At 63.6% G+C, this 109,007-nt stretch carries 101 protein-coding genes, 4 pseudogenes and 1 riboswitch; of the genes and pseudogenes, 45 read left to right on the top strand and 60 right to left on the bottom strand.

The genetic code is table 11. From position 1 onward, the window contains the following. The first annotated feature begins 186 nt into the window (after nt 1-186). From ACMHYJ_RS13150 to ACMHYJ_RS13140, 3 genes are all read left to right on the top strand, one after another. Complete coding sequence (locus ACMHYJ_RS13150) at nt 187-783, top strand: hypothetical protein (RefSeq protein ID WP_414246627.1); 597 nt, start codon at nt 187-189, stop codon at nt 781-783. Nucleotides 784-903: 120 nt separating this feature from the next. Continuing rightward, nucleotides 904-1,143: a hypothetical protein gene (locus tag ACMHYJ_RS13145; protein WP_414246626.1), complete on the top strand. Its 240-nt coding sequence runs from the start codon at nt 904-906 to the stop codon at nt 1,141-1,143. A 21-nt stretch (nt 1,144-1,164) separates the two neighbouring features. Next, entirely contained in the window at nt 1,165-1,602 is a 438-nt protein-coding gene (locus ACMHYJ_RS13140) for a transposase (protein ID WP_414246633.1), read from the top strand. 88 nt (nt 1,603-1,690) lie between these two features. Here ACMHYJ_RS13140 and ACMHYJ_RS13135 read toward each other — a convergent pair. Beyond that, nucleotides 1,691-2,451: pseudogene (locus ACMHYJ_RS13135) on the bottom strand (transposase); the annotation flags it as partial. Nucleotides 2,452-2,678: 227 nt separating this feature from the next. Between ACMHYJ_RS13135 and ACMHYJ_RS13130 the strand changes: the two are divergent. Then, the gene (locus ACMHYJ_RS13130; RefSeq protein WP_414246625.1) at nt 2,679-4,280 is read left to right on the top strand and encodes an Alw26I/Eco31I/Esp3I family type II restriction endonuclease; all 1,602 of its coding nucleotides are present in this window, start codon (nt 2,679-2,681) and stop codon (nt 4,278-4,280) included. On the opposite strand, the gene ACMHYJ_RS13125 is transcribed toward ACMHYJ_RS13130, so the two are convergent. From ACMHYJ_RS13125 to ACMHYJ_RS13095, 7 genes and pseudogenes are all read right to left on the bottom strand, one after another. Then, nucleotides 4,281-7,454 carry an Alw26I/Eco31I/Esp3I family type II restriction adenine-specific DNA-methyltransferase gene (locus ACMHYJ_RS13125; RefSeq protein WP_414246624.1) on the bottom strand — a complete coding sequence of 1,058 codons (3,174 nt, stop codon included), beginning with the start codon at nt 7,452-7,454 and terminating at the stop codon, nt 4,281-4,283. Next, nucleotides 7,451-7,675, bottom strand: coding sequence for a hypothetical protein (locus ACMHYJ_RS13120; RefSeq protein WP_414246623.1), 225 nt, complete (start codon nt 7,673-7,675; stop codon nt 7,451-7,453). Before ACMHYJ_RS13120 ends, ACMHYJ_RS13125 begins: the two co-directional genes overlap by 4 nt. Nucleotides 7,676-7,790: 115 nt before the next feature. Then, nucleotides 7,791-8,730 (bottom strand): annotated as a pseudogene (locus ACMHYJ_RS13115) (IS630 family transposase). A gap of 361 nt (nt 8,731-9,091) precedes the next feature. After that, nucleotides 9,092-9,970, bottom strand: coding sequence for a plasmid partitioning protein RepB C-terminal domain-containing protein (locus tag ACMHYJ_RS13110; RefSeq protein ID WP_414246622.1), 879 nt, complete (start codon nt 9,968-9,970; stop codon nt 9,092-9,094). Further along, entirely contained in the window at nt 9,967-10,878 is a 912-nt protein-coding gene (locus tag ACMHYJ_RS13105) for a ParB/RepB/Spo0J family partition protein (protein WP_414246621.1), read from the bottom strand. The genes ACMHYJ_RS13110 and ACMHYJ_RS13105 overlap by 4 nt, the downstream gene beginning before the upstream one ends. Next, nucleotides 10,875-12,443, bottom strand: a complete 1,569-nt coding sequence (locus tag ACMHYJ_RS13100) for a recombinase family protein (RefSeq protein ID WP_414246620.1) — start codon at nt 12,441-12,443, stop codon at nt 10,875-10,877. Before ACMHYJ_RS13100 ends, ACMHYJ_RS13105 begins: the two co-directional genes overlap by 4 nt. An 829-nt stretch (nt 12,444-13,272) precedes the next feature. Continuing rightward, nucleotides 13,273-13,616, bottom strand: a pseudogene (locus ACMHYJ_RS13095) (DDE-type integrase/transposase/recombinase); the annotation flags it as partial. Nucleotides 13,617-13,741: 125 nt separating this feature from the next. Here ACMHYJ_RS13095 and ACMHYJ_RS13090 point away from each other — a divergent pair. After that, complete coding sequence (locus tag ACMHYJ_RS13090) at nt 13,742-14,062, top strand: cupin domain-containing protein (RefSeq protein WP_414246619.1); 321 nt, start codon at nt 13,742-13,744, stop codon at nt 14,060-14,062. Between the two features lie 136 nt (nt 14,063-14,198). Here the strand turns inward: ACMHYJ_RS13090 and ACMHYJ_RS13085 are convergent, their stop codons facing one another. The 3 genes from ACMHYJ_RS13085 to ACMHYJ_RS13075 form a co-directional block, all read right to left on the bottom strand. Then, nucleotides 14,199-15,236 carry a linear amide C-N hydrolase gene (locus ACMHYJ_RS13085; RefSeq protein ID WP_414246618.1) on the bottom strand — a complete coding sequence of 346 codons (1,038 nt, stop codon included), beginning with the start codon at nt 15,234-15,236 and terminating at the stop codon, nt 14,199-14,201. A gap of 401 nt (nt 15,237-15,637) precedes the next feature. Beyond that, nucleotides 15,638-16,117, bottom strand: coding sequence for an NfeD family protein (locus ACMHYJ_RS13080; RefSeq protein WP_414246617.1), 480 nt, complete (start codon nt 16,115-16,117; stop codon nt 15,638-15,640). A 79-nt stretch (nt 16,118-16,196) separates the two neighbouring features. Further along, complete coding sequence (locus tag ACMHYJ_RS13075; RefSeq protein WP_414246616.1) at nt 16,197-17,111, bottom strand: SPFH domain-containing protein; 915 nt, start codon at nt 17,109-17,111, stop codon at nt 16,197-16,199. A 372-nt stretch (nt 17,112-17,483) separates the two neighbouring features. Here ACMHYJ_RS13075 and arfB point away from each other — a divergent pair, with 372 nt between their 5' ends. Then, nucleotides 17,484-17,894, top strand: coding sequence for an alternative ribosome rescue aminoacyl-tRNA hydrolase ArfB (gene arfB, locus ACMHYJ_RS13070; RefSeq protein WP_414246615.1), 411 nt, complete (start codon nt 17,484-17,486; stop codon nt 17,892-17,894). Between the two features lie 50 nt (nt 17,895-17,944). Here arfB and ACMHYJ_RS13065 read toward each other — a convergent pair whose 3' ends face one another. Then, on the bottom strand, nt 17,945-18,607 hold the full coding sequence (locus ACMHYJ_RS13065) for a DUF1294 domain-containing protein (protein ID WP_414246614.1): 663 nt from the start codon (nt 18,605-18,607) through the stop codon (nt 17,945-17,947). 150 nt (nt 18,608-18,757) lie between these two features. Between ACMHYJ_RS13065 and ypfH the strand changes: the two genes are divergently transcribed. The 3 genes from ypfH to ACMHYJ_RS13050 all read left to right on the top strand — a co-directional run bounded on the left by ypfH (nt 18,758) and on the right by ACMHYJ_RS13050 (nt 21,093). After that, nucleotides 18,758-19,537: an esterase gene (ypfH, locus tag ACMHYJ_RS13060; RefSeq protein WP_414246613.1), complete on the top strand. Its 780-nt coding sequence runs from the start codon at nt 18,758-18,760 to the stop codon at nt 19,535-19,537. 194 nt (nt 19,538-19,731) lie between these two features. Then, nucleotides 19,732-20,265, top strand: coding sequence for a DUF4136 domain-containing protein (locus ACMHYJ_RS13055; protein WP_414246612.1), 534 nt, complete (start codon nt 19,732-19,734; stop codon nt 20,263-20,265). A gap of 90 nt (nt 20,266-20,355) precedes the next feature. Beyond that, complete coding sequence (locus ACMHYJ_RS13050) at nt 20,356-21,093, top strand: uracil-DNA glycosylase family protein (RefSeq protein ID WP_414246611.1); 738 nt, start codon at nt 20,356-20,358, stop codon at nt 21,091-21,093. 95 nt (nt 21,094-21,188) lie between these two features. Here the strand turns inward: ACMHYJ_RS13050 and ACMHYJ_RS13045 are convergent, their stop codons facing one another. Further along, complete coding sequence (locus ACMHYJ_RS13045; protein WP_414246610.1) at nt 21,189-21,974, bottom strand: class I SAM-dependent methyltransferase; 786 nt, start codon at nt 21,972-21,974, stop codon at nt 21,189-21,191. Beyond that, nucleotides 21,937-23,073 carry a tRNA epoxyqueuosine(34) reductase QueG gene (queG, locus tag ACMHYJ_RS13040; protein WP_414246609.1) on the bottom strand — a complete coding sequence of 379 codons (1,137 nt, stop codon included), beginning with the start codon at nt 23,071-23,073 and terminating at the stop codon, nt 21,937-21,939. Before queG ends, ACMHYJ_RS13045 begins: the two co-directional genes overlap by 38 nt. A gap of 219 nt (nt 23,074-23,292) precedes the next feature. Between queG and ACMHYJ_RS13035 the strand changes: the two genes are divergently transcribed. From ACMHYJ_RS13035 to ACMHYJ_RS13020, 4 genes are all read left to right on the top strand, one after another. Then, nucleotides 23,293-23,904 (top strand): ABC transporter ATP-binding protein, encoded by a 612-nt coding sequence (locus tag ACMHYJ_RS13035; RefSeq protein WP_414246608.1) that lies wholly within the window; start codon nt 23,293-23,295, stop codon nt 23,902-23,904. Between the two features lie 188 nt (nt 23,905-24,092). Further along, entirely contained in the window at nt 24,093-24,941 is an 849-nt protein-coding gene (gene purU / locus ACMHYJ_RS13030; RefSeq protein WP_414246607.1) for a formyltetrahydrofolate deformylase, read from the top strand. Nucleotides 24,942-24,966: 25 nt separating this feature from the next. Then, the gene (locus ACMHYJ_RS13025; protein WP_414246606.1) at nt 24,967-25,164 is read left to right on the top strand and encodes a hypothetical protein; all 198 of its coding nucleotides are present in this window, start codon (nt 24,967-24,969) and stop codon (nt 25,162-25,164) included. A 2-nt stretch (nt 25,165-25,166) separates the two neighbouring features. Continuing rightward, on the top strand, nt 25,167-26,372 hold the full coding sequence (locus tag ACMHYJ_RS13020) for a CynX/NimT family MFS transporter (protein ID WP_414246605.1): 1,206 nt from the start codon (nt 25,167-25,169) through the stop codon (nt 26,370-26,372). Nucleotides 26,373-26,459: 87 nt separating this feature from the next. Here the strand turns inward: ACMHYJ_RS13020 and ACMHYJ_RS13015 are convergent, their stop codons facing one another. Continuing rightward, a complete protein-coding gene (locus ACMHYJ_RS13015) occupies nt 26,460-28,409 on the bottom strand; it encodes a methyl-accepting chemotaxis protein (protein ID WP_414246604.1) in 1,950 nt (649 codons plus the stop codon). A gap of 325 nt (nt 28,410-28,734) precedes the next feature. On the opposite strand from ACMHYJ_RS13015, the gene ACMHYJ_RS13010 reads away from it, so the two are divergent. From ACMHYJ_RS13010 to ACMHYJ_RS12995, 4 genes are read left to right on the top strand one after another with little or no spacing between them, the layout of a single operon-like run. Continuing rightward, nucleotides 28,735-30,564: a methyl-accepting chemotaxis protein gene (locus ACMHYJ_RS13010; RefSeq protein WP_414246603.1), complete on the top strand. Its 1,830-nt coding sequence runs from the start codon at nt 28,735-28,737 to the stop codon at nt 30,562-30,564. 19 nt (nt 30,565-30,583) lie between these two features. Next, nucleotides 30,584-30,955 carry an MAPEG family protein gene (locus tag ACMHYJ_RS13005; protein ID WP_414246602.1) on the top strand — a complete coding sequence of 124 codons (372 nt, stop codon included), beginning with the start codon at nt 30,584-30,586 and terminating at the stop codon, nt 30,953-30,955. A gap of 34 nt (nt 30,956-30,989) precedes the next feature. After that, nucleotides 30,990-31,769: an NYN domain-containing protein gene (locus ACMHYJ_RS13000; protein ID WP_414246601.1), complete on the top strand. Its 780-nt coding sequence runs from the start codon at nt 30,990-30,992 to the stop codon at nt 31,767-31,769. 59 nt (nt 31,770-31,828) lie between these two features. After that, nucleotides 31,829-32,146: a YnfA family protein gene (locus ACMHYJ_RS12995; RefSeq protein WP_414246600.1), complete on the top strand. Its 318-nt coding sequence runs from the start codon at nt 31,829-31,831 to the stop codon at nt 32,144-32,146. A gap of 119 nt (nt 32,147-32,265) precedes the next feature. Here ACMHYJ_RS12995 and ACMHYJ_RS12990 read toward each other — a convergent pair whose 3' ends face one another. The 14 genes from ACMHYJ_RS12990 to ACMHYJ_RS12925 all read right to left on the bottom strand — a co-directional run bounded on the left by ACMHYJ_RS12990 (nt 32,266) and on the right by ACMHYJ_RS12925 (nt 45,888). Next, nucleotides 32,266-33,096 (bottom strand): isocitrate lyase/PEP mutase family protein, encoded by an 831-nt coding sequence (locus ACMHYJ_RS12990; RefSeq protein ID WP_414246599.1) that lies wholly within the window; start codon nt 33,094-33,096, stop codon nt 32,266-32,268. A gap of 23 nt (nt 33,097-33,119) precedes the next feature. After that, nucleotides 33,120-33,728, bottom strand: coding sequence for a pseudouridine synthase (locus tag ACMHYJ_RS12985; RefSeq protein ID WP_414246598.1), 609 nt, complete (start codon nt 33,726-33,728; stop codon nt 33,120-33,122). A 62-nt stretch (nt 33,729-33,790) separates the two neighbouring features. Further along, nucleotides 33,791-34,411 (bottom strand): LysE family translocator, encoded by a 621-nt coding sequence (locus tag ACMHYJ_RS12980; RefSeq protein ID WP_414246597.1) that lies wholly within the window; start codon nt 34,409-34,411, stop codon nt 33,791-33,793. Nucleotides 34,412-34,481: 70 nt separating this feature from the next. Beyond that, on the bottom strand, nt 34,482-35,483 hold the full coding sequence (locus tag ACMHYJ_RS12975) for a helix-turn-helix domain-containing protein (protein WP_414246596.1): 1,002 nt from the start codon (nt 35,481-35,483) through the stop codon (nt 34,482-34,484). Between the two features lie 108 nt (nt 35,484-35,591). Then, nucleotides 35,592-36,104 (bottom strand): cytochrome C, encoded by a 513-nt coding sequence (locus tag ACMHYJ_RS12970; protein WP_414246594.1) that lies wholly within the window; start codon nt 36,102-36,104, stop codon nt 35,592-35,594. Between the two features lie 17 nt (nt 36,105-36,121). Continuing rightward, a complete protein-coding gene (locus ACMHYJ_RS12965; RefSeq protein ID WP_414246593.1) occupies nt 36,122-36,649 on the bottom strand; it encodes a methylamine dehydrogenase light chain in 528 nt (175 codons plus the stop codon). Then, on the bottom strand, nt 36,636-37,265 hold the full coding sequence (gene mauD, locus ACMHYJ_RS12960; RefSeq protein ID WP_414246592.1) for a methylamine dehydrogenase accessory protein MauD: 630 nt from the start codon (nt 37,263-37,265) through the stop codon (nt 36,636-36,638). The genes ACMHYJ_RS12965 and mauD overlap by 14 nt, the downstream gene beginning before the upstream one ends. Next, nucleotides 37,262-37,801, bottom strand: a complete 540-nt coding sequence (locus ACMHYJ_RS12955) for a MauE/DoxX family redox-associated membrane protein (RefSeq protein ID WP_414246591.1) — start codon at nt 37,799-37,801, stop codon at nt 37,262-37,264. Before ACMHYJ_RS12955 ends, mauD begins: the two co-directional genes overlap by 4 nt. Continuing rightward, nucleotides 37,794-38,978 carry an amine dehydrogenase large subunit gene (locus tag ACMHYJ_RS12950; RefSeq protein ID WP_414246590.1) on the bottom strand — a complete coding sequence of 395 codons (1,185 nt, stop codon included), beginning with the start codon at nt 38,976-38,978 and terminating at the stop codon, nt 37,794-37,796. The genes ACMHYJ_RS12955 and ACMHYJ_RS12950 overlap by 8 nt, the downstream gene beginning before the upstream one ends. A gap of 22 nt (nt 38,979-39,000) precedes the next feature. Then, on the bottom strand, nt 39,001-39,876 hold the full coding sequence (locus ACMHYJ_RS12945; RefSeq protein ID WP_414246589.1) for a transporter: 876 nt from the start codon (nt 39,874-39,876) through the stop codon (nt 39,001-39,003). A gap of 69 nt (nt 39,877-39,945) precedes the next feature. Then, the gene (locus tag ACMHYJ_RS12940; RefSeq protein WP_414246588.1) at nt 39,946-41,439 is read right to left on the bottom strand and encodes an aldehyde dehydrogenase family protein; all 1,494 of its coding nucleotides are present in this window, start codon (nt 41,437-41,439) and stop codon (nt 39,946-39,948) included. Between the two features lie 263 nt (nt 41,440-41,702). Further along, entirely contained in the window at nt 41,703-42,485 is a 783-nt protein-coding gene (locus tag ACMHYJ_RS12935; protein ID WP_414246632.1) for a 3-hydroxybutyrate dehydrogenase, read from the bottom strand. A 238-nt stretch (nt 42,486-42,723) separates the two neighbouring features. Further along, entirely contained in the window at nt 42,724-45,078 is a 2,355-nt protein-coding gene (locus tag ACMHYJ_RS12930) for a sulfatase (RefSeq protein WP_414246587.1), read from the bottom strand. A 165-nt stretch (nt 45,079-45,243) separates the two neighbouring features. Then, nucleotides 45,244-45,888 (bottom strand): DNA-3-methyladenine glycosylase family protein, encoded by a 645-nt coding sequence (locus ACMHYJ_RS12925; protein ID WP_414246586.1) that lies wholly within the window; start codon nt 45,886-45,888, stop codon nt 45,244-45,246. A 361-nt stretch (nt 45,889-46,249) separates the two neighbouring features. Here ACMHYJ_RS12925 and ACMHYJ_RS12920 point away from each other — a divergent pair, with 361 nt between their 5' ends. The 6 genes from ACMHYJ_RS12920 to ACMHYJ_RS12895 are packed head-to-tail and all read left to right on the top strand — an operon-like array spanning nt 46,250 to nt 52,579. After that, nucleotides 46,250-48,058, top strand: a complete 1,809-nt coding sequence (locus ACMHYJ_RS12920; protein WP_414246585.1) for a PHA/PHB synthase family protein — start codon at nt 46,250-46,252, stop codon at nt 48,056-48,058. Continuing rightward, complete coding sequence (locus ACMHYJ_RS12915; RefSeq protein WP_414246584.1) at nt 48,048-48,425, top strand: hypothetical protein; 378 nt, start codon at nt 48,048-48,050, stop codon at nt 48,423-48,425. Before ACMHYJ_RS12920 ends, ACMHYJ_RS12915 begins: the two co-directional genes overlap by 11 nt. A 19-nt stretch (nt 48,426-48,444) precedes the next feature. After that, complete coding sequence (gene fabI, locus ACMHYJ_RS12910) at nt 48,445-49,218, top strand: enoyl-ACP reductase FabI (protein ID WP_414246583.1); 774 nt, start codon at nt 48,445-48,447, stop codon at nt 49,216-49,218. A 50-nt stretch (nt 49,219-49,268) separates the two neighbouring features. Next, nucleotides 49,269-50,711 carry a bifunctional enoyl-CoA hydratase/phosphate acetyltransferase gene (locus ACMHYJ_RS12905; protein WP_414246582.1) on the top strand — a complete coding sequence of 481 codons (1,443 nt, stop codon included), beginning with the start codon at nt 49,269-49,271 and terminating at the stop codon, nt 50,709-50,711. A 31-nt stretch (nt 50,712-50,742) separates the two neighbouring features. Further along, complete coding sequence (locus ACMHYJ_RS12900) at nt 50,743-51,975, top strand: acetate/propionate family kinase (protein ID WP_414246581.1); 1,233 nt, start codon at nt 50,743-50,745, stop codon at nt 51,973-51,975. A 31-nt stretch (nt 51,976-52,006) separates the two neighbouring features. Next, nucleotides 52,007-52,579 (top strand): putative metalloprotease CJM1_0395 family protein, encoded by a 573-nt coding sequence (locus tag ACMHYJ_RS12895; protein ID WP_414246580.1) that lies wholly within the window; start codon nt 52,007-52,009, stop codon nt 52,577-52,579. A 132-nt stretch (nt 52,580-52,711) separates the two neighbouring features. Here ACMHYJ_RS12895 and speG read toward each other — a convergent pair whose 3' ends face one another. The 3 genes from speG to ACMHYJ_RS12880 are packed head-to-tail and all read right to left on the bottom strand — an operon-like array spanning nt 52,712 to nt 56,096. Further along, nucleotides 52,712-53,275, bottom strand: a complete 564-nt coding sequence (gene speG, locus ACMHYJ_RS12890) for a spermidine N1-acetyltransferase (protein ID WP_414246579.1) — start codon at nt 53,273-53,275, stop codon at nt 52,712-52,714. A gap of 5 nt (nt 53,276-53,280) precedes the next feature. Further along, nucleotides 53,281-54,999 carry a multicopper oxidase family protein gene (locus tag ACMHYJ_RS12885; RefSeq protein ID WP_414246578.1) on the bottom strand — a complete coding sequence of 573 codons (1,719 nt, stop codon included), beginning with the start codon at nt 54,997-54,999 and terminating at the stop codon, nt 53,281-53,283. Nucleotides 55,000-55,010: 11 nt separating this feature from the next. Next, complete coding sequence (locus ACMHYJ_RS12880; protein WP_414246577.1) at nt 55,011-56,096, bottom strand: RCC1 domain-containing protein; 1,086 nt, start codon at nt 56,094-56,096, stop codon at nt 55,011-55,013. A 254-nt stretch (nt 56,097-56,350) separates the two neighbouring features. On the opposite strand from ACMHYJ_RS12880, the gene ACMHYJ_RS12875 reads away from it, so the two are divergent. The 4 genes from ACMHYJ_RS12875 to xseB all read left to right on the top strand — a co-directional run bounded on the left by ACMHYJ_RS12875 (nt 56,351) and on the right by xseB (nt 59,834). After that, nucleotides 56,351-56,692, top strand: a complete 342-nt coding sequence (locus ACMHYJ_RS12875; RefSeq protein ID WP_414246576.1) for a hypothetical protein — start codon at nt 56,351-56,353, stop codon at nt 56,690-56,692. 98 nt (nt 56,693-56,790) lie between these two features. Continuing rightward, nucleotides 56,791-57,879 carry a methyl-accepting chemotaxis protein gene (locus ACMHYJ_RS12870; RefSeq protein ID WP_414246575.1) on the top strand — a complete coding sequence of 363 codons (1,089 nt, stop codon included), beginning with the start codon at nt 56,791-56,793 and terminating at the stop codon, nt 57,877-57,879. A 48-nt stretch (nt 57,880-57,927) separates the two neighbouring features. Beyond that, nucleotides 57,928-59,526, top strand: a complete 1,599-nt coding sequence (xseA, locus tag ACMHYJ_RS12865) for an exodeoxyribonuclease VII large subunit (protein WP_414246574.1) — start codon at nt 57,928-57,930, stop codon at nt 59,524-59,526. Then, the gene (gene xseB, locus ACMHYJ_RS12860) at nt 59,523-59,834 is read left to right on the top strand and encodes an exodeoxyribonuclease VII small subunit (RefSeq protein WP_414246573.1); all 312 of its coding nucleotides are present in this window, start codon (nt 59,523-59,525) and stop codon (nt 59,832-59,834) included. The genes xseA and xseB overlap by 4 nt, the downstream gene beginning before the upstream one ends. A 139-nt stretch (nt 59,835-59,973) precedes the next feature. On the opposite strand, the gene ACMHYJ_RS12855 is transcribed toward xseB, so the two are convergent. The 4 genes from ACMHYJ_RS12855 to panB form a co-directional block, all read right to left on the bottom strand. Continuing rightward, complete coding sequence (locus tag ACMHYJ_RS12855; protein ID WP_414246572.1) at nt 59,974-60,603, bottom strand: 2OG-Fe(II) oxygenase; 630 nt, start codon at nt 60,601-60,603, stop codon at nt 59,974-59,976. Then, the gene (locus ACMHYJ_RS12850) at nt 60,600-61,934 is read right to left on the bottom strand and encodes a DNA recombination protein RmuC (RefSeq protein ID WP_414246571.1); all 1,335 of its coding nucleotides are present in this window, start codon (nt 61,932-61,934) and stop codon (nt 60,600-60,602) included. Before ACMHYJ_RS12850 ends, ACMHYJ_RS12855 begins: the two co-directional genes overlap by 4 nt. Before the next feature lie 36 nt (nt 61,935-61,970). Beyond that, nucleotides 61,971-62,942, bottom strand: coding sequence for a LysR family transcriptional regulator (locus ACMHYJ_RS12845; protein ID WP_414246570.1), 972 nt, complete (start codon nt 62,940-62,942; stop codon nt 61,971-61,973). Between the two features lie 78 nt (nt 62,943-63,020). Then, the gene (gene panB, locus ACMHYJ_RS12840; protein ID WP_414246569.1) at nt 63,021-63,848 is read right to left on the bottom strand and encodes a 3-methyl-2-oxobutanoate hydroxymethyltransferase; all 828 of its coding nucleotides are present in this window, start codon (nt 63,846-63,848) and stop codon (nt 63,021-63,023) included. A 128-nt stretch (nt 63,849-63,976) separates the two neighbouring features. On the opposite strand from panB, the gene ACMHYJ_RS12835 reads away from it, so the two are divergent. Both ACMHYJ_RS12835 and dbpA read left to right on the top strand, forming a co-directional pair. Further along, a complete protein-coding gene (locus tag ACMHYJ_RS12835; RefSeq protein WP_414246568.1) occupies nt 63,977-64,819 on the top strand; it encodes an aldo/keto reductase in 843 nt (280 codons plus the stop codon). A 104-nt stretch (nt 64,820-64,923) separates the two neighbouring features. After that, entirely contained in the window at nt 64,924-66,300 is a 1,377-nt protein-coding gene (dbpA, locus tag ACMHYJ_RS12830) for an ATP-dependent RNA helicase DbpA (RefSeq protein WP_414246567.1), read from the top strand. On the opposite strand, the gene ACMHYJ_RS12825 is transcribed toward dbpA, so the two are convergent. The 3 genes from ACMHYJ_RS12825 to acnA form a co-directional block, all read right to left on the bottom strand. Further along, complete coding sequence (locus ACMHYJ_RS12825) at nt 66,297-66,698, bottom strand: PIN domain-containing protein (protein ID WP_414246566.1); 402 nt, start codon at nt 66,696-66,698, stop codon at nt 66,297-66,299. The two genes, dbpA and ACMHYJ_RS12825, sit on opposite strands and share 4 nt — an antisense overlap. Beyond that, nucleotides 66,698-66,922: an AbrB/MazE/SpoVT family DNA-binding domain-containing protein gene (locus ACMHYJ_RS12820; protein ID WP_414246565.1), complete on the bottom strand. Its 225-nt coding sequence runs from the start codon at nt 66,920-66,922 to the stop codon at nt 66,698-66,700. Before ACMHYJ_RS12820 ends, ACMHYJ_RS12825 begins: the two co-directional genes overlap by 1 nt. A 185-nt stretch (nt 66,923-67,107) precedes the next feature. After that, complete coding sequence (acnA, locus tag ACMHYJ_RS12815) at nt 67,108-69,783, bottom strand: aconitate hydratase AcnA (RefSeq protein WP_414246564.1); 2,676 nt, start codon at nt 69,781-69,783, stop codon at nt 67,108-67,110. A 296-nt stretch (nt 69,784-70,079) separates the two neighbouring features. Between acnA and ACMHYJ_RS12810 the strand changes: the two genes are divergently transcribed. Then, nucleotides 70,080-70,679 carry a hypothetical protein gene (locus ACMHYJ_RS12810; RefSeq protein ID WP_414246563.1) on the top strand — a complete coding sequence of 200 codons (600 nt, stop codon included), beginning with the start codon at nt 70,080-70,082 and terminating at the stop codon, nt 70,677-70,679. A 28-nt stretch (nt 70,680-70,707) separates the two neighbouring features. Here the strand turns inward: ACMHYJ_RS12810 and ACMHYJ_RS12805 are convergent, their stop codons facing one another. Beyond that, a complete protein-coding gene (locus ACMHYJ_RS12805; protein ID WP_414246562.1) occupies nt 70,708-72,192 on the bottom strand; it encodes a diguanylate cyclase domain-containing protein in 1,485 nt (494 codons plus the stop codon). Between the two features lie 339 nt (nt 72,193-72,531). Between ACMHYJ_RS12805 and ACMHYJ_RS12800 the strand changes: the two genes are divergently transcribed. After that, nucleotides 72,532-73,950 carry a nucleobase:cation symporter-2 family protein gene (locus tag ACMHYJ_RS12800; RefSeq protein WP_414246561.1) on the top strand — a complete coding sequence of 473 codons (1,419 nt, stop codon included), beginning with the start codon at nt 72,532-72,534 and terminating at the stop codon, nt 73,948-73,950. 101 nt (nt 73,951-74,051) lie between these two features. Beyond that, nucleotides 74,052-74,645 carry a phosphatase PAP2 family protein gene (locus ACMHYJ_RS12795; RefSeq protein WP_414246560.1) on the top strand — a complete coding sequence of 198 codons (594 nt, stop codon included), beginning with the start codon at nt 74,052-74,054 and terminating at the stop codon, nt 74,643-74,645. A gap of 58 nt (nt 74,646-74,703) precedes the next feature. On the opposite strand, the gene ACMHYJ_RS12790 is transcribed toward ACMHYJ_RS12795, so the two are convergent. Then, nucleotides 74,704-75,828 carry a hypothetical protein gene (locus ACMHYJ_RS12790; RefSeq protein WP_414246559.1) on the bottom strand — a complete coding sequence of 375 codons (1,125 nt, stop codon included), beginning with the start codon at nt 75,826-75,828 and terminating at the stop codon, nt 74,704-74,706. 309 nt (nt 75,829-76,137) lie between these two features. Here ACMHYJ_RS12790 and ACMHYJ_RS12785 point away from each other — a divergent pair, with 309 nt between their 5' ends. Together ACMHYJ_RS12785 and ACMHYJ_RS12780 are read left to right on the top strand one after the other, a co-directional pair. After that, nucleotides 76,138-76,677, top strand: coding sequence for a cytochrome b (locus ACMHYJ_RS12785; RefSeq protein ID WP_414246558.1), 540 nt, complete (start codon nt 76,138-76,140; stop codon nt 76,675-76,677). Between the two features lie 192 nt (nt 76,678-76,869). Further along, nucleotides 76,870-78,000 carry a homogentisate 1,2-dioxygenase gene (locus tag ACMHYJ_RS12780; RefSeq protein WP_414246557.1) on the top strand — a complete coding sequence of 377 codons (1,131 nt, stop codon included), beginning with the start codon at nt 76,870-76,872 and terminating at the stop codon, nt 77,998-78,000. A gap of 239 nt (nt 78,001-78,239) precedes the next feature. Here the strand turns inward: ACMHYJ_RS12780 and ACMHYJ_RS12775 are convergent. The 8 genes and pseudogenes from ACMHYJ_RS12775 to ACMHYJ_RS12740 form a co-directional block, all read right to left on the bottom strand. After that, nucleotides 78,240-78,553, bottom strand: a pseudogene (locus ACMHYJ_RS12775) (transposase); the annotation flags it as partial. After that, on the bottom strand, nt 78,550-78,825 hold the full coding sequence (locus ACMHYJ_RS12770) for a BrnA antitoxin family protein (RefSeq protein ID WP_414246556.1): 276 nt from the start codon (nt 78,823-78,825) through the stop codon (nt 78,550-78,552). The gene ACMHYJ_RS12770 and the pseudogene ACMHYJ_RS12775, both read right to left, overlap by 4 nt. Further along, entirely contained in the window at nt 78,809-79,078 is a 270-nt protein-coding gene (locus ACMHYJ_RS12765) for a BrnT family toxin (protein WP_414246631.1), read from the bottom strand. Before ACMHYJ_RS12765 ends, ACMHYJ_RS12770 begins: the two co-directional genes overlap by 17 nt. Nucleotides 79,079-79,256: 178 nt before the next feature. After that, complete coding sequence (maiA, locus tag ACMHYJ_RS12760) at nt 79,257-79,901, bottom strand: maleylacetoacetate isomerase (protein WP_414246555.1); 645 nt, start codon at nt 79,899-79,901, stop codon at nt 79,257-79,259. 4 nt (nt 79,902-79,905) lie between these two features. Continuing rightward, on the bottom strand, nt 79,906-80,925 hold the full coding sequence (locus tag ACMHYJ_RS12755) for a fumarylacetoacetate hydrolase family protein (RefSeq protein WP_414246554.1): 1,020 nt from the start codon (nt 80,923-80,925) through the stop codon (nt 79,906-79,908). Between the two features lie 97 nt (nt 80,926-81,022). After that, the gene (locus tag ACMHYJ_RS12750) at nt 81,023-82,003 is read right to left on the bottom strand and encodes a TRAP transporter substrate-binding protein (protein WP_414246553.1); all 981 of its coding nucleotides are present in this window, start codon (nt 82,001-82,003) and stop codon (nt 81,023-81,025) included. 100 nt (nt 82,004-82,103) lie between these two features. Continuing rightward, on the bottom strand, nt 82,104-83,381 hold the full coding sequence (locus ACMHYJ_RS12745) for a TRAP transporter large permease (protein WP_414246552.1): 1,278 nt from the start codon (nt 83,379-83,381) through the stop codon (nt 82,104-82,106). Continuing rightward, nucleotides 83,378-84,067, bottom strand: a complete 690-nt coding sequence (locus ACMHYJ_RS12740; RefSeq protein WP_414246551.1) for a TRAP transporter small permease — start codon at nt 84,065-84,067, stop codon at nt 83,378-83,380. Before ACMHYJ_RS12740 ends, ACMHYJ_RS12745 begins: the two co-directional genes overlap by 4 nt. 116 nt (nt 84,068-84,183) lie before the next feature. Here ACMHYJ_RS12740 and ACMHYJ_RS12735 point away from each other — a divergent pair, with 116 nt between their 5' ends. Then, nucleotides 84,184-85,083 (top strand): LysR family transcriptional regulator, encoded by a 900-nt coding sequence (locus tag ACMHYJ_RS12735; RefSeq protein ID WP_414246550.1) that lies wholly within the window; start codon nt 84,184-84,186, stop codon nt 85,081-85,083. Nucleotides 85,084-85,096: 13 nt separating this feature from the next. Here the strand turns inward: ACMHYJ_RS12735 and glmS are convergent, their stop codons facing one another. Beyond that, nucleotides 85,097-86,929, bottom strand: a complete 1,833-nt coding sequence (gene glmS / locus ACMHYJ_RS12730) for a glutamine--fructose-6-phosphate transaminase (isomerizing) (protein WP_414246549.1) — start codon at nt 86,927-86,929, stop codon at nt 85,097-85,099. Between the two features lie 148 nt (nt 86,930-87,077). Between glmS and ACMHYJ_RS12725 the strand changes: the two genes are divergently transcribed. The 3 genes from ACMHYJ_RS12725 (at nt 87,078) to ACMHYJ_RS12715 (ending at nt 90,893) form a co-directional block, all read left to right on the top strand. Then, nucleotides 87,078-87,542 carry an Lrp/AsnC family transcriptional regulator gene (locus ACMHYJ_RS12725; RefSeq protein WP_414246548.1) on the top strand — a complete coding sequence of 155 codons (465 nt, stop codon included), beginning with the start codon at nt 87,078-87,080 and terminating at the stop codon, nt 87,540-87,542. Between the two features lie 382 nt (nt 87,543-87,924). Further along, nucleotides 87,925-89,646: a DEAD/DEAH box helicase gene (locus tag ACMHYJ_RS12720; RefSeq protein WP_414246547.1), complete on the top strand. Its 1,722-nt coding sequence runs from the start codon at nt 87,925-87,927 to the stop codon at nt 89,644-89,646. Continuing rightward, entirely contained in the window at nt 89,646-90,893 is a 1,248-nt protein-coding gene (locus ACMHYJ_RS12715) for a class I SAM-dependent methyltransferase (RefSeq protein WP_414246546.1), read from the top strand. Before ACMHYJ_RS12720 ends, ACMHYJ_RS12715 begins: the two co-directional genes overlap by 1 nt. A gap of 64 nt (nt 90,894-90,957) precedes the next feature. Here the strand turns inward: ACMHYJ_RS12715 and murI are convergent, their stop codons facing one another. From murI to ACMHYJ_RS12700, 3 genes are read right to left on the bottom strand one after another with little or no spacing between them, the layout of a single operon-like run. Further along, nucleotides 90,958-91,785, bottom strand: coding sequence for a glutamate racemase (gene murI / locus ACMHYJ_RS12710; protein WP_414246545.1), 828 nt, complete (start codon nt 91,783-91,785; stop codon nt 90,958-90,960). 12 nt (nt 91,786-91,797) lie between these two features. Further along, on the bottom strand, nt 91,798-93,012 hold the full coding sequence (locus tag ACMHYJ_RS12705) for a tRNA CCA-pyrophosphorylase (RefSeq protein WP_414246630.1): 1,215 nt from the start codon (nt 93,010-93,012) through the stop codon (nt 91,798-91,800). 56 nt (nt 93,013-93,068) lie between these two features. After that, complete coding sequence (locus ACMHYJ_RS12700) at nt 93,069-95,177, bottom strand: transglycosylase SLT domain-containing protein (RefSeq protein ID WP_414246544.1); 2,109 nt, start codon at nt 95,175-95,177, stop codon at nt 93,069-93,071. A 22-nt stretch (nt 95,178-95,199) separates the two neighbouring features. Here ACMHYJ_RS12700 and ACMHYJ_RS12695 point away from each other — a divergent pair, with 22 nt between their 5' ends. Next, entirely contained in the window at nt 95,200-95,829 is a 630-nt protein-coding gene (locus tag ACMHYJ_RS12695; RefSeq protein ID WP_414246543.1) for a 5-formyltetrahydrofolate cyclo-ligase, read from the top strand. A 6-nt stretch (nt 95,830-95,835) separates the two neighbouring features. Here ACMHYJ_RS12695 and metF read toward each other — a convergent pair whose 3' ends face one another. The 4 genes from metF to ACMHYJ_RS12675 all read right to left on the bottom strand — a co-directional run bounded on the left by metF (nt 95,836) and on the right by ACMHYJ_RS12675 (nt 100,102). Beyond that, complete coding sequence (metF, locus tag ACMHYJ_RS12690) at nt 95,836-96,693, bottom strand: methylenetetrahydrofolate reductase [NAD(P)H] (protein ID WP_414246542.1); 858 nt, start codon at nt 96,691-96,693, stop codon at nt 95,836-95,838. 184 nt (nt 96,694-96,877) lie between these two features. Next, a complete protein-coding gene (locus ACMHYJ_RS12685) occupies nt 96,878-97,225 on the bottom strand; it encodes a phage holin family protein (RefSeq protein WP_414246629.1) in 348 nt (115 codons plus the stop codon). A gap of 65 nt (nt 97,226-97,290) precedes the next feature. Then, entirely contained in the window at nt 97,291-98,697 is a 1,407-nt protein-coding gene (gene ahcY, locus ACMHYJ_RS12680) for an adenosylhomocysteinase (RefSeq protein WP_414246541.1), read from the bottom strand. Between the two features lie 63 nt (nt 98,698-98,760). Continuing rightward, nucleotides 98,761-98,859: riboswitch (S-adenosyl-L-homocysteine riboswitch) on the bottom strand. A gap of 169 nt (nt 98,860-99,028) precedes the next feature. Further along, on the bottom strand, nt 99,029-100,102 hold the full coding sequence (locus tag ACMHYJ_RS12675; protein WP_414246540.1) for an alkene reductase: 1,074 nt from the start codon (nt 100,100-100,102) through the stop codon (nt 99,029-99,031). Nucleotides 100,103-100,231: 129 nt separating this feature from the next. On the opposite strand from ACMHYJ_RS12675, the gene ACMHYJ_RS12670 reads away from it, so the two are divergent. After that, nucleotides 100,232-101,086, top strand: a complete 855-nt coding sequence (locus ACMHYJ_RS12670; RefSeq protein ID WP_414246628.1) for a LysR family transcriptional regulator — start codon at nt 100,232-100,234, stop codon at nt 101,084-101,086. Nucleotides 101,087-101,161: 75 nt separating this feature from the next. Here the strand turns inward: ACMHYJ_RS12670 and metK are convergent, their stop codons facing one another. Beyond that, the gene (gene metK / locus ACMHYJ_RS12665; protein ID WP_414246539.1) at nt 101,162-102,325 is read right to left on the bottom strand and encodes a methionine adenosyltransferase; all 1,164 of its coding nucleotides are present in this window, start codon (nt 102,323-102,325) and stop codon (nt 101,162-101,164) included. A 249-nt stretch (nt 102,326-102,574) separates the two neighbouring features. Here metK and ACMHYJ_RS12660 point away from each other — a divergent pair, with 249 nt between their 5' ends. The 5 genes from ACMHYJ_RS12660 to xerC all read left to right on the top strand — a co-directional run bounded on the left by ACMHYJ_RS12660 (nt 102,575) and on the right by xerC (nt 107,036). Continuing rightward, nucleotides 102,575-103,432, top strand: a complete 858-nt coding sequence (locus ACMHYJ_RS12660) for a lysophospholipid acyltransferase family protein (RefSeq protein WP_414246538.1) — start codon at nt 102,575-102,577, stop codon at nt 103,430-103,432. Nucleotides 103,433-103,498: 66 nt separating this feature from the next. Continuing rightward, on the top strand, nt 103,499-104,389 hold the full coding sequence (locus ACMHYJ_RS12655) for a lysophospholipid acyltransferase family protein (protein ID WP_414246537.1): 891 nt from the start codon (nt 103,499-103,501) through the stop codon (nt 104,387-104,389). A gap of 25 nt (nt 104,390-104,414) precedes the next feature. After that, nucleotides 104,415-105,314, top strand: a complete 900-nt coding sequence (dapF, locus tag ACMHYJ_RS12650; protein WP_414246536.1) for a diaminopimelate epimerase — start codon at nt 104,415-104,417, stop codon at nt 105,312-105,314. A 64-nt stretch (nt 105,315-105,378) separates the two neighbouring features. Continuing rightward, nucleotides 105,379-106,059 (top strand): DUF484 family protein, encoded by a 681-nt coding sequence (locus ACMHYJ_RS12645; protein WP_414246535.1) that lies wholly within the window; start codon nt 105,379-105,381, stop codon nt 106,057-106,059. Nucleotides 106,060-106,070: 11 nt separating this feature from the next. Beyond that, nucleotides 106,071-107,036, top strand: coding sequence for a tyrosine recombinase XerC (xerC, locus tag ACMHYJ_RS12640; protein ID WP_414246534.1), 966 nt, complete (start codon nt 106,071-106,073; stop codon nt 107,034-107,036). A 140-nt stretch (nt 107,037-107,176) separates the two neighbouring features. Here the strand turns inward: xerC and ACMHYJ_RS12635 are convergent, their stop codons facing one another. Together ACMHYJ_RS12635 and istB are read right to left on the bottom strand one after the other, a co-directional pair. After that, a complete protein-coding gene (locus tag ACMHYJ_RS12635; RefSeq protein WP_414246533.1) occupies nt 107,177-107,989 on the bottom strand; it encodes a DUF4351 domain-containing protein in 813 nt (270 codons plus the stop codon). 175 nt (nt 107,990-108,164) lie between these two features. Beyond that, the gene (gene istB, locus ACMHYJ_RS12630; protein ID WP_414246532.1) at nt 108,165-108,935 is read right to left on the bottom strand and encodes an IS21-like element helper ATPase IstB; all 771 of its coding nucleotides are present in this window, start codon (nt 108,933-108,935) and stop codon (nt 108,165-108,167) included. Nucleotides 108,936-109,007: the final 72 nt, after the last annotated feature.

Below are 109,007 nucleotides of genomic sequence, written 5' to 3'. Positions count from 1 at the left end.
CTGGGAGTTATGGATATCGGATATAGCTAGAATGCTCAGTGTTCATGCGGGTTGCTGGGATTATGCAGGGCCGACTACTTCAGAAAAAGAGGGGCTTTAGATTCGTTTAAAGAAAAGATCAAAGGACGCCTAGTAAATTTTTGGAGTACCAAAGACGATCTGCATGCAAAAGTTGCAGTTTCTCTGATGAAAGCGATTTCGACTAACCCGCGGGTTGGCTGGGTTAGATCTGATGAGGCTATTGGGCCAGATGTGTTTAAAGAGCTTACACGCCTAAGTACTGAAAATGCGGTTTTTAGGAATGAGTTAGAAGCATTACGAAAGAAGGAGCAGAGGTTTATAGACATCCGAAACAAAGATAAAGAAACGATCGAGACACTGATGAAGAATAAAGTTGATGCCTATGTTGCGATGGAAGGTGATAAAGAGTGGTCGGAGCCTATTGAAGGAACATTATTAGGACTATTTGAAGCCATGGCTCCGAGCCTATTAATTGAAAATACCTTTGAGGGAAGTGGCAGCGATATAGCGCTCCATTACAAAGGCACAGGTTACCGGACACGTTATCCAATACCCATAAACATGGTTAGCCACTGGCTAGCTGACTTGTCTGCGCTAGATCTTGTAGAGCCGTCTAAAAAGAAACACCCTGTTAGCGATGACAAAGAATATTGGAGCCTATCTAACGAGGGAAGATCTTTTCTAAAAAATCTCCGAAAAATACAGTTACGAAAAGGGCTTATAGGAAAAGAGAAACCTGAGAACGAACCTGGCAACGAATAGGTAGTTGGCCCTGAATAATCCCCACCCCCTGCATGAATACTGAGTATTCGGACCGTATCCGATACCCATAACTCCCAGTTTGTTGTTCAATGGAGGCTGTTTCCTGGGAGTTTTGACTTCATGCTCTCTTGCCCCACCACCGACGATCTTTTCCGTGCCCGCATTGACCAGATGATTGACCTGCGACATCCATTGGCCGTGCTGGCCTCGCGCATGCCATGGCAGGAGATCGAAGCGGGGGTGGCGCACCGGTTTGTACGCAAGGCCCACGAGAACGTGGCCATGCCCGACTTGGACCTGTTTGGCGAGAAGCCCCCCTCGGTCACAATAGATGTCCGATCCTCTGAAAACAGAAGTTGAGGGAGCGATCGGAATGAATTCATGTCCACCTACAGCCAGGAACTCAAGGAACAGGTCGTCAAGAAGATGATGCCGCCGCACAACCAGAGCGTCGCCCATCTGAGCCGTGAAACAGGAATCTCAGGGCCGACCTTGTATGCTTGGAAGAAGCAGTTCCAGACCCGAGGATTTGTTGTGCCTGCCAAACCTTCCGCTCCAGATCGCTGGGATGCCCGCGCCAAGTTGGCTGCGGTGATCCAGACAGCGCCCATGAATGAAGCCGAGCGCTCGGCATACTGTCGGAGCACGGTCTGTATCCCGAGCAGCTCGACGCCTGGAAGACCGCCTTTGAGGCCATGGACGCGACCGGCGCACCTGCGGACAAGGAGCAACTGGCCGCAGAGCGTAAGAGAAGCCGCAAGCTGGAAAAGGAGTTGCTGCGCAAAGAACGCGCACTGGCAGAGGCAGCAGCATTGCTGACTCTGTCAAAAAAAACCCAGGCCATCTGGGGCAACGGCGAGGACGACTGGTCCCCGAGCCGATGAAACAGATAACCGATCGCGCTGGCCTTGCGGTCAATCTCGCGTGCCAGCCGCCCGACAATCGTGCGCTGGCGCTTGATCGTCCGGCGCATGCGTGTGAACTGGCGCGCATGGGCATAGCGCCCGGCCTGACGGCTCAGTTGTCCGCCTTCCTTGGCGAAGGTCTGCTTGAGCGAGATGCCTGCCGCCTTGGCCGCGTCCACCAGCTTGATGCGTGCTGTCTCCAGCAGTCGGCTGTCTGTCGGATGCGCAATCGCCTTCTCCTGCACTGTGCTGTCCACGATCACCCGGTTCAGTGCCTGGGGCTTGATCAGCTTGAGCTCGACTGCGGCCTTGATCGTCTGCGCCAGCAGCTCTTCCACGCCGTCCTCGCCCAGTAGCTTGCGGAACTTCACCAAGGTGGTGGCGTCGCAGGGCTGACGATCCTCGCAGTAGCGCTGCCCGGAGAAAACTGCCAACGCGGTGTGTCAGCCCAGCGCTGCACCACGCCCTCGTCGGACTCATTGAAAGCGTGCTTCAGGTACAGCAGTGAAATCATCACCCGAAGCGGCACACGCGGGCGACCGGCTTTGCTGGCCGGCGCCTTGCGCTGGGGCTTCTCTCCGAACAAGTCCAGATCAGGCATGGCTTTGCCTTCGTGCGCCCTACGCACGAATCGGTGAGCCACGCCGGCTTCGATCTCCTGCCACGGCATGCGCGAGGCCAGCACGGCCAACGGATGGCGCAGGTCGATTATCTGATCAATGCGGGCGCGAAAGAAATCGTCGGTGGCGGGGCAGGTGAACATAAAGGAATAACTCCCAGAAAACAGACTCCATTGGACAACAAACTGGGAGTTATGGGTATCGGACATAGCCCGAATGCTCAGTGTTCATGCGGGTTGCTGGGATTACGCAGGGCCGACTAACAACCGGCCCTGATCCTGAACGCCTTATCCGTCATTAATGCCAAGTTGGCAGCCGTCAGTGGGTCGTGATATCTTCTTCACCTTTGCTTGTCAAGCTAGGAGGAAGCGTGGCAGATCGCAAATATGGCCGAGGCAAATTCGAGACTGACCCAAATTACATTGCCTATATGGAGATGATTGTTTCGCATCCAAATTACGCGGGCATGCCCAACGCAAGATCACCGAATGGCAGGATAAACTGGCAAGTTAGCTCGGGGAAAACAACATCATTTTACAAGTACTACCTGCAGCGACGAGCGTGGTGGGTGGCAAAAGCTGACGCGCTTAAATTGCCTGGGCATGATGATGAAAACGGTCGATTTACAGTAGCTGCGCGCATAATTCACCCAACTGGATACCGAACATGCAGACTATGCGGAGAAGATTTCAATGTAGGCTACTTTTATCTAAACGACTCTTTCTCAAAGAAACTAAAGAAAGATTTTCCGCAACTAGATGTAGCAAAAGAGCAGCCCATCGATGACGTCATTGAACAGATGAATCAGCTTAAAGGGAAAACCGTCACGGAAAAGTACTTCCAATCCAACTTTCCTGAGAGGGTGAAATTCCTTACTCAGTTTGGAGTATCCAAGGAGGCGTTCGAACATAGTCGCCATGTGCGATCATACAAACTATCGCCAGGATTTATGGGAAACCCGCCAGATCGACTCGATGGTTTCCATGACTATCACGGAAGCTGCAGAAAAAAGAATGACCCAGGTCGATCCGACGACAATATGCGGAGTTACAACCATGATCGCCGAAGCTTTGAATGGTGGGCAGAAGGGAACTGGGCGTTAGCTGATGCACTTTACAATAAAGCGGGCCCAGGAAAATGCTCCATACCAGGGTGTGAAAAGATTTTGGAGAAAGTAAGTCCAGATCACGTAGGTCCGCTAGCTTGTGGATTTAAGCAGCTGCCACTTTTCTCTCCAACCTGCCAGTATCACAACTCAGCAAAAAATAGAAGATTTAGCCTTAGTGATGTTCAAATTCTCCTTGGTTACGAACGAGTCACCGGGGAACCCGTTGCATCTTGGCAAGTAAGCGCACATTGGGATAAGTATAAAAACATTGTCTCAGACGATAACCAAACAAAAGCATTTAGCAACTCCTTGCGCTCACTGCAGGATATGTACCTGAGGACTCTTTCGGCCTTATTCAATAGTGGAAACTCTCGATTTCTTGCAACAATCTTAAAACCAGAATACGCCTTAAAGGATTTTTTATTCGAAAATCTTGACCCCGGAGCTCTCACCTTTAATAGATTTTCTGCATCTAAGAAAATAACAGATTTAAGAAAAAGATTGGCTGCACGCACTGTACGTATAGCTTTCGAAGCTCTGGCCGAGTACGCGTCCAAGCCAATTGAGCGAAGAAAAATGGTTCGCTCTGATTTTCAAGACAATCAAGATCTTATTGCACCAGCCGTCCAAAAAATAACGACGCTATGTACTGCAGAGGACCACACCTGGAATGAAGTGCTGCACTCGTCACTTTCTCCAACGCAGAAAGAGCAGAAGATTGCATCTCTGTTCCTGCTTCACAAAGTGCCACACCACCCAGAAGATGAGAATTGCCGTGCAATTCTCCAGGGTGTATTCGATCAAATTGGAGAAGCGGCCGAAATTGATTTCGACCGCTATGAATTGCAATTTGATGAAATCTAATTAAAACGCGACTCCACTTACGAGCCACTCATAAAGCTTCCCTGATTTCATCTCAGGGAGGCTCAATCCACCCAGGGCATCAGAAACTGTGAAAGGGGCGGGTAAGCCAGCATCACATAGACTTGCCCCGTGCCTATTTTCTCTCCGACCAGCACAACGCTCATAGATCGGTTCCGGCGGTGATAAATCAACCGCATCTTCGGTAGTCGCCACAATGAACACCCTACGACGCATTTGCGGGGCACCATACTGCTCAGAACAAAGCTTCCATACAGGGGAATTTACGCGATATCCAAGATCCCGCAGCGTGAAGCATATGTCTCGAAGAACTTGACCCTTGTTGAAAGTTGCCAATCCTTCGACATTTTCAAGTATAAAAATACGAGGACGAAGGCACTCAGCGAAATGTAGATAAATCGACGCCAAGTCATTTCTCTTGTCATCACTCAGGCGAAATCCGGCATGCGAGAAGCCTTGGCATGGCGGCCCCCCAACCAGGAGATCAAGTTGCCTGCCTTTAAGCGATGCCTCAATTCGCATCACGACATTTTCAAATTCACGCCTCTCTTGCAAATCGCGCTTAAACACGGCCGTCTGGTTTTCTTGAAAAACACCTGGCTCAAGGATACATGGGCGGTTAAAACAGTACGTATCGAGCGCTTCACGATTATTATCAACCGCAGCGATAACTTCCCATCCTGCACTTTCCAATCCCAGGCTTAACCCACCAGCCCCACAAAAAACATCGACGCAAGTCTTGCTCTTGGCGTACCGAATGAATTTCCTACCAATTGCAGCTGACAGCAGCGGAGGCACAGCGTTCCCAATCTGGTCTCGCACCGCGCCATCACTGCCCAGAAACACATAGCTGTCCGGAAAACTTTGAAGCCGAGCTGCTTCACGACTCGTAAGAGTTCTATCGAGAACGGGATGAATATGCGTCCCATTTCCTGGTCTATTGAAATACGTATTTATGGTGTAGGCTGGTTGGTCTCGTCGGAGCCTTCCATAATAGGTTGTCCTGACAACACCTCGCTTTGCGCTCATCTCACGAATTTGTTTTATCCTCTCCGAGGGGACACTTTCTGGAATGCTTTGCCAATTACCACCCTCGGGAACATAAGAAATAATCAGGCGATCCAATTCAGAAAGAGTTGGTGTGCCGTGATTAAAGTAAGCCTCTCCGATTTCTAGCGAAGGAACTTTGACACTTCGCTGTAAATGTCGAGCAAAATTAATAACGCGAGATTCATCGCATCCTCCAATTTCTCCAATGATTTTCTGAAGTTCGTCATCAACAGAGAGTCCAAAAGATAGACCAACGACGGCTTCCAGCAAGTCCGTCATCCAGTCAGGCAAATTCGCCCCTCTGCTACTTTGTGCCGTGCTTTCAATTTGATATGCGAGAGCGGCTATCAGTCCTTCCCACCTGCTTTCTGATGGGAGAGGGAAATTATCGATCTCATAATTTCCAACATGGTTGTTGCTGTTTTCAATGCGAAAATACCAATCAAACACTGCGCTATTGAGAAGACCTAGCAAGAGATAAGTTCTATGCTTTCTCTCATTATCATCTGCACCTAAAACAGTGATGTAGTTGCATGAATTTCCAACAGCATGTAAAGCAGAAACCCTACAAAACATCAGCCTGCGAGGTTGCTGCGCATAAGAGCACTGACGGCCGACGATTCGATCGCTTTCATAATGCTTGCGCTTCGGTTTAGATTTAATGAAATCTTCAAACTGTGTTGTCAACAAAAAAGAGGGCTTTTGACTTGATGACGAATGCTTGCAGAAAAACCTATCAACGTGCTCGCCACGCACGAGAGGGACAGTAGTTTTCCGCTCGGAAAATAGAGCCTTTTGTGCTGTTTGATCAATTTCTCCACGTGCATTTATAATCCACTCCGCATTGCCAAATTTCTTAAGCACTGAAAGTCTCTCAAATGTCGCAAGGAGATGCCCAGACACACGCGGAATCGCCAAATCCACTCTAGATATTTCAATCAACTTATCATACTCCATTCCTCCGCCTTCTTCATGCACAGCAGCAGACCCGATTATTCGAAAGGCTTGCTTTTCCTTTGCATTTAGGTGGGTTATAGACGTCGCCTGATTGACGGTCGCAAATTTCCCGCTCTCTTCCTTGAAGAGTTGGATTTTGTTTATGAGTCGATTTTCAATAACGAACCTGCGTAGTCTCTCACCTTCTCTACCGGACATCCAAGAGTCCGGCGATATTATCGAAACTTCCGCACCCTTTAGTACTGCTTCTGCGCAGGATCGAAAAAATATTCTGGAGTACTCTAGTATTCCACGCTCACCAAGCATTTCTGCGTATTGGTTTCTGATTAATTCCGCGTCGGCTTTAACACTAAAATTAAGCTCCGCAATCGAAGATTTTTTATCCTTCTTTTTTTCTGTTAGAGCCGTTTCGGCGTTGGTGGCGCGATCTTTTGTAATTCGCAGTCTCCCGTACGGCGGGTTTACTATGATGTCCGATGATGAAAACAGATCACTCTTCAGGCTGTCCAAGATAAATGCTAAACCGTTTCCTTTGCGCACGACTATTTCGCCATCATATCCAGTTAGCTGGGCAATTCGATCAAGTAGAGATTTTGCCCAACCAGCAATATCCGAATCAAGCTCAACGCCAACAAGTTTTCTATAATTATTTGTTTTACTGAACATAAGGGCCGCAGCCAACAAAACACCACTACCTAAGCATGGATCAATGAGGGTGTCTTTATGCTCGTCTTTTGACAGGCTAGATATCATTTTCTTAGCGATATCCGGCGGCGTGAAAAAAACCCCATAGTGTTTGGCTACAGATAAATTTTTCAAAGAACCATGCGGTCGCGCTGGATCAAAAATTTGAGTGAATGTCTGCTCTACTACCTTCCCGCCAAGAAAAGCGATAATAAATGGATCTTTTTCATGGAGAACATAATCTCGAAGCGCAATATCGGTTACCAATTTATTAAATTGAATCGCCGACACCCCACTCAAAAGTGGTAGTTTGTCTTCATAAAGACTGAAGTGCGAATGTCCCTTTTCTGCGACTGCGTCATTTTGAATGGATCCGGCCAAATCTCCTGCCACCTGGAGACGAATTTTTTGCGCGCGCTTTTCTAGCCTCGATATATCGGCTGTACCGTCAGTTTTCTGAATCATTGAGAACGATTTTTCTTGACATCCTGAATGGGAAGTTGATCTTCAGTTTCTCGCTCTGGAAGATCTAATTGCAACTGTGAAGAGTGTTCTAGATATGAGGTTGCCCCCCTTAAGAACCACTCTTTCAATGACAAACCTTCTTTGACAAGCGCAGAGTACAGATCTTTTTTTAGATCTGGGTCGATCTCAACGACTATCCTACCGCTACTTCCGATGCTCATAGGGAAAACTCATCATAATGTAATGTGATGAATGTTATATTACATGAAAATGGAAACCAAGCCAGATGTGTTACCTTGTGCTGATGCAATCTCTGGTAGCTAGAGCATTTTCGATTTATTTACTTACATATCCGCATGAAACAAAGTAATTGGCGCATTCTGCGGGCGTAAACAACTCCAGCACCCTGCCGATTTCGTTCCACAGATCGTCCACGGTTCGTTTGGCGGCTTTGCGTAATAGGGCCTTGAGTTTGGAGAACATCTTCTCGATCGGGTTGAGGTCCGGCGAATACGGCGGCAGGTAACGCAGCGAGGCACCGGCTGCTTCGATGGCCGCTCTGACGCCTTGAACCTTATGAGAAGACAGGTTGTCGGCCACGACGATATCACCCGGTTGCAGCGTGGGGCACAGACAGGTCTGGATATAGGCCAGAAACGCAGCGCCGTTCATCGGCCCGTCCAGCACCAGCGGAGCGGTGATGGCATCGCAACGCAGGCCGGCAATGAAGGTGGTGCTCTTCCAATGACCGTGAGGCGCCGAGGCGATGCAGCGCTGGCCGCGTGGCGAACGCCCTCTTGGGCGGGTCATATTGGTGGCGGTGGCCGTTTCGTCGAGAAAAACCAGGCGCCGACAATCCCAGCGTGGCTACTCATCCCTCCATGCAGTCCGGGCCCGATGCACGTCGGCGCGAGACTGCTCGCTGGCGTGCAGGGTTTTTTTTAAAGCTCAAACCCCATTTGTTCAACTGATGCCACAACGCCGGCACTTTGATCTGAATGCCTTCTACCGCCAGGCGTTCGCTCAGTTCCATGAGCGTCAGATCTGGCGTTGCCTCAATCCACTGACGAATCTGATCTTCCTTATGCGCAATGCGCGAGCGCCGATAGCCTCCCATCGGCAGACTATGGCGCTGACCGTCTTCTTGCCATCGCTTGCGCACCTGGTACACCCACAAGCGGCTGACCTCATAGCGCCGGGCAATCGCCGTCGGACCTTCACCGCGCTCCAGCGCGCCCAGCACCCGATCTCGAAGATCTTGCGAATAGGCATGCATGACTATCCCCTGTCGTGACCACAGGGGATAGTCTATATTATGTATATAATTAAATCAAAAATGCTCTAGCATGTGCGAGGCACTCGGAGCATCGCCTTCCTCCTACGAACGTTGAGGGGAATGTTATGACTCGTTACTCAGAACGCGACACAAGCAAGACCTACCAGGCGGCTGATACTTTCCGAGCCAACCGCCACCCACGCAACGGTTCGCCTTGGCGGTTATCTCTCCGGAGAACACGCCCCCCCGCCGGGGGGCCTCGCGACGTGGCGTGGGATGCGTCGGCTCAGTGACTTCAAACTGGACGTCACGCTGACACAGGAGTGACTAATCGCAAGGTGCGGCGAGCGCTACCCTGTACTTACTTTTCCAGCATCACCAACCGCACGATGCTGTCGAACTCACTCAGCATATCAGGGTGCTTCTTCGTCAGGTGGCGCAACACTGCCTCATTGGCCATGAGCTTGGCCAGATACCCCTTGGCCAGTACCAGGTTGAGGACATCCTGCCCATAGTTCTGCTCCGCGAGCTTGAACTGCTCCTGCAGGTTTCCCATCTCCTGCTCCATCTTGGCCATCTGCTCAGCACCGACGCCCGCCACTTTCCTGGGCTTAGATTCACTTACCAGCATGTTCCCTGTGGTCGCAGCCAACAGCGCCTGCGCATACGCGACTGTAATGTTGTTCGCACTGACCATCAGTTCAACACACTCAACCTGTCGGGTGGGCTTCATCTTGCGAAGAACCGTACCCAGGCTTGCTGAAAAAGTCTGGTCACGCAGCAGGTCGGCCGCCTCGGGGCAGATGCCATCAAGCAGATTGAGCTTCTTGATCACATGACTGATATCGACATCCAGGGCGTTGGCGAGCCGCTCGGGGGTGACGCCACGCTCCACCGCACGACGGATCATGACGTGCTCCTGGATGCTCGAGAGCCGATTCAGGCGATTATTGTAGGTGTAGCTCTCATCATCGAGGGCGACCAAGCAGGGGACCTGCTGAAATTCCAGTTCTTTAAGGGCAACCAAGCGAGCATGCCCATCTAGCAAGATGTATTGGCCGGACCGATCAGGTTTGCCTACCGACAAGGGCTCAATCACACCAACTGCCTTGATGGAAGATAAGATCTGCTTGTACTTGCGCGATGAGATAAGGCCCTCCGGCGTCTTGCGCGACGGCAGAATGACTGCCAAAGGCAATTGGAGCGGTTCGGGGATAAATCCCAGTAGTGGTTTACTCATCCCGCAATCCCCTTTGACCAAACGCGCTCTGCCAGATACTGCGGCATCGTATCCAGGTGTTCAGCACGCAATAGATTGACAAAATTTTCATCGGCCATGATCTGCCGAAGCGCGCCGACGATGAACAGCAAGTTACGCTGGGCAGCTTCCGCCTTGCGAATCAGCTGCTTCTGGCGCTCGACCTCTCGTTGATAATTGCGGACTAAACTCGTCGAGGTAACGCCCTCGGGGGCCTTACGCGAGGCCGTGCGCCCGCCCATGGCTTTGCCTTGCACACGGCGGCGCTCCACCACCCGACGCGCCTGAATGAGCTGGGTGCCCCGCAACTTGCCCGACTCGTACGCATCCTGCATTGCTGCCTGAATTGCCTTGTTATCAGGCCCTGCCGCTGAAATGGCCATTGCAGCATTCAATGGAATGCGGCCGCTGCCCACCGCCATGAGCAGCCGCTCCTCACCATCCTTGAGCAAATGCAGGATGCCGTAAACGTACTCAGGACTGAGGCCCGTTTTCTGGGCGATGGCCTTCTTGTCGTAACCCTGGTCTTGCAGCTGCTTGATGCCGACCATCAATTCCAGGGGGCTGAACTTGCGCCGTGCGATGTTTTCCGTGAGGCTCATGATGAAAGCTGACTCATCATCGACATCCACCACCATCGCAGGAATCTCGCTGTGCCCAAGCGATCTGAAGGCTTTGAGACGCCCTTCCCCACAGATCAGGAGGTAGCGCTCGCCATCATCGTCGTGGCGAGGAGTGACGACAACAGGCTTCTTCAAGCCAATGCACTGGATGTTGGAGATGATCTGCTCAAACATTCGACTATTGCGCTCACGAGGATTTAACACCTCGATCAGACCCAAGGGGATCATCTGCAGTCGCGACGAGGGATCCTCGCTGCCTTTCATCATGCCACCCTCCTGATCTTGAAGCGCCTGGCCATCCCGTAGAGATAGTCCAGGCTGTCAAACCGATAGCACTCGAACTGCGCCGCGTTGCGATCTGCCAAGTGGATGCCCGCCTGGCCAAAATCAAACCGAGGCAACAGATAGTAGTCGAGCGCCGCCTGATTGCTCTCATCCAAGCGCACCGCGACCGTAATATCGGGCGCGAGGCTGGTGTCGAACCGAACTTTCCAGCGTCGACGCCCAGTATCCAGAACCTTGCAGCGAGCCAGCACCAGCGAGGCGGTGAATTCGCCATTCACGGTGAGCAGATCCGTCGTGGGATCCCGTTCGATCACACCACCCACCTCCGCGATCATTTGCTCCGTCTGGCCGACTACCTGCGGATGCAGGCGGCGCAGGAACTGATTGATCTCAAGGTACTGGTAATCTCGACCAGGGGTAAAGCCAACAGTCTGATAAGCGCGGATCAGGCCCCCAAAACGATGAGCATAGGCCGCTGCCGAAGGCATCCCTTCTGTCTCGTCAATGATCAGGCCTGACAGATAACCATGGCGCTGCAGCAGGCCTCGTAGCTTTTCGATCAACTCCTCGTCGGTGAAGCGCTGCGCCCGCCCGCGCAGGATGCCCTGTGCGGTGTAGAACATATCTGGCGGCACAATCCCTTCAAATGCCCCATCCTTGCGGATCCACATCTCGGGGCTATTGACGACTCGGCGCTGCTTGAGTTTGAAAGATCGTCGGTTATAGACGTTATTGCCGATATATTTTTCGTTGGACAAGACCTGCCGCACGGTGCCTCGCGTCCATTCACGGCCAAGGTCGGTGACGACACCTTGGGTATTGAGCCTGGCGGCGATCTCAGACTCCAGCAGACTATCGTTGACGAACCAGCGATAGACTTGATTGACAACCGTCACCTCAGCATCTGGCCCAGGCTGCAGAATGACCCGGTCTGTCTGCAAACTCTTGTGCTCACCACGTGCGAGATCGCCCTTCACCGCACCTGATTGATCGATCAACACACGCCGCAGTCCGTACCCCGCTGGCCCTCCCTGCCGGAACCCCTGTTCAATCAGACGGCACTGACCTGCAAACACTTTGACCGAGAGCTCCCGGCTGTACTCCCCGGCCATCACCCGTTTGACGCCCTTGACGATAGTGGACACAGGCGAGCCATCGTTCTCGAATTGCTCAGCACAATATGCAACCTGGATGCCTGCGCGACGGCAGATGTATTCGTAATAGGCGCTCTCGTCCGCATCCTGAAATCGGCCCCAGCGGCTCACGTCATAGACCAGGATGATCTGAAAGTCTGCAGCGCCCGACTCCACATCCTCGATCAGCTGCTGCAATGCCTGGCGACCATCGATGCGCAGACCACTCCTACCCTCGTCAGCATAGGTTTTGACGATATTAATGTGTCGGTGCTGCGCGTACTCCCGGATTTTATCGGCCTGGTTTTGAGTTGAATACTGCTGATGGTCGGTCGACATGCGTACATACTGCGCAGCGCACAGACTGGGTTCTATCTCCGACGGGATCGAAGACGCTTCATTGAATGATGGCATACAGTAGTTGTCGCCTACGACACACACTCGCCCCGAGCCGGCAGGCAGGCAGCTGCCAGATGTTGTAGCCGCCTCATAGGAAATGCCGCCGTGAAGAGCATCCGAAATATTGTTACCAAGTGACGTTACAAGTGGATGGAACCGGTGTCGATCAAGTCCTCTCTTTACACGTCCATCTTGCTCCATCGCCTGACTCGAACCGGCGTAATTTGCACAAGCCAGAAACCATTGCGACTACTGCGAGCCCAACGGCAAGGCTTGATACAGTACAAGCCTGCAGGTAAACGGCACACGTCCATCTTGGCCCACTCCAGTACCACACCGCTGCTTTGCCGTGGAGACACATTAACGGTTTCATGCTTTTCTGGAATCAAGCGCTGCCGACGATTACGCCAATAATCAGAATTACGCTGCGCCCAGGCCTTCTGAGCAGCACGCTGGTTTTCCTGATAATCTGTGTCGGACTCCAGCTTGGTTCGCTGCCAGATACGCCTACGCATGCGCTGGCACTCGGGGGATGAGCAGTACATCTGCCGAGGTGTTTGTGACCGAGGAGTGAATGGCTGGCCGCAGCTTACGCAGTTTTTTAGCATGATCGCACCCAAATTCACAAAGACAGGTCTATTTGGCCCAATGAGAACCCCTGAGGTCAAGTGCTTTCATTGGTATCCACATTGCTGCTGCACGGATACGGATAGTGCATCTCTGGGCAGAAAAATTCTTTGAAACTCATACCGACGATACGCTTGACCAGCATGAAGATCTTGCCAAAGCCAAAAAAACACACTCGTATGACCTTGTAATGGAACAAACTAATGCCTGAACTCGAAATCACTTCCGTTTTGTACAAACCGTTGATTGTCTCAGCCAAGGCGTTGTCGTAGGCGCTGCCTGTGCTACCGACTGACAGGTTGATTCCAGCTTCACTGAGCCGGTCAGAATAGCGCATGGACACGTACTGCCCTGTGACTCCCGGTCGGAGTGATTGACGAGCCCGTCGGATTCGGTCGGCCTGCGGTCGTAGACGGCCTGTTCTAATGCATCCAGGACAAAGTCCGTTGTCATGCTGCTGGAGGCTCTCCAACCGACGATTCGCTTGGCATAGGCGTCAATGACGAAGGCCACATACAACCATCCTTGCCAGGTAGGCACATAGGTGCAATCCGCCATCCATCACTTTTCAAAAGGCCCAACATCCATGCTGGTTTACGCCCCTTTTGTGATCGTGCCCCGGCACCAAGCCCCATCTCCTTGGCTCGACCCCATAAACGAGGGATGAGCATTCATCAATACCCGACATGCTCAAAAACCTCTTTACCGACCTCCCCACTGACCTCATTGAAGAAGCCTTTGATGATCTGCTGAACGTGCCCGGCCTGCGCATCGAGCGCATTGTGTCCCATGGGCAGGCAAGCCCGCCCGGCTTCTGGTACGAACAGGGTGAAGATGAATGGGTCATCATTCTGCAGGGCTGCGCCACGCTCCAGGTGGAGGGCCGCGATACCCTTGTCACGCTGGGACGGGGCGACCACTACTGGTTCCCTGCGGGCCTGCGGCATCGTGTCGATTCGACGTCACAGGATAGCCCGACGATCTGGTTGGCCATCCATCGCCGATAAGTCGGGCACCTGCTTGGCGACGCCAAGATGCGCCACCGGGGGTCGGTGAAGAATACAACAGCTGAAGCGGTTGTTTACGCTGACCAAGCTGCGGAAGGTTGATTCGGGCTCTGCCTATCGGATTGTTCAAAAACTTTCATTCGGTTTCCATGAAGTCAAACGGCTTTGAAGGAGCGAACTGGCTCGACGCCTCGCCAACAAGGACACGGGCCATGTCCACCCCGAGGTCAAGTTTGCGGACAGGCGCCCCCTCAGAAAAGTCGAGCTTGTTTAAATCCACCCAGAAAACGTTGGGGGACGTCGCCGATTCGCCATAAAAAACCAGGCTTTTCTGATCCGCCAACACACGCCAGCGGGTGGTAGAAAGGTTAGGCGCCCCGGGAATACTCACGCCATAGGGCGCCGAAGCGTTGCGGATAACGCTGAACACCGCGGCGGCGGCAATCCGGGGGTCGTCGCTTTGTGACACCGCGTTGATATAGAAGCCAGCGCGAACAAAACGGTCTTCAGAGCGGCTACTGCCGGGAAGGAATTTGAGGGAGTCGACCGCTTTCCAGTAATTCTGCGTGGCAAGCTGGGCGTCATAGGGCGGGTCGTTCGTCACCACCTGATAGGCGCGGTCATGATGGATGTTCAGCTTTCCGTCGATCCATTCGAGGACGGCGCTGTCGCCGGTCGGGTCGGAGAGCGTCAGATGCAGCGGCGCCAGACTGCCCGGGCGGCCGGGCACCTCGCCGCTCACCACATCGACGGGATGGTTGCGCGTGTAATCGACTGCTTCTGAAACCGTTGCGAACTGATCGAGGTAGAACTGCGCCCAGATCGCAAGCGACAGACGGGGTGTCGTTCCATCATCCTGCGGAAACGCTGTGGCGTTGAGCCATAGCAGGCTGGCATTGAGGCCGGCTTCGTTCATGCCGTCGACCGTCGAGATGTCGTAGCCGGAGACCGCCAGGCTGCCAAACTTTGATGTCCATCCGATCGAACGCGAACCGGCTGATCCGTTGCGCGTCATCCCGCGAGGAAAGACCCAGAAATTGCTGACCATCGGATCTTTGAAGTCCATGTTGCGGCCCGTAAGGGTTCGCCCCTCGGGGCCATGATAGACGACCCGCGTGCAAGCCTGGGCCTCGGCGGCCAGCAGCGCCGCGACGGCGGTCACGATGGTGAGCATGCGCGTGAATCGAGTCATATCAACACTTTATCCAGAAGAAGGCCGCAAGAAGCAGCCGCTAATCAAAACATGGCCGACACGGGGTCAGGCTTCGGCCCATGCACGCCCGCCGACGCCAGACAGTGTACCTGTCCATTCGCGGCAACCCTCGTCGCCGAAGACGCGGGCACGGTCATCGGCAAATTCACAGGCGACGCGCCTGAACGCCCGCAGCGCGGCCAATGATTTGAACCGTGGCGACAAGAATTTGCACCATGGCGACAAGAGGCCCCGACTCAATCTGGCGGCGCGGGTTGGCGGGGAACCTCTTGATTGATGCCAAATCCGAAAATCAGTCAACAAAATCAACCGGCCACCAACAGAATCAATCGGCCCCCTCAGAATCAACCACCCCCTCAGAATCAGTTGGCCCCATCAACAATGAACCGGCCGGCCTGGTAGGCGCGAATCGTCACAGACTGCCCGGCTTTTATGGGATGATCCGACAGGGCGTTATAGCTTGTGTCTTCCAGCTTGATGCGCCCCAGGAACTGTGGCTTTTCGCCACCATTTCCGACGTCGGAAAAGTCTTGTGCCGCTAAAACACGGCGGCCAATGTACGACAACAGGCCCGCATTGACGGTAGGCGGCGTTGTCTTGAGGGCGCGCTTTTGCAGATATATGCCGACCAAGATCCAGGCCGCCATGCTGGCGATGAAAATTGCGATCTGCGCAACCAGCGCAAAGTCAGGGTACAGGGCCACGAAGACGCCAGCGGTGAGCAACCCGCCGCCGACCCAGAACAGATAGACGCCAGGGGCCAGCAGCTCCAGGGCCATGACCACCACGCCACCGACCAGCCAGACCCACTGGTTGCCGAAAACTGCGTCCAGAAATTCCATTGTTGATCCGATTCCTGTGAAGGGCAAGCATTGGCCGGGGCGGCAGATGGCCCCCCTCGGCCGCGAAGGAAGCGCCGACTTATTTGTTGCCGGATACTTTGAGCATTTCCGCCACGCCGGCTATCGCGCCGGTGATGCCCCCCGCTTCCAAAGGCATGAGCACGAGTTTGCTGTTTGGCGCAGAACCAATTGATTCCAGCGCCGACACATATTTCTGGCCCAGGAAATAGTTGATCGCCTGTTGGTTTCCCTTTGCCAGCGCCTCGGAAACCACCTCAGTGGCTTTCGCTTCAGCCTGGGCCTCGCGCTCTCGGGCTTCCGCATTCAGGATGGCGGCCTCCTTTTCCCCCTCGGCCCGAAGAATGGCCGCGGCCTTTTCGCCGTCGGCTTGCAAGATTGCCGCCTCTTTACTGCCCTCAGCCTCTGTGACCAGGGCACGACGCTTGCGCTCGGCCGTCATCTGCAGGTTCATGGCCTCTTGCAGAACAGGATCCATGCTCAGGTCGCGGATCTCGATACGCGTAATCTTCACGCCCCATGGCGCAGTCGCATCATCAACCGCTGTCAGCAACTTGGCATTGATGGCTTCACGATTACTGAGCATGTCATCGAGTTCCATCGAACCCAAAACGGAACGCAGATTTGTCGTTGCGAGATTAACGATGGCAATCGTCAGGTTGTCGATCTGATACGCTGCCTTGTCAGCTTCGTCGATCCGATAGAACACTACGCCGTCCGCGGTCACGGCCACGTTATCTTTCGAGATCACGCTCTGAGAAGGCACGTCCAGCACGGATTCCATGATGACCAGTTTCTTGCCGATGGCATCGATGTACGGAATGATCAGGCCCAGGCCAGGATCCAGCGTCCTGGTGTAGCGGCCAAACCGTTCGACCGTCCATTTTTGCCCCTGGGGAACCACCTTGATGCCAGCGAAAATCGTGACGATAGCCGCCACCGCCAGAACGACAATAAAAACCAAAAAGCTGCTCATGGATGACTCCGTGTTTGAAAAAGCGTGTTTTATTCAAGGCCCGCATACCGCTATGATCGAAGTTATACACCGAGAACCCGGCTGGCATTGGTGTTGAAGCTGGCATTGGCGTTGAAATCAGCGCGTCAATCCGATCATCAGAATCTTCAACCATAAAATCGGTCTCCTGGGCGTTTGCCCGCGCCATCACCCCCACCATGATTTCGCCCCATGTGACGTCACAACGAGTGGGCGCAGTATCCGGTATGCTCACCAAGACTTCTTTACCGGCCTCCTTGCCGACCTCATTGAAGCAGCCTTTCACCGTCGCCAACACGCTTCCCCACGCACTGCGTGAGCCGCCGTGTCAACGACCCGGCACGAACCAAAAATATGACGAGACACTCATACACGATCCAGGCGGACGACGTCGAATTCACCGCCATCCGCGCTCAAGGCGCAGGAGGCCAGAACGTCAACAAGGTTTCCAGCGCCGTCCATCTGCGCTTTGACGTCCATGCGTCTGCGTTGCCCGAGCCCATCCGCGAACGGCTGCTGAACCTGCACGACCATCGCATCACAGCGGCGGGCATTATCGTCATCAAAGCGCAATCCAGTCGCAGCCAAGCCCAAAACCGGCAACATGCACTGGCGCGCCTGCAGGAGATGATCGACCGTGCCTGCGACATCCCGACGAAACGACGGCCCACCCAGCCCACGCCAGGCTCCAGGCGGCGCCGACGGCAGGAAAAAACCGGGCGCAGCACCCTCAAGCAACTGCGTGCGAAAATCACAACGGACTGATTGTGCTGACGCACACGGCGCGGCAGCAGGGCCAATCATTTGAGCCACGATTAAGCTATCCCGGCCCAAGAACAGAGCCAAACAGCGTCCTGCGACTGGCATATCGTCGCCACCAGCACGTTCAGAACCTTGCTCCCCTGGGGCGTCAGCCACCAGCCGAAAAAACTGCAATTGAACACGACGGTGACCCAAAAAACCCTTTGAAAGGAAGCCTTGGATGATTTATGCCGAAGCAGCCTCTGAGCGACCAGAGCGCCGGGCCAGCCACCGACCAGAGCGAAGAAGTGCAACGTGCTTTCTTGAGTACGCCATTGATTTCTTACGGCAGCGGATTTGTCGATGGCATAGGCAAGAAAGGTAACGACACTCGCACCGATATATAGCGAAAGAACCACGCTGGGGATCCAGCCGGCAACGACAACAGCCGCAACAAGGATCAAGAAGCAAACAGCGAACAACACAGGGAGATTGCCGCGACCCCGGGTCGTGGGCGTCTTGGCCGGGTCGCCGACAACCGCAACCATTCTCGCCTGGGGGCGGCCATCGCCACCCGCACCCAGTTCGTAGGTCACGGTTTCATTCTCCGCCGGCCGACGCATCCGGCTGAGAAATGAGTTGATATGCACAAACACCTGCTCGCCACCGTCGCTGGGCGTGATGAAGCCAAAGCCCCGATCATCCTTCCATGTGGTAATTCGACCTTGATGGCGCATAGCATCCCAAAGCAAATATTTCTGTCGCAGGACGCCGATACGGGCCCCTCCGTTGATACGGTTTCTCGCCGTCCCGCCAGCGGCAGCCAAACCAGTCGCTTTCGGCCTGCAATACAGCATAACCCGCCGGTCAGGTCGGCCGGTGATACTATGAATCCTACCCGCACCCTGGAGCCTTCCGTGCCCAATCCACCCGATGCAAGGCCCGACCCGCTGATCATCCTGCCAGCCGGCGGCCCGCCGGCTCAGTTGTTCATCCTGCTGCATGGCGAATCCGCCGAACCCGGCCAGTTGATGGCCCTGGCGGCAGCCATCCGTTCGGCCTTTCCGCAGGCGGTGATCATCCAGCCCTATGGGCCTTTCGGCGACGGCGGCGCACGCCGCTGGATTGCCGAGGCGGCCCCGGATGCGGACGCTTATGTGGGCTTGATCTCGGCCGCCGCCACGGCAGTGGCCGCCGACATCGCCGCCTGGCAGGGCCAGCACGGCCTGGACGGCGAACGGACGGCGCTGGTCGGTTTTTCGGAAGGCGCCGCCGTGGCACTGGACGCCGTGTGTTCGACACCGGGCCTGGCGGGCCGGGCGATTCTGTTCTCCACACGCTTTGCCACCCTGCCCGGCGATGCGCCGCGGACGGCGACACTGCATTTGCTGCACGGCGCGGAGGATCGCATCGCGCCGGTGGATCAGGCGCGCCAAGTCCATGCCCACCTGGCGGCACTGCAGGGCGACACGACCCTGGACATCGCCTCGGGCGTTGGCCACGACCTGCACGCCGCCCTGATCCACCAGGCCATTGTCCGGCTGCAAACCTGCGTGCCCCTGCGCCTCTGGGAAAACGCGCAGGGTGCGCCCAGCCTGCGCATCGACGAGTACAGCGCGGACGATCCCCACCCCCACCCCGGCCCCGGCCCGGAAACGCTGCACTGACCCGCCACCGACGCCCGCCAAGCGTCCTCATGCAACGACCCAAAGCCTGTCCCGCCCCCTCTCGTCAAGCGGCTGACCGGCCTGCTGATGTGGCTGCCAGCGCGGGTCTTCCCGGCGCTCTCCCTGAAGATGCGCCTTGTGACGACAATGGAAATGTGTCACATTCTCATGATCACAACCTGGAGTGAGATCAAATGATCAAGCACGTCGCTGCCGCCCTGTCTCTTGCCCTGCTGACGGCGTGCGCCGGCCCCGTCATCGACACCGACGCCGACCCGGCCGTCCAGTTCAGCCAGTACCATACCTATGTCTGGCAACAAACCCCGACGGACGCGCCGCCGCTGGTGAAGCAGCGCATCGTCCACGCGATCGACGCGGCCTTGCAGGCCAAAGGCTGGCAGCGCCAGGACGCCGGCCGCGAAGCGGATATCGGCCTCGCGGCGCACGTGGCGACGGAACAGCGGCAAACACTGGATACGTTCTACAGCGACCCGGGCTGGAATGCCTGGGGATGGCACGGCGGATGGGGCATGGCCAGAACCACGGTGAACACTTACGACGTCGGCACGCTGGTCGTCGATATGTTCGACCTGAAAAGCCAACGCGCCGTCTGGCGCGGCACGGTCAGCGGCGCCCTGCCCGGTTCTTCTGAAAAACTCAACCAGGGGCTGCAGGAAGGCATCGCCAAGCTATTCGACGCTTTTCCGCCCGATAGCCCGGCGAAATAACGGCGGGCGCCCCCAGAAACAGCGCCGCGCACGCAACACATGAAGCCGCTGCGGCCACGCGCCGCGCGCAGGCTTCGCCAAGGCAGAACCATGACAGCAAGACCCGACCCCGCCGCCCCGCTCGATCTGGACAACGCCAGCACGGCCATCGCCCGCGTGCTCGCGGGCAGCCTGCGGGTGCTGGCGTTTCCCAGCGCCAGCCACGTCTACAATCCGCTGACCTATATGTGGTCGGCCCACCGCATCTATCTGCAGCGGCACGGCGGCCAGGCAGGCCGGATCTTGCTGGTCGGCATGAACCCCGGCCCCTGGGGCATGACCCAGACCGGCGTGCCCTTTGGCGCGGTGTCCAGGGCACGCGACTGGCTGCGGATCGAACAGCCCCTGGGCGGCCCGCTGCCGGATCAGCACGAGAAATACCCGATCACCGGCTTTGCCTGCCCCCGCAGCGAAGGCAGCGGGGATCGTTTCTGGGGCTGGGCACAGCGGCGCTTCGGCAGTCCCAACCGTTTTTTCCAGGACATTTTTGTCTGGAACTACTGTCCCCTGCTGTTCTTGCGCCACAACCGCAATCTGGTTCCCGAGCAGTTGCACAAGGCCGAACGCGAACCGCTATTCGGCATCTGCGACGCCGCACTGAGCGCCGTGATCCACGCGCTCAGGCCACGGGTGGTGGTCGGCATCGGGCGCTTCGCCCATGGCCGCGCGCAGGCCATCGTCGGCGACACCGTGCCGACGGCTTACCTGCTGCACCCCAGCCCGGCCAACCCCACGGCCAACCGGGGCTGGGCCGATATGGCGGATCAGACCCTGGCCCCTTGGCTGTAAGCCTTTTGACGGCAAGACCGCCCGCACGCCCATGCCGCCGCCAGGAGACCGCCCCGCCCCTGGCCGGCCTCGGGCGATGCGCCGTCAGGCGGCGCTCACAAGACGCCCCAACGCATGCTGACGGGCCAGCAGACTTCCCGGCGGCGCGCCGCATCCCCCCAAAGCGCCGTCAGATCGGCGGCAAAACCCTGCAGGATTTCGTCGCGCCCGGCTTCGCGCAGATTGCGCACGGCGGACCAGGTCGAAATATAGCCCAGCAGATCCGCCAGACCCCACACCTTGCGAATCGCCAGGGCGGGCGCGGGGTGTTCCTCGAACGGAAAGGGCAGATCCGCATAGCCGGTCGTGATCGCGCTGCGTTCGGGCGGCCAGTACGGGCCGATTTCATCCCAATAGAAACGGCTGAAGCGGGCTTCCAGGTCTTCGCCCAGCCACGGCACGCCGTAGCTGATCAGCGCCAGAACCGCGCGCGGCATGGCGATGCGGCGCGCTTCCTCGTAGAAGCGCGGCAAATCGAACCAATGCGCCGCCTGCGCCGCGGTGATCAACTGGACGGTATGATCCGCAACCGGCAGTTCTTCCGCCGGGGCGCAGACGTATGTCACCGAGGGGTGCGCCGGGGCGCTGGCGATCTGGCTGGCGCTGGGATCGACGCCCAGCACCGCATCGAAATGCCGCGCCAATTGGATGGTCAACTGGCCATTGCCGCAGCCGACATCGACGGCCCGCGCCGTGCCCGCCGACACAGAGGCAAGAAACCGCGCCAGTTCGGGCGGATATTCCGGGCGAAAGCGCGCATACGCCTGCCCCCCCTGATCGAACCAGTTTCGGGGGCGGTCTGTCTCATCCGGCATCGCTGTCCCCTCGTCCAGGGTTTGCATCCATTATCGTTTCCGCGCCGCCCTGCGCCAATGCCCAGGCCACGTGTTCGCGCACCAGCGCGCTGTCGTGATCGGCGCGGCGGCGCAGGGCGGCGCGGATTTTCCAGGCCTGCGGCGCATCCGCGGCGCGCAGCGCATTGCCCAGGGCCACGGCAATATTGCGCAGCCAGCGTTCATGGTTGATGCGCCGGATCGGGCCGCCCTCTGTGCGCTTCAGAAAGGTTTCCTCGTCCCAGGCAAAGAGATCGACCAGTTGCTGGCCGACCAGGGGCGAGCGCTCGTCGAAATCGGGGATGTCGGCGGCCTCGGCGTATTTGTTCCAGGGACAGATCGTCTGGCAGTCGTCGCAGCCATAGATGTGATTGCCCATCAAGGGCCGCAGGTCTTCCGGGATGGGGCCGTGGTTTTCGATGGTCAGGTACGAGATGCAGCGGCGCGCATCCACCACGCCGGGGGCCACGATGGCCCCCGTGGGACAGACGTCGATGCAGGCGGCACAGGTGCCGCAATGGGCGCTGACGGGCTCGGTGGGCGTCAAGGGAAAATCCACAAAGATTTCGCCCAGGAAAAACATGGATCCGGCGTCACGCGACAACACCAGGGAATGCTTGCCGCGCCACCCCTGGCCGCTGCGGCTGGCCAATTCTTTTTCCAGCACGGGGGCGGAATCCGAGAACACCCGATAGCCAAAGGGCCCCGCCAGGGTTTCGATGCGGTCGCACAGCCGGCGCAGGCGCTGGCGCACGACCTTGTGATAATCGCGCCCCCGGGCATACAGGGACACCACGCCCTCATCGGGATTCAGCAGGCGGGCGCGCTCCCGCGCCGGCCAGCCGGGGGCGGTGCCGCGCGGCAAATACGGCATGCGGGCCGTGATCACGCTGACCGTCCCGGGAACCAGTTCGGCGGGGCGCGCGCGCATCAGGCCATGGCGTTCCATATAGTGCAGGTCACCGTGGAAACCCTGGGCCAGCCATTGCAGCAACTGGGGTTCCGCCGAGGACAAATCCACCCCGGAAACCCCGATATGTGAAAACCCCAGTTCTTGAGCCCAGGCCCGGATTTGCGCCAGCCATTGACTGCGGTTGTGATCATCCATGTTGAAAATCCAAAAGGGCGGCCGGACGTGCGCCGACGTCGCCGTGCCAGGCGACCGAACCCGAATTCCAAGCGCCCAAGCCGGCCGGGGCGCGGCAGCCAGGCCGCCGCCACGCGCCGGGCGCACCGATGCGGCGCGCTTTCCATCATACAATGCCCCCTATCGGCAGGCGGCCGCCCCGCCGTTCCATCGCTTTCTCCGCCCCTCGATTCCATCCACATGCTGCGCTTTGAAAATCTTGGCAAACGCTACGGCGACCACCTGGTCTTCGACGGCCTGACCGCCGCTTTTTCCGCGGGATGCATCGCCTTGTGCGAAGCGGACAGCACCGGAAAATCCAGCCTGCTGCGCATCGTCGCCGGGGCGATGGCGCCGGACGCGGGCGAAGTCTGGATCGACGGACACTCGCTGGCCCAGGCCCCCCGCCTGGCGCGGGCCCGGCTGGCCTACGTCCCGGAGGATTGCCTGGCCGACCCCGCGCAAACCGGGCGCGGCCTGCTGGCGCAAGTCGCCCTGGGAAAAAACACCCGCGTGGATGATTCAGCGCTGGATCTGGCCGACCGGCTGGGGCTCGGCCCCCACTTGGACAAACCCTTCGAACAGATGTCCACCGGCACGCGCCGCAAGGTGTTCTTGGCGGCGGCGGCCATCGGCCACCCGGCCGTCGTGGTGGCCGATGGCCCCGGCGACGGCCTGGACACCCAGGCGCGCCGGGCGCTGGCGGCACAATTCTCCACCTGGGCCAAAGACCGGGTGATCCTGTTCGCCAGCCACGATGCCGAGCTGGTACAGGCCTGCGCCACCGCCCGCTTCAACCTGGGCCAGCCGTAAGCCGATCCCGCCGCCCCAGGGCGCGGCGCGGCCGCAACGGGAAAAGACGGCACCCAGGCCAAATGCCGGCTAATCCACACGGGACGCCCGCCAAAACAGCCCGACAGCCGGGCCGCTGTTGTACAGTGGCGACTGACCCACCATAAACCGTCATTATCGGCATACCCCGCCGGGCGACTTGCGCTTATATGCATGACTACATACTGATTCTTTCCTGCCAAGACCGCATGGGCATCGTCCACGCGTTCAGCGCCTGGCTGCTGCAGCACCACGGCAATATCGTCCATGCCCAGCAGTTTGGCGACCCCGACAGCCAGCAGTTTTTCCTGCGGGTGCATTTCTCCCTGCCCGCACATCGGGCGGACACCGAATTGGCGGCCGATTTCCAGACCGTGGCCGAGCGCTTCGAGATGCAGTTTCATATCCACGACGCCCGCCGCAAGGCCCGGCTGCTGATCCTGGTCAGCCGCCAGGGACATTGCCTGAACGACCTGCTGTTTCGGACGGGCGACAAACAGATGCCGGCCGAGGTGGTGGGCGTGGCATCCAACCATCCGGATCTCGAACCCATGGTCGCGGCCCATGGGCTGCCCTTTCACCACCTGCCCGTATCGGCCGATACGCGTGCCCGGCAAGAGCAGCAGATCCTGGCGCTGATCCAGCAAAACCGCATCGACCTGGTGGTGCTGGCGCGTTACATGCAAATCCTGTCCACCGACCTGTGCCGGGCGCTGGAAGGCCGCGCGATCAATATCCATCATAGTTTCCTGCCCAGTTTCAAGGGGGCCCGCCCCTATCACCAGGCCCATGCGCGAGGCGTCAAACTGATCGGCGCCACGGCCCATTACGTCACCCAGGATCTGGATGAAGGCCCGATCATCGAGCAGGACATCGAGCGCGTGGATCACGCCATGGGCCCGCAAGACCTCGCCCGGATCGGCAGCGACATCGAGTCGGTGGTGCTGTCGCGCGCCGTGCGCTGGCATGTGCAGCACCGCATCCTGCTGAACGGCAAGCGCACGGTGGTGTTCCGCTGACGCGTCATCACAGGCAGGCCCCGGCATGAATCCTTCAGACAACCGCCTCGACCGCCCCCGGATTGCCTGCCAGCAATGCGCGCATTTCTACATCACCTACGACCCGAATTTTCCCTACGGCTGCCAGGCGATGGGATTCAAGAGCCACCGTCTGCCCGAATACGAAGTCTGGGCGGCCACAGGCCACGCCTGCCTGAGCTTCACCCCTAAAAAGCCTCGGTAATCATGTCCATATCCCCGCCCGGCAGCGCATCCAGCCACCCTTTGAAAGCCCCCTTCTTCCTGGTTCTGGTGGGCATCTGCGCGGCCCTGCACATCTGGAAACTGCCCCCGGCGCTGCCCGCGCTGCAGGCCGAACTGGGCCTGGATCTGGTCGAATCGGGCTTTCTGCTGTCCATCGTGCAACTGGGCGGCATGACCCTGGGCCTGCTGGCCGGCCTTTTCGCCGAGCGCATCGGCCTGCGCCGCTGCGTGATGGCCGGCCTGCTGATCCTGGCCGTCGCCTCGGCCCTGGGCGCCGTGTTTCCTGCCAAGCCCCTGGTGCTGCTGTTTCGTGGGATCGAAGGCTGCGGCTTCCTGATGACCGTCATGCCGGTTCCCGCCCTGATCAAGCGCCTGGTGCCACCGACCTATCTCAGCCGCCTGATGGGGCTGTGGAGCTGCTACATGCCCATCGGCACCGTGCTGATCCTGCTGGCGGGATCCTGGCTGCTGGGCCTGGCATCGTGGCGCGTGCTGTGGCTGATCCTGGCAATATTGACGCTGCTGGTCATGCTGCTGGCCTGGGTGATCGTGCCCGCCGATCCGGCGGTTCGCGCCGCGGCGGCGGATCGGCCGTCGTCCTGGCTGCTGGTGCGCACCACGCTGGCCGCGCCCAATGTCTGGCTGATCGCGCTGGTGTTCGGGGTGTATGCGGGGCAATGGATCGCGGTCATCGGTTTCCTGCCCACCATCTACGTGTCGGCCGGGGTCTCGGGCGCCACGGCGGGCCTGCTGACGGCGCTGGTGGCAGGCTCAAACATCATCGGCAACCTGTCGGCGGGCAAGCTGCTGCACCACGGCATACCGGCCCGGCGGCTGCTGGTGATCGGCTTTCTGACCATGATGGTATGCACCTTCGCGGCCTTTGGCGCGGGCCTGTCCACCACCGGCCAATTCTTCGGCGTGCTGCTGTTCTCGATGGTGGGCGGGCTGGTGCCCGCCACCCTGTTTGTCCTGGCCATCCGCCACGCCCCCACCCCGCAGACCACCTCCACCACCGTGGGCTGGATGCAGCAGTGCTCATCGCTGGGGCAGTTTTCAGGCCCGCCCGTGGTGGCCTGGGTGGTGCATGCGGCGGGCGGCTGGGAATGGACTTGGCTGGCCACCGGCGGCTATGCCCTGGCCGGCATCCTGATGGCCCTGTGCATCGGCAAATCGAGGCGTAAATAAACGCCGGGATGGGACACAACCGTCACGCGGCGCAGGTTTACCGATTGCGCGGAAAGCCCTGCCATTCACGTCAGGGAGGGGAGGATGTCAGCGCGACAGGCCCAGCGCCGGATAAGAGGCCGCCGGCCCGCTGGCGGCCCGATCCGTTTCGGCCCCGGCCGCCGATGGGCTGATTTTGAACACCGCCATGGTTTGCATCAGCTCTTGGGCCTGGGCCTGCATGCTGGCGGCCGCGGCGGCCATTTCCTCGACCAGCGCGGCATTTTGCTGGGTGGCCTGATCCATTTGCGCCACGGCTTCGCCCACCTGGGCCACGCCAGTGGCCTGTTCGCGGCTGGCGGCGCTGATTTCCCCCATGATGCTGGTCACCCGGCGAATCGCCGCCACGACCTCCTGCATGGTGGCGCCGGCCTGCTCCACCTGCGTATTGCCCTTGTCGACCCGCGCCACGCTGTCCTGGATCAGGCTGGTGATTTCCTTGGCGGCCTCGGCGCTGCGTCCCGCCAAGGCGCGGACTTCGCCCGCCACCACGGCGAAGCCACGTCCCTGCTCACCCGCGCGGGCGGCCTCGACGGCGGCGTTGAGCGCCAGGATATTGGTCTGAAAGGCAATCCCGTCGATGACCTGGATAATGTCGGCGATCCGCTGGCTGGACTGGCTGATGCCCTGCATGGTCTGCACCACATCGGCCACCACCACGCCGCCGCGCTCGGCCACTTCGCTGGCCGTCAAGGCCAGCTGATTGGCCTGCTGGGCGTTGTCGGCGTTTTGCCGCACCGTGGCCCCCAGTTGTTCCATCGAGGCAGCCGTTTCTTCCAGCGCGCTGGCCTGGCTGTCGGTGCGGGCGGAAAGATCCTGACTGCCCTGGGCCACCTCGACGGTGGCCCGCGAGATGGCCTCCGCCGAATACCGCACCGTCCCCACCATGCCTTCCAGCGACCCGATGAAACGGTTGAAGGCGTGTGCCAGCGCCCCCACTTCATCGCGGGTTTCCACATGCAGGCGACGGCTCAGGTCGCCATCGCCGTCCGCAATGTCCGCCAGCATCAGCGAGGCCCGCGAAACCGGCGCGGCAATGGTGCGGCTGACCAGGTAGATGACGATCAGACCCAGCCCGCCGCCCGCCAGAGCGGCGATCAGGGTGGTCAGCAACAAGGTGCGGCGGGCATCCCCCAGGATTTCGCTTTCCGGCACCTGGGCCAGCACATAGAGATTGAGTTCCGGCACATAGGACGTCATCATGATCTGCTTTCCAGCGGGATCGTCGCGCACCTCGTGCGCCAGGGCCTGCCGATCAAACAAGGCTTGTACCCGTTCCGGCGTGAAACCGGGCTGATCCTTGACGAAATGCTTGCCGTCGATCAACGCGGGATCGCGGTTCATCAGATAAGCGCCGTCGCCGCCAACAATGGCGACCGAGCCGGATTCGCCAATCTGGTAGGCGCTGACGGCGGCCGCCATCGCATCAATGGACAACCCCAGGCCGGTGACGCCCGTTTTGCCATCCCCGGCATCGAAGCGGGTATTGACGAACAGCATATAGCCTTCACCGGCCCCCGCGCTCAGATCCCGGTCGATGTCGATGCGATCCGGCTCGGGGCCGTCCAGCAGGCTGTAAAACCACTGATTGCGGGGATCATCGCGCGACAAGGTGCGGTTCAGGCCGGCCTCTGTGTAGTATTTCCCGGTCGCCCCCGATACCCAGAAGATACTGGCGGCATCGAAACGGTCTTTGATGGAACGGGCGAACGCCATCCAGCCATCGGCCCCCGCGTCGGGCAGCCCCCGGGCCTCCCAATCCAGCAGGTACGCATTGGCGGTCATGGCATGCGCCACCGCCAGCGGGGTGGCGATCTGGCGCAGGATATCGTTGCGAATTTCGCCCATGACCGCCGGGAGTTCCTGGGCGATGGCGCGATCCCGCAGGCTGTTGCCCATGAGGATAAAGCTCAAGGCGGCGGAAATCGCTGCGAACAGCAGCAAACAGGCCAGCATACTGAGCGTCAGCTTGGTTTGGATGGAAAGCCGTTTGAACATATTGGTGTCCCCTTTGATCCCCTACAGGCAGTTGGGACACCTTATGTCAAGAGCGGGATGCCATATGCCACCCAGAGCGAATAATGGCTATCACGCACCCGGAATACACCAGGGCAACAACAAGGCGACCCGCATCACATCCAGCAACCCCATTCTACACATGACAGACGGCGATCGGCGCACCCGGCCAGAAACCGGCGCAAAAACCCGGTGCAAATAAGGGCTGACCATCATTACATCCGCATCCACATTTGCATACAATCAACGGGCGACACGCCACAGGCCCGCATTCTGCGGGCCTCTCTATACCAGGAATACATCCGCCATGAAAAACATGAAAATCGGCACCCGCCTCGCGCTGGGCTTCGGGGTGATTATTTTGCTGCTGGTCGTGCTGGCCAGCATCGGCTTCTGGCGCATCCTGGACAGCAACGCCGCCAGCGCCAATCTGCGCGAACGCCAAGACATCAACACCCTGGTGCTGCAGTGGGCGCGCCAGGCCGAAACCAATACCAGCCTGGCCCTGGGGGCCGCCAACATGAACGACCCCGAAGCCCGGGGCCGGGCGGAAACCGGCATGGCCAAGTCCGACGAATCCATCCAGGCCGCCCGCAAGGCGCTGGAAGCCCGCGACACCTCGGCCGATTTCAAGGCGCTGTTCCAGAAAGCCAGCGCCACCCAGGACGCGTTCTTCGCCGGGCGCAAGAAAGCCTTCGACGACCTGGAAAACTGGGAAGTCGGCCGGGCCAACGAATTCTTCAACCACGAAATGCCCAAGCTGACCCAGACCCTGATCCAGCAAGTGGATCAACTGGCGCTCTATCAACAAGGGCTGATCAACGACATCAACCAGGAAACCCAGGCGTCCAATCAGCTGGGGCTGATGGTGCTGGCGGCGGCCGCGCTGCTGGCGCTGCTGATCAGCCCCTTGCTGGCCTGGCGCACCACCCGCAGCATCACCCATCCGCTGCGCCACGCCATCGGCCTGGCCGAAGCCGTGGCCCAGCGCGACCTCAGCCACCAGGTGCACGCCACCGGCCACGACGAAGTCGGCCAGCTTCTGCAGGCCCTGGCGTCGATGGCCGGCAACCTGCGCCACACCGTCAGCGACGTGCGCGGCGGGGCTGAATCCATCGCCTCGGCCGCCAACCAGATCTCCGCCGGCAACCTGGATCTGTCCTCGCGCACCGAACAACAGGCCAGCTCCCTGGCGCAGACCGCCGCCACCATGGAAGAAATCACCGCCACCGTGCGCCAGAACGCCGACAACACCCAGCAGGCCAACAGCCTGGCCGCCGCCGCCGCGAAAACCGCCGCCGACGGCGGCGACATGGTGGCCGAACTGGTCGCCACCATGGGCGAAATCAACAGCAAGTCCCAACAAGTGGCCGACATCATCGGCGTCATTGATTCCATCGCCTTCCAGACCAACATCCTGGCGCTCAACGCCGCCGTCGAGGCCGCCCGCGCCGGCGAACAGGGCCGCGGCTTTGCCGTGGTCGCCGCCGAAGTGCGCGCCCTGGCTCAGCGCTCGGCCAGCGCCGCCAAAGAAATCAAAGACCTCATCGACGATTCCGTCCAGGCCACATCCAAGGGCAACGACCAGGCCGCCCACGCGGGCGACACCATGCAAGAAATCGTCACCAGCATCAACCGCGTCACCGACATCATGGGCGAGATCAACGCCGCCAACCGCGAACAGACCACCGGCATCGAGGAAATCAATTCCGCCATCACGCAGATGGACGACGTCACCCGGCAAAACGCCAGCCTGGTCGAAGAATCCGCCGCCGCCGCCACCAGTCTGCAGGCCCAGGCCGACCATCTGGCCGACTTGGTCGCCACCTTCAACCTGGGCGACCAGGCCGGCGCCGCGCAACGCGGATCGGGCCGCGCCCGGGCGGGCGCCGGGGCATCGGCCGGCGCTGCCGGCATGGGCGGTACTGGCGGCGCCTCCGGGCCGCAAGCGGGCGGCACAGCCGCCGCGCGCCTGCCCTCGGCGCCGGAAAAAGTCGTCAGCCCCGCGCCGGGGCGCACCCCCCGGGCCGCGCCCAAAGCCGCACCGGGCGCCCCGGCCGGCAACCGCCCGGCCCTGCGCGCCCCCGGCAAGCCCGCCCCCGCCACGGCCGACACCGAGGAATGGACCGAATTCTAGGGATCTAAAGGAACGCCCCATGATCACGATTCCCGGCTTGCTGCTGGCAGCGGCCGTCCTGCCTTACCTCACCGCCCTGGCTGCCAAGGCCGGAGGCAGGCATTTCGACAACGACAACCCACGCGCCTGGCTATCCGCCCAGCAGGGCTGGCGGGCACGCGCCAACGCCGCCCAAACCAATCTGTTTGAAGGGCTGCCTTTCTATTTTGCCGCCGTGCTGTACGCCCTGCATGCCGGCGCGGACACCGGCCGCCTGGCCACCCTGATGACCGTCTGGCTGGTTCTGCGCATCCTGTTCGTCCTGGCATACATCCTGGGCCGGGGCACGGTGCGATCCTTGATCTGGGGGGCCTGCCTGGTCGTCAACCTCATGATTTTATTCGCCGCCTAGCCGCGTCAACGGCAGCAAATCAGAGCACAGCCACATGGAAGAACATTTCAGCCCAAGAAACGAACCGCGCGTAGCGATCCTCGTAGACTGCGACAACGTTCCCCCGGATATCCTGGACTACACGCTGCGTATCGCCGCGCAATTTGGCCGCGTCACGATTCGGCGGGGCTATGGCAACCAGAGAACGCTTGCTGAAAAATGGCGGGAGGCCTTGGTTTCGTTTGCCTTCACCCCTTGTTTACAATATCAGTACGTTTCCGGGAAAAACACGGCCGATCTGGCGCTTGCGCTTGAGGCGCTTGAGGCCCTGTTCGATGACCGCACCGATGTTTTCTGCCTGGTTACCAGCGATTCGGATTTCGCCTACCTCTGCCGCAAACTCAGAGAGCGCGGTGCGACTGTCCACATCATTGGCGAACCCAAGACACCCGCCGCCCTGCGCAATGCCAGTGACCAATTCTTCGAATGGAACCATGAGGAAAACGGGGCGCCACTGCCGGCCGACCCGACGGAAACACCCGATGCCGAACCCAAGAAAACCGCACCGGAAGACCCTTCGGACAAAAAACCCAAGCTCCAGCAGCGCCCTATTTTCATCGTCAAAGCCGTGGGGCTGCTTGCCAACGAAACATCCGACGGCAAGATTCACCTGGGCCAGCTCGGGCAATACCTGAAACGCACAGACCCCGCCTTTTCCCCCAAGACCTATGGCTACACGGGCTTGCTGGATATGCTGAAGACATACGATCTTCTGACGATCCACCAGGAAAACACAGGAGGCTGGTCGGTCAGCGTCAACGACAAGAAGCACTGACGCATGCCCCGCGACCTGTCTCGGAACCATGCCATTGCCGGCGCAAGGCGGGGCTACGCATGAGAACCATGCTGCTCTACCTGGTGACGGCGCTGGCCGAGATTGTCGGCTGTTATTTGCCGTGGCTATGGCTCAAGCACGGCGGGCCGGCGTGGCTGCTGCTGCCCGCCGCAGCCAGCCTGGCGGCGTTTGCCTGGCTGCTGACCCTGCACGACGCCGCGTCCGGGCGCGTGTACGCCGCCTATGGCGGGGTGTATATCGTCGTGGCGCTATTGTGGCTCTGGGCGGTGGACGGCGTCCGCCCTTCCGGCTGGGACGTGGCGGGCGGCCTGGTGGCCCTGGCGGGCATGGGGATCATCGCGTTCCAGCCCCGCTGAACCGCGCCCTGCCGTGGCCCTCGGCAGGACGTCGTCAGCGCGGCCCGATTGCGGACCGAGAGTCGGCATCCTCCTCGGCTCGAAGATCGAAGATCCCTGTGGCGCTCAGGCGCGCCGGGTCAGTCGGGGCGCCGGGCCCGCATCAAACCATTGAGTTCTGGATACGGCATGGCCGGCCCGAAGGCATCGAAGCGGCCCTGCGCCAGCGCGCCGGCGGCCTGGCGCAGGCTTTCCCAGGCGACACGGGCCAGCCCGCCCCCGACGCTGACGCGGCGCACCCCCAGGGCGGCCAGTTCATCCAGGGTGAGGTCGCTGTTCGATCCGATCAGGACGTTGACAGGCTTGGGCGCCACGGCCTCGACGACGGCCTGGATGTGCGCCCGGTCGTGGATGCCCGGCGCGTAGAGGCAATCGGCACCCGCGGCGGCATACGCCCGCAGCCGCCGCAGGGTATCCGCCAGATCCGGGTTCCCGTGCAGGAAGTTTTCCGCCCGGCCCACCAGCAAGACGGCCTGGCCGGATTCGTCGATGGCGCGCCGGGCGGCCCGCAACCGTTGCACACTGTCTTCCAGGCTGCGCAGCGGTGCGCTGGGGTCGCCCGTGGCGTCCTCGATGGACAGGCCCGCCACGCCCGTGTCCACAGCGGCCCGGACATTTTTCACCAACGTGTCCACATCCTGCGCAAAGCCATACTCAAAATCCGCGTTGACCGGCAAATCGGTGGCTTGCACCAGGCTGCGCAGATAATCCAAGACCAGCGGCAAAGGCGCGGCGCCGTCCTGGTAGCCCTGCGACCACGCATAACCGGAACTGGTCGATGCCAGGGCCTTGAACCCCAGTTGCCCGAACAGCCGCGCGCTGCCGACATCCCAGGGGTTGGGCAAGACAAAGCAGCCGCTTTCGTGCAGGGCCTTGAAGGCGGCACGTTTTTCATCAACAGAGGTCGGCATGAGGGGGCTTCCTTGGGCAAGGGTCAAACCAGAATTTTCTCACTTTCCGCTTCACGCCACAGGCCGGGCAGCAGCCCGTCCAGGCGCCACGGACCGATGCGCACCCGCACCAGGCGCAAAGTGGGCAGGCCCACCGCGGCCGTCATGCGCCGCACCTGGCGGTTGCGGCCTTCGCGGAGGGTGATGGCCAGCCAGGTGGTCGGAATATGCCGGCGAAAGCGCACGGGCGGCTGGCGCGGCCAAAGCGCGGGCGGCGCCAACAGCTCGGCCTGGGCCGGCAGGGTCGGGCCGTCCTTCAGCATCACGCCATGGCACAACTGCCGCAGCTGGGCCGCCGTGGCCTGGCCTTCCACCTGCACCCAATAGGTCTTGGACATCTTGTGCCGGGGATCCGCGATACGCGCCTGCAGGGATCCCTGGTTGGTCAACAACAGCAGACCCTCGCTGTCGCGGTCCAGCCGCCCCGCGGGATAGACGCCGGGCACGTCGATGAAATCTTTCAGGGTGGCGCGCCCCTGGTCGTCGCTGAACTGCGTCAGGACGCCATAGGGTTTATTGAACAAAAGCAGACGGGGCGGCCGGGCGGCCGCCGGGACGGCGCGGCGGCGGCGCGGAAAGTTCTGGTCGGGCATGGCATGCGGTTCGGCGTGACGAAACAACCATGATACCCAGGCCCGCCGCCCGCCGGGCGGGCTCAGGCCTCGGCGACCGCCAGCTTGGCCGCCAACCCCAGGAATACCGCGCCGGCCAAGCGGTTCATCACCTTTTGCGCGGCGGGCGACTGCCCGAAACGAGCGCCGACGCGCGCGGCCGCCACGGCCATCAGGCTGAAAGCCAGCAACGCGCACAGCATAAAGACCCCGCCCAGCACCCAGACCTGCAAGGTCGTCCGGCCGGCCTGCGGATCGACGAACTGCGGCAGAAACGCCAGAAAAAACAACGACACTTTTGGATTGGTGACATTCATCACGATGCCGCGAAGGTAAAGCCGCCTGCCATCCCGCCCCGCGCCCGGCGCAGGGCCGGCATCCGGCCGCGCCCGGAATGCCTGCCACGCCAGGTAGGCCAGATAGGCGGAACCGGCGTATTTCAGCAGATTGAATGCCAGCGCCGACTGCTGAAGCAGCACGGCAACCCCCAGCGCCACCACCGTGGTGTGCACCATCAGCCCGGTGCACAGGCCCAGCACCACCAGCAGCCCGGCGCGCAGCCCGCGCAGGGCGGACAAGGTCATGACGAACAGATTGTCGGGCCCGGGGACAAAGGCCAGCAGCAGCGCCGCCGCCGCAAAAGCCAGGATATTTTCAATGGGCATGATTGGTTTTTGATGTGAACCGGCATCACTCGACCCACTTTTTTACCACAAGGCCCGCCCGCCGGGGGCATCAGACGGTGCGCGCGTGCCGCAGCGCGTCAGCCCGGGCGTCGGACGGCGACATGCCGAAACGGCGGCGAAAAGCGTGACTGAAGACGGAAGAATCCTGGAACCCATGGGCATGGGCCAGTTCGGTGAGTGAGCGCGCATAGTTTTTGTCGCCCAGCACATCGCGGCAGCGATCGAGCCGGGCGGACAGGATGTAGTCGGCCGGCTTGAGCCCCTGCATGGCGAACAGCTTGTACAAGTAGCGGCGCGACATCTTGAAGCGCAAGGCCAGCGAAGTGGCCGTCATGTCGGGATCGTGCAGGTGCCGATGGATATGGTGCATGATCATCCGCAGCTGCCCCTGGCGGACGTCGGCCAGGCCGGCCTCGGAGACAGCGGAAGACGCCCCGGCCAGGCTGATGGCGAACAGCTGCATGACCGTGGCCGAAACCTGGTCGGCGTGCGGGGACGGCAAAGCCCGCCCCTGGGTGACAAACGACCGCAAGGCATCGACCGCCACGCGGGCGCTGCCGTCGCGGGCGCTGAAGCGTGTGGCCATTTGCCCCTGGAGCGTGGCCTCCCAGACCGCCAGCATGACCGACGGAATGCGCAGCACCAGGAAATGGGCATTGGCGTCGACGCTGACTTCGTAGGGACGGGAGGTGTCGTACAGCCCCCAGTCGCCCGGCAGCAAAATGGCCGAGCGGCCATCCTGCGCGATCTGGGAGCGCCCGGAAAGTTGGAGATTGAGCTTGTATTGCGCGGCTTCGGAGCGGTTGGCCAGCGCCCGGGTGCGCCGCACCCGCTGCGCGGCGGTGACGAGCTCGGACACCTGGATGCACCCCAGGGTCTCGTTGGCGGCCAGGTTGCAAAAGGGCCCGGTGTCCAGCGTATCGACTTCCAGGGGCACGAAATGCTGGCTGATGCTGTCGGACCAGGCGGACAGGCCCTTGAACCGATGCGGCTTGGTTTGCAGCCAGTAGGCCGACCCGGGCGGCGGCGGGATGGGAGAGGTGAGCGACATGTCTGTAAAGCCCAGAGGCGGCGATCCTGTCATAATCTACAGGGTCGCGCGCGCCCCAGCCAGCTGGTAAATACCCGTACCGCAGCGGCCCACCCCAGGCAGTCCATTTCAATTCACCCCATACAAGTACGCCGCAGGCCGCAGCCCCCGCTGCTCCAGCTGATCCGTCAGCTTGCGGCGTTCGACGACCACATTGTCGAATCGATACGGCCGCACCGCGCCGACTTCGCTGGCGGTGAACGGCTTGAAATCCGGCGCCAGCTGCGCAGGGCTATAGGTGGCCACGATCCAGTTCAGCACTTCGGCCAGTTCGGCATTGCCCAACAGCGATTGCGACGCCCCCGGCACGCGGATCATGTATTCGCGCCCCGCCGGCAGTTGGGTGAACAGGCCGATGGAATCGCGGAAATCCGGCACGGCGTTGCGGGCGACCCCTTCGCCGCTGAAACGATGACAGCCGCCGCAGTTCAGCATGTAGTCTTTATAAGCGGCGGTGCTGGCGCGCAAGGTCTCGATCACGGTGTGCCGCGGGGACGGGTCGGCCGGGTCGGCCTGGGCTGAAAACGCTAAAGCCAGGCCAGACGCCAGGCCAACCCAGACAAGCAGCCTGGGTTGGGTCATGGAATGCCTCCGTCTTGTCAGTTCTTGCCCAGGCCCACGATGGTGGAGACCGTGCAATGATAGGTGGTGTTGCTGTTGGCCATGCACCAGTTCACATCGTTGTGCAGGAAGAACTCGTAGCCGGGCCGTTCACGTACCTGGCCGCCGCAATAGCAACGGTCGCACGCCGTCTTGCCGCAGCAATCGTGGTAGCTGACCAGGTAGTCCTTGCCGTCCTTGGGATTGTGGCAGGTACCCACCCAGGAAATCGGCGACGGTTCGCTGCCCGGGGGGCAGGTGGTGGCGCTGCCGCCGCAGCAGGTGCACAGGAAGCCGTCCACCGCGCAATAGCGCCAGTAATCGCACGACGACAATTCTTCTTCCGTCGCGGTGTCCAGATCCGTTTTCGCGGGGGCGGCCTGGGCATTGCGCAGGACGGGCAGCACCGGCATGATGAAGGCCGACCCCACCAGGGCCTTGCTGATCGAGCACAGAATGCTGCGCCGCGAAGATTGATGGGCCACCTTGCGGGTCAGGGTTTCACCGAAATGATCAAGCCAACGCATTGCCGTTCTCCTTGCGTGAAATGGTTTCTACAGATGCCTTTTCCAGCCACTCCTGCGCCGACCCGACGCCGATTTCCTTGGCGGTAAACAGGCTTTCCAGCTGCTCGCGCGAATTGATCAGCCCTTTGCCTCGCACCACGCCGTGTTCATCCATTAACACGGCATAGGGCAGTTTGCTGATCTGGAACTTCATGCCCAGTTCGGTGGACAACAGATAGGGAAAGGCTTCCAGCTGCGCCTTGCGGTAAAACGCCAGGTGTTCCGGCATTTCGCCATCGCTGGCCAGGGCGATGTCCAGCCAGGCGCGTTCGCTTTGCGCCACGGATTTCAGGATGGGCAGCAGCTTCTTGCACACCGGGCAGTTGGGCGACACAAAAAACAGCAGTTGGCTGCGCGGCCCGGCATAACCGACTTGATGCGGACGGCCCAGCAAATCCTTGAGATCGAATTTCGGCGCCGGATCGCCCACCGCGGGCCCCTTGTCGAGCGTCAGCGCCCCCATGGGCGCCACCCGCTCGTAGAGCACGCCGATCTGGCGCGACAAAGCCAGCACGACCAGCAGCAAGGCCAGCACGACCACCCACAACACGATATTGGACACACTCAATGCCATCATGATTGACTCCTTTCCTGCATCCGCAGATGGGATGCAATCAATTGATTGAAAACGAGATACAGGCCCAGCAGGGACAGCGTCAAGCCAAAGAAGGTCAAGCCGTCCAGCCAGACCAGGTCGCGCGCGGCCATCCCGGACAGCACCAGCCCCGCCAGCCCGGCCAGCAGCCCGTTGCGCAGCAGCAGCCACCAGGTCAGGCCGGTCGCGGCCTGGGCCAGCCCGCCGCAGCCGCAGCTGATCCGGGTATGGCCCCGCAGCAGATTGACCGCCACGCCGGCCGAGGCCAGCAGCACGAGCGCGCCGGCGGCCAGCGCCCCGGCGCTGCGTCCCGACGGCACCAGCAGCAGCGCGCCGCTGGCCAGTTCGCCGGCAACGAAGAACAAGGCAAACGGCGTGTTCAACGCACGGGGCAACAGGCGGTATGCCGCCACCGCGGCCTCGAACTGGGCGAAATGGCGCAGCTTGTCCAGGGCGCCCAGCCACAGGATCACGACCAGGACGGCCAGGGCGGCATACACGATGATGGGATCATCCACGGCCATCTCCCGCCCACCCCATGGTCTGCAAGGCGGATTCGCCCGCCCCTTCGATGGTGCGGATAAGTTTCGGTTCGGCGGCGCTAATGTCGTAGAGATGGGCGTTGGCCCCGTCGATCGTCACCAACTGCGGGGTCTTGCCCGGAATGACGGACATCGACAGGCCATCCAGGCCGGGCACCCGGGCAATGCGCTTCTTGGCCTTCAGGTCGTACACCCACAGTTCGGCGGCGGGATTCTTGTGCGAGCCTTCCTTGCCTTCCGGGTGCATGAAGATATACAAGCGCTGGCTGCCGGGCTCGACGGCCAGCAGGTTGTAGCCGCCCGGCACCCAGCCCTGCGCCCGATCCTGCGCGTCCAGCAGCGACCAGGTGGGCGCGAAGTCCATCCCATCGGCGGTGGGCGTGGCCGTGTAGACATTGCCGTAAAAGGAGACAAACACCAGGCGATCCGACAGCAGGCCCGGCGTAATGAAGACGGGATCGTCCTTGACCGGGAACATGGGCTGACTGCGATGCTGGCTGCGCACCTTGCCGTGCTCGTCCAGGTCGATGGTCAGCAAGGCGCCATCGCCGCACACCGTGGCGAAGCTGCGCGGCTTGTCCGGCAGGGGGATGGTGCTCCAGCAGCCCGCGGTCGCCGTGACTTCCTCGGTGAAAACGCCTTTTTCCACGTCGATCACACTGACCGATGCGGCGGGCGTGGCATTTTGCAGCAGCAGGAAGCGGCCATCGTTGGTTTGCCTGAACATGCCGTTGTAGTTCAATGCCCCGGCCCGTTTGGGCGGCACCTCGATTTCCTTGACGAAACTGAGGGTCGAGTTGTCCCAGATTTCGATCACATCGGTGCGCTTGCCACGCGTGACGCGCTCGTAATAGGTGGTCGCCACGTAAACCTGCTTGCCATCCTTGGAAATCTGGGCGAAGCCGTTGAAGGACGTGGGAATCATGCCCAGAAATTTGCCGGTGGCGCGGTCGAACTGGTTGAAGCGGCTATCGGTCAGGTGCATGAACACCGCATCCATGACATAGACCCGATCCGCCGGATCGACCTGGACGGAATGGCCGCCCGTCAAGACTTCGACCGGCAGGTTGTCGGCGGCCGCGCCGGCACCCGCCAGCAGGCCGATGGATAGCAGGCCGGCCAGCGAGGTCCGCCTGAAGGCTGTTTTTTTCATCCTGTTGTCTCCTTTGTGATCCTTAGAATGCGTAGACATAACGCAACTGGACGCCGCGCATCCGTGGGCCGTTTTCAACTTTCAGGTCGTGGATATACTGCAGCTGCACCTGATTGGCGTCATTGAGCTGGTGCGTGACCTCGAAGGCCAGCTGATGGTTGTTGGCCCGGCCCACGGCCTGCACGCCATCCACTTTTTCGCGGCCGCCGGTTTCGTAGCGATACCGCACCCCCACATAGGTGTCCGGCGTGAGATTGGTAGAGGCCAGCGCCATCAGCCGGATGGCCGGGTCTTTCTTCAGCGTGGCGCCGTAGTAGTTGGTGTTGTCGCCAAAAAATTCGAACTCGGCCACGGCTTCCAGATAGGTGGATTCGCCCACGCCCTGGACAAAAGCAAAATCCTGCACCGTCGTCCAGCGGTGCTTGCCGGGCGAGGCATCGGCCTGGTTGCCATGATATTTTCCCGTCGGGAACGTGATGAAAGGTTCCCAGGCGAACCAGGTCTTGGTGTCTTCGTTATTGACCAGCCAGATGGCGGCGCCCAATTGCGCATCGCCCACCCCGGTGACGCGGTCATCCGGCACCCCGTCCATGCCGATGGTGGTGCGGAAAGCCGGCAGAATCAGTTCGTACTGCACGGTTTTCCCCAGCAATTCGCCAAAATACATGGGCCGCAGCACAAGGCCCTGCACATCCACGCGGGGGCCGTCGTCCAGGCGGCTGCCCCGGTCGTAAAAGCCATGCGATCCCAGGCCCACCAAATAGGTCGCAAACAGCGTGGTGCCCGGCGGGGCGGGTATCCAATCGCGGGCGCTGGGGTCGCCCGCCTGCGCCGTGCCGGCGGCGGCCGCCAGGACGGCAGCCAGCGCCGCGCGGCGCGCGGTATGCATCAACGTCATGAGTTGTCTCCTGGCCCGCTCGTCGCGGGCTCTGGTTGTGGTGAAAGGGGCTGCGTATCCCGCGCCGCGTCAGGGCAGGCCGGGATACGCGATGCAGACTGATTTGGTTTCGATGTAGTTGTCGATCACGGCCCGGCCATGTTCGCGCCCCACGCCGGACTGTTTGTAGCCGCCAAAGGGCATGGCGGGGTCGAGCATATTGTGCGTATTGACCCACACGGTGCCGGCCTGTATCCGGGGCACCAGGCGCTGGACGCGGGCCAGGTTGTTGCTCCAGATGCTGGCGCCCAGCCCGAAGCGCGTGTCGTTGGCCAGGCGCACGGCGTCTTCTTCCTGGTCGAAACGCGCGGCCACCACCACGGGGCCGAAGATTTCCTCCCGGACGATCGAGGCGTCCGGCGCGGCATCGGCGAACACGGTGGGATGCACGAAATAGCCGTCCCCTTGCCAGGGCTGCCCACCGGCCAGCAGCTGCGCGCCCGAAGCGCGCCCGGCGTCGATGTAGCGCGACACCCGATCCCGGTGACGGGCGGAAATCAGCGGGCCGATCTGGGTATCGGCCTCGAAGCCGGAACCCATCTTCAGGCTGTCGGCGGCGGCGGCCAGGCCTTCGACCACACGGTCGTAGATGCCCGCCTGGATGAAGACCCGCGAGCCGGCGGTGCACACCTGGCCCTGGTTGAAGAAAATCGCCCCGGCGGCCCCCTGGACGGCCAGATCGACCGGACAATCGTCCATGATGACGACGGGCGATTTGCCGCCGAGCTCCAGCGAGACCCGCTTCATATCGTCGACTGCGGCATGCCCGATCAGTTTGCCGACTTCGGTCGAGCCGGTGAAGGCGATCTTGTCGACCCCGGGATGCGCAACCAGCGCCGCGCCCGTGACCTCGCCCCGGCCCGTGATCACATTGATGACCCCCGGCGGGAAACCGGCTTCCAGCGCCAGTTCGGCCAGGCGCAAGGCCGTCAGCGGGGTTTCCTCGGCGGGCTTGAGCACCAGGGTGCAGCCCGCCGCAATGGCGGGCGCGATTTTCCAGACCGCCATCAGCAAGGGGAAATTCCAGGGCACGATGGCCGCCACGACCCCGACGGGCTCGGGCCGCGTATAGCCGTGGTATTGAATGCCGGGCGGAAACGGGATCGACAGACTCAGGGTGTCGCCGGTGATCTTGGTGGCCCAGCCCGCCATATAACGCAGCCATTGGGCGCTGGCCCCGACTTCGAGCATCTGCGACATGGCCAGCAGCTTGCCGTTGTTCAGTGTTTCCAGCCGCGCCAGCGCCTCGCCTTCCGCTTCGATGCGATCCGCCAGCGCCAGCAGCAGGCGCTCACGCCCCGCGGGCGGCATGCCGCGCCAGGCAGCGGACTCGAAAGCGCGGCGGGCCGCCTGGACGGCCAGGTCGACTTGTTCCGGCCCGGCCTCGATCTGCTGGGCGATGATCTCGCCGGTGGCCGGGTTGAAAACCGGCAGGCGGCCAATGCCCGCCGCACAGGGCTGGCCGTCTATCACCATGTGTTCCCGAATTGCGGCGTGCTCGGGCCGCTGCGCTGTCTCGACCATGCGTGTCTCCAATCATGCTTTTAATTGCTTATATATTAGGCATCAAATCGGAGGAACACTTGTCTTATCGTGCACGGCGATATGTTCTGGTGTGCACCGGCGGCACGCCCGCGCCGAAAGCGACGATGACGGCCCCGTCCGCCGCCCGCGCCGCCGGCGGCGCGCGCCGGACGAAAAAATCCACGCCGAAAGCGTGGATCAGGACACACGACGGCGCATCCGCGCCGCCCGGGCGCCGGGGCGGGCAGCCCCGCGCCCGACGGCTACTGCATGAACCAGCCGTGGCTGACCACCAGCGATTGGCCGGTGAGCGCATTGCTGGGCCAGGCAGCAAAGGTGAGCGCGGCCTGGGCGATGTCGTCCACCGTGGTGAACTCGGTATCGACCGTGTCTTTCAGCATCACGGTCTTGATGACCTCGTCTTCGCTGATGCCGAGTTCCTGGGCCTGCTCGGGGATTTGTTTTTCGACCAGCGGCGTGCGCACGAAACCGGGGCAGATGACGTTGGTGCGGATGTTGTACTGCGCGCCTTCTTTGGCGATGACCTTGGCCAGGCCTTCCAGGCCGTGCTTGGCCGTGACGTAGGGGGCTTTCAGCTTGGAGGCTTCTTTGGAATGCACCGACCCCATGAAGATGATCGAGCCGCCGCGCTTGGAGGCGATCATCTGGCGCACCGCCGCCCGCGCCGTCAGAAAGCCGCCATCCAGGTGCACGGCCAGCAGCTTCTTCCAATCGGCAAACGGGAAATCCTGGATGGGGCGGACGATCTGGATGCCCGCGTTGGCGACGGCGATATCGACTTCGCCAAAGGTCTGCGCGACCCGGGCAAAGCCCTGGTCGACGGATGCTTCGTCGGTCACGTCCATGGCCACCGCCATGGCCTGGCCGCCGTGCTTGACGATGTCGTCGGCGGCGGCCTGCGCCGCCTCTTGTTTCAGATCGGCGATCACCACCCGGGCGCCGGCCTGGGCGTAGACTTCGGCAATGCGCTTGCCCAAGCCACTGGCCGCGCCGGTGATCAGGGCGATTTTGCCATCGAGGCCCAGGGTCGTGGTGGCCTGGACATTGGACTGAGTCATAGTGGATTCCTCTTGAAGCATCGGGTTGCGGGGGCTCCTGCGAGCGTCCACTCCATCTTACATCGTTGCCCGGCCCCCGGTCAGGCCGGGCTCGGGCCGCCGCAGCCCCGCGCCCCGTGCGCTCGACCGTCGCCGCCGGCCGGACAAACATCGGGCCGGCTCGACAGGGCGAACCGGCCCGATGCCACGACGCCTCACGGATGCGTCAGCTGCTGCGGCAAGCCATGCCCATATGCTTGAGAATGATTTGCCGGTCGGCCTCGTCGGTCTTGCCGTCGTGGTTGAAGTCGTACCAGCTGGACTGCCCCCCATTCAGGCGGCTGAGTTCCTGCCAGTTGGCCAGGTCGGTCTGGTCGACCGCCAGATCCCGGTTGCCGTCCCCGGGGCAGCCCACGCTGTCGTAGCTTTGGTTGTAGCTGGCCACGGCATCGTGCTGGCCCATCGTCGCGCTCAGGGTGTCATAGGCGCGCTGCTGCTCGGCGGTCAGGGACGCCGTATTCAGCGGCGGCGCACTGATGGCGACCAGTTCGCTGCCACTGCGATCCAGCGTTGGGTTGGGCGTGGCCGTATCGATGCGATAGAGTTCGTCCATGACCTCAAAACGCGTGGCGCTGTAGGCATAGGCGCTGGGATCGGCGGCGCTGCCCATGGCGGGTTCGCACTGATTGCGGGTCTGGCGCACCAGCTTGTATGTGCCATCGGTGACGGCCTTGGTGGCGGTGGGCAGGAAGGTGGTGCCCTGGCCCTGCGCCAGGCGATACGCCTGAACCTGGCAGCAATTGTGATAGCCCTCGGCGGGGATGCCGGCGGTTTCTGGGGACAGGTTGTCGCCGTACCAGATGCCGCCTTGGGTCAGGCAGACGCCTTTTTGCGGAAACAAGGTGGTGCAGACATTATCGGCGGCCGGGATCACGCAGGCGGATTCCGTGTCGCCCGAGCCCACCACCCGGAGGTTCGTCCCCATTTCGGTGAAGTTGGTGGCGCGGATGCTGGACTGCGCGGGGTTTTCCAGGTAGGCCAGCGCCGGCTGCGCATCCACGGGGCGGTCGGGCGGCACGGCGGCGTCCACATCCGCCCCCGCGATTTCCGCGAACAGTCGGTACAAATCCACGGAACCGATCATGTGCGGCACCTCGCGCCCGGGCGACGCCACCATGGGGCCGGCCATCAGCAGCGGCACCCAGACGCCGGTCTGGTAGGGCGTGGCCTTGGCGCGGGTCGGGTCGAACCGCCCCGGCGCCGTGAATTTGACGCTATCGACATAGGTGCCGTTATCCCCCACGACGACGACCAGGGTGTTGGTTTTCTCGGGCTGATAATCGAGCACCCCGTTTTTATACTGCGCCAGGCCCAGCCCCACCAGCAAGTCGCCGATTTTCTTGTCGACCGCTTCGATCATCAGATTGGTGATGAGATGGCTGTCGATAAGGTCGGTGACCGGGGTCAGCACGGGGGTGGCTTCGGAATCCGCCAGCGGCGAACACACAAGGTTGTCGTTGCGGCCCGGGGTGTCCGCCGCGATGAGATCCACGGGCGGCAGCTGCAGCGGCGTGTGGATGGCCGAATAGCCGACGGTCAGCATCCAGGGATGATCCGAGGGCTGTTGCTTGGCCCAGGCCAGCGCCCGCTCGGTTTCCAGGATGCTGCGGTAGCCGCGCGAAGAAGGATCGGATGCCGGCACGACATAGCCATTGCCGTTTTCGGTGCTTTTCACCCAACGGCCGGTGTAGTAGCCGTTTTGCGCGGTGAAATCCAGGTAGCTGGGGACGCTGGCTTTGCAGGACTGGCCAGGATCCAGGATGCCGCCGCGTTCCATGCAGGTGCGCCCCGGGGTGACGACATCGCCCCCGATGGCCAGCGGCGAGCAGCTGCCGTCGGCCAGGTAGCAGGCCCCCGCATCGGCCCCGTTGGCCGCGTCGATGCGCGTGGTGGGGATGAAGCCGCACTTGTACGGGCCGCCGTCCACGCTGTCCCCCAATGTGGACAGACCCGCCCGGGTGTCGATGTTGTAGGGCGCGCCGTCCAGGAACCCGTCGAAATAGTCCCAGCCCAGCTTCCACATGCTGTCGTAGCCATAGGGCAGGCTGAAGCTGTCGTTCAGATCCGAGCCCGTGATGTGCATCTTGCCGATCAGGGCATTGGTGTAACCCTGCGTCTTCAGCAGCTTGGGCAGCGTCATCTCGTAGGGCGAGGTGGAGGAGTTGGCCAGGTCGGTGGCCACCAGGGCATTGAGAATGTTGGTGCTGGACGGATAGCGCCCGGTGAAGAAGGTCGCGCGCGTGGGGGTGCAGTCCGGCATGGCCCAGGCATTGCGAAACTGCACGCCGGCACGGGCGATGGCCGTCAGGTTGGGCGTCCTGGCCGGGCTGGTGCCGCCGTAGCCGTATGAGGTCAGCTGATCGACCCCCAGGTCATCCACCACGATGAACAGGATGTTCGGCTTGGCGGAAGCCAGCGCATCGTCGGCTGAAGAAGAATCGGAACCAGAGCATGCCGCCAACAACGTGGACAGGGCAGCCAGGGCCGAGAGAGACACATACCGCATAGCAGGTGCAGACATGACGTGTTCCTTATCTGGCCCGGGCGCGACCGAGCTTGAGTGGGTCATCCGGCAGGGATAATTGAAGCTTAATGCAAAAAAACAAACTGGGTCAAAACATTTTTTTTTGCAACAATAGCGCGCCATACCCCCGGCCGACAGCGGCCGGCCCCGCCAAACACAGCACTAGACGGGCAGCGTGTCCTTGCGATTCAGCACGCTGTAGTAGCGCCAGAACAGCAGGGCGGATACCGAACGCCAGGGGGCCCAGGCCGCCGCGATCCGGGCGAGATCTGCGGGCTTGACACCGGCTTCCAGGCCCAGCCCCTGGGCAACCGATTTGCGCAAGGCCAGGTCGCCCGCCGGAAACACATCGGGGTGTCCGGCACAGAACATCAGGTAGATTTCGGCGGTCCAGGGGCCGATGCCCTTGAACTGCGTCAAGGCGGCCACCGCCTGGTCGGCGGGCAGGCCGACGACGGCATCGAGGTCGAGCCGTCCTTGCACCAGCGCCTGCGCCACCCCTTGCAGGGTCTGGATTTTGCCGCGCGACAGCCCCACCCCGTCCAGCCCCCCCGCGCCGCAAGCCAGATAGGCCCGCGGATCGCGGGCCGCCTCGCCACGCGCCGTGAACCGCTGCCAGATCGCCCCGGCGCTGGCCACCGACAGCTGCTGGCCGCAAATCACACGCGCCAGGCCTTCAAACCCCGGCGGATGCCAACGCGGCTGCAAGGCCCCCGCCACCTGGCTGACGGCCCGCAGCCTGGGATCCCGGGCCACCAGCGATTGCAGATGGGTATTGATGGTCGCTTGATCGTGGATATTGGGCATGGCGATTCGTAAAAGGCGGCGAAGCGGCGCACGGCGGACAGGCGCGCCGGCGGGCCGTGCGGGGACGGGTGCGATCCCGGGTGGGGTTGTTTTATCACATCGGCCTTTATCGCATCGGCCGGGCGGGCAGCGGCGAGAATTGATCCACCTCAAATGGGGATTCTCTTATCTTGCGGATAATAGGCGGCATCCAGCAGCTTTTTATACCTAATTGCCGACTTGCGCCAAAATAACCACACTGATAACGATGTTATTGAAACATTGATGGACACCACGATAAGCCGCCCAGGAAATCCGTTTTTCACTTAGAAAATCCCGCCTTGATCTCAACCCGCCTTTTCAATTGGACCCGCCCAACGCCATGACCCAAAGCCTCTCCCCGCCGGCCCTTCCGCCGCAAGACAGCCAAGCCGCCGCCGCCCAGGCCCTGGATGAAACCGTGCGCGCCCAATGGGCCCGCGCCACTGGCGGCCTGTCGCCGATTGCGCTGGCCTTGGCGCACATGGACTGGGCCATGCACCTGCTCAGTTCGCCCGGCCGCCAGGCCGTGCTGGCCCAGCGCGCACTGGCGCTCGGCTGGCAGGCCTGGGCGGCCCCCCTGGCCCAGCCCGACCCGGAAGCCCCGCACCAAGACGGCCGCTTCGCCCACCCCGCCTGGAACCAATGGCCTTATACCGCGCTGACCGCAGGCTACCAGGCGCTGGACACCTGGTGGCGCGAAGCGGCCCAGCAGGGCAACGGGGTCAGCGCCCATCACCAGCACATGGTGAACTTTTTCACCGGCCAGGCCCTGGATGCCCTGGCGCCGTCCAACTGGCTCTGGAGCAACCCGGAAGTTCTGCAGGCCGCCCGGGAAACCGGCGGCCGGTCGTTGCGCGATGGCTGGGCCTTTTTCTTGCAGGATCTGCGTGAACAGCTGGCTGCAGGCCCCGACACCCCGCCCGAACAACTGGAACCCCTGGCATACGCGGTGGGCCAGGACGTGGCGGTCACCCCCGGCAAGGTCGTGTTCCGCAACCCCCTCATCGAACTCATCCAGTACAGCCCCAGCACGGATCAGGTTCATCCCGAGCCCATCCTGATCGTGCCGTCCTGCATCATGAAGTACTACATCCTGGATCTGTCGCCGCACAATTCCATGGTGAAGTACCTGGTCGGCCAGGGCCATACGGTCTTCATCATTTCATGGCGCAACCCCGACGCCGCCGACCGCGACCTGAAAATGCAGGACTATCTCAGCAGCGGCGTGCTGGCCGCCATGGCCGCCGCCGGACGCGCCAGCCAGGCCACGCGCCTGCACACGGTGGGCTACTGCCTGGGCGGGACATTCCTGGCCATTGTCGCGGCCGCCCTGGGACGGCTGGCGCGCAAGCCCGCCGAACGGACCGCCAAGGAGCAGGCCCTGATCCCCGCCGACCTGCCCGAGCTGGCTTCGGTCATCCTGCTGGCCGCCCAAACCGATTTCGCCGAACCCGGCGACCTGGGCGTGTTCATCGACGACGCCCAACTGGCCACCCTGCGGCAGACCATGAACCAGCGCGGCTATCTGTCGGGCAGGCAGATGGGCGGATCGTTCGTCTACCTGGCGTCACGCGGGCTGCTGTGGGGCCGCAACACCCGGCGCTACCTGCTGGGCGAAGACGACCCCAGCTTCGACCTGATGAGCTGGAACGCGGATACCACGCGGCTGCCCGCGCGCATGCACGCCGAATACCTGAACGCGCTGTTCCTGAACAACGCGCTGTCCGCCGGCCAGTACCGCTTCGCCGGGGCGACCGTGGCGTTGATGGACATCAACGTCCCCATGATGGTCGTGGCCACGACCCGGGATCATGTGTCGCCCTGGAAATCCGTCTACAAAATCCACCTGCAGACCGACACCCACGTGACCTTCGTCCTGGCCGAAGGAGGACACAACGCCGGGATTGTCTCCGAGCCTGGCCGGCCACGGCGCAGCTACCAGATCGACAGCGTCGAAGACAATATGGGCTGGACCGACCCCGACGACTGGAAAGCCCGAGCCCCGGTTCACCAGGGCTCTTGGTGGGAAGCCATGGACGCCTGGATCACGGCGCGCTCCGGCCCGCCGGTGGCTGCGCGGCCCATCAGCAAAGCCCAGGCCCTGTGCGACGCCCCGGGCACCTATGTGATGACCCGTTATGCCGACTGAACACACGCCGCGGCGCGAAGCCGCCGCCCGGCAGCTGGAGCGCCTGGTGCATTATTTCGAAACCACGGGTGCGCGCATCGCCATATTGGCCCGCACGCTGGGGCTGCCGCTGCGCGGCGCGGCCGAAATCAACGCCGTGCTGAACGGCACGCTGACCAGCCCGCGCGGCGCGGCTTCCCGGATCGGCATGCAAGACGAATTGCGCGCCTTGCTGCTGATGCAATATCAGGCGATCGCCCGCCTGGCCAACAGCGCCCAGGTGGGCGCGCCCGCCACCCGCGACATCCTGTGCATCGTCTGTTCCCGCCTGCAACAGCGCGGCTTCGATGCCACCGACTTTCTCAACGACCTGATCGCCCAACCTTGATCTCCCAACCTGGATACTCATGACTGAAAATCGCTTTAGCCTGGCCGGCAAAAAAGGCCTGATCCTCGGCGTGGCCAACGACAGCAGCATCGCTTTCGGCTGCGCCCGCCTGGCGCGCGCCCAGGGCGCCGAACTGGTGGTGTCCTGCCTGAACGACAAGGCGCGCAAATTCGTCGAACCGCACACCGGCCCGCTGGGCCTGCACCTGATGAACTGCGACGTCGAATCCCCCGGAGAACTGGACGCCATCGTGCGGCACGCGGTGGATCGCTTCGGGCAACTGGACTTCGTCATCCATTCCATCGCCTGGGCGCCGCTGGCCGACCTGCACGGCCAGGTGATCGACAGTTCACGAGAAGGTTTCGCCCGGGCCATGAGCGTGTCATGCCACAGTTTTGCCGAACTGGGCCGCCTGTGCGCGCCCCACATGCCCGCCGGCGGGGCCATGCTGTCCATGACCTACCTGGGTTCGGGCGAGGTCGTCCCCCACTACGGCCTGATGGGGCCAGTGAAGGCCGCGCTGGAATCGCTGGTGCGCTACATGGCCATGGAGCTGGGCCCAAAGAACATCCGGGTGCATGCCGTGTCCCCCGGGCCGATTCTCACGCGCGCCGGTTCCGGCATCGCGCACTTCGACGAACTGATGGCGACGGCCCAGAACAAGGCCCCGCTGCAGCGCCTGGTAACACTGGACGAAATCGCCCAACTCAGCGCCTTCCTGTGCTCGGATGCGGCATCCGGCATGACGGGCCAGACCATCTACGTGGACGGCGGCGTGCACGCCATGGACTGACCGTCCCGCAGAACCCTCCCCTCCCTTTGCTGAAACGGACTCCCGCCGCCATGAACCACGCAACCCAATCCGACACGAACGCCGCCTGGATGGAAAACGTCACCTACGACGAACTGGCCGTCGGCCAAAACGCGCGCCTGCTGCGCACCGTCACCCTGAGCGACATCCAGGCCTTTGCCGCTGTCTCGGGCGACATCAACCCGGCCCATTTGAACCCCGCCTATGCGGACGCCACCATGTTCCAGGGGGTGATCGCCCACGGCATGCTGGGCGCCGCGCTGATTTCCGCCCTGTTCGGCACCCAGTTTCCCGGTCCCGGCACGATTTACCTGGGCCAGGAGCTCAAGTTCACCCGCCCGGTTCGCATCGGCGACACCCTCACCGTGCTGGCCACGGTCGCCGAAAAAGACGACGAGAAAAAACGCGTCAAAATGGACTGCCTGGTCACCAACCAACAAGGTGAAGTCGTCCTGAAGGGCGAGGCCAAGCTGATGCCGCCCACGCAGAAAGTCCGGGTGCAGCGCATCAACGCGCCCCACATCCAATTGTTCGACCCCGAAGCCCGCTTCAATGCCCTGTACGACCAGGTGCGCCACCTGGAAACCGTGCGCTGCGCCGTGGTTCACCCCGTGGATGCGGGGTCGTTGAGCGGGGCCATGGACGCGGCCCGCCACGGCCTGATCCAGCCGGTGCTGATCGGCCCCGAAGGCCGTATCCGCCGAGTGGCCGAAGCGGCCGGCATCGACCTGCGCGGCGCCGAGATCGTGGCGGTGGAGCACAGCCACGCCGCCGCCGAATGGGCCGCGGGCATGGCGGCACGGCGCGAAGTGGACACCCTGATGAAGGGCAGCCTGCATACCGACGAACTACTCAAAGCCGTGCTGGCCCAGCCGGCTCTGCGCACCGGACGGCGTCTGTCCCACGTATTCCGTTTCGACGTGCCGCTGTATGCCAAGCCGCTGATCATCACGGACGCCGCCATCAACATCCGCCCCACGCTGCTGGAAAAAGCCGACATCATCCAGAACGCCATCGACTTTGCCCAGGTATTGGGCACCGAACAGCCCAAGGTGGCCATCCTGTCGGCGGTCGAGACCGTCACCCCCGGCATCCCGTCCACCCTGGACGCCGCGGCCTTGTGCAAAATGGCCGACCGGGGACAGATACAGAACGGCCTGCTGGACGGCCCGCTGGCGTTCGACAACGCCATTTCCATGGATGCGGTGCGCACCAAGGGCATCACCTCCGCCGTGGCCGGCCAGGCCGACATCCTGGCCGTCCCCGATCTGGAAAGCGGCAATATGGTGGCCAAGCAGCTGGAATACCTGGCCGGGGCCAGCGGCTCGGGCCTGGTGCTGGGCGCGCGCGTGCCCATCGCCCTGACCAGCCGGGCCGACGGCCCCACCGTGCGCGTCGCCTCGGCCATCCTGGCCGTGCTGGCCGCCCACCACGAACGCCGGAAACAGGCCCAGGATGCCTGGAAACTGGGCTGATCCCGGAAACGTCCACTCACGGAGCGCCATCATGGCCATTCTTGCCGTCAATGCCGGTTCCTCGTCATTGAAATTTTCTCTGCACGCCCTCCTCGATGGGCAGGCCCAGGCGCACGACCTGGCGGGCAACATCCAGGGGCTGGAACCCGGCGGCCAGCCCGAAATGGGCTGGAACCATCACGGCCAGTCCCACCGGGAGGCCCTGGCCGTCGCCCCGGGCGAATCCCCTTTCGATGCCGCCCTGGGGCGATTGCACACCCTGATCCAGACCCTGGATGCGGCCAAGGGCCTGCAGGCTGTGGCTCATCGGGTGGTGCACGGCGGCAGCACATTCACGCACAGCGTCCGCGTCACGGACGACGTCCTGGCGCAGCTGGCGCGGCTGAATTCGCTGGCCCCCTTGCACCAGCCGCACAATCTGGAGGGCATCCGCCGGTTTCGCGCGGCCTTCCCCGATGTGCCGCAGATCGCCTGCTTCGACACGGCCTTTCATGCGCACATGCCCGAAGTCGACTACGCGTTCGCCCTGCCGCAGAGCCTGCGCGAACAAGGCATCCGCCGCTATGGGTTTCACGGCCTATCGTACCAGTACATCCAATCTGTCCTGCGGGAAAAAACCTTGCGCGGACACGGCCGGGCCATCATGGCGCACCTGGGCAACGGGGCCAGCCTGTGCGCCATGCGCAATGGCGTCAGCGTGGCCACGACCATGGGGTTTTCCGCGCTGGACGGTCTGATGATGGGCACCCGCAGCGGGTCGCTGGATGCCGGGGTGCTGCTGTTTCTGCTGGAACAGGGCTGGACGCACGCGCAGATCGAAACGCTGCTGTACAAGCAATGCGGCCTGCTGGGGGTGTCGGGGATTTCGGCGGACATGCGCCGCCTGCGCGCCGATGGCAGCGCGTGCGCCCAGCGCGCCATCGACCAGTTCACGCACCGCATCGTGCGCGAGACCGGCGCCCTGACGGCCTGCCTGGGGGGGCTGGATCTGCTGGCCTTCAGCGGGGGCATCGGCGAAAACGACGCGATCCTGCGCCAGCAAGTGTGCGACTGCCTGGGCTGGATGGGCCTGCGCATCGACCCCGAACGCAATCTGCAGGCCCTGGGCCGGGGCGCCTGGGCCATCCATGCCCCCGACAGCCGGATCGAAATCTGGGTGATTCCCACCGACGAAGGCCGCGTGGCGGCCCGCGAGGCGGCGGCCCTGCTGGCGGCGGAACCGGCGCAGGCCGCGCCGCCCCCGAACCCCGGCTTGACCCTATAATAGGCATCAACCGCCCACCCGGGAGGCACCCATGCCCATTTCCGCCATCGGGGGTGTCCAACCCCAAACCGCTTATCTGCCCGCGGCGTCCCATACCCCGGGGGCCGGCCGGAATCGCGTCGTTCAGGGCACCGAAGCCGGGCGGCTGCGCCCCCAGGAAACCGCAGCCGGCGGCCCGGATCGGGAATACACCGAAGAACAGCTGGCGCAAATCCAGGAACTGAAAGCGCGCGACCAGGCGGTTCGCCAGCACGAGGCCGCGCACCAGGCCGCGGGCGGCGCGCTGGCCGGGTCGGCCACCTTCAGCTACGAGCGCGGCCCGGACGGCCAGTTGTACGCGGTGGGCGGCGAAGTCTCCATCGACATGTCCACCATCTCGGGCGACCCGCAGGCCACCATCGACAAAATGCGCACGGTGATCGCGGCCGCCACCGCGCCCAGCGACCCCTCCAGCCAGGATCGCGCCGTGGCGGCCCAGGCCATGGCGACCATGATCCAGGCCCAGCAGGAACTGCTGCGCGACACCCGCCAAAGCGAGGACGCCCCCCACCCAAGCGCCTACGCCCGCCAGCAGGGGGTCGCCGCCTATCAGGCCCAGTCCTGACCTGATCTGACCCGCCCCGCACGGCGGCCGCCCGCCCAAGGCGCGGCCCGGCGCAGGCTGGCGCCGCCAGACCCCAGCCGGGGCAGGCCCGCCGGCCTTTATCCGGCTTTCACCATTACCCGGCTTTTACCTTTACAAGGCCGCGTTTTCTGTTTGCTTCGGCGCCACCGGCTTGTGCAGTTTCAGGTAGTCCTGCTGGAACAAACGCATGCGGATCACGCTGCGGTATTCGCCATTGACGAAGAATTCGTCTTGCAGCCGGCCTTCGGCCACAAAGCCCAGCTTGGTATAGATGTGGATGGCTTTTTTGTTTTCCTGATCCACGATCAGGTACAGCTTGTACAGGTTCAGCACCTTGAAGCCGTATTCCAGCGCCAGCCGCGTGGCCCGCAAGGCCAGACCCTTGCCCTGATAATCCGGCGCGATGATGATCTGGAATTCGGCCCGGCGGTGAACGTGGTCGATTTCCACCAATTCCACCAGTCCGGCTTTTTCGCCCTCGCATTCCACGATGAAGCGGCGTTCGCTTTGGTCGTGGACGTGCTGATCGTACAAGGATTGCAGTTCGGTAAAGGTGGCGTAGGGTTCTTCGAACCAATAGCGCATCACGCTGGCATTGTTATCCAGCTGATGCACAAATTGCAGGTCTACGCGTTCCAGGGGACGCAGTTTGATTTTGAGTGTGGCGGCGGGCATGAGTTTCAGGCGCGCACCTCGACCAATTCCATCATGCCCATGTCCTCATGATCCAGGGCATGACAATGCCAGACAAATTTTCCGGTGAAATCCGTGAAGCGGCTGCGAAAGGTAATGGAGGTGGGTTGATCCGGGGTGCCGTTGGGGGCCAGGGGAATGGTATCGGCCCAATAGGGCTCGATGTCTTCTCCATTGACCTTCACGACGTAGCAGTCATTGACGTGAATATGAAAAGGATGGGGGTAGCCGTTCAGATTATAGAGGGTCCATTCTTCCACGGCATTCAGGGCGATGGTCTGCGTGGCCGCCAACGCCGACTGGAATGGGGCCAGCCGGACGCCGACGTTCCCGGTGGAAAACACAGTATTGGCCAAAGACACGCCGTCCGCATCGGGGATGAACCATTCTTCATCCGCCGGAATCGGCTGGGGCAGCAACGGGCTGTCTTTGCTCAAAACCGCCAGGATCAGGGCGCGGGTCTTGCCGCCGTGCTGGGCGAGTTCGGCATCCGTGATGGGAAGGTGGCCGTCATAGATCGGCAGGCGGTTCGGGCTGGGCAGCGCGGCGCTCACCGGCGCGCCCTCGACCACGATGCGGGCGACGATTTCCGGGTCGGTGCTGGAGGGCGCTTTGGCGGCGCGCAAATAATAGGTGCCCGGGGTCTGGCTGGCCTGCACCAGCACCGAGCTGCGATTGCCGGGATAGATGACGTTGCCCGGCCAGTGCCGGTTGTCCAACTGCGACGCGGTGTCGGCATTGACAGGCCGGAAGGTGCGCGCCAGCACATTGCCGTCGCGGGCGTACTGCCACAGGGTGTGGTCGTCCAGCACGGGATTGAAGGGGTAGAACACATCGGAATTGACGAAATGCCAGTTCTGGATTTCGCCGGGCCGCATGACCAGGGTGGGCTGATACACCCCATTCAGCATGAAGGCGCTGTTGGCATTGCCGATGTAGTCGTACAGGGTGTCGCTGCGGCCGCCGGCCGACAGGTTCAGGCGATGCACGAACATGATTCTGTCGCGCACGCCGTCCGGCAGATCGAAGTCGTTGCGCGGAGTATGCACCTGAATGGCGCCAAACATGCCATTGACCACCTGCGTGGTGGTCGACCCGTGCAAGTGCGGGTGATACCAGTAGATGCCGTTGCTGTGGTTCTCCGGCAGGCGGATTTCGTGCAGCCGGCTGCCGCCGGGCGCCACCCCCGCATCGGGGGTGTCGACCACATAGTCCCCATACACCCCGGGGCGAATGATGCCCGGATCGACGTGCAGGCCGTGAAAATGCAGGTTCGTGCTGTTCTGGTAGTTCAGGTAGCTCAGGGACGACGCCTGGCCGTCGTTGGCCGGCAGGTGGTTGAGCAGCAGGACGCGCAGCGTATCCCCCGCGTTGAGCTGCAAGGTGGGCGCCAGCAGGGCGCCATTGTAATTGCGCAGAGCGGTGTCCCTGGCCTGCGCAACCCCGGGGTAGACAGCCTGGCCCACCGCGGCGAACTGCATGGGATTGCTGGCATAGGCGGCCTCCAGGGTGAGGTCGATCAGGCCGTTCCGGGCCACGATGCGCGGGGCCTCCGGCAAGGTGTCCGCGGTTGCGTCGAGGGGGTCATCGCCCCCGCCGCTGTCGCAGCCCGCCAACGGGGCCAGCAGCAAGCCCGCGGACAGGCCCATCGACCACCGCAGAATCTCGCGGCGCTTGGGGTCGGCGGCATCGCGTGTATCGTCCATGATTGTGCGTCCTAGGCCAGATGAATGGGATTGGGTTTCAGCACGACGGCCTGCTCGGCGGCCAGCCCGCAGGCCGCGCTGCGATTGTCGCCCCAGGCGTAGATGGTCTGGTTGTCCGTGGCCAGCACATGGCCCGCGCCGGCGGCCAGCTGCGTGATATGCGCCAGCCCCGGCAGCCGCACCGCTTGCGGCGACGAATGCGGCTGGGGCAGGCCCATCTGCCCCAACCCGTTCCAGCCCCAGGCGAAGACCTCACCCTGATCGGACAAGGCCACGGTGTAGAACATCCCCGCCGCCAACTGCGCCAGACCGAAGGCAGTGTCCACCGGGACGGGCCGGGTGGCATACGCGGCATCGGCATGCCCCAGTTGGCCATGGTTGTTGGCCCCCCAGGCCCATAGCCGGCCCGATTCGTCCAGGGCCAGGCTGTGGGTATCCCCCGCCGCCACCTGGCGAATGGCCACGGGCAGGTCGACCCGGCCGGGCGATGTGGCTGTGCGCAGGCCGCCCTGCCCCAATTGCCCGGCCTGATTGCCCCCCCAGGACCAGACCGCTCCGGCGCGATCCAGCGCCAGGGCATGGGTCGTGCCGCAGGCCAGTTGCTGGATGGGCGGCAGGCCGGGCACGGCCGCCGGCGCGGCGTGGCCCACGGCGGCCGGACGCCCCAGCTGCCCCTGGTGCTGGAACCCCCAGGACCAGACCCGGCCATCGGCCAGCAGCGCCAGGCTGACGGTTTGCATGCCGGCCAACTGCCGCACCCCGGCCGGCACGGCGGGCACCGCCTGATGGGCCGCGCCGCGATCAGGCGCGATGACCGGCCGGCACGCCAGCAGGCCCCCCGAGGCGCAGGCCCCGAGCACATGCACCGCCCCGTCGGCCACCGATTGGAAAGGCGTGCCCGGATTGAGCGACTGGGGGTAGGGCTGCGCATAGCGGCGATGGCCGATCTCGGCCTTGTCGGGGGCGCATAACGCGGCGGGCAGGTCATCCGGCAAGGGCGGATAGGCGGTCTTGAAAGCCCCCCAACCCCATGCCAGGCCATCGGACGCCAGCGCCACAGACCGCTGCGCACCCGCACTCATCTGGAGGATTGCCATGACGTGTCTCTTTATTATTGATTGTTAAAAAATTTAGATCATCATAAAAGCAAGCGGGAAATATTGGCAATAGCACGGGTCATCGCGCCCGCAATCGGCCTTTTTTTCCCGCGCAGTGCGCGGCCCGGGAACCCCCGCTGTCGCATTCAAGCATCAACCCCCCCATAAACCCGCTTATTCCTGCCGCGCCAGCGTAGAATCCGATGTCCCCCATCCCGTCCCGCGCCGGGACGTTTTCTCTGAAGGAGACCCGCATGAAACTGCGTCATTCCCTGGCCCTGGCGGCCGTTATGCTGTGCGCGCCCTGGATTGCCCAGGCCGCCCAAGTCAAATTCATCAACCAATCGTCCTGGGAAATCCACGAGATTTATTTTTCTCCGGCCAGCCAGAAAAGCTGGGGCGAGGATCACCTGGGCGAGGACATCTTGGAAAAAGGCGACTCGCTGACGCTGTCGGGCGTCGACAACGGGGTCTGGGACGTGCGCGTGGTGGATGAAGACGGCGACGAATGCATCATCGAAGATGTCTCCATCGACGGCTCGGACAGCTGGACCATCCGCGACGCCGACCTGCTGGCCTGCCAGGCAAACAGCTAAAACCCGGACAAGACCCTGTCGCGGCCACATGCAAACGACATGCCGCGAAAGCAAACCGCTAGAATCAGGGGGTTAACACCTACACCACGGAGAACCCCTTGTTTACGCTACGCAAGCGCAAGACCGTCGAAGAACAGCTGCTGGGGTCGGTTCAGGCGCGCCAACGCATCGAGGCACTTGCCCAGGAATGCGACACCCTGAAGCAGCACAACCAGGCGCTGCGACAAGAACAAGCCCTGAATCGCCTGCTGCTGGAAAATCTCTCGCGCTTTGGCGATTCCGTCATTACCCTGAAAGAATCCTTCAGCGACCTGTCCTCCCTGCTGGGAAAAAACCGCACCGCCGCCGAGCACGCCGCCCAGGAATCCGAAGCCAGCCGCGATGCCTTGCAAACCATCGTCCAGGGCCTGAGCGACATGAACACCGGGGTCAGGGATTCGGCCACGCGGGTCGCCTCCCTGCGCGCGGAAACCAAACGCATCGACAATTTCGTGGGCCTGATCGGCGACGTGGCCAAGCGCACCAACCTGATTTCCTTCAATGCGGGGATCGAAGCCACCCGGGCGGGCGACGCGGGGCGCGGCTTTGCCGTCATCGCCCAGGAAGTCCGCAGCCTGGCCGGCCGCACGGGGGACGCGACACGCGAAATCAACCACCTGATCTCCGATATCCAGACCCAAACCGGGGAAATCGACGGTCTGAACCAACGCAATGCCAGCCATGCCGATACTCTGAGCACCGATGCCCATACCGTGCTGGCGCGCACCTCCAAAATGCTGGAACTGTCCCACGGCAGCAATGCCGCCCTGGCATTTGCCGCCATTCTGTCCGAAGTCGAACTGGCCAATCTGGAAGAACTGGAAATCAAGCTGAACGTCTATCGGATTTTTCTGGGCCTGTCCCAGGCTACGGCCGAAGACATCCCCGACGAGACCCAATGCCGCCTGGGCCAATGGTATTACCAGGGGGACGGGGGGTCGTTGTTCGCCCAGGATGAAGGCTTCCGGGCGCTGGAGGCCCCGCACCGCGCAGTGCACATCCAGGCCCGCGCCGCCGTCGCCTCTTTTCATGCGGGCCGGCACCAAGAAGCCCTGACCGCCCTGGCCGAGATGGAACGCAACAATATCGACGTGATGGCCCGCTTGCGGATCATCCTGCAAAAAAATGAATCCCGTTTTTTCCAATGACACGCGGCCCGGACGCCCGTCCCGCCGGGCAGTATCCCGCGCACAGCCATGAACCGACGGTTTCTCGACGTCCCCTACCGCGAAAAAGACCAGGCCAAGTCCCTGGGCGCGCGCTTCGACTGGGACAGTAAACGCTGGTACATCCAGGACGGCATGGATCCGGCTCCGTTCGCCCGCTGGCTGTCCGCCGACGCGCTTCAGGGGGCGCTGCCCATTGCATTGGCCCCGGAGACCGCCCCCGCCGTGCCGGACAGTCCCGCAACCGGCACGGCGGTGGCCGCCGTGCGCGGCATCTCCCTGTCCCGGCTGCTGCAGGGCGTGGACGCCCTGATCAGCCAGGCCTACGCCCAGGGCGTGTGGACGATCGTCGAAATCTCCGAGGCCCGGGCGCGCGGCCACGTGTACCTGGAAGTAACCGAGCGCGATGCCGACGGCCGCCCCCTGGCCAAGGCCCGCGCCATGATCTGGGAATCCGTGGCCAGCCGCATTCTGCCGGCCTTCGAACACGCCACCGGGGCCGTGCTGGGGGCCGGCATGAAGCTGTTGGTGCGCGCCCAGCCGGTATTTCATGCGCAGTACGGCTTCAGCCTGCGGATCGACGCCATCGACGCCGAATACACGCTGGGCCAGATGGAAGCCCGCCGTCGGGAAATCCGCGCACGCCTGCAGCGCGAAGGGGTATTCGACCAGAACCGCCAGCGGCCCGCGCCCTGGGACTACCGCTGCGTGCTGGTGATCGCCCCGGCCCAGGCGGCCGGTCTGGGGGATTTCCACCGCGAAGCCGAGCGCCTGCAGCGCTGCGGCGTGTGCCGTTTCGTCTACGCCCACAGCCGGTTCCAGGGCGAAGGGGCGGCGCGGGAAATCGTGGCGGCGCTGCAGGCCGCCCTGGCGCAGTTTCCCGGCGGACAGACGCCGGACGCCGTGGCGCTGATCCGGGGCGGCGGGGCCGTCAGCGACCTGGCCTGGCTGGACGACTACGACCTGGCACGCGTCATCTGCGATCTGGACATCCCCGTGCTGACCGGGATCGGCCATGAACGCGACAATACCCTGGCGGACGAGGTCGCTCATGCGCGCTTTGACACGCCCAGCAAAGTCATCGCCGGGATCGAGCAGCGCATCGTACAGCGCGTGCGCGAAACGGTGGCGCTGGCGCAGGGGATATTCGGGCAGGCGCAGGCCGCGATCCACCAGGCCGACGCGGCCACCGGCCTGCTGCACAGCCGCATCCGCGAGGCCGCCCGCCAGCACGTGACGGCGGCCGCCCGCCAGGCGCCGCAGTTGGCGCATGCCGTGCAGCGCCAAGCCCAGCAGCATATCCAGCGCGCCCAGGCCCAATCCGAACGCGCCTTCCAGGCGGTGCTGGCGCAATCCGCCGCGCAGCATCACCTGGCGGCCCAGCGGGCCGGCACCCAATTGCAATGGGTCTTTGAGCGTGCCCGGACGACCCTGCGCGAGGCGCGATCCGGCACCGAAGGCCTACTGCGCGAAATCATGGGCCAGGGGCCGGAAAAAACCCTGGCGCGCGGCTTCGTCATTGTGCGCGCCCCCGACCAGCAACCGCTGACCAGCCTGGCCCAAGCCCAGGCCCAACCCCGACTCACCCTCGAATTCAAGGACGGGCGCTTGCCCGTGACCCCATCATGACCAGCAAAGCGACTGCCCAGCCCAAGAATTTCCGCCAAGCCTACGATGTGCTGCAACGCCACGCCAGCACGCTGCGCGACCAGACCGAACCCAACATCGACGACCTGCTGGATATCGTGAACGAATCGGTGGCGGCCTACAAGGTCTGCAAGCAGCGGATCGACGCGGTGGAAAAAGCCCTGGCCGAAGCCCTGGACACCGCCGACATCCCGGATCCGGCGCGCCAGGACGCCGCCGCCCGGGACGTCCCCCGCCAGGACGGCGATGCCTTGGACAGCGACGCCTTGGACGACGATCCCCCCTTTTGATTCTGAACCAGCAGGCCTGCCTGTCCGCACCCCGCCCGGCTCACAGCCGCGCCGAACACCCCGGCGACGGGCGCGGCACTTGCCGCATCGCCCGGTATCCACCGCATCCAGGGCAATGCGCGGCGATGTGGCCCGCGGCCTATTCGGGCACCCCGGGAATGGGATCGGTGCGCAGCCAGCCGGTCAGGCTCCAGCGGGTGGCCTGAGCGGGCATCACCTGATGCGGCATCACGCCGCTGACGAAAACCGCCAGCCGCCCGCCCACGGGCGCGAAACGCTGGATCTCGACTTCCGGGCGATACGGGTCATAGAGGCAGAGTTCTCCCCCGTCACGCGCATCCCAATCCGGGTTCAGATACAGCACGATGGATACCTTGCGGTGATCGGTGCCCCGATGCTGGTCGATGTGCTTTTTGTATCCGGCGCCGGCGTCGTAGCGCGCAAAGTGGAATTCCTGGCTGCGCAAACCCATGCCGTAATCCTCATTCAGCACCCGGCGAAACTGCCGCATCCAGGCGAAAAAGGGATGCGCGGCGATATCGGCATCGGGCCGTACCCAACAAATCGAATCGCCGCGTATCGTCGGCTGGTGCGCGCCGGTGTCGCTGCGGCCGATTTCACCCACGGTAAATTGCCCCGCCGCCCACCACTGTCGGGCCTGCGCCAGCAAGCCGGCCTGCCACGGCGCCGGCACCACCGTGTCGATGACCGCCCAACCCTGCCGGTTCAAAAGATGGATCAGTTCGGTATAGGTATCGGCATCGGTCATGGCGCGTGGGGGCCGAAGGCGTCCGGGCGCAAGGCCGGTTCGGGCGCGGCCTTGTGCCCGGCTTCGGACATGGGTTCGGGTTCGGGTTCGGGTTCGGGCAAGATGATCTGCAAACGCTGCACGTCGATATCGGCGTGCAGCGGCGTCAGGGCGGGCAGCGGCTTGCTGGCCTTGGTGGAGAACTCGGCAAAGCGGCCCGCCTTGCCATACAGCCCCTGCTGGCCCGCCACCGCCACCACCGCGCTGTTGTATTGCGCGCTGGCGGTGTTCAGGGTGTTGCCCAATTTCTGCAGGCGTTCGGCCACGGTGGCCACCTGGTTGTACAGGCCGCCCGCCATGTCGCACAGCACACGGCTTTGTTCATTGCTGCGGGCCATCACCCACAGGTTGGCCACGGTGCGCAGAATGGGCATCAGCGTGGTATGCGACACCAGGATCACGTCGTGGCGGTAGCCATGGTCGAACAAATCGCGCTGCTGCCTCAGGGCCTCGATGTAGGCGGGCTCGATCGGCATGAACATCAGCACGAAACTGGGGCTCTTGATGCCGATCAGGTTGCTGTAGTCCTTGCGGGCCAGGTCGTCCATATGGTGGCGCACGGCCTGCACATGGGCCGCCAGGGCGGCTGCGCGGGCGGCATCGGTCTCGGCCGCGACGGCGCGGTCGTAGTCGACCAGGGAGACCTTGCTGTCAATGACCAGGTGTTTGTCGCCGGGCAGCTTGATGACGAAATCCGGCTGCAGACGGTTGCCCGCGCCATCCCGGAAACTGGCCTGCGCCTGATAGTGGTCGCCGGGCATCAGGCCGGCCAGCTGCAGACTGCGTTCCAGCTGGACTTCCCCCCAGTTGCCCGTGGTTTTCTTGTCGCCCTTCAGGGCGGTGGCCAGGGTCTGGGCCTCGGCGCTCATTTTCAGGCCGACATCCAGCACCTGGCGGATTTCCGCACCCAGCCGGGCCTGGCCCCGCGCCGACGCGTCATGGACATCGTTGACGCGCTTCTGGAAATGGTCGATCTGTTCACGAAAGGGCCGCAGCAGGCCTTCCAGGGAAGCCTGGCTTCTGGCGGAAAACGTCCGGGCTTTTTCCTCCAGCACCTGCTGGGCCAGTTGCCGGAACTCCGCCTGCATCACGGTTTTGGATTGCTCGAAGGCTTGCCGGGCCTCGGCCAGCGCCGCCAGTTTTTCCTGGTGTTCGGCCCGCAGCCGGGCAAGCGCCAGATCGCGCGCCTGCAGGTCGGCCTGCAGGCCCGGCACCCGCCGGCGGCCCAGCCACCACCCCGCGCCGCAGCCCAGCACGACGGCCAGCAGCAGCCAGGGAAGTTGGGGCGACAACCACAAAGGCATTTCGGGCAACGGCTACCGGGCCGGTCAGGCGTGTTTCAAGTTGGCCTGGGGCACGACGGTCTGGGCCTGCAGGCCATTGACATCGGTATCCAGGTACTGCGGCACCGTGCTGCGGACGTGCGTATACAGGCCGCGGATCAGGCGGCTGGCGCCTTCAGTCAGCAAGTGCCCCACGGGCGACACGACCCCGATGCGATAGGGGATGTCGGTGGCGATGGGCCGCACGACAATATCGCCGGCGGCGAAAGACGGCACCGTAAAGGGGTCGATCAAGGCGACCCCAAGGCCCGCCCGCACCATGGACAGGGCGGTCTGCTGGCTGGAGACTTCGATGTGGCGGCGCTTATCGCGCGAGGTCAGCTGCACCAGACTGTTGATCAGGTGAAAGCGCATGCGATAGCGCCCCAGCAATGTGATGACATCCGTATTGTGGATGTCTTCGAGGTGGATGATGGGCTGCCCGGCCAGCGGGTGGGCGGCCGGCAGGGCCAACTGGCACGGCGCCTGCCCGCACCAGTGCACCTGCAGACCCTCGATATCGATGGGGAGATTGATAAGGGCGAAATCGGCGCGGCGTTCGAGGATGCCGCGGGCGGTGACTTCGTAGACGGATTCTTCGAGAATAAGCTTCTGGGGAAACACGGCATTGAAGCGGTCGACCAGGGCCAGGGCCACGGGCAGCAGGCCCTGGGCCAGATCGGAGGTGGCCAGGATGCGCAAAGGCCGGATCTCGCCGCTGCGCATGCCCATGACATGGGATTGCAGCTGATGCAAATCGGCCAGAATGCTGCGGACATCCTGGTAGAACTGGACGCCGGCCTCGGTGAGGGTGATCGTGGGGCGGGTGCGTTCGAACAGCACGAAGCCGAGTTCGGCTTCGAGGTCGCTGACCTGGCGGCTGACGACGGGCTGAGAGCGCCCCAACAGGCGGCCCGCCGCCGTGACACTGCCACTGGTGACCACCGCGTTGAGCGCTTCGAGTTGGCGAATTTCCATAATGCGGTCAGGAGGCATGCCGGGCGCCGGATCGCCGACCTCATGCATACCCCGATTGAAATCATCAATTCTAATATGTTAGGCCTTTGACCGCACGCCAAAGCAATGATCTAGCGTGGGAAATGATTCTTCCCGCACGGATTGGGCATAGGCGCCCACCGCGTCGCGGATGACCTGGGCGGCATCGCCAAAGCGGTGGGCGAACTTCGGGATGCGATCCCCGCTGAGGCCGAGGATGTCTTCGGTGACCAGGATCTGGCCGTCGCACGCCGGGGACGCCCCGATGCCGATCGTGGGGATGTCGAGTTCCGCCGTGATCTGCCGGGCCAGGGGTTCGCTGATGCCTTCCAGCACCACGCCGAAAGCCCCGGCCTGGGCATGGGCATGGGCATCCGCCAGGATGCGCCGGGCGGCGGCGTCGGTCATGCCCTGGGCCTTGAAGCCGCCCATGGTATGGACATACTGCGGCATCAGGCCCACGTGGGCCAGCACCGGGATGCCGCGATCCACCAGGAACCGCGTGGTGTCGGCCAGCACCTGGCCGCCTTCGAGCTTGACCCCGGAAACGCCGCTGGCCGCCATCATGGATGCGGCATTGGCAAAGGCCTGGGCGGGCGACTGCTGGTAGCTGCCAAACGGCATGTCCACGATGATGCAGGCCTGCCGGGTGGCGCGCACCACGGCGGCGGCGTGCGCGGCCATGGTCTCGGGCGTGATGGACAGGGTATCGGGCAGGTCGTAGCCCACCATGGCGGTGGAATCCCCCACCAGAATCATGTCCAGGGATTCGTCCAGCAAGCGGGCGATGGGGGCGATATACGCCGTCAGCGACGCAATTTTGCGCGTGCCTTTGTAAGCCATCAGCTGGGGCACCGTGACGCGCTGCGCTGGTCTATGTACACTCATTGATCTACTCCAGAAAAAAACCATTGTCGGCGGCTGCGCCGGACGGCTTCCACCACGGTGAGGCCTCGGCCAATCGGGCTGCACGACAATCCGCGGGCCGCGTGCCCGCCCAACTATCGGAGACCTTTATGTCATCCAATCAACCTTATCTGACCTTTCACGATGGGCGCCGCGCCCCGCAACTGGGCCTGGGCACCTGGAAGGTAACCGGCGACGAGGCCGCCCCGGCCGTGCAGGCCGCGGTACAGGCCGGCTACCGGTCGATCGACACGGCCTACATCTACTATAACGAAACCGAAGTCGGTCAGGGGATTGCCCAGTGCGGGGTGCCGCGCGAAGAACTATTCATCACCACCAAGCTGTGGAACAACCGCCATGGGCTGGACAGCGCCAAGGCCGCCCTGCAGGAAAGCCTGGATCGGCTGCGGCTGGATTATGTGGATCTGTACCTGATCCACTGGCCCGTCCCAAAGGAAAAGCAGTATCTGCAGGCCTGGGAGGCCCTGATCCAGATGCGCGACGATGGCCGGGCAAAGTCCATCGGGGTGTGCAATTTCCAGATCGACCATCTGCAGAAGCTGTTGGACAAGACGGGGGTGCTGCCGGTGGTCAATCAGATCGAGCTGCATCCGTATTTCCAGCAGGCTGAGTTGCGTGCGTATCATGCGGATCATGAGATTTTAACGGAGGCCTGGAGCCCGTTGGGCCAGGGCCAGGCGCTGCAGGATCCGGTCATCCAAGAGCTGGCCCACCAGTTGCAGGCCAGCCCGGCGCAGGTGATTCTGCGCTGGCATATCCAGATGGGCCATATGGTGATTCCGAAGTCCGCGCATGCGGGCCGGATCGAGGAAAACTTCAACCTATGGAATCTGCACTTGGATGATGCCGCCATGGCCCGCATCGCGGGGCTGGACAAGGCGGATGGCCGCATCGGCCCCGACCCCGAACGCTTTCATCTGATGGAGGGATGAGATCGGCCAGCGAACAGTCCCTGCGGACTGTTCGCTGGCCGATCGAAGCGCAGCGCAACGCATATGCGCTAGACTGCGCTGTTCGACTCTTTTGCACCCGCCCTGTGACTTCATCCTCTTTTTCCGCCCTGCCGCTCAGTCCCGCCCAGCTGGATAATCTGGCGCAGATGGGCTACGCGGCCATGACGCCCATCCAGGCACAGAGCCTGCCGCTCATTCTGGAGGGCCGCGACCTCATCGCGCAAGCCAAGACGGGGAGTGGCAAGACCGCGGCGTTCGGTCTGGGCATCTTGCATCGCCTGAATCCAGCGCAATGGGCGGTGCAGGCCTTGGTGATCTGCCCGACGCGCGAGTTGGCCGAGCAGGTGGCGGCAGAGCTGCGGCGACTGGCGCGGGCGGCGGGCAATATCAAGGTGCTGACCCTGACCGGTGGGGCATCCGCCCGGCCCCAGGTAGAATCGCTGGCGCATGGCGCGCACATCATCGTTGGCACGCCGGGGCGCTTGCTGGATCACCGCGACCGCGCCACGCTGGATTTGTCGGCGGTGCGGACGCTGGTACTGGACGAGGCCGACCGCATGGTGGACATGGGGTTTTTCGCGGAAGTGCTGGACTTGGCCAGCACGTGTCCGGCGTCGCGGCAGACGATGCTGTTTTCGGCCACTTACCCGGATACGATACGCCAGGATGCCGGCGGGCTGTTGCGCGATCCGGCGATGGTGCAGGTGGACACGGCACACGTTGCGGGCCAGATTCGCCAGCATTTTCACGAGGTGACGGATGACCGGCGGTTTGAGGCGGTTGGCCGCTTGCTGCTGCAGCATCAGCCGGCTTCGGCGCTGTTGTTTTGCAATACCAAGGCGGCATGCGCCGATCTGGCGGCTTGGCTGGCACATGCCGGCTTCAGTGCCCTGGCGCTGCATGGCGACAAGGATCAACGCGACCGCGACGATGTGCTGGCGCAATTTGCCAATCACAGTTGCACGGTGCTGGTGGCCACGGATGTGGCGGCGCGTGGGCTGGACATCCCGGCCTTGCCGATGGTGATGAATGTGGACTTGGCCCGCGACCCCGCGGTGCACGTGCACCGGATTGGCCGCACGGGGCGCATGCAAGCGCACGGCCTGGCGCTGAGTCTGTGCAATGCGGACGAACGGCATGTGGCGGCGCGCATTGAAAAACACCAGGCGGAACCCCTGGATTGGGTCGCTTTGCCGCCCCCCAGGGCCGGCAAAGCGCCCGAGCAGGCGCCCATGGTGACGCTGCTGATCCTGGGCGGCAAGAAAGCCAAGCTGCGGCCCGGCGATTTGCTGGGCGCGCTGACCGGCGATGGCGGGCTGACGCGCGAGCAGGTGGGGAAAATCAGCATCACGGATCAAGTGTCGTATGTGGCCCTGGATCGCCGCATCGCCCATCAGGCTTTTCCGCGCTTGAAAAACATCCTGATCAAGGGAAAGCCCCAACGCATGAAATTGCTTTAGGCCAGCAGGCTGACGCCGTCTATTTTGGCGGCTTTTTTGTCAAACGTCAGCAACGGCCCTTGCACAGCCTCCCCCACCAAAGCGGCATGCAGGCAATCGGCAAAGTCTGGCGCACCTGTCCGCCTGAAAAACCACAGCGCTTGTTCAAGGGCCGCTTCGTGCTGGAATTCGAGTTCCGCCGTGCAGAGCAAAGCATCGAATGCAGCCGTAATGGACAGCCTGTCGAAGCCGTAACGCGAACGCAATACCCATTCGGTTTCCAACACCACAGTGATCGGCACAAACAGCAGTTGGCCTTGGCCACACTGGGTATCCAGCAAGGCCAGCACCGCAGCGCTTTGTCGCGCGTCATCGTTGACCAGCCAGCGCACCAGCACATTGGTGTCCAGGGCGGCCATCAGGACTCGCCCAGACTCATGTCGCCAATCGACACTTTGATGCCATCCTGGGGAACCAGCATGCCTTGGAGCGCTTTCAGGGATCGAGCCTTTGCCCTCAGCACCACCGTGCCATCCGGCATGGGGGTGAAGGTGATGCGATCTTGCGCACTGACACCCAGCAAGCGCCGGATGTTGGCCGGGATGGTGACTTGGCCTTTGGTGCTGAGAATGGCTTCCGACATGGAGACTCCTTACTTTTAATAAATAGTAAGGAAATCCATATTGATCGTCAAGCCCAGGGATCGGCCCACGAAAAGCCCCGCAACGGCGGCAAACGACCCGCGCCGGCCTCCTGCGCGGGAAGCCGCTTGACCCGCCTCGACCCGGGCAATATCGGCGTCGATATGGCCCGGGCGAAACGGCGGGATCAGTTCAGCAATTGCCGGATGGCGTACTGCAGAATCCCGCCGTGGCGGTAGTAGGCGGCTTCGCTGGGGGTGTCGATGCGCACGTGGGCGTCGAATGCCACATCGCCCGCCTTGACGCGCACGGTCTTGGGGGTCTGGCCGTCGTTGAAAGCCTCGATCCCGGTGATCTCGAAGGTTTCCTTGCCGTGCAGGCCCAGGGTATCGGCGTTTTGGCCGTCGGGGAACTGCAGCGGCAACACGCCCATGCCGATCAGGTTGGAGCGGTGGATGCGTTCGTAGGATTCGGCGATGACCGCGCGCACGCCCAGCAGCACCGTGCCCTTGGCGGCCCAGTCACGCGACGAGCCCGAGCCGTATTCCTTGCCCGCCAGGATGACCAGCGGGATGCCGGCCTGCTGGTAGTTTTGCGAGGCGTCGAAAATGGTGGCCACGGGGGCGTCGGCCTGGGTGAAGTCGCGCGTCCAGCCGCCTTCGGTGTCGGGGGCGATCTGGTTGCGCAGGCGCACATTGGCGAAGGTGCCGCGAATCATGACTTCGTGGTTGCCACGGCGCGAACCGTAGGAGTTGAAGTCCTTGGGCTGCACCCCTTGGGACTGCAGGTACTGCGCCGCCGGGGAATCCTTGGCGATGGAGCCGGCCGGGCTGATGTGGTCGGTGGTGACCGAATCGCCCAGTTTGGCCAATACGCGCGCGCCCCGGATGTCGTGCACGGGGTCGGGATCGCGGCGCATGCCGACGAAGTACGGCGGATTGCGCACGTAGGTGGAGGTATCGTCCCAGTGGTACAGATTGCCTTCGGGGGTGGGCAGATCCTTCCAGGCGTCGGTGCCGGCGAAGACATCCGAATAGCCGTTTTTGTACATGTCCGCCGTGATGGACGACTGGATGACGTCCTGGATTTCCTGGCTGGTGGGCCAGATGTCGCGCAGATAGACGTCCTGGCCTTGATGATCCTGGCCCAGCGGGGTCTGGTACAGATCGAAGTCCATGGATCCGGCCAGCGCATAGGCCACCACCAGCGGCGGCGACATCAGGTAGTTCATCTTGACTTCGGAGTGGATGCGGCCTTCGAAGTTGCGGTTGCCCGACAGCACCGACGTGACGGCCAGGTCGTTGGCGCGCACGGCTTCGGAGACTTCGGGAATCAGCGGGCCGGAGTTGCCGATGCAGGTGGTGCAACCATAGCCCACCAGGTTGAAGCCCAGGGCTTCGAGGTATTGCATCAGGCCGGATTTTTCGTAGTAGTCGGTGACCACGCGGGAGCCGGGGGCCAGGGAGGTCTTGACCCAGGGCTTGCGGTGCAGGCCGCGCTCGACGGCCTTCTTGGCCAGCAGGCCCGCCGCCACCATGACGGCGGGGTTGGACGTGTTGGTACATGAGGTGATGGCGGCGATCGCCACCGCGCCGTGGTCGATTTCAAAATCCACCCCGCCCGGCAGGTGCACGGGCGCGGGGTTGCTGGCGGGCGCGCCCGGCAGGGCCGCCAGGGATTTCTGGAATGCGGGCTTGGATTCGGACAACAGGATGCGGTCTTGCGGGCGCTTCGGCCCCGCGATGGAAGGCACCACCGTGCCCAGGTCGAGTTCCAGGCGTTCGGAATAGACGGGTTCGTGGCTGGGGTCGTGCCACAGGCCCTGGGCCTTGGCGTAGGCTTCGACCAAGGCGACCTGCGCGTCGGAGCGGCCGGTGAAGCGCAGGTAGTTGAGGGTTTCGTCGTCGATCGGGAAGATGGAGATGGTGGAGCCGTATTCCGGGCTCATGTTGCCGATGGTGGCACGGTTGGCCAGGGGCACGGCAGCCACGCCGGGGCCGTAGAATTCGACGAACTTGCCCACCACGCCGTGCCTGCGCAGCATGTCGGTGATGGTCAGCACCAGGTCGGTGGCGGTGGTGCCCTCGGGCAGGGCGCCGGACAGCTTGAAGCCCACCACACGCGGGATCAGCATGGAAATCGGCTGGCCCAACATGGCGGCCTCGGCCTCGATGCCGCCCACGCCCCAGGCCACCACGCCCAGGCCGTTGACCATGGGGGTGTGCGAGTCGGTGCCCACACAGGTGTCGGGATAGGCTTCGGTTTCGCCATCGACCTGGCGGGTGAAGACGCCCCGCGCCAGGTGTTCGAGGTTGACCTGGTGGACGATGCCAGTGCTGGGCGGCACCACGCGGAAGCCGTCGAAGGCGGTCTGGCCCCAGCGCAGGAACTTGTAGCGCTCGACGTTGCGCTGGTATTCGATTTCGACGTTGCGCCGGTAGGAATCGTTGTGGCCGAAATCATCCACGATCACCGAGTGGTCGATGACGAGTTCGACCGGCGCGAGGGGGTTGATGCGCTCGGGATCGCCGCCCAGCGTCTGCATGGCTTCGCGCATGGCGGCCAGATCGACCACGGCGGGCACCCCGGTGAAATCCTGCAGGATGACGCGGGCCGGGGTGAAGGAGATTTCGCGGTTGGGCTGCGCGTCGGGATCCCAGGACGCCAGGGCGCGGATGTCGTCGGCGGTGACATCGCCGCCGTCTTCGGTGCGCAGCAGGTTTTCCAGCAGGATCTTCAGCCCGTAAGGCAGGCGGGACGGATCCAGGCCGTGGTCTTTCAGGGCGCCCAGCTTGTAGATGCTGTAGGGCTTGCCCTCAACATCCAGGGTGGCGCGCGCGCCGAAACTATTGGGATGAGCCATTGCAGTCCTCCGGGAGTCGATGAAGTGGAAGCTGGCCAGACCTCATCGACAGCCCTGACCAACGGTATCCATTCATCTTACACGCATTCCCCTCGGGGTCTCCATCCCGCCACGGCCCCATTGGGGACATTGCCCGGCGGCTCCCAAACCCGCTGCAATGTTGATATCTAAACAATCAAAATCCAGTGATCGGGCCGCCGTCATTGATGCTTATCAAGACGGGGAACATTTACGCCGCCACGGCGGCGGCGGGCTGCCTAAACTGGAAGGCTCGTTGATCCACCTGGAGCACCTCTATGTCGTTTCCCGCTTTTTTCGCGCAAGCCCCCCGCATTACGCTGCACGATCCCCTGGCCCAGCTGCTGGGCGCCGCCGACGACGGCAAAATTGAATACGGCTATGAAGACGCCGTGCGCCTGGCCGGGCACTCGTGCCCCACTGTGGCCGGCGCCTGGCTGATGACCGTCAAGGGCTTGCAGGCCCTATACCCCGACAGCGTGCCCGAGCGCGGCAATGTGCTGGTGGAATTCGCCGACGGCGCCACCAACGGCGTCACTGGCGTCATCGCCAATGTCGTCAGCCTGGTGACCGGTTCCACCACAGACACCGGCTTCAAGGGCCTGGCCGGCCAGCACGACCGCCGCGACCTGCTGCGGTTCGGCCAGAGCGTGCCGGGCGAAATCCGCTTTACCCGCCGCGACACCGGGGCCAGCGTGACCGTGTCATACAACGCCCAGGGGGTGCCCGCCGCCGCCAACGCCATGCCCTTGCTGCAGCAAATCTTGTCGGGCCAGGCCAACGACGCCCAGAAACAGGAATTCGGCCAGGTCTGGCAAGACCGCGTGCGCCGCATCCTGGAATCCGCCGACCAACCCGGCCTGGTCGTCATTCATTAAGCAGATGGGGGCGCTGCGGATCGGTTTCTTAACCACCCGGGCGGTGGCGGGCATTGACCAGGTAATACGCCTGCTTGTCGGCATACATGGCTTCGTCGGCCTGCTGCATGGCGCGTTCCAGGTGGGCCGCATCCAGACAGACGGCCAGGCCCGCCGACACACTCAGGGCGCTGCCGCTGTGATATTGGTTGTTCAGGTCGATCATGACGCGGATGTCATCCAGCAAGGCCTGGGCGGCGGCCAGTTCCTGGCCCGGCAGCAGCACCATGAACTCGTCGCCGCCGATGCGGGCCGCCACCCCCGGAGATTCGACCGCCTTGGACAGGACTTCGCCGAACCGGCGCAGCAGATCGTCGCCGGCGGCGTGGCCGACCGTGTCGTTGGTTCGTTTCAGGTTGTTGATGTCCAGCGCGATCAGTGCCACGGGCGCCGTGCGCTTGCGCGTCAGACGGGCCAATTCATCGACGAAATAAGAGCGGTTTTTCAGTTGAGTCAGCACGTCGTGCTGGCCCAGGTATTCCAGGTAGGCTTCGGCTTTCTTGCGCGCCGTGATGTCGGTCAGCGACACCAGCACCTTGGACCAGTCGTGCTCGCAGCCCTGGAAAACCGATAGCTGCAAATGCAGGTACAGTGTGTCGCCTTGCAGGGTGTTGTTCCGCACCTCGCGCTGATGCTGCAACTGCCCATCCCACAAATCGATCAGCTGTTCGGCAAACGAGGCCAGCGCGGTATCGGCCAGCACATCGCCCAGGCGGGACACCAGCTCGGCATGAGAACGCGCCTTGAAAAGCTTGAGCGTGTATTGGTTGACGTCCAGGATGCGGATTTCCCGCAGACAGCGGTCGATGAAATCGGGGTGCACGTCCAGGAACGTGCGGAAATCCGTGACCCCGCGCTGGCGCAGTTCGTCGAACAGCATCCGCACGGCGCTGAAGTCCTCGACCCACAAAGACACGGGAGCCTGCTCGAAGAACTCGCGCGCATCCCGGGCGCTGTCCTGCGCACGGCGGCGCAGGGACTGCAGCTCGGTGATGTCCTCCATGGTGACGAGCACCCGATCCCAGGGCCGGTGCACGGCATCCAGGACGACCCCCTTCAGGGATAAATCCAGGCGCTTGCCGCTCATGGAGTAATTGACGGTCAGCCCTTGAAAGCTGGACTTCCCCTGCCACAACTGATCCAGCTCTTGCAGGAAGCCGTCCAGCATGTCATCACGCAACACATGATCCAAGTGGGCGAACAGGGCCTCCGGGGTCTCGGCCTCGTACAGCGCCAGCACCTGCCGGTTGACCCGCAACACCCGGATCAGGGCGATGCAATCCGCCAGACGCTGGCGATCCTGCAGCAGCCAGGCGCGCAGATCCTGGATGCCCGCGGCCCGCAATTGCTCAAAGTGCACAGACAGGGCGCTGTAGTCTTCCAGCCAGCACGCCATGGGAAAGCTGTCGAAAAAAACTGGCACCCGGACGTCCGATGCGGCGCCGAGCGGATTGGCGGGAGTAAGAGTGCCCATGCAAAAGTCATATACAAGCTAAATGTAAGCGCAGATGATGACATGATTTCGCACGGATCACACGCAGTCCTCACGGCACGACGGATCGGCACAAACACCTATGGACTTTTCATTGTATAAACACATGTATATACAGAATATGAAAAAGGCCACGCCCCGAGCCAAGCGCCAGGGTTCACAATAACCCCAGAGCCGAGACACCGCCGGCCACGCGCCCGGCCCTGACATGGCATCCATCAGGGTTCTGGCGACGACAGCCGGCCGACACGGCCACACAGCACTGACGCACCCCGCCGGCCCCGCCCGAACCGCCGGCGCCCCATCAGGATGGAGACTACCTTGAACACCCGATACCGCCCGCGCTTGCAACGCCCGGAAGATGAACGCCTGGGCCTGCCCGCCAATATCCTATACGGCCTGCAACATGTTCTCACCATGTACGGCGGCATTATCGCCGTCCCCCTGATCGTGGGCCAGGCGGCGGGCCTGGGGGCCGCCGAAATCGGCGTGCTGATCGCCTCCTGCCTGTTCATGGGCGGGCTGGCCACCTTGGTCCAGACCGTGGGCATCCCGTTTTTCGGTTGCCAGTTGCCGCTGGTGCAAGGGGTGTCGTTTGCCAGCGTGGCCACCATCCTGGCCATTCTGACATCCGGGGGCGACCTGCCTTCGGTGTTCGGGGCCGTCATGATGGCATCCCTGCTGGGCCTGCTGATCACCCCGGTGTTTTCAAAAATCATCCGTTTCTTCCCGCCCCTGGTGACCGGTTCGGTCATCACCACCATCGGCCTGTCGCTGATGCCGGTGGCGGCGCACTGGTCCATGGGCGGCAACCCCGAGGCCACCGATTTCGGCAGCATGGGCAACATCGGCCTGGCCGCGGCCACCCTGCTGATTGTGCTGCTGCTCAGTAAACTGGGCAACGCCACCATTTCCCGCCTGTCCATCCTGCTGGCCATGGTGCTGGGCACCCTCATGGCCTGGATGGCCGGGATGGCGGATTTCTCCCAGCTCGGCCACGGGCCGATCGTGGCCCTGCCCACGCTGTTTCACTTCGGCCTGCCGGCCTTCCATCCCGCCGCTATTTTGTCGATGTTCATCGTGATCCTGGTGGTGCTGGTGGAAACCTCCGCCGACATCCTGGCCGTGGGCGACATCATCAAAACCCCGATCGACGCCCGCCGCCTGGGCGACGGGCTGCGCGCCGACATGGTGTCCAGCGTGATCGCGCCGGTGTTCGGCTCGTTCACCCAAAGCGCCTTCGCGCAGAACGTGGGCCTGGTGGCCGTCACCGGCGTCAAGAGCCGCTTCGTGGTGGCGACCAGCGGCGTCATCCTGCTGGTGCTGGGCCTGCTGCCCGTGATGGGCCGCCTGATCGCCACGGTGCCGGCCGCAGTGCTGGGCGGGGCCGGTCTGGTTCTGTTCGGCACGGTGGCCGCCAGCGGCATCCGCACCCTGGCCAAAGTCGATTACGAAGACAATATGAACCTGATCATCGTGGCGACTTCGATCGGTTTCGGCATGATCCCCATCGCAGCCCCGAACTTCTACCACCACTTCCCGTCCTGGGTGGCCACCATTTTCCATTCGGGCATCAGCTCCGCCGCCATCATGGCCATCGCGCTGAACCTGCTGTTCAACCACATCAAGCGCGGCACGCCGGAGAAGCCCTCGGTGTTCGCGGCGGGCACCGGCCATGCGGCGGGCGACAGCGCGCCGCACGACGCTGTGCGCGCACCCGCGAAAGGCCTGGCACATTGATCCCCGGCGGCCCGCTTGCCGGGCCGCCGCCCCCCGCCCGGGCTTTCGGCGGCCCAGCGGACCAAGTGCTATACTGCGCCTTTACCCCTTGGCCCGCAACGATGGACGCCCTGAACCAGACCCTGTTCCTGTGGATCAACGCCAGCGACCCCAGCGCCGCCAGCCTGCTGCTGGGGCGCTTTTTGGCCAATGGCCTGGTCTATTTTTTCCCGCTGTATCTCGCGGTCAACTGGCTGCGCGCCGATGCCGCCGGGCGCGACGCCCTGGTTCAGGCGGTGCTGACCGCCCTGGTCGCCCTGCTGCTGTCCTGGTTGGCGGCGCGCTTTTGGTTTCACCCCCGCCCCTTCGTGGCGGGCATCGGGCACCAATACCTGTCCCACAAGCCGACCGCTTCGTTTCCCAGCAACCACCTGAGCTTCATCTGGGCCTTGTGCGCAGGTCTGTGGCTGCACCCGGCCAGGCGGCGGGCCGCCTGCTGGCTGGCGCTGCTGGGTCTGCCCGTGGCCTGGGCGCGCATTTACATGGGGGTGCATTGGCCGCTGGACATGGCAGGCGCGGCCCTCAACGCCGTGCTGGCCGCCGGCCTGTGCCTGCCCCTGCGCGCACAGACGGTGCCCCGACTGCGCCGGCTGCTTGAGACCCCCTATCGGCGGGTGTTTGCCTGGCCCATCGCCCGAGGCTGGCTGCGCCGATAGCCTGGCCTGTGGGGCACCTGGCCGACGCCGAGGCGCCCACTGGCAAGCGATGACCGCGCTACCAGTCCAGCGGCAGGGAAAGCCGCGCACCCAGGCCGTAATCCCCGGAAGTCAGATTGCGGTTCGTTTCCAGCCGCACCCGCAGGTATGGGCCGTAGCGGAAGCCATGCGCCAAGCCGACCCGCTCGTCCAGCCCGCCGCCCGCAGCCACCCGCCGCTCAAGCGAGCCGCTGAATGCGCCCCAGCGGCCCGCCGCCAGATCCAGCCGCCACTGGTTGCTGACGCAGTCGCAGCCGGGATCGCCGCCATAGGAGGCCAGATCCGCATAGCCGGCCTCTTGCCGCGCATTCACCCACGACAGTGCCCAGCCCGGCACCAGATCCAGGGTATAGCCCAACTGGCGGCGCCAGCCCTCGGCCATCATCTGGCGTGATCTGGATACGCCGAATCGCCAGGCGCCCGCGTCGCCCATGGAATAATCCCCGCCCAGCCCCAGCGCCATCAGGCCCGGGGCACCCTGCAGCCGCGAACCCAGAACCAGGTCGCGATCCAGCGCGTAGCGCGTGGCCGCATCGACCGCGACCGGCCCGTATGCCAGATCGCCCTCGGCGGCTGCGGCACTGGCCGGCCCATCCAGGGCGCCGACCGCCAGGGTGTAACCCCATGACGGGGCCGTCTGGCGTTCCTGCGAGATGGATCGAGACAGCCCCACGCCGGCGAGGCGGACGGACCGCCCCCAGCCAGCGGCATCCGAGGCCATATTGCCCAGGGTCAGGCGATATCCAGCGGAGCTGCGGTAGCGCCAGTTCCGGGCGCCCAGAGACCAGGCATCCAGGCCGCCGGCCAGCGCCAGGCCCAAGCCGTCCCGCGCCACCGCCGGCGCGGCGACCGGACCGAACCAGCGCCGGCCGGTCTCGTCCGGCCAGTAGCCATAGTCGGCCCAGTCCAGGAAGCGCGCGTCGTCACGCAGCCCGGCGCCGGCGTCCGATCCCGCGCCGGACGCGCCCGCCGCCGGCGCCAGGGCAGTCGGCTCGTCGCGGGGCACATCGGGAACGGCATAGCGCTGGGGCGCCAGATCGATAAGCGCCGGTTCCGTGTCGGCCGCCGGCCAGGCCCGGGCCGGCGCCAGGCCGGCGCCAAGCAGCGGAACCAAGGCGGCCAGCAGCCGGATAAACCTATTCATACCATGACACTCGGGCTTCCCGGGCCGCGCCGGCCCGGACGATGATCCGGGGATGCCGCAGCCCGGCAGGCTGCGGGAAAACCCTTGAAGCGAATCAGATTACCACGATGCCCAGGGCGCTTGAAACCCCGGAAATATTTCGGGACAACAGGGCAAGCGCACTGCCCATCGCCTGCAATATGCGGTTGCGTATGCGGTTGCGGGCGGATCGCGGTTCTCCGCAGTCTGCCACTTCATTCATCCCGCGTTCATGCAAAATCGGCGATGATGACGCTGTTTTCATTCCCTTGACGCACCAGGAAGTTTTTCATGTCCGCTCCTCGCCAATATTCCCGCTTGTCCATCGGTTTGCACTGGCTGACCCTGTTGCTGATCATCGTGGTGTACGCCATGGCCGAACTCAAGGGGTTCTTTCCCCGGGATAGCGCCACGGCTGCCGCGATGAGGATACTGCACTCATCCTGCGGGCTGACGATCCTGGCCCTGACCATCATCCGCCTGGCGGTGCGGCTGCGCCACCCCGCGCCCCGCATCACCCCGGCGCCCGCCGACTGGGAAAACCTGCTGGCCAAAGTCATGCACGCGGCGCTGTACGCCATGCTGATCGCCCTGCCCCTGCTGGCCTGGTTCGCCATCAGCGCCTTCGGCGGCAGCCCGCGCTTCTGGGGCATCCCCCTGCCCGCCCTGACCACCGAAAACAAAGACCTGGCCAAGAACGTGATCGGCGCGCACAAGCTGATCGCCAATATCGGCTACGGCCTGATCGGTCTGCATGCGCTGGCCGCCCTGAAGCACCACTACATCCGCCGCGACGACACGCTGCGACGCATGCTGCCTGCGCGGGGCTGATCCAAAGCCCGGTCAGGCCGTCAACACACCCATGGGCCGCGGTTTTTTGAAAACCGCGGCCCATGTGCTTTCTAGAAGAAAACCAAATCAATCCATCAAAAAATACCGTTTGACCGATGAATCTAGGTCACTTAGATTAGCGGGACATCGACCGATAACACATCAGCCCCCCACCGATCACCGGAGACAAGCATGAAAAACCACATCACCTTCCCCAAGATGGAAGGCGTCTACACCCGCCAGGCGCACGCCGACATCCCCGCCGGCCTGTACGAACGCGAACACGGCCGCAACGGCTTCTTCGGGCCGGCCAGCCATATCCTGCACACGCACAAGCCCACCGGCTGGTCCAAATGGGAAGGCCCGCTGGAACTGACCCTGCTGGATCTCAACCGCCTGGACGACAGCGCCCCCTGCCCCTGGAAAGCCCGGCGGTTCATGTCCAACGCCCAGACCCAGGTGTGTTTCTGGAAATTCGACGTGTCCATGCCGGATCTCGCCCGCAACGGCGATGGCGACATGATCCTGTTCTTCCATAAGGGCGAAGGCGATTTTTTCTGCGACTACGGCCACATGACCTACCGCGAAGGCGATTACATCAATATTCCGCGCGGCACCTGTTGGCGGCTGGAAACCCAATGCCGCAATGAAGTCCTGACCATCGAAGCCACCGAAGACCTGTTCATGCTGCCCGAACGCGGCATTACCGGGCGGCATGCGCAGTTCGACCTGGCGGTGCTGGACACGCCGAAAATCGACGACGCCTTCAAGGCCCAGTACAGCGAACACGAAACCCGCGTGCGCGCCAAGCGCCGCCAGCAGGTCACGACCGTGACCTTCCCCTACAACTTCCTGGATGCGGCGGGCTGGCACGGCGACTGCGTGCCGGTCAAGCTGAACTGGCGCGACATCCGCGAACTGCTGTCCGACCGCTACCACTTGCCGCCCACGGTGCATGCCACGTTTTTGTCCAACACCATCATCGTGTGCACGTTCGCCCCGCGCCCCATCGAAAGCGATCCCGGCGCACTGAAAGTGCCCTTCTACCACAACAACGACGAATTCGACGAATCCATTTTCTACCACCAGGGCAATTTCTTCAGCCGCGACAACATCAAGCCGGGCATGTTCACGCTGCACCCCTCGGGCTTCCACCACGGCCCCCACCCCAAGGCATACGCCGCGGCCGCCGCCAACAACCAGGGCGAACGCAAATACACGGACGAGGTCGCCGTGATGATCGACTCGCGCTATCCGCTCGAACTGGATCCCGGCGCCGACAGCGTGAAAGTGCCCGGATACCTGGATTCCTGGAAGGAATAAGGGCGCTCGGCGGATTTTTCCCGGTAGTGACCGCCGGCGACCCGGTCACTACCGGGAAACCGGGCGGGGCGGGCGGCCGCCGTGGAGGAAGACCGGCCCGCCCCCCCCCGCGCTCAGGCCGCATTGGGAGACAGGCTCCTGGTCTGCTGCATGGGCCGGATGCGCGGGCGCAGGGTTTTTCGCCGGTTGCTCAATTTTGCGGGCGCCGCTAATCACGACTTCGCGCACAGCGTCGTCTTCAAAAAGACGGAATTGGCGGGGAACCGGTGGCAGCTGACACGCGTGCCAAACAGATCGAGCTGGACTTCCTTGATGCGGTTCTCGGCTTCACCTCGGGCACAGTACAGTCGTTCGTACAACTGCATGGCATCCGAGCCCGTAATGTTGGTGGCCACGAAGCGCGGATTGGCGCCCTGGGCGCCATATTCCAGGCGATGATGTACTGCACGTCGCTGCGTTCGCACCAACGGATCAGCCGCTGGCGGCAAAAGCCCGAGTCGCCCCGGATGATGATCCGCACGTCGGGCCAGGCCTGACGAAATTTCCAGGCTAGGCATGCTTCCGGGCCACAGCCTTCTTCAAAGCCTCGTTCATCCGGGTTTGCCAGCCCGGGCCGCCGGCTTTGAAGGCATCAATCACGGCCTTGTCATAGCGGATCGTCACGGCGACCTTGGGCGTGTCCAGGCGTGGCCGCCCTACCCGCTTCTTCAGTTGCTTGAACTCTTCCGAACCCATCTCATAGGTATCCGGATCAGCCGCAATGCCACGATTGATCGCCACGTCTTCCTCAGGCGTGGGCATGATCAGTTTACGTTTGCTCGACATAATTCCGTACCTCTCTTGAATTGGCCTTGCGCAGACTGATGATGTGCATCTTGTCTGCGCGCTGCGTGAACACCACGCAGTACAAGCGGTCGTCTATGACCGCGTAGCCGATTTCCCGAACCTCGCCGTAGTCCTGGCGCGTGTCGGGCTTGGACATCACCTCGGGCCAGTCGATAGCCTGCGCCAGTGACAGCGAGACGCCGTGCTTGCGCTGGTTGCTCTTGTCCTTGGCTTGGTCGAAGGTGATTTCCATGCGGTTATTGTAGTTACGCAAATACGGATTCGCAAGATATTTTTGTCACTACGAAATTCAAGCGGCACCATCATCCGCCCACCCCAGTCGCCCGCGAGGTGGCTTTTTTGCGCCCTACTTCCCGCCCTTCTTGACTGATCCTCCTGGGGACCATAGCGCCGCCCGCCCCCCCCCGCGCTCAGGCCGCATCCGGCTGCAGATCGGGATGCGCCGCCCTGAAAGCCGGCAAGGTCTCGCAGTGGGCGGTAATCCGGGCGATGGCGGGCCAGGCGGACAGGTCGATATGATAGCGGCGGGCGTTATACACCTGGGGCACCAGACAACAATCCGCCAGGCCGGGCTGGTCGCCCTGGCAAAACAGGCCGGTCTGGTCTGACTGCAAACGGGCTTCCAGCGCCTGAAACCCCACCGTGATCCAATGCCGATACCAGGCATCCCGCGCCGCCTTATCCACCTGCATGTCATGCGCCAACCAACGCAGGACACGCAAGTTATTCAAGGGGTGGATGTCGCAGGCCACCAGCAGGGCCAGCGCCCTGACGCGGGCGCGGCAGGCCGGGGCCGCCGGCAGCAGGGGCACGGCGGGATAGACCTCGTCCAGGTATTCGATGATGGCCAGGGACTGGCTGAACGTAAGACCGTTCTCGCTGAACGCGGGCACCAGGCCCTCGGGGTTGCGGGCCAGGTAATCCGCCCCATGCTGCTCACCCCCGTCTTTCAGCAAGTGGACGGGCACGGCCTGGTATTCCAGGTTCTTCAGGGCCAGCGCGATGCGCACCCGATACGCGGCGGAGCTGCGGAAATAAGAATAGAGTTCGCGCATGGCATCAGGCACCCGGATACGGCACGACGGTCTGTTCGATGACGCCGAACAGGTCTTCGCCCTGCGGGCCGGCCATGCGGATGCGCACCTGGTCGCCAAAACGCATGAACGGGGTGCTGGGCGCCCCGGTCTCGATGGTCTCGTACATGCGCACTTCGGCAATGCAGCAATACCCTACCCCGCCGTGGCGGATGCTGGAGCCATGCAGACCGCCCTGCTGGTTGGACACGGTGCCCGAACCCACGATGCTGCCGGCCGCCAACTGGCGGGTTCTGGCGGCGTGGGCAATCAGTTGGGGAAAACTGAACGTCATGTCCCGCCCCGCGTTGGGGCGGCCGAAAGGCTGGCCGTTCAGATCCACCAGCAGCGGCAGGTGAACCTTGCCGTCGCGCCAGTGTTCGCCCAGTTCATCGGGGGTGAGGGCCACCGGAGAAAACGCGCTGGCCGGCTTGGACTGGAAAAACCCGAAGCCTTTGGCCAGCTCGCCGGGGATCAGGCCGCGCAGCGAGACATCGTTGACCAGCATCAGCAAGCGGATGGCGGCGCCGGCCTGCTGCGGGCTGGCCCCCATGGGCACGTCGGCGGTGACGACGGCAATCTCGGCTTCCATGTCGATGCCCCAATCTTCGCTGGCCACGGCAATGGGGTCGCGCGGGCCGATGAAACTGTCCGACCCGCCCTGGTACATCAAGGGGTCGGTAAAGAAGGAATCGGGCACTTGGCTGTTGCGCGCCTTGCGCACCAGCTGGACGTGATTGAGATACGCCGAACCATCGGCCCACTGGTAGGCGCGCGGCAGGGGCGAGTGGCAGGCGGCAGGATCGAACGGCCGGGAGCCGGCCAGACTGCCCGCATTCAGCTGCTCGTAGGCGGCCTGCAAGGCCGGCTGGCAGGCATCCCAGTGATCCAGCGCGGCCTGCAGGGTGGGGGCGATATCCGGCACGGGCGCGCAGCGGGACAAGTCCCGCGAAACGAGCACCAGGCAGCCGTCGCGTGTCTGGTTTTTAAGGGTGGCGAATTTCATGTCGAATATCCAATGAAAAGAAAGGCGGCGGCAACCCGGCGCCCGGCTTCCCGGGGCATCGCGGGCCACGGCCGCCAGGCGGCGCACGCCGCGTTGTTTATTGCAGTTGCGCCTGCACCTGGTCAAAGAGTTCCTGGCCCACCTGCGGGATGAACATGTCCCAGACCGGACGCACGGCCTGCGTCATGCGCTCGCGCTCGGCATCCGAGATGTCGTTGACCTGCATGCCGTTCTTGGCCATTTTTTCCCTGGCCGACTGGGACTGGGCGCGCGCCACCTGGCGCTGGTAGGCGCGGGCTTCCACCGCCGCATCCCGGATGATGGCCTGCTGCTCGGGGGTGAGCTTGTCCCAGAAAGCCTTGGACGCCAGAGGAATGAAGGCGCCATAACTGTGGCGGGTGATGGACAGGTATTTCTGAACCTCGTCCAGTTTCAGGGCGGCAATGACGGCATTGGGCGTGCCCTGGCCGTCGATGGTGTGGGTTTCCAGGGCGGTGTAGAGCTCGGGCACGGCCAGGGGCACGGGATTGGCCCCCAGCGCCTTGATGGTCTCCTGGGTGATCTTCGCCTGGATGGAGCGGAATTTCAGGCCGTTGAAGTCTTCAACCTTCTGGATCGGATGCTTGCTGTTGGTGGCATTGAAAAAGCCGTTCTCCCAATAAGCCAGCCCCACCAGGCCATGCGCGGGCAAGTCGTCCATCAGGCGCTGGCCCACGGGGCCGTCCAGCACTTTCTCGGCCTGTTCGGCGTTCTTGAACAGGAACGGAAAATCCAGGATTTCATAGGCCTTGATCATGCCGGTCAGGGTGGTGGTCTGGGGCACGGTGAACTCGATGGTGCCGCCCTGCAGGGCCGACGTCACCTTGACGTCATCGCCCAGGGCGCCGCTGTAGTAGGGCTTGATCTGGATGTCGCCGTTGCTTTTCTCTTTGACGAGTTCGACGAACTTGGCCACGCCCTGGCCCTGGTGCGATTTCTCGGGCAGGGTCACGGCGAACTTGGCGGTGACCGCCGCCCAGCCGGTGCTGGACAGCGCCATCGCCATCAGGCCGGCCAGCAGGCTTGTACGAATTTTCATGGTTGTCTCCTGGGGATAGTCGGGGCGCGCGAGGCGGCGGCACAGCCGCCACCAGCGTCCTGTTTGCGAAGATGAGTATTTGAATGCGCCAAACAAGACACTAACGCCACCATTGGGCCGGCGCCGTCACCAGCGCCGGGAAAAGAATCAACAGCACCAACAAGGCCAGCAAGGCCAGCAAAAAGGGCAGAATCCCGCGCGCAGCCTGGGCCAGGCTGACCTTGCCCACCGAACTGACCACATTGAGCACCACCCCGACGGGCGGCGTGATCATTCCGATCGAGCAGTTCATGATGAACACCACCCCGAAGTACACCGGATCGATATCGGCGGCCAGCACGATGGGCATGAACACCGGCGTAAAGATCAGCACGATGGGGATGAAGTCCAGCACCATGCCCGCCAGGAACACCACGATCATCATCGCCGCCATCAGCACAGTGGGGTGGCTGGACAGGCCCTGCAGCCACTCGCCCACCTGGCCGGAAATATCCGTGATGGTGATCATGTAGGACGCCACCATGGCCAGGGCGGCCAGCAGCAGCACCACCGCCGTGGTGCTGGCGGTGGAGAGCAGGCAATCGTAAATTTTGCGGCCGTCGAGTTCGCGGTACACCACCAGACCGACAAACAGCGCATAGGCCGCCGCCACCACGGCGGATTCTGTGGGCGTGAAAATCCCGAAACGCAGGCCGCCGATGATGATGACCGGCAGCATCAGCGCCCAGCCCCCCTGGGCCAGCAGGCGCAGGCGCCGCCCCCAGGACACCCGGGGCGAGACCGCCACCCGCTGGCGGCGCGCCACCAGCCACCAGGCCGCCACCAGCACCGCGCCCATCAGAATACCCGGCACGATGCCAGCCAGGAACAGGCGGGTAATGGAGACATTGGCCGCCACGCCGAAGATCAGGAACCCGATGGAGGGGGGAATGACAGGGGCGATGATGCCGCCGGCGGCCATCAGCCCGCAGGAGCGGGCAGGGTCGTAGCCCGCCTGACGCATCATGGGCACCAGGATGGCGGCCAGGGCCGCCGTATCGGCCACCGCCGAGCCCGACAGGCTGGCCAGCAGAATGCCCGCGAAGATGGCCACATAGCCCAGGCCGCCGCGCAAGTGACCGACAAAAGCCCCGGCCATGTCGACAATGCGCTTGGACAGGCCCCCGGCGTTCATGAATTCGCCGGCCAGGATGAAGAACGGCACGGCCATCAGCACGAAATTATCGGCCCCGGCGATGGCGTTCTGCACCACGATCTGCGCATCGAACTGCCCGGTCAGCAGCATCAGGGCCACCCCGGCAAACATCAGGGCGAAGGCGATGGGCAGGCCGCCGACGATCAGGCACAGCAAAGAGGCGATGAAGACCAGGGCGGTCATGGCCGATCCTCCCGGTCGGATTTCGGCGCGGATTTCGGATCAGATGCCGGAGCGGATTCAGGAGCGGATGCCCGGGCGGCCGATGTCGCCTTCGGCAAGGCATCCGCCGACGCAGACGGCACCGGCGGACGACCGGTGGACGACGCCTCCTGGGCGTCTTTTTCCATGCGCACGGCCAGGCTTTCGATGCGGCCGGAGATGTCTTCCGTCAAGTCGTCATCCCGCCCCTGGATGGCCCGATACAGGTTGTGGCACACGGGGAAGACCAGGGCCACGCCAAAGGCCACCGCCACGGCATACAGCCAGGCGTAGGAGATGCCCATGACCGGGTAGCTGTTGCCCAGGTTGATCACGGTCTGCCGCCACCCACCGACGATGAAAATGACGCAGCCCGCCAGGATGAGCAGGCCGTTGCAGACCTGCAGCACCCGGCGCGCCCGATGGCCCAGCGCCTGTTGCAGGGAATCGAAGCCGATGTGGATGCGGCGCGCCGAGGCCAGGACGGCCCCCATGAAGATCAGCCACACGAACAGCAGGCGGGAAAGTTCCTCGGAGATGGCGATGCCGGAATTGAAGGCATAACGCAGCACGACATTGCCGAACACCAGCACCCCCATGACGGCCAGGCTGGCGACTATCAGTAGTTCAAATCCCCGGGTGACCAGGCGGGCGGCGCGGTCAAGCATGCGCGCACCCCGTTTCGCGGTTTTTATGCATGTTCTGTCTCCTTGTCTGCGTTATTAGAAGCGGTTTCCAGCTATCATACAAACAGTTTTTATTCATTGATTCATAAGGAATTCCGATGGATGTCACCTTGCGCCAACTGCGTGCCTTCGCCGCCCTGGCCCGCACCGGCGGATTCACCCGGGCCGCCGAATCCCTGCACATCACCCAATCGGCACTCAGCGGGCTGATCAAAGAACTGGAAACCCAGTTGGGCGTCCGGCTGGTGGATCGCAGCACGCGGCGCATCCAGCTGTCCGAGGTCGGGCGGGAATTCCATTCCGTCGTCACCCGGGTGCTGCGCGACCTGGACGGCGCTCTGGAGAATATTGATAATTTGAAGCGCCTGCGCCGGGGCATCGTGCGCATTGCCGCCCCCCAATTGATGGCCAGCACCCTGATCCCCGAAGTCATCGCGGGGTTTCGGAAAATCCACCCCGACATCCAAATTCACCTGATGGACTGTGCGGTGGAAAACGCCATCGCCCAAGCGGTGCGCGGCGAGGTCGACATCAGCATCGGGCCGCACCGCGAAGGGCTGACCGACGTGGCCGCGGATCCTTTGTTCGAGGTTCCCTTCATGGCGGTGTTTCCACCGGGCCACCCCCTGGATAACCTGAAAACCATTGGCTGGGCCGACCTGATGCGCCATCCCATGATTGCGCTGCAAGGGCAATTTACCGACCAGCTGGCGATGGATCTGCAAAAACAGTCGTCGCTGACGCCGGCGCGCCCCAGCCACGAGGTCACGTTCATGAGCACGGCACTCAGCATGGTGAACGCCGGCCTGGGCGTGACGGCGGGCCTGCCGTATGCCCAGCACCTGGTGGACTTATACGGCCTGCGGGCCCGCCTGCTGCACGCTCCGGTGATCCGGCGGCAGTTCTTTATCTACAGCCGCCTGCACGCCAGCCTGTCGCCCGCCGCCGAAGCCTTCGTGCAGTATCTGCACAAGCACGTCGGGCTGCGGGAGTGGTAAGGGCCAAGAAGGCCTATTCCACCGTCACGCTCTTGGCCAGGTTGCGCGGCTTGTCGACATCCGTGCCGCGCACGCAGGCCGTATGGTAGGCCAGCAACTGCAGCGGGATGGTGTGCAGGATGGGCGAGAGTTTGCCGTAGTGCTCGGGCATGCGGATCACCTGCATGCCCGGGGCCGCCGCGATCTGCGAATCGGCATCGGCAAAGACATAGAGTTCGCCCCCGCGCGCGCGCACTTCCTGCATGTTGGATTTCAGTTTTTCCAGCAGTTCGTCGTGCGGGGCGACGGTGACCACCGGCATGGCGTCGGTCACCAGCGCCAGCGGGCCGTGCTTCAGTTCGCCCGCGGGGTAGGCCTCGGCGTGGATGTAGCTGATTTCCTTCAGTTTCAGCGCGCCTTCCAGCGCAATCGGATAGTGCATGCCGCGCCCCAGGAACAAGGCGTTTTCCTTGCTGGCGAAGCGCTCGGCCCAGGCGATGATCTGGGGTTCCAGCGCCAGCACGGCGCTGATGGCCGAGGGCAGATGGCGCAGGGATTTGACGGCCTGCGCCTCGGCGGCGGCGTCCAGGCGGCCGCGCGACTGCGCCAGGGTCAGGGTCAGCAGGTACAGGGCGGTCAACTGGGTGGTAAAGGCTTTGGTGGACGCCACCCCGATTTCCACCCCGGCGCGGGTAATGAACGACAGCTTGCATTCACGCACCATCGCGCTGGTGGCCACGTTGCAGATGGTCAGCGTGTGCGCCATGCCCAGGCGGCGGGCGTGCTTCAGGGCCGCCAGGGTGTCGGCGGTTTCGCCCGACTGGGAGATCGTCACCACCAGGGTGCGCGGATCCGGCACACTGGTGCGGTAGCGGTATTCGCTGGCGATTTCGACATTGACCGGAATCCCGGCCAGGGATTCGATCCAGTAACGCGCCGTCAGGCCCGCGTAATAGCTGGTGCCGCAGGCCAGAATCAGCACGCGGTCGATGGCCTGGAATACCACATGGGCCCCATCGCCAAAGAGCTCGGGCATGATGGCATCAATGTCCTGCAGGGTGTCGCCCACGGCGCGCGGCTGCTCGAAGATTTCCTTTTGCATGAAATGCCGATAGGGGCCGAGATCGGCCTGCCCGGTATGCGCCTGCACCGTATGCACAGGGCGATCCACCGGCTGCCCCAGGCCGTCGCTGACCCAGACCCGCGCCAACTGCAAATCCACCACGTCGCCGTCTTCCAGGTACATGATCTGATCCGTCGTGCCGGCCAGGGCCAGCGCATCGGAGGCCAGGTAATTGCCCTGGTCGCTGCAGCCCACCACCAGCGGCGAACCCTGGCGCGCGCCCACCACGCGGTGGGGTTCTTGCGCGCAGAATACGGCAATGGCGTAGGCGCCTTCCAGGCGGCGGACGGCCTGTTGCACGGCGGCCAGCAAATCCCCGTCGTACAGGTGATCCACCAGATGGGCGATGACTTCCGTGTCGGTCTGGCTGTCGAACACATAGCCGGCGGCCTGCAGTTCGGCCCGCAAGGCATCGTGGTTTTCGATGATGCCGTTGTGCACCAGGGCAATGCGCGGGGCGCCATCCCGAGGGCCGGAAAAATGCGGATGGGCGTTGTGGGTCAGCGGCGCCCCATGGGTGGCCCAGCGCGTATGCGCAATGCCGGTCAGGCCCTGCACGTGGTCGTGCTCGGCCTGGGCGGCAAGTTCGGCCACCCGCTGGGTGCTGCGCACCCGCTGCAGCCCGGCGCCCGTGTGCACCGCCACCCCGCAGGAGTCATACCCCCGGTATTCCAGGCGACGCAGGCCTTCGAGCAAAATAGGAACAATATTGTGACGCGCCACAGCGCCGACGATGCCGCACATGAACAGGCTCCTGAATCAAAGCAGTTGCTATTGTGTGCTGAATCATAAGAAATTTGATTTCATAATTTCCATATATATGAACTATAATTTCATCTATTTACATATATGAAATTTAATTTCATTTCTTGGATTTCATGACATCAGACCCATGGCATTAGACCCGCTAGACCGCCGCATCCTCAAGCAACTGCAGCAGGATTGCGCCCTCAGCAACCAGGATCTGGCGGCGCGGGTGCATGCATCGCCCCCCACCTGCCTGCGGCGGGTGCGCAAGCTGGTGCAGGCGGGATACATCCAGCAGCGCGTGGCCATCCTCAACCCCGCGCTCATGGGGGCGGGCTTGACGGCGATCATCGAAGTCTCGCTGGACGGCCAGGCCGCCGCCCAGGCCGACGCCTTCGAGGCCGCCTTGCTGGCCGAACCCGCCATCCAGCAGTGCTATCGGGTCAGCAGCGGCCCGGATTTCATCCTGATCGCCCAGGTGGCCGACATGCCCGCCTACCAGGCCCTGGCCCTGCGCTGCCTGACGGGCGATCCCCGGGTGCGCAATGTGCGCAGCTTTTTCGCCACAGCCCGCGCCAAATTCGACACCCATATTCCCATCGCCGATTAAGCATCGGCACGACGGTTGGCGCAAAACCACAACCGCTCCGGCGAAGCCGCCAAAGCCGCGCCATTGACCAAGGGTTAACACTTATGCTAAAGTCTTGGATTGCTTGTTTTCTGACCTCCTGACCTTGGTGTCTGGTGGTGTGGGTATCGCCTCTTGGCGGCACCATATTGGCGGCACCGTATTGGTGACACACCCGCTTCATGCACACCACCCCGCGGCTGGCTTTCATGCCAACGGCCCGCACGATGCGCTATTTGGGTTGATCCGGTCGGCACATGCGACTGACTCTTGCGCGGCAGACATCCGCGGCAACAACCCGACGGGATCATCTCCGGCATCCCGCAGCACATCGCCCACCGCCTTGCGTGGGCCAAGGAAACTCATGTCCTTCGAATCCCTGGGGCTCGGCCCCAAGCTCGTGTCCGCCCTCAACGAACACGGCATCGACACGCCCACCTCCGTACAGGCCGCCGCCATCCCCCAGGCGCTGTCCGGCCACGACCTGATGGTGTCGTCGCAAACCGGCAGCGGCAAGACCGCCGCCTTCATGCTGCCGTCCCTGCAGCATCTCAGCCACCGCACCGGCCCCGGCGGCCGGGGGGTGCAGGTGCTGGTGCTGACCCCCACCCGCGAACTGGCCATGCAAGTGGCCGACGCCACCCGCGACTACGGTAAAAAACTGGACGGCCTGCGCGTGGCCACCGTGGTGGGCGGCATGCCCTACGGCGCCCAGATCAAATCCCTGTCCAAGCGCGTGGACGTGCTGGTGGCCACCCCGGGCCGCCTGATCGACCACCTGCAGGCCCGCCGCGTCAACCTGTCCACCGTGCAGACCCTGGTGCTGGACGAGGCCGACCGCATGCTGGACATGGGCTTCATCGAAGACATCGAAACCATCGTCGCCGCCACCCCGGACGACCGCCAGACGCTGCTGTTCTCCGCCACGCTGGACGGCACGGTGGCCAAGCTGGCCGCCAACCTGATGCATGAGCCCCAGCGCATCGAAATCACCACGCCGCAGCAAAAACACAGCAATATCACCCAGCACCTGCTGTACGCCGACGACCGCGCCCACAAGCTGCGCCTGCTGGATCACCTGCTGCGCGACACCAGCCTGGATCAGGCCATTGTCTTCACCGCCACCAAGCGCGGCGCGGACGACCTGGCCGACCACTTGGCCGAAGAAGGCTTTGCCGCCGCCGCCCTGCATGGCGACATGAACCAGCGCCAGCGCACCCGCACCCTGGGCCTGCTGCAAAACGGCCGGGTGCGCGTGCTGGTGGCCACCGACGTCGCCGCGCGCGGCATCGACGTGCAGACCATCACCCACGCCGTCAACTACGACCTGCCCATGCAGGCCGAAGACTACGTCCACCGCATCGGCCGCACGGGCCGCGCCGGACGCGATGGCCAGGCCATCACCCTGGCCGTGGCCGCCGAGCGCCACAAGGTGCGCCGCATCGAACAGTTCATCGGTCAATCCATTCCCACGGAAACCATCCCTGGTCTGGAGCCGCGCCAGTCGGTGCGCCCCACCTGGAAAGACCGCCCCGCGCACAAGCGCGCCCACGGCAAGCCGGGCGGCGGCTATCAGGGCCGCAAGCCCTGGACGCAAGAGCGCGACACCGACCGGGGGCCGCACGCCGGCAGCGACAAACCCTGGCACAAGGATCGCGCCGCCGCGGAAGGCAAGCCCTGGCATAAAAACCGCGATGCCGCCGGCGACGACAAGCCTTGGCACAAGGATCGCAGCGCCTATGCGGGCGACGCCAAGCCGTGGCAAAAAGAACACGGCGGTTTCGCCGGCGCGCGCAAGCCCTGGCATAAAGATCGCGCCGAGTTCAACGGCGGCGGCAAGCCCTGGGAAGCCCGCGACGAAGGCGGCGATACCCGTCCGCGCCGCAACGGCCACGCCCGCCCGGCCCAGCGGGGCGAATTCGGCGCCGCCGACCAGCCGCGCGCCGCGCACGCCCGCCCGGGCAGCCGCACCGGGGCGGAATCCTTCGCGCCGCGTGGCAACAAAGCCGGCGCCAAAGCAGGCTTCAAGCGCCAAGACCGCCAGGATCGCGGCCACGCCGCCCCGCAGCGGCCCCGCTTCGCCTGATGCCCGGCCTGCCCGCCGTCCAGATCCCCAGCGGGCTGCCGGCCCCGGATGCCGATGCCGCCGCCCACGGCGCGCGCGTCCAGGCCATGCTGCTGGATCGCATCCGGCAGGCGGGCGGCTGGCTGGCATTCGACGCCTGGATGCGGGCCGCCCTGTACGAACCTGGCCTGGGCTACTACAGCGCCGGCAGCCCCAAACTGCACCACGGGGGGGATTTCACCACCGCCCCCGAAACCAGCCCTTTGTTCGGCCAGGCGCTGGCACCCCAGGTGATGCAGATCCTGCAAGCCAGCCACAGCCGCACCGTGCTGGAATTCGGCGCGGGCTCGGGCGCGCTGGCCGCCGCCCTGATCCCGGCCTTGCAAGCCCTGGGGCACACTGTCCAATACCAAATCCTGGAACTCTCGGCCGACCTGCGGGCACGCCAGCAGACCCGCCTGGCCCCCTGGGCCGATCAGGTTCAATGGCTGGATCAAGCCCCCACGGCATTCAGCGGCTGCGTGCTGGCCAACGAAGTGCTGGACGCCATGCCCGCAACGCTGTTTCGCTGGGACGACCAGGGGGCCTTGCAGGCGATGGGCGTCATCGCAGACCCGGCCACCCGCACGGCGGGCACGCCCCCCGACGCCAGACCGGCGTCCCCCCAGGCGGCCCAGGCCGCCGACGGCATCCCGGACAGCCCCTTTGCCTGGGCCCTGCGCCCCGCCCCGGCGGATCTGGCCCAAGCCCTGGCCCCGCGCATGCCGCCCCTGCCCGGCTATCAATCCGAGATCAATCTGCAGGCCGAAGCCTGGGTGCGCGACCTGGGCCGCTGGCTGCAATGCGGCGCGGCCCTGCTGATCGACTACGGCTTTCCCCAGGCCGAGTTCTACCACCCCCAGCGCCTGCACGGCACCCTGATGTGCCATTTCCGCCATCACGCGCACGACCAGGCCCTGATCCTGGCGGGCCTGCAGGACATCACCACGCATGTGGACTTCACCGCCATGGCCGACGCGGCCCTGGCGGGCGGGCTGGACGTACTGGGCTATACCTCGCAGGCGCGCTTTCTGATGAACGCCGGGCTGATGGATTTGATCCATGCCCCGGGCGCCGCCCCCGAAGACCGCGCCCGCCAGATGACAGCCCTGAACACCCTGCTGTCCGAAGCCGAAATGGGCGAACTGTTCAAGGTGCTGGCGCTGGGGCGCGGCATGGACGGCCCGCTGATCGGCTTCATGCGCGGCGACCGCCGCGACCGCCTGTAAAAACCCAACCCCCCACGCAGTATTGGAACATCAGGCCGTTACACCGGCCCATGCGCCAGCATGCTTACGCGACGACCTCGACAGGCGGCCTGGGCGTATCATCCACGGCCAGGCCAAAGCTGTTCATCAGGCGGCGCGTCAGGAAATCCGGCGTCCCCCGGGTAAACAACGCGCTGTCGGGCGTGTGCGGATGCAACGCCTGCCCCGCCACGGGCAGCAGGCTGCGGGCATGCCGCGCAATGGCCTCTGCGGGATCCAGCCAATCCACCGGCCAGGGGGCCAGGCGACGGAATACATTCGCCAGAAACGGATAATGCGTGCAGCCCAGCACCACGATATCCGTGCGCGCACCCTGGTGTTGGACGAAGCAAGCGGCGATTTCGGCCTGGATGTCCAGATCCGGCACCGGCAAGCCGCGCATATAAGCCTCCGCCATCCCGGCCAGGCGCACCGACCCCACCAGACGCACCTGACAACGCGCCGCGAAGGACTGGATCAGCCCCCGCGTATAGTCGCGCTGCACAGTTCCAGGGGTGGCCAGAACCGACACCAGCCCCGAACGGGTGCGTTCGGCGGCGGGCTTGATCGCAGGCACCGTGCCCACGAACGGCATTTGCGGATACGCCGCCCGCAAGGCCGCCCCGGCCACGGTAAACGCCGTATTGCAGGCAATGACGCACAGGGCCGGATCGTGCGCGCGCAGCAGCCGGCCCATCAAGGCCAGCAGGTGATCCCGCAGCGCCTGCTCGGGCCAATCGCCATAGGGAAAAGCCGCGTCGTCCGCCACATACACGAAACGGCGCTCGGGAATCAGGACACGCGCTTCGCGCAGCACGGTCAGGCCGCCAATACCGGAATCAAAAACAAGCACGGGCTGTTCTGCGAGGGACATGGGCAGGGCCGATCAGGGGGCGGAGGCGGAATCGACGCCGCCGTCCAGCGCCGACAAGGCGGCCAGGCGGGCCTGGCGCAGGCCGGCGCGGATGCATGCGGCATCGCCGCCCGCCGCCCGCGCAATCGCCCCCGCATCCACGGACTGCGCGGCCTGCAGACGCTGCGACCAGACGGCCAGATCGACCCCCCGCACCACGCAAGCCGCCGCCGCCAGCAAGGCCAGGCAGCGCTCGGGGCGGCGAAGGGCGTCGCAGGATTCCAGCACCGCCAGCCAAGCCACCGGCCCCGAGGCCACCGGCCGGCCCGGATCGGCCCCAGTCGGCGCGGCCGCCGATGCGGCCAAGCCAAAGGCGCCGGCCAGCAAGGGATCGTCCGCCACCGCCATCAGCGCCAGGCGCGCCACCGTGTCCGGCAGCAGGCGCGCCAGGTCGCGGCAGGCCGACGGCGCGCGCAGGTGATCCTGCACGGCGGCCCCCGAAGCGCGGCACAGCAAGGCGTAGCGCTGAGGCAGCGACAGGCCCCGCGCCGCCGCCCTGGCCAGGCCCATGGCCACGGAAGGATCCCAGGCCAGCCCGGGCGCCACTCGCGCCAACGCGCCGCAATCGGCCAGCACATCCAGCATGCGCCCCGGGCGCGGCGTCATCAGGCCCTTGGCGAATTCCTGCCAGACCCGCTCGGGCACCAGGGCGTCGACTTCGCCCTCGTCCACCAGGGCGCGGCATAAATCCAGCGTGTCGGGCGCGATGGAAAAATCATGGAAACGCGCGGCAAACCGGGCCAGGCGCAGCAAACGCACCGGGTCTTCGACGAAAGCCGGCCCGACGTGGCGCAACACCCGGGCGCGCAGGTCGGCCACCCCATTCAATGGATCGCACACGCGGCCATCGGGGGCCTGCGCAATGGCATTGATGGTCAGGTCGCGGCGCCGCAGATCATCGGCCAAGGAGACTTCCCGCCCGGCATGAAACACAAAGCCGCGATAACCGCGACCGGACTTGCGCTCGGTGCGGGCCAGCGCGTATTCCTCATGGGTGACCGGGTGCAGAAACACCGGAAAATCCCCGCCCACGGGGATGAAGCCCCGGGCGGCCATGATCTCGGGCGTGGCCCCCACCACGACCCAGTCGCGGTCGCCCGCCGGCAGGCCCAGCAGGTGGTCGCGCACCGCGCCGCCCACGATATAGATATCCAGGCCTTCGGTGGCAACGTCATGCCGGCCCGCCACGGGTTCCGCGCGCAACCCGGCCACCGGGCCGGCCGCGCCCGACGGCAGCGCGGGCCTCATGGGCTGACCGTGCCCAAGCGGGCTTTCAGGGAATCGGGCTGGCCGTTGAACAGGGCGGCATACCAGACCGCATTGGACAGGACGTTCTTGACGTACAGGCGTGTCTCGGTAAAAGGAATGGTCTCGGCGAAGATGGCGCCTTCGACGGGCGCCTGCAATTGGGCGCGCCAGCGCTTGGGGCGCCCCGGGCCGGCGTTATACCCCGCCGTGGCCAGCAGCTGCGAACCGTCCAGCCCCCGCAGCACCATGTCCAGGTAGCTGGTGCCCAGCACCGTATTGGTGTCGAAGTCGTTGACCTGGCTGGGTTTGAAGTCTTTCATGCCGATCTTGCGCGCCACATGCTTGGCGGTGGCCGGCATCAGCTGCATCAGGCCCGACGCCCCCACCCGCGAACGCGCATCCGTGATGAAACGGGACTCCTGGCGGATCAGGCCATAAACCCAGGCGGGATCCAGGTTGATCCGCCGCGCCTGGGCGGCCACCCGCCCCTCGAAAGGCGCGATAAACCGCTGGGAGAAATCGACGTCGTCCCGGGTCAGCAAGGAAGTATTGACCACCCGGTCGTAAATGTGTTCTTCGCGGGCGAATTCAGCCGCCCCGCGCAACTGGGCATCCGTCATGCCGCGCAAGGCGAAATTCCACTCGGGCACGGCTTCGCGGCGCCAGCCCTGGTCGAACAAGGCCACGGCCCGCCGCAAGCCGGGATTTTGCCGCGCCTGCGCCACCCAGGCCGGATCCAGCGGGCCGGGCGCGGGCGGCAGGCTGGGCAATTGGCCCAATTCTTCGGTGGCCAACTGACCATAAAAACCCAGGTCGGTGCGAATGGACTGAAAATACTGCCGGGCCGCCTCTTGGTTGCCCTGGGCAGCCAGCGCTCGGCCATACCAGTAGCGCCACACGGGCTCGTCGGCCTGGCGGCCCGTCATCTTGCGGATGGCGTCGGCCACCTGATTCCACTGGATAGGGGCGGCGCGCAGTTCGGCGCGCACCTGCCAGGCATGGTTATAGTCGGTCATGGGCACCGGCCCCGACAGGCGATACCAACGCGCGGCATCGGGGGCGACATTCAGGGCGGCCACCAGCCCGAACTGGCCCCAGACCCACTGCATGTCGGCCTTGGGCATGCGGCTTGCCCAGCGGTCTTGCGCGTATTGGGCGGCTTCGATGCGGTCATCGCTGCGCGCCAGGCGCGACAGGGCGATGGCGGCCAGCTCGGTCTCCGTGCCCGGCCGCAACGCCTTCCGGGCGTCCAGCCACTGGCGCGGGTTTTTCATCAGCGCGGCGAACTGCACCATGGCGGCCTCGTCGAACACCACGGCGGCCATGCGATTGATATCCCCCGAGCGGCCGGACTCCAAAATGTTGCGCAGCAGGGTGTTGAGTTCGTTGCGGCTCAATACGTGATCTGCGGCGACCTGATCCAACAGCCCCCAGCAATCGGCATTGGGCTCGAAAACATCCTGAACCTCGGCGGCGCGGGCATGCTGACCCGTCATGTGCCGGGCCAGCAGCAGGGCGCACCGCAGCGCGGCGGCGGGGCGTTCGGGGACGGCCACCTGCCGGGCCTGGGCGTAGTTGCCCGCCCGCACCAGGGCCAGTATCCAATCCGTGCGCAGGCGTTCTTCCAGATAGGTGCCGGGATGATCGGCCAGAAATTTCCGCACGGCGGCATCCGGGGTGGGCAGGGTGCGATCCTGCACCTGCCGGCGCAGCGACCAATAGCGCGGATACGCCCCCAGCACGGGGTCGGCCGCCGCCACGGGCGCCAGCGCATCCAGGTCTTTCCAGCGGCGCTTTTGCACGGCCTCATAGGCGTCCGTCACGGCCTGCCGGGCGGCGGGCGGCACATAGGCGGGGACATCGGGCACCACCACCCCGGAACGCGCCGTCACCGGATTGGCCGGCGCGGCCTGGGCCTGATCCGGCGCGGCGGCCTCGCCGGCCTGCGCCTGGTCGTCGGCGGTGGGGGCGTGCGCCGCCGCGCAGCCCGTCAGGCCCAACGCGACCGCCAGGCCCCAGGCCAGCGCCTGCCGGCGCAGCGCCGGCCCCGGCGCCGGCCGCGCCCGGCCCGCTGCCGCCGTATCCCGTAGAATATCCAAGCCCATACTGCAAACTCCACAACAGACGATGAACGAGAACGCACAGGATAACGCAGTCGCTTTGCGCAAGCGACTCAAACAGCGCCGCCAGGCGCTGCCCGCCGCCGACCGCAGCCGGGGCGCCCTGCTGATACGCGGGCGGCTGTTCACCTGGCTGGCCAGCCAGCGCACCCGCCTGCGCGAAGCCGGGCGGCCCGACATCCGCCAGATCGCCGCATTCTGGTCCATGCCGGACGAGCCCGCGCTGCAACCCCTGCTGCGCCAGTGGGCCGACGACGACACCCTGAGCCTGGCGCTGCCCGTGGTCAGCGCGCCGGCCAGCCCTCTGCGCTTCAAGCTATGGACGCCCGACAGCCCCATGCGAACCGGGGCCTACGGCATCCAGGAACCCACCGGCCCCGACGCCCCGACGCCCGACGTGGTGCTGGTGCCCACCCTGGGCTATACCCGCCAAGGCGACCGCCTGGGCTACGGGGGCGGCTACTATGACCGCACCCTGGCGGCCCTGCGGGCCGGCGGCCACGCGTTTACCGCCATCGGCATCGCCTGGGCCAGCGGCGACCTCAGCGCCGAAGCCTATGCCCCGGCCCCGCACGATGTCCGCCTGGACGGCATCCTGACCGACAAGGGCTGGCCGGTGCCCGCGCCGGATCTCTGATCCGGCTCACGCGGACAAGTTCAGGTTTTCGGCGATCCGCACCACGGCATCGGCGTGGTTCAGCGTATAAAAATGCAGGCCCGGCGCGCCATTTTCCAGCAGACGGGCGCACAGGCGGGTGATCGCCTCTACCCCGAAGGCCCGGATGGACGCCTTGTCGTCGCCGAAGTCCTGCAGGCGCAGCCGCATCCAGCGCGGGATTTCAGCCCCGCACATGGACGAGAACCGCGCCAACTGGGTGTAGTTGGTGATCGGCATGATGCCCGGCGTGATGGGGATATCCACCCCTTTGGCCTGAACCCGGTCGACAAAATCGAAATACGCGTCCGGGTTGAAAAAATATTGCGTAATGGCGGCATCGGCCCCGGCCCGCACTTTTTGCACGAAATACTGCAAATCCTGGGCGGCGCTTTCGGCCTGGGGATGCATTTCGGGGTAGGCCGCGACTTCGATGTGAAACGCATCGCCGTATTGTTCGCGCACAAAGCGCACCAATTCGCTGGCATGGTGCAGGTCGCCCGTATCGCCGCCCATCCCGGACGGCAGATCCCCGCGCAGCGCCACCAGGCGCTGGATGCCGCGCGCTCGGTATTCATCCAGGATCAGGCGCAGATCGTCGCGGGTGGCCCCGATGCACGACAAATGGGGCGCCACGTCGGCGCCCAGGTTGCCCAGCATCTGCACGGTGTCCACCGTGCCCGTGCGGGTGGACCCGCCCGCGCCGAAGGTGACGCTGACATAGGCGGGGTTCAAGGCGGCCAGGCGCTTGGCCGAACGCACCAGGCGTTCTTGGGCGGCGATGTCGCGCGGCGGGAAATATTCCAGACTCAGCGCTGAAACAGTGGATTTTTCTTGGTTAGACATGATATCCAGGGAAAGTCAGCCCCGCGCACGGGGCCGGCGGTGACCTGCTGCAGTGTTTACTGCAAAAGTGGTCAAATCAACCCCACACACGGGGGCGGCGGCCCGTCCGGCGGGCGACGACCCGGGCCGGACAAGGCGCCCATGATGCGGAAATCAGGGGGTGGCCGATGCCACGGCGCGCCAATCAGGCGGCGGATGCCAACAGCAGGCTGGCCAGCGCCCCCGAGACCACGCTGTAGACGAGCGCCCCCAGGGCGGCCCACCAGAAGCCGTCCACCTGGAAACCCTTGAACATGGAGCCCGCCCACCAGAACACCAGAACGTTCAGCACCAGCAGAAACAGGCCCAGCGTCACCACTGTCAGCGGCAGCGTCAGCAGGATCAGCAGGGGTTTGACCACGGCATTGAGCAGCCCCAGCACCAGGGCGGCGACCAGCGCCGACCCGAAGGAAGCCACCGTAATGCCGGGCAGCAGATAGGCCACGACCAGCAAGGCCACGGCATTCAGAATCCAGACTAGCAATAACATGATGGAGCTCCTTGGGTGGGTAAGCGGATTGCGGGCCGTCTGGGACGACCCGCGGACACATCAACGGATCAATAGCGGTAATGGCCGGGCTTGAAGGGCCCCGCCACCGGCACGCCAATGTAATCCGCCTGCTTTTGCGACAGGGTGGACAGATGCACACCCAGTTTCTTCAAATGCAGGCGGGCGACTTTTTCGTCCAGCTGCTTGGGCAGCACATAGACCTGGCCGCTCTGGTAGTGGTCGCCCCGGGTAAAGAGTTCGATCTGGGCGATGGTCTGGTTGGTGAAGGACGCCGACATCACAAAGGACGGGTGGCCCGTGGCGCAGCCCAGGTTGACCAGACGGCCCTTGGCCAGCAGGATGACGCGCTTGCCGTCGGGGAAGATGATGTGATCGACCTGGGGTTTGATTTCTTCCCAGGCCAGGTCTTCGACCGACGCCACGTTGATTTCACTGTCGAAGTGGCCGATGTTGCAGACAATGGCCTGGTCTTTCATGCGGTACAGGTGGTCGCGGTCGATCACGTGGTAGTTGCCCGTGGCCGTGACGAAGATATCCGCGCCTTCGACCACGCCCGGGTCGTTCAGATCGACCACGCGGTAGCCTTCCATGGACGCCTGCAGGGCGCAGATGGGGTCGATTTCGGTCACCCACACCTGGGCGCGCAAAGCCGCCAGCGCCTGGGCGCAGCCCTTGCCCACGTCGCCAAAGCCGCAGACGATGGCGACCTTGCCCGCCACCATCACATCGGTGGCGCGCTTGATGCCGTCCACCAGGGATTCGCGGCAACCGTACAGGTTGTCGAACTTGGACTTGGTGACAGAATCATTGACGTTGATGGCGGGGATTTTGAGTTCGCCACGCTGCGACATCTGGTACAGGCGATGCACCCCGGTGGTGGTTTCTTCGGTCACGCCCTGAATCTGGGCCAGGCGTGTGGAATACCAGGTGGGATCCTGGGCCAGCTTGGCCTGGATGGCGGCAAACAGCACGCGTTCTTCCTCGTTGTCCGGCTGGGCAATGACGGACGCATCGGTCTCGGCCCGCGCGCCCAAGTGCAACAGCAAGGTGGCATCGCCGCCGTCGTCCAGGATCATATTGGCCTGTTCGCCCGGCCAGTCGAAGATGCGATGGGTATATTGCCAGTAGTCTTCCAGGGATTCGCCCTTGACGGCGAACACCGGGGTGCCGCCCGCCGCAATGGCCGCCGCCGCGTGATCCTGGGTAGAGAAAATATTGCACGACGCCCAGCGGACTTCGGCCCCCAGGGCTTTCAGGGTTTCGATCAAGACCGCCGTCTGGATGGTCATGTGCAGGCTGCCGGCGATGCGGGCGCCCTTTAACGGTTGGGCGGCGGCGTATTCTTCGCGTGTGGCCATCAGGCCCGGCATTTCGGTTTCGGCGATGGCGATTTCGCGGCGGCCCCAATCGGCCAGGGAGATATCGGCAATGGTGTAGTCGTGTGCAGTGCTCATGCGTGATCCTGTAGAGCCTGTGCCGACCGGAGGGGCTTGCCGCCCACCCCCGCCCGCACAGGGCAGCGATGGGCGCCGTTTATCATCAAAACCCTGAGCCTGGCGGCCCGCGGCATGGCCCGCATGGCGGGCAGCGGGGCCGGTGCAGCGCCCCTCAGGGAAAGGGGGACATTATACTGTGTACTGTGTTTAACCGCTGTGTCCGCGCGGGCGGTTTTCCCGGCGTGCCAAAGGCATCCCCGCCAAAACCGACCCCATCAAGCACCGGAAGCCGTCACCGCCGACAAACAGTTTCAATTTCGGCTGACGTTGCGCCCTGGTGATGGCGTTCTCACGCAGCCTGAACTTCGTTCAGGGCCGGATAGTCGATGTAGAACTTCTCGGTGCCGCCGAAGAAGCCTTCGCGGTGCGGCTCGTTCATGGGCGCATTCGTCTTGAGTCGCTCGACGAAATCCGGGTTCGCCAGCACCATCGCGCCATAGGCTTCCAAGTCGGCAAGACCCGAAGCCACATCGCTGCCAATCTGCTCACGCGGGCGACCCGGACGGTTCAGGATCAGGGTGCCCTTCCAGCGCTTGCGAATGTCCGCCAGCAACGGCTCGTTGCCTTGGTGCATCACATGGACGTAGGCTAACCCCAGTTTGTCCAGCTCGGCAACCAGATAGCGATACAGATCCGGGCCTTCCGCCCCTTCGTCGATGCCCCACATCGCCGTACCCGGCGACAGACGGATCGCGGTGCGGTCCGCGCCGATTTCCTTGGCGATGGCCTGTGCAATCTCGATAGCGAAGCGGGCACGGTTCTCGATGGAGCCGCCGTATTCGTCGGTGCGGGTGTTGGCGCTGGGCGCAAAGAATTGCTGGATGAGGTAGGCATTGGCACCGTGCATCTCGACGCCATCGGCACCCGCTTCAACGGCGCGACGGGCCGCGAACGCGAAGTCGGCGACAGTCTGGCGCACTTCCTCGGTGGTCAGCGCACGCGGCGTCGGAATGTCCTGCATCCCCGTGGCGGTGAACATGCCGGTGCCCGGTGCAATGGCGGACGGCGCAACGCCTTGGCGATGGTGCGGCGTGTTGTCCGGGTGCGACATGCGCCCGGCGTGCATGAGCTGGATGAAGATGTGGCCGCCCTTGGCATGTACGGCGTCGGCGGTCTTCTTCCAGCCTGAGACATGGGCATCGGTATAGATGCCCGGCGTGCTCAGGTAGCCCTGGCCGTCATCGGACGGCTGGGTGCCTTCGCTGACGATCAGGCCGACCCCGGCGCGCTGCGCGTAGTAGGTGGCAGCCAATTCGCCCGGCGTGCCGTCGAACTGGGCGCGGCTACGGGTCATCGGCGCCATCACCAGGCGGTTTTGCAGGGTGCGGCGGCCAAGGCGGACGGAATCGAATACGGTGGTCATGATGAAATTTTCGCAAGTGGACTTGAACCAGGACATCATCGCTCGCTTTCTCATCTGGATAAAGATGGTATTTTGGAGATCATTGATCCGATATTGGAGCAATTAAGCGTGAATGATTACCTGAAAGACATGGCGCTGTTCGTCGAAGTCGTTAAAGCCAAGGGCTTCCGCAGCGCGGCCAACGCGATGGATATGCCGAACTCGACGCTCTCCCGGCGGATTGCCGAGCTGGAGAAGTCGATCGGGTTGCGCCTATTGCACCGCACGACACGCAAGATCGAGCTGACCGAAGCCGGGCTGATTTACTTCGAGCGATGCAAGCGCATCGTCGATGAGGCCCGGCTGGCGCACGAACAGTTGGGCGAGATGCTGGCCCAGCCCAGCGGCGTGCTACGCGCTTCGCTTCCGGTGGATTTCGCCGTGACCTATCTGGCGCCGCTGATCGCCGAGTTCGCCAGCCGCTATCCCGGCATCACCTTCGATTTCGACCTGACGGCGCGCCGGGTCGATCTGGTCAGCGAACCCTTCGATGTGGCAATCCGTATGGGCGAATCCGAGAATTCACAACTGATCGCACGCACATTGGCGACGCTCACGCCGTACCTGTACGCCTCGCCCGGCTACCTTGAGCGGTCAGGTGAGCCGGACAAGCCCGCAGAACTGGAACAGCATGAGTGCTTCAATATCCTGCGGGCGAGCACCTGGACACTGCACGCCGGCAAAAAAACCGCCAAGGTGTCGGTTGGCGGTCGCTTCTCTCTTAATAACGTTGGCATGCTCCGTCGCCTAGCTACGCTCGACCTTGGCATCATCCTCTTGCCCGAAGAAGCCGTTGCCGATGAACTGGCGAGCGGAAAGCTGCGGCGCATCATGCCGCAATGGCATGGCACGCCGCAGCCGGTCTATGCGATGACTGAAACCCGTCTGCTACCTGCAAAGACACAACGCTTCATCGAGTTTCTACGGGAACGCTTAGGGCGATGAGGATAGGGAGCAGCGCCGGGGAAGTGAACCCGGCGCCACGCGGTATCTTCAGATACCTGCCGTTTCGTCGCCGGATCAAGCCGCCGCTTTCAGCACCTGCACCTTGTCGGTGGCTTCCCAGCTGAATTCGGGTTCGCTGCGGCCAAAGTGGCCGTAGGCGGCGGACTTGGTGTAAATGGGACGCAGCAGATCCAGCATGTTGATGATGCCTTTGGGGCGCAGATCGAAGTGTTCGCGCACCAGGCGGGCGATTTGCTCGTCGGGGATCACACCCGTGCCCTCGGTGTAGACCGTGATGTTGATGGGCTCGGCCACGCCGATGGCGTAGCTGACCTGCACCTGGCACTGGCGCGCCAGGCCGGCGGCCACGATGTTCTTGGCCACATAGCGGGCGGCATAGGCGGCGGAACGGTCGACCTTGGAGGGATCCTTGCCGGAGAACGCGCCGCCGCCGTGCGGGCAGGCACCGCCGTAGGTATCCACAATGATCTTGCGCCCGGTCAGGCCGCAATCGCCCTGCGGGCCGCCGATGACGAACTTGCCCGTGGGGTTGATCAGAAACTTGGTCTTGTCGGTCAGCAGGCCGTCGGCGAACACCGGGCGGATGATGTGCTCAATCGCGGCGTCGCGAATATCGGCCTGGGAAATATCCGGGTGGTGCTGGGTGGACAGCACCACGGTATCGACCTCGGCGGGCTTGCCGTCCAGGTAGCGGAAGGTCACCTGCGACTTGGCATCCGGGCGCAGCCAGGGCAGACGGCCGTCCTTGCGCAGTTCGGCCTGGCGCTGCACGATGCGGTGCGCGTACCAGATGGGGGCGGGCATGAGATCCGGGGTTTCATCGCAAGCGTAGCCAAACATCAGGCCCTGGTCGCCCGCACCCTGATTGAGGATTTCTTCGGGGGTGCGATCCACACCCTGGGCGATATCGGGGGATTGCTTGTCGTAGGCCACCAGCACAGCGCAGCCCTTGTAGTCGATGCCGTAATCAGTGTTGTCGTAGCCGATGCGGCGGATGGTGTCGCGTGCCACCTGGATGTAATCGACATTGGCCTGCGAGGTGATTTCGCCGGCCAGCACCACCAGGCCGGTGTTGCACAGGGTTTCGGCGGCCACGCGGGAATGCGGGTCTTGTTCGAGCAAGGCGTCGAGGATGGCGTCGGAGATTTGATCGGCGACCTTGTCGGGATGGCCTTCGGAGACAGATTCGGAAGTAAAGAGAAAATCGTTGTTTGCCACAGCGATACGTCCTTATAGGCACCGGAATGCCCGGTGAGAGGTTGAACGAAACGCGTTGCACCTCTGGATGTATCGGGGCGCGACGCTTTAGCGGTTTTAGACCGCGCTTGAACCGGCGCGGGGATCGCTCCGCAAGTTGTCGGTTAACTCAGCGATCCCTTCGATTTTAAGCGAAAATACCCCGGGCCCGCACAAAATATCCCAGGCAACAGGGATATTGCCCCCATCACCCGAGATACCACCCAAGCCATGCTGTTGTTTCTTGTCCGTTCCTTGGCCCGCCTGCCGCTGTCCTGGCTGCAGGCGATCGGCCGCCTGTTGGGCCGGGCCGTGTATGCTTTCCCGGGCCGCTATCGCCAGCGCATCCAGGCCAATGCCCGGCGGGCAGGCTACGACGACCCCGCATTTTTCCGCCGAGCGGCGGCGCAGTCCGGGGCCATGATCGCCGAAATCCCCAAGGTGTGGTGGCGCACCCGCGACTGCCTGACGCACACCCGCAGCGACCAGGAAAGCATCGTGCAGGCCGCCCTGGCCGAAGGCCGGGGCGTGCTGTACCTGACCCCGCATCTGGGCTGCTTTGAAATCACCGCCCGGCACCTGACGCAATACGGCCCCCTGACGGTGATGTTCCGCCCATCGCGCAGCCCGCGTCTGGATCCCATCGTGGAATCCGCCCGCGACATGCACAATCTGCGGGCCGTGCCGGCCAACCGCCACGGGGTGCGCGCCTTTGTGCGCGCCCTGAAGCGCGGCGAGGCGGTCGGCATGCTGCCCGACCAGGTGCCGCGCGAAGGCGACGGCCTGTGGCTGCCTTTCTTCGGCGACTACGCCCTGACCATGACACTGGCCGCCCGCCTGGCCCTGCAAACGGGCGTGGCGGTCATTCTGACGGCGGGCGAACGCCTGCCCGCCGGCAAGGGATGGCGGATTCATTATCTGCGCCTGCCGGAGCCTTTGCCAGAAACACCGGAAGCGCTGGCGTTGGCGATCAACCAGGCGATGGAAGCGCTGATCCGGCGGTTTCCCGAGCAGTATCTATGGAGCTACAACCGCTACAAAGAACCGGATGATGCGCCGCCACACCCGAATGAAGGTATTGCGGGGTGATGTTTTGGCTTCTGGGCCGGCGTTTTGCTCGAATCCGCACAGCGCAAGGCATACAATGCGCGGATCATGGCATTCGATAAAAAACCATTGATCCGGGCGCTGCTGGGCTATTTTGGCCGCTGCCCCACGCCGACACGGCTGCGCTGGGGGCGCGTGCTGGGCTGGCTGGTGCCCCGTCTGCTGAAATCCCGCGCCCATATTGTGCGCGTCAACCTCGCCCAATGCTTTCCAGACCTGCCCCAGGATCAGCGCGACGCCCTGGCGCGACGCCATTTCCGACTGCTGGCGCAATCCTTCGTGGATCGGGGCCTATGCTGGTTCGGCAGCCCGCAGCGCATCCAGGATACCGTGCGGCTGCAGGGTGAACACCACCTGCAAACCCTGTTGGATCAGGGCCGCCGGATTGTGATGTTCGCCCCGCACTTCATCGCGCTGGATGCCGCCGCCACCCGCCTGACCCTGTTTCTGCGGGAATCCGCCACACTGTACACGCGCCAGAGCGACCCGGACGTGGACGAGATCGTGCGCCAGGGGCGCGGGCGCTTCAACCAAGTGCATCTGATCAGCCGCCACGACGGCGTGCGCGGCCTGATCCGCCAGCTGCGCCGGGGCATCCCGGTGTATTACCTGCCGGACATGGACTTCGGCCGCCAGGGCAGCGCCTTCGTGCCGTTTTTCGGGGTGCCCGCCGCCACCTTGCTGTCGGCGGCCCAGATCGCCGCCAGTTGGGATGCCGCCGTCGTACCCATCATCAGCCGGCTCGACCCGGACACCGGCCAATACAGCGTGCATATCGGCCCGCCGGTGACGGATTTCCCCGGCGCGGACGACCCGGTGGCCGCCACGGCGCGGCTCAATCGCCTGATCGAAGCCGAAGTCCGGCCCGACGCGGCCCAATACTACTGGGTGCACCGGCGCTTCAAGACCCGGCCCGAAGGCCAGCCGGGTTTCTACTGACCCAATACCTCCGACAGGCCACGACATGCTCTGGAACTTCACCAAAATGCACGGCGCAGGCAACGATTTCATCGTCCTGGACGGCGTGCGCCAGCCCATCGCCCTGACGCCCGCGCGCGTGCGGGCCTTGGCAGACCGCCATTTCGGCATCGGCGCCGATCAAATCCTGCTGGTCGAGGATCCGCTGGATCCAGCGGCCGATTTCCGCTATCGGATTTTCAATGCCGACGGCGGCGAAGTGCAGCACTGCGGCAATGGGGCGCGCTGCTTCGTGCGCTTCGTGCACGAACAGGGACTGTCGCGGCGCAACCCCTTGCGCGCCGAAATCTCCACCGGCCTGCTGTTGCTGCGGGAATCCGCCGATGGCCAGGTGGCCGTGGACATGGGCCGCACCGGGTTTACCCCCGCCGACCTGGACTTCGACGCCCAGGGGCTGGCCGCACGCACCGTGGGCGACGACACGCAATACGCCTTGGACATTGCCCCGCCCGGGAGCACAAGCCTCTGGTTCAGCATCGCGGCCATCTCCAACCCGCACGCCGTCATCCAGGTCGACCAGGTGGATCGCTATCCCGTGCGGCAGCTTGGCTCCGCCCTTGAAAGCCATCCCCGTTTTCACCAGCGGGTCAACGTCGGCTTCATGCAGGTGCTGGATCGGCATGCCATCCGCCTGCGCGTCTACGAGCGCGGGGCGGGCGAAACCCTGGCCTGCGGCACTGGCGCCTGCGCCGCCGCCCTGGCCGGCATCCGCCAGGGCCTGCTGGACAGCCCCGTGCAAGTCCACACCCGCGGCGGGATCCTGCAAATCCAGTGGGACGGCCAATCCCTGACCATGCAAGGCCCGGCCGTCACCGTCTTCCGGGGCCAGGTCGACATCGACGCCCTGACCGCCCACCTGCCGGATCATGTCTCGTCCCCTGGATGACCGCTTTGCTTTCCCGGCCCGATTGCCTATAGACTAGATCGTCTTGCCCAGAAGGAACCCTATCGTGACCCAGGATGTGATCAGCGCCCAGGCCGTGGCTGATTTTCTCAGCCGGAACCCGCAATTCTTCGACGACCACGCCGATGTGTTCGCCACCCTCAGTGTGCCCCACCCCCATCAGGGCCGGGCGATCTCGCTGGGGGAACGGCAGGTCATGACACTGCGCAGCCGGGTCAAAGAACACGAGCAGCGCCTGATGCAGCTGCTGCAGCACGCCGGCGGCAATGCGCGCATCAGCCAGACCTTGATGCGCTGGTGCGCCCGGATGCTGGCCGAGCCCGACGCCTTGCAGATCCCCGCGCACATCGTCCGCAGCCTGGAAGAACAGTTCGGCCTGGACGCGGTCGCCCTGCGGGTCTGGGGCCTGGATGCGCTGCAAGACAGCGCCTTCGCCCAGGACATCACGCCCGAAATCCGCCAGTACGCGGCGGCGCTGGCGCAGCCATACTGCGGCCCGCTGAAAGGCCAAGAGGCCGCCGCCTGGCTGGCCGCCGAGCCCCTGTCCCTGGCCATCCTGCCGCTGCGCACGCTGCACGGCTCGGATCCCATCGGCCTGCTGGTGCTGGGGTCGGGCGACGCGCAGCGCTATACCAGCGAGATGGCCACCGATTTCCTGACCCAGATCGCCGACTTGGCCGGGTCTGCCCTGGGGCGCCTGAGCCACCACGCCCCCCAGGCGGCCTGAACCCGCCCCCCATGTCGGCCGACGATTCCCAACGCATCGAACGCTGGTTGGCCGAACTGCGCACCCAGCAGCGCTATTCGGCCCACACCATCGACGCGTACCGGCACGACCTGCACGCCCTGCGGGCCTGCTTCGCCGACACCCCGCTGGACACCCTGCAAGAACACCACATCCGCCAGGCCGTCGGCCGCCTGCATGCGCAAGGCCTGCAGGCGCGCAGCCTGGCGCGCAGCCTGTCGGCCTGGCGCAGCTATTTCGCCTGGCGCGCCCAGGACGCCAGCCTGGCGCGCAATCCCACCCAGGGAGTGCGCGCGCCGCGCCTGCCGCGCAGCCTGCCCAAGGCTCTGTCGGTGGATCAGGCCCAGGCCCTGCTGAACCGCAGCCAATTGCCCCCCGCGCAAACCCCGGTGGAAAAACGCGACATGGCCATGTTCGAGCTGCTGTACGCCTGCGGCCTGCGCCTGTCGGAACTGGTCGGCCTGGATCACCGGCCGCTGCGCCTGGGCGATTATGCCTCCCACAGTTGGATCGACCTGGACGAGAACGAGGTCATCGTGCGCGGCAAGGGCGGCAAGACCCGCGCCGTGCCCCTGGGTCAGCCCGCCCGCCAGGCGGTGCAAGCCTGGTTGGCGGCGCGCCCTGTGTTCGTGCCCGCCCAAGCGGATGCCGACACCCAGGCCGCCTTGTTCCTGGGCGTCCGGCGGCACCAGCGTATTACCCCCCGCGTGGTGCAATTACAGCTGCAGGCCCTGGCCCGGGCTGCCGGGCTGCCGCTGCACGTGCATCCCCACAGCCTGCGGCACAGCTTCGCCAGCCACCTGCTGCAATCCGCCCAGGATCTGCGCGCCGTGCAAGAACTGCTGGGACACGCCAATATCTCGACCACACAGATTTACACCCGGCTGGACTTCCAGCATCTGGCCGCCAGCTACGATCAGGCCCACCCCCGGGCCAAGCGCAAGAAAAATTCGCCCTGAGCTGGTGCGCCAGACACCGCTGTCTCCCGGGCGATCCAGCTGAACAGGTGGTTGCCACCCTGCAAAGGGCGACCAGGCTAAGAATGACTACGCCTACGCCGAGGAGAGGTTGCACTTATGCCGCACGGCGGCGGCACATCTTAATCCTTGAACACGTCATCCAAGACCTGGGCATCGACAAAATTCAATGACCAGGCTTCCAACTGTGCGCTGTTGGCCGAACGGATTTTTTCATGGATGTCGTCGGCTTGTGCGCCAAAGCGGCGTTCGATCTGGCGCAGCAGCAAATTGGCCTGGCCTTGCTCAATGCCCATCTTCAGCCCTTGCTGGGTATACACCCGCTCGGCAATCGTCACGTAGCTCATTTCATGCTCCTGTTCCAGCTGCCGGGCAGCTTGCAAGTAATCGGTTTCCAGATCGGTAGGCAGGCGAATCACCCATTCCACCAGGCGCACCAGTTGACCAATTCGATTCCGATCGTAGCCATAGCCGTACAAGCGGCGTACCAAATCGATCAAAGGCCGCAACCGCGTGGACTTGTCCGGGTGGCGGGATGCCTGGATTTGCGCCATCACAAACACCGCGAACGGGTTGTGCGGGGCCAGGGCGTCCAAGTCGTCCAGCCGATTGGCCCATTGCCTTAATTCTACAACCGGAAAGACGAATTCGGTCTTTTGCGACAGGTACTTATCCCGGTGAACCAGCTGCGTGACCGGCACCTGCCCAGCGCCGGGCTGGTCGATCAGTATGCCCAGGCTGTAGATGGGCGGCGGGGTCGTCAGACCCTGTCGGCGCATTTCACGGATCTGCAACAGCGTGTGGTACTGGAAGACGCGCCAGGAAAACGCTCGAAAATCCGCCTCGGTGGCCAGCCGTCCCTGGACTTCCAGATGCACCTGCAAGTACGCGGGATGCCCGGACAATAGCCGTACCTTGACCAGTTTGTCCACCATTTTGCGGCCTTTGGATGGAACCGCCGCATGTCGGATGGCCTGCAATTCCTTATCCAGGAACCCAATCGGGGCTGCCCAATCGACCAGCGCGTATAACTGTCAACGCCGACTGAAAACTGACCCACTTTCGTCGGAATCGTCGGAGTAAATCTGACCCACCCCGGCGTCCAAAAACTTAGTTCCTTACCTTGATATTTCCTGCTTTGCGCTTGTCCTTGAGTCGGTAGCTTTCCCCGGCAATCTGCACGATGTGAGCGTGGTGCAGCAACCGGTCAAGCAAGGCGGCGGTGAGCGTTTGATCTTCGGCAAAGCATGAGGACCATTGGCTGAACGGCAGATTGCTGGTGACGATGATGCTGGTGCGCTCATAGCGCTGCGCCACCACGTTGAAGAACAGGTTTGCTTCCTCTCGTCCGAACGGCAAATAGCCAATCTCGTCGATGACCAGTAATCGTGGCCCCAGGACTGCGCGATTGAAATACTGTTGGAGCCGATCTTGTTTATGGGCGGTGGCCAACTGCATCATCAGCTCGGCGGCGCTCAGGAAGCGGGTTTTGATGCCCGCCATGACGGCACGGTAGGCCAGTGCCTGCGCCAGGTGGCTCTTGCCCACCCCGCTGGGGCCGAGGAACACGACGTTCTCTGCGCGTTCGATAAACGTCAATGCTGCCAGTTCTTGAATCTGACTCCGGGGAGCACCACTTGCGAAGGCGAAATCATAGTCCTCAATGGTCTTGACCGAAGGCAGCGTGGCAGCCTTCATCAATGCCGCGCGCTGGCGCTCGATACGCGCATCGTTCTCCACCTTCAGCAGACGCTCCAGGAAGTCGCTATGGCTGGCGTCCTCGCGGGCGCACTGCTGGGCGATGGCGGGCCATTCACTGCTGATTCTGCCCAGCTTCAGCACATCACACAGTTGTTCGATCCGATTGTGTTGAAGGTTCACGCCCGCACCTCCAGCAGCTCGTTATAGACCGATAGCGGGTGCTGGAAACTCTCCAGCGGCAACGGCCGCTGA

This window comes from Castellaniella hirudinis (assembly GCF_047468865.1).
Classification (GTDB): Bacteria; Pseudomonadota; Gammaproteobacteria; order Burkholderiales; family Burkholderiaceae_B; genus Castellaniella; species Castellaniella hirudinis_A.
Note: the sequence above shows the minus strand (reverse complement) of the source record. Positions and strands in the feature narration are given on the sequence as shown.

Excerpts from the sequence above, each read along its gene's own strand:
- ACMHYJ_RS12745 (WP_414246552.1), bottom strand. The coding sequence starts at position 83,381 with ATGACCGCCCTGGTCTTCATCGCCTCTTTGCTGTGCCTGATCGTCGGC.
- ACMHYJ_RS12990 (WP_414246599.1), bottom strand. The coding sequence starts at position 33,096 with ATGCCGACCTCTGTTGATGAAAAACGTGCCGCCTTCAAGGCCCTGCAC.
- queG (WP_414246609.1), bottom strand. The coding sequence starts at position 23,073 with ATGGATGATCACAACCGCAGTCAATGGCTGGCGCAAATCCGGGCCTGG.
- ahcY (WP_414246541.1), bottom strand. The coding sequence starts at position 98,697 with ATGAGCACTGCACACGACTACACCATTGCCGATATCTCCCTGGCCGAT.
- ACMHYJ_RS12950 (WP_414246590.1), bottom strand. The coding sequence starts at position 38,978 with ATGAAAAAAACAGCCTTCAGGCGGACCTCGCTGGCCGGCCTGCTATCC.
- ACMHYJ_RS13140 (WP_414246633.1), top strand. The coding sequence starts at position 1,165 with ATGTCCACCTACAGCCAGGAACTCAAGGAACAGGTCGTCAAGAAGATG.
- ACMHYJ_RS12975 (WP_414246596.1), bottom strand. The coding sequence starts at position 35,483 with ATGTCGCTCACCTCTCCCATCCCGCCGCCGCCCGGGTCGGCCTACTGG.
- ACMHYJ_RS13105 (WP_414246621.1), bottom strand. The coding sequence starts at position 10,878 with ATGATGAAAGGCAGCGAGGATCCCTCGTCGCGACTGCAGATGATCCCC.
- ACMHYJ_RS12855 (WP_414246572.1), bottom strand. The coding sequence starts at position 60,603 with ATGACCGATGCCGATACCTATACCGAACTGATCCATCTTTTGAACCGG.
- ACMHYJ_RS12655 (WP_414246537.1), top strand. The coding sequence starts at position 103,499 with ATGGCATTCGATAAAAAACCATTGATCCGGGCGCTGCTGGGCTATTTT.
- ACMHYJ_RS12720 (WP_414246547.1), top strand. The coding sequence starts at position 87,925 with ATGTCCTTCGAATCCCTGGGGCTCGGCCCCAAGCTCGTGTCCGCCCTC.
- ACMHYJ_RS12940 (WP_414246588.1), bottom strand. The coding sequence starts at position 41,439 with ATGGTCGAGACAGCGCAGCGGCCCGAGCACGCCGCAATTCGGGAACAC.
- ACMHYJ_RS13015 (WP_414246604.1), bottom strand. The coding sequence starts at position 28,409 with ATGTTCAAACGGCTTTCCATCCAAACCAAGCTGACGCTCAGTATGCTG.
- ACMHYJ_RS13055 (WP_414246612.1), top strand. The coding sequence starts at position 19,732 with ATGATCAAGCACGTCGCTGCCGCCCTGTCTCTTGCCCTGCTGACGGCG.
- purU (WP_414246607.1), top strand. The coding sequence starts at position 24,093 with ATGCATGACTACATACTGATTCTTTCCTGCCAAGACCGCATGGGCATC.
- ACMHYJ_RS12980 (WP_414246597.1), bottom strand. The coding sequence starts at position 34,411 with ATGCCCATTGAAAATATCCTGGCTTTTGCGGCGGCGGCGCTGCTGCTG.
- ACMHYJ_RS12790 (WP_414246559.1), bottom strand. The coding sequence starts at position 75,828 with ATGAATAGGTTTATCCGGCTGCTGGCCGCCTTGGTTCCGCTGCTTGGC.
- xseB (WP_414246573.1), top strand. The coding sequence starts at position 59,523 with ATGACCAGCAAAGCGACTGCCCAGCCCAAGAATTTCCGCCAAGCCTAC.
- ACMHYJ_RS13020 (WP_414246605.1), top strand. The coding sequence starts at position 25,167 with ATGTCCATATCCCCGCCCGGCAGCGCATCCAGCCACCCTTTGAAAGCC.
- ACMHYJ_RS12675 (WP_414246540.1), bottom strand. The coding sequence starts at position 100,102 with ATGACCACCGTATTCGATTCCGTCCGCCTTGGCCGCCGCACCCTGCAA.
- ACMHYJ_RS12825 (WP_414246566.1), bottom strand. The coding sequence starts at position 66,698 with ATGGCCGCCCTGGACACCAATGTGCTGGTGCGCTGGCTGGTCAACGAT.
- ACMHYJ_RS13120 (WP_414246623.1), bottom strand. The coding sequence starts at position 7,675 with ATGAGCATCGGAAGTAGCGGTAGGATAGTCGTTGAGATCGACCCAGAT.
- murI (WP_414246545.1), bottom strand. The coding sequence starts at position 91,785 with ATGTCCCTCGCAGAACAGCCCGTGCTTGTTTTTGATTCCGGTATTGGC.
- ACMHYJ_RS12900 (WP_414246581.1), top strand. The coding sequence starts at position 50,743 with ATGGCCATTCTTGCCGTCAATGCCGGTTCCTCGTCATTGAAATTTTCT.
- maiA (WP_414246555.1), bottom strand. The coding sequence starts at position 79,901 with ATGCGCGAACTCTATTCTTATTTCCGCAGCTCCGCCGCGTATCGGGTG.
- mauD (WP_414246592.1), bottom strand. The coding sequence starts at position 37,265 with ATGATGGCATTGAGTGTGTCCAATATCGTGTTGTGGGTGGTCGTGCTG.
- ACMHYJ_RS13145 (WP_414246626.1), top strand. The coding sequence starts at position 904 with ATGCTCTCTTGCCCCACCACCGACGATCTTTTCCGTGCCCGCATTGAC.
- ACMHYJ_RS13065 (WP_414246614.1), bottom strand. The coding sequence starts at position 18,607 with ATGCGCCATCAAGGTCGAATTACCACATGGAAGGATGATCGGGGCTTT.
- ACMHYJ_RS12930 (WP_414246587.1), bottom strand. The coding sequence starts at position 45,078 with ATGTCTGCACCTGCTATGCGGTATGTGTCTCTCTCGGCCCTGGCTGCC.
- ACMHYJ_RS12755 (WP_414246554.1), bottom strand. The coding sequence starts at position 80,925 with ATGAAATTCGCCACCCTTAAAAACCAGACACGCGACGGCTGCCTGGTG.
- speG (WP_414246579.1), bottom strand. The coding sequence starts at position 53,275 with ATGCCCGCCGCCACACTCAAAATCAAACTGCGTCCCCTGGAACGCGTA.
- ACMHYJ_RS13025 (WP_414246606.1), top strand. The coding sequence starts at position 24,967 with ATGAATCCTTCAGACAACCGCCTCGACCGCCCCCGGATTGCCTGCCAG.
- ACMHYJ_RS12970 (WP_414246594.1), bottom strand. The coding sequence starts at position 36,104 with ATGACCCAACCCAGGCTGCTTGTCTGGGTTGGCCTGGCGTCTGGCCTG.
- ACMHYJ_RS12880 (WP_414246577.1), bottom strand. The coding sequence starts at position 56,096 with ATGGCAATCCTCCAGATGAGTGCGGGTGCGCAGCGGTCTGTGGCGCTG.
- ACMHYJ_RS12700 (WP_414246544.1), bottom strand. The coding sequence starts at position 95,177 with ATGGGCTTGGATATTCTACGGGATACGGCGGCAGCGGGCCGGGCGCGG.
- ACMHYJ_RS12740 (WP_414246551.1), bottom strand. The coding sequence starts at position 84,067 with ATGCTTGACCGCGCCGCCCGCCTGGTCACCCGGGGATTTGAACTACTG.
- ACMHYJ_RS12885 (WP_414246578.1), bottom strand. The coding sequence starts at position 54,999 with ATGGACGATACACGCGATGCCGCCGACCCCAAGCGCCGCGAGATTCTG.
- xerC (WP_414246534.1), top strand. The coding sequence starts at position 106,071 with ATGTCGGCCGACGATTCCCAACGCATCGAACGCTGGTTGGCCGAACTG.
- panB (WP_414246569.1), bottom strand. The coding sequence starts at position 63,848 with ATGAGTGTACATAGACCAGCGCAGCGCGTCACGGTGCCCCAGCTGATG.
- glmS (WP_414246549.1), bottom strand. The coding sequence starts at position 86,929 with ATGTGCGGCATCGTCGGCGCTGTGGCGCGTCACAATATTGTTCCTATT.
- ACMHYJ_RS12725 (WP_414246548.1), top strand. The coding sequence starts at position 87,078 with ATGGCATTAGACCCGCTAGACCGCCGCATCCTCAAGCAACTGCAGCAG.
- ACMHYJ_RS12660 (WP_414246538.1), top strand. The coding sequence starts at position 102,575 with ATGCTGTTGTTTCTTGTCCGTTCCTTGGCCCGCCTGCCGCTGTCCTGG.
- ACMHYJ_RS13000 (WP_414246601.1), top strand. The coding sequence starts at position 30,990 with ATGGAAGAACATTTCAGCCCAAGAAACGAACCGCGCGTAGCGATCCTC.
- ACMHYJ_RS13035 (WP_414246608.1), top strand. The coding sequence starts at position 23,293 with ATGCTGCGCTTTGAAAATCTTGGCAAACGCTACGGCGACCACCTGGTC.
- ACMHYJ_RS12905 (WP_414246582.1), top strand. The coding sequence starts at position 49,269 with ATGAACCACGCAACCCAATCCGACACGAACGCCGCCTGGATGGAAAAC.
- metF (WP_414246542.1), bottom strand. The coding sequence starts at position 96,693 with ATGTCTAACCAAGAAAAATCCACTGTTTCAGCGCTGAGTCTGGAATAT.
- ACMHYJ_RS12715 (WP_414246546.1), top strand. The coding sequence starts at position 89,646 with ATGCCCGGCCTGCCCGCCGTCCAGATCCCCAGCGGGCTGCCGGCCCCG.
- ACMHYJ_RS12810 (WP_414246563.1), top strand. The coding sequence starts at position 70,080 with ATGTCGTTTCCCGCTTTTTTCGCGCAAGCCCCCCGCATTACGCTGCAC.
- ACMHYJ_RS12845 (WP_414246570.1), bottom strand. The coding sequence starts at position 62,942 with ATGGAAATTCGCCAACTCGAAGCGCTCAACGCGGTGGTCACCAGTGGC.
- xseA (WP_414246574.1), top strand. The coding sequence starts at position 57,928 with ATGAACCGACGGTTTCTCGACGTCCCCTACCGCGAAAAAGACCAGGCC.
- ACMHYJ_RS12670 (WP_414246628.1), top strand. The coding sequence starts at position 100,232 with ATGGCGCTGTTCGTCGAAGTCGTTAAAGCCAAGGGCTTCCGCAGCGCG.
- ACMHYJ_RS12695 (WP_414246543.1), top strand. The coding sequence starts at position 95,200 with ATGAACGAGAACGCACAGGATAACGCAGTCGCTTTGCGCAAGCGACTC.
- ACMHYJ_RS12795 (WP_414246560.1), top strand. The coding sequence starts at position 74,052 with ATGGACGCCCTGAACCAGACCCTGTTCCTGTGGATCAACGCCAGCGAC.
- ACMHYJ_RS12635 (WP_414246533.1), bottom strand. The coding sequence starts at position 107,989 with ATGGTGGACAAACTGGTCAAGGTACGGCTATTGTCCGGGCATCCCGCG.
- ACMHYJ_RS13075 (WP_414246616.1), bottom strand. The coding sequence starts at position 17,111 with ATGAGCAGCTTTTTGGTTTTTATTGTCGTTCTGGCGGTGGCGGCTATC.
- ACMHYJ_RS12805 (WP_414246562.1), bottom strand. The coding sequence starts at position 72,192 with ATGGGCACTCTTACTCCCGCCAATCCGCTCGGCGCCGCATCGGACGTC.
- ACMHYJ_RS12875 (WP_414246576.1), top strand. The coding sequence starts at position 56,351 with ATGAAACTGCGTCATTCCCTGGCCCTGGCGGCCGTTATGCTGTGCGCG.
- ACMHYJ_RS12820 (WP_414246565.1), bottom strand. The coding sequence starts at position 66,922 with ATGTCGGAAGCCATTCTCAGCACCAAAGGCCAAGTCACCATCCCGGCC.
- ACMHYJ_RS12765 (WP_414246631.1), bottom strand. The coding sequence starts at position 79,078 with ATGGAAATCACCTTCGACCAAGCCAAGGACAAGAGCAACCAGCGCAAG.
- ACMHYJ_RS12835 (WP_414246568.1), top strand. The coding sequence starts at position 63,977 with ATGTCATCCAATCAACCTTATCTGACCTTTCACGATGGGCGCCGCGCC.
- ACMHYJ_RS12965 (WP_414246593.1), bottom strand. The coding sequence starts at position 36,649 with ATGCGTTGGCTTGATCATTTCGGTGAAACCCTGACCCGCAAGGTGGCC.
- ACMHYJ_RS12925 (WP_414246586.1), bottom strand. The coding sequence starts at position 45,888 with ATGCCCAATATCCACGATCAAGCGACCATCAATACCCATCTGCAATCG.
- ACMHYJ_RS12995 (WP_414246600.1), top strand. The coding sequence starts at position 31,829 with ATGAGAACCATGCTGCTCTACCTGGTGACGGCGCTGGCCGAGATTGTC.
- ACMHYJ_RS13100 (WP_414246620.1), bottom strand. The coding sequence starts at position 12,443 with ATGCCATCATTCAATGAAGCGTCTTCGATCCCGTCGGAGATAGAACCC.
- ACMHYJ_RS12780 (WP_414246557.1), top strand. The coding sequence starts at position 76,870 with ATGAAAAACCACATCACCTTCCCCAAGATGGAAGGCGTCTACACCCGC.
- fabI (WP_414246583.1), top strand. The coding sequence starts at position 48,445 with ATGACTGAAAATCGCTTTAGCCTGGCCGGCAAAAAAGGCCTGATCCTC.
- ACMHYJ_RS13125 (WP_414246624.1), bottom strand. The coding sequence starts at position 7,454 with ATGATTCAGAAAACTGACGGTACAGCCGATATATCGAGGCTAGAAAAG.
- ACMHYJ_RS13045 (WP_414246610.1), bottom strand. The coding sequence starts at position 21,974 with ATGCAAACCCTGGACGAGGGGACAGCGATGCCGGATGAGACAGACCGC.
- ACMHYJ_RS13090 (WP_414246619.1), top strand. The coding sequence starts at position 13,742 with ATGCTCAAAAACCTCTTTACCGACCTCCCCACTGACCTCATTGAAGAA.
- acnA (WP_414246564.1), bottom strand. The coding sequence starts at position 69,783 with ATGGCTCATCCCAATAGTTTCGGCGCGCGCGCCACCCTGGATGTTGAG.
- ACMHYJ_RS12785 (WP_414246558.1), top strand. The coding sequence starts at position 76,138 with ATGTCCGCTCCTCGCCAATATTCCCGCTTGTCCATCGGTTTGCACTGG.
- ACMHYJ_RS12750 (WP_414246553.1), bottom strand. The coding sequence starts at position 82,003 with ATGAAAATTCGTACAAGCCTGCTGGCCGGCCTGATGGCGATGGCGCTG.
- ypfH (WP_414246613.1), top strand. The coding sequence starts at position 18,758 with ATGAATCCTACCCGCACCCTGGAGCCTTCCGTGCCCAATCCACCCGAT.
- ACMHYJ_RS12735 (WP_414246550.1), top strand. The coding sequence starts at position 84,184 with ATGGATGTCACCTTGCGCCAACTGCGTGCCTTCGCCGCCCTGGCCCGC.
- ACMHYJ_RS12770 (WP_414246556.1), bottom strand. The coding sequence starts at position 78,825 with ATGTCGAGCAAACGTAAACTGATCATGCCCACGCCTGAGGAAGACGTG.
- ACMHYJ_RS13005 (WP_414246602.1), top strand. The coding sequence starts at position 30,584 with ATGATCACGATTCCCGGCTTGCTGCTGGCAGCGGCCGTCCTGCCTTAC.
- ACMHYJ_RS13010 (WP_414246603.1), top strand. The coding sequence starts at position 28,735 with ATGAAAAACATGAAAATCGGCACCCGCCTCGCGCTGGGCTTCGGGGTG.
- dapF (WP_414246536.1), top strand. The coding sequence starts at position 104,415 with ATGCTCTGGAACTTCACCAAAATGCACGGCGCAGGCAACGATTTCATC.
- ACMHYJ_RS13085 (WP_414246618.1), bottom strand. The coding sequence starts at position 15,236 with ATGCTCACCATCGTGACCGCCGTCGCGGCGCTGCTGGCCGCCGAGGCC.
- ACMHYJ_RS13050 (WP_414246611.1), top strand. The coding sequence starts at position 20,356 with ATGACAGCAAGACCCGACCCCGCCGCCCCGCTCGATCTGGACAACGCC.
- ACMHYJ_RS13080 (WP_414246617.1), bottom strand. The coding sequence starts at position 16,117 with ATGGAATTTCTGGACGCAGTTTTCGGCAACCAGTGGGTCTGGCTGGTC.
- arfB (WP_414246615.1), top strand. The coding sequence starts at position 17,484 with ATGACGAGACACTCATACACGATCCAGGCGGACGACGTCGAATTCACC.
- ACMHYJ_RS12945 (WP_414246589.1), bottom strand. The coding sequence starts at position 39,876 with ATGACGTTGATGCATACCGCGCGCCGCGCGGCGCTGGCTGCCGTCCTG.
- ACMHYJ_RS13150 (WP_414246627.1), top strand. The coding sequence starts at position 187 with ATGAAAGCGATTTCGACTAACCCGCGGGTTGGCTGGGTTAGATCTGAT.
- ACMHYJ_RS12920 (WP_414246585.1), top strand. The coding sequence starts at position 46,250 with ATGACCCAAAGCCTCTCCCCGCCGGCCCTTCCGCCGCAAGACAGCCAA.
- ACMHYJ_RS12915 (WP_414246584.1), top strand. The coding sequence starts at position 48,048 with ATGCCGACTGAACACACGCCGCGGCGCGAAGCCGCCGCCCGGCAGCTG.
- ACMHYJ_RS12895 (WP_414246580.1), top strand. The coding sequence starts at position 52,007 with ATGCCCATTTCCGCCATCGGGGGTGTCCAACCCCAAACCGCTTATCTG.
- ACMHYJ_RS12985 (WP_414246598.1), bottom strand. The coding sequence starts at position 33,728 with ATGCCCGACCAGAACTTTCCGCGCCGCCGCCGCGCCGTCCCGGCGGCC.
- ACMHYJ_RS13110 (WP_414246622.1), bottom strand. The coding sequence starts at position 9,970 with ATGAGTAAACCACTACTGGGATTTATCCCCGAACCGCTCCAATTGCCT.